The sequence below is a fragment of the Paenibacillus sp. EKM301P genome, from assembly GCF_011800295.1.
Lineage (GTDB): Bacteria > Bacillota > Bacilli > Paenibacillales > Paenibacillaceae > Paenibacillus > Paenibacillus polymyxa.
The window spans coordinates 1-115,343 of sequence record NZ_JAALFM010000005.1; the positions used below are offsets into that span (position 1 = coordinate 1).

Consider the following 115,343-nt stretch of genomic DNA (forward strand, 5'->3'; position numbering starts at 1 on the left):
AACCCCGCTCGACTTGCATGTATTAGGCACGCCGCCAGCGTTCGTCCTGAGCCAGGATCAAACTCTCCATTAAAGACGTTACAAAGTAACGTCAACCTGTTTTATCTTCATCCACTCCAAGGAGAAGAACCGAAGATGAAACAATATAGAAAGAGCGATTAGCTCATTTTGAAACTGACGAGATAAAATATCTCTTTTGGATTTTGTAAACAAAATCCGTACTCACTCGTTGTTCAGTTTTCAAAGATCAAACTTGCGTAACTCTTTACTTTAACTCACTTTGTTTCTTCACCGCATCTCAGCGGCGACTTAAATAATATATCATGTTTCTTTTATCTTTGCAACACTTTTTTTAAGAGAATTTTTCAATTAATTCTAATTTGTTTTTATGTTGCTAATCATCTTGTAAAAGAAAACTATAAGAATATACCACATGACTACGCTAATTAGCAACATCTTTTTTAGTGACATTATTCATGTGTAGGATTACTGCATTAAAAAAAGAGACTATCATTCTCAACTAGCAGAATAACAGCCTCTTTAACATTTATTCCTTTCACCTTATGACTAACAAATCGGGACGGTACTAGTGTTTACCTCTTTCTTATATTTATCTGCGTCAGTCATTAATCCATGGATTTTGACGTGCACGAGCACTATAGGATGAGGAGCGAGATCTTCCTCCTGTCGATTTACGGGATTTATGCTTCTTAACAGTAGCATGTTCACTTGAAACCTTGGCTTTAGATGTTTCTTCCTTGGATGTACTGCTAGAGTTGTCTTTTGATTTGCCTTTAGACGCGCTATCGTCTTTTTTTGAAGAAGCACCTTCATTTTGCGATGGAATAGTCAGATTGTTACCTACCTCTTGCGTTCCCGGAGAGGCTGGCGCCGACTCGATGTTTCCTTCCCGGCATCCACAGTCTGGCATAAACATATAGGGCGTTGTATATCCCTCTAATGGATACATAGGTGCATTTCCATGTGCGAACGGATGATATGGATGATTCGCGGCGTGTTGAGCCATTGGTTGGCTAAAGTCGGACACGTATCCACTTGCAGGCATACTATATTGTGGTCCTCCCCATGCGTTGCCCCACTGGCTACCCTGGACTGCACTCTCTGGTTGCTGCTGCGGACCCCCTTGGTGGATAAATGGAGGATAGACAGGATAGGATGTATTTTCAGACGCTTCATGACTCGGATAATATCCAGGGGTGCAGCAGCAATCTGAATAGGCAGGATAAGGTGTGGGATGAGCATGTATGGGTGCTGCTGTCTGCACAGGTCCCCAGCACCATGGATGCTCACAGTCATGATGATAGCCCTGATCTGCAACTACAGTAGGAGAGGCATGTTCTGCAAAGGAAGTATTTACAGGAGCATCCCCCCAATTCTGAGGAGACCCAATCCCCGGATACAACGAGTTCGGCATTGCATTTATTGGCGGACTGTAATCAAATGTCGGTTGCTGTAATGGCCATGAGGAATTTTCCATCGGCTTCGAGCTTGTGCAGCCACAAAACTTTTCAGTTACAGGTTGCTTTTCGATATTAATTGGAAGCTGCGGTTTAGGTGCAATCGGTTGAGTGACTATAGGTTGGGTGACTATAGGTTGCATTTGTTGAGGTGGGGCAGGTTGAGTAATTATGGGCTGCAATTGAGGTGGAGCAGGATTTACGGGCGCCATATTGACAGGTGCCATGTTCACGGGTGCCATATTGACGGGCGCCATAGGAGCTTCAGGCAGTTTTAATTCAGGAAGCTTAGGAGGATTCACTGTTTCTTTCGGCTGTGTCATTTCTTCTTTAGGGCTAGGCATATTCTCCGGTTTAGGCTGTGTTAATTCCGCCTTGGGCTGGGTAAGTTCTTCCTTGGTCGGGGATTCGGTTTTAGGCTGTGTCATCTCTTCTTTCACTGCGGTATTTTTTTTATTCATAGAAAGATCAGATGCGTTTTCTTTGTAGTGTGGAATATTAACTGTTTCTCCAACCAGAAGTGCGTTCGGGTTTTTAAGTTGGGAATTGGCATCAATAATTATCTTAAGTGGTACATTCCACGCCTTAGACAACTTCCATAACGTATCACCTTGCTTAACCTTGTGTTGATAGACCGTTGACGGCTGTGTTTCCATCGTAACAGGATCTGTCGGAATTTTGATTTTCTCACCGATGCTCAACTGATTAGGGTCTGCCAATTGGGGATTGGCGGCGATAACTTTCTCTAGTGTCACATTATACTTCTGTGCCAGTAAGTATAGAGTGTCACCTTTTTTGACGATGTGTATTTTCACAGGTCACAAACCTCCTAGACTTTCGTTCGGGCGGGATAAACGCCCGGCTTCTGTTATTACATCCTATGCACCTCCCGGGCGAATGACCCCCTACAAACAAAAAAATCCTCTCGACCGAATACTCTTACAAGCATTCAGTCAAAAGGATCTCGATTATTTTAGTCCTGCCACACTTTATAGCCATCCTGATCCACAATCTTCCGGAACTCAGCCAGAAGCTCCAAAGTCACTGGACCGGCAACACCGGAGCCAATCGTACGACCATCTACTTCATAAGCTGCAATCACTTCTGCCGCGGTTCCCGTAAAAAACACCTCGTCCGCGACATATACATCATGCAATGTAAAAGGTTGCTCCTTAAGCGAATATCCAAGCTTGGCACACAAATCGATGATAGCATTACGAGTAATCCCCTCAAGCGCTCCCAAATAACAAGGCGGTGTGTACAACACTCCATTTTTGACAATGAAAATGTTGTCAGCAGAACCTTCCGTCACATATCCTTGGGAATTGAGCATAATAGCCTCACCTACACCAGCATAGTTAGACTGGATCTTCACCAGGATATTGTTGAGGTAGTTCAATGATTTAATCTTTGGATTCAAAGCATCCGGGATGTTGCGACGCTGAGAGACAGAGATTGTCTTCAGACCTGTCAAATAAGCTTCTTCCGGGTAAATGGCGAGCTGCTCGACGATAATGATGACACTCGCCTTTGCACAACGAAGGGGATCCAAACCTAGATTTCCAGCACCACGGGATACAACCAATCGAATATATCCATTACGCATTTCGTTAAGGCGAATCGTTTCAGCCATGGCTTCCAACATTTCATCAGGAGACAGCGGAATGTTCAACTGAATAGATTTTGCAGAATCATACAGGCGCTCTAAATGCTCCTTACATTTAAAAATATTTCCGTTATAAATACGAATACCCTCAAATATACCGTCTCCGTACAAGAAACCATGGTCATATACGGAAACCTTTGCGTTCTCCTTAGTTACATGCTGCCCATCCAGATAAATCCATTGTTCTGCCATTACAACCACACCTCCGATTAATGTTCCTTCAAAATAGGTTCGATCGCTGCTTCAACATACTTGTAGCTTGGATAAGAGCCAAGAATGCGTACATGGCACCCCAAAGCCTCGATCTCTGCAAAGGCTGCCGGAAGCAAAACGGAATGCAGAGATTCCAGAACTTCAATGTAAAAATAATAATTCCCCAATTGCTTTTTGGTCGGACGCGATTCAATACGAGACAGGTTTAACCTGCGCCATGCAAATGCAGATAAAACCTGATGCAGCGCTCCCGGGAAATCCTGTGGCGGCGTGACCAAAATACTGGTTCGCTGGCCTTCTGGCGTACGCGGGAACCTTACAGGTTCATGTCCAATCAAGACAAAGCGGGTAAAATTGTTATCGTGATCCGTCACCTTGCTGGCCAAAATGTCCAATCCGTGTTTGGCAGCCGCAAGCTTGGTTCCGAGAGCGGTCCAACCTTTACCTGGGTTATGTTTAACAATTTCGACGGCTTCGGCCGTACTTCCTGCACTCTCCAGCTCAGCTTGAGGAGCGAAAGCTTGTATGAATTCTTTACATTGGGGAAGCGCTACAGGATGGGACATAATTTTGACCACTTTGCTCAAATCCAGCTCGTCCTGATCCCCAAGAAATTCACTACGATGTCCAATAAGATTTTGAATCGAAGGATATACCCATTCCGCCTGCATTGGAATGTCTACCTCATGTACAAGCCAGTCCATATGCAAACTCACAGAGCCGTCAATCGTATTTTCAATAGGAATTACACTATAGTCTGCCTGTCCCTTGTCTATTGCCTGAAATACGTCTGCTATATGTTTGTAAAATAGAAGTTCACAGGGTGTATCTCCTAACAAATATTTAATCGCTTCATGAGAAACAGTCCCCTCAGGAAGAAGTGCAATTCGTTTCATATCGTAAGTTCCCCTTTAATCATATCCATAAAAGGGTGTGTATTCCCTTCTGTATATACTTTAACCCCTTCAACCTCTGGGCGCAATTTCAAAACAGACGCAGTGATCCCTTCTTTGTTCATTGTCTCCGTTAAATACAGTTCAAGCTCCGCTTTGCGATTTTCCCGTTGATCCATCAATGCCAGCAACGTCGGTCCAGCACCACTAAGGGCCACACCCAATGCACCATAATGGTGCGCATCCTGTAGGATCTCTGTCATACCCGGCACTAGTGCCGCGCGGTAAGGCTGATGAAGCTGATCCCGCATCGCTTCGGCGATTAGATCTGTTCGGCCCGATGCCAATGCCGCTACCAGCATTGAAGCATGACTTATATTATATACAGCATCCTTCAAGGATACGTGGGTAGGCAGGACCTCTCTGGCCTTCGACGTAGACAGTTGAAAATCTGGAATAACTACCATTACCTCTAGATTAGCATCCGGTTCAATCCGTAAGTGCTTGGCATGCTCGCCATCCCACATAGCAGTAATAATACCACCAAACAGAGAGGCTCCGACATTGTCCGGATGCTTTTCGATAGCGCTTGCCATGTCAAATAGCTTGGAATCCGACAGAGGCGAGCCAATCAGCGTATTAGCAGCCACCAGGGCACCTACAATGGCGGAAGCACTGCTGCCCAAACCACGGGTAAGCGGAATATCCGAGTACATCGAAATTTCCAGCTCAGGAACAGATACACCTGCTTCACGAAAAACCATTTGTGCTACCTTGTAAATCAAATTGGTTTTATCTTGGGGAACGCCATTCATTTGATCTCCGTACAGATGAAAAGATGTCTGCTTGGCCTCTTTTAGTTCAATCCATGCGTATAGAGACAATGCCATGCCCAATGTATCAAAGCCAGGGCCCAGGTTGGCCGTACTAGCAGGCACACGCACTCTTGCTGTTTTCAAAACGGTCATACAGATGATTCCTCCTGCTTTTATTGACTATCCCTCTACCCGATATACACTCTTGATGCGGCGGATCACGTCCAAAGTTTCAAAATGCTCTAAAACTTTTTTCATACTTGCTTTGCTAGCTAAATGAGTCACGATAATAATTTCAGCATCGGGATTAGTCTCATTCGGTTGCTGCACGACAGATGCCAAACTGACATTGAATTCAGCAAATACCTGCGTAATCTGTGCCAATACCCCCGCTTTATCATCCACGTGCAAAAGCACGAAATTTTTGAAATACACGTCTTCGTCATTGCTAATTTTCTTCGGATTGTAGGGTACGATTGCTTTAAGCCCATTTACGCCGAGTTTGAGGTTTTTCACTACAGCCACCAGGTCAGCCACAACTGATGTAGCTGTTGGCATTTCGCCTGCACCTGCACCATAAAACATGGTTTCACCCACCGCTTCACCATGTACATAAACTGCGTTGAACACCCCGTTCACCGAAGCTAATGGATGCTGCTTGCGCACCATAGTTGGCTGAACATTAATCGTAAATTCATCACCTTGACGCTCTGCAATGCCAAGTAATTTCATTTCATATCCTAATCTTTTAGCAAAAGCAATATCTTCACTGGTTACCTTGGAAATACCGCTCACGCTTACATCCTTGAGCTCTACATTGGAACGGAAACCAAGGGTCCCAAGTATCGCCATCTTTCGGGCCGCATCCAACCCTTCGACATCTGAGGTCGGATCAGATTCTGCGTATCCAAGCTCTTGGGCTTCCTTAAGAACCTCCTCATACGAGGCTCCTTCCTGGCTCATTTTAGTTAAAATATAGTTTGTTGTCCCGTTCACAATCCCCATAATGCGGGTAATACGGTCAGAGGAGAAACCTTCGATGAGCGTACGAATGATCGGTATACCGCCCGCTACGCTAGCCTCATAAAAAATATCACATTGTTTTTCCTGTGCCTTTGCCAATACTTCAGAACCGTGCAATGCCATTAAGTCCTTGTTGGCCGTTACAATGTGCTTGCCCCTCTCTAGCGCTTCGAGAATGTACTCCTTCGTCTGATCAATCCCACCCATGACTTCGATAATCACATCAATTTCAGGATCTCGAATGACTTCCCACGGGTCCTCCGTAAGCTTGGCGGTGTCCACTTCAATGGCACGATACTTTTCTATGTTTTTTACAGCTATTTTTTCAATGACGATCGGTGAACCGACTTGTCTGCTCAAGTCTTCCTGATTACCCTCAACGATTCGAACGACTCCCGTACCTACAGTCCCCAAGCCTAACAATCCTACTTTGACCGGTTTCATCCATTCCCCTCCTGCAACTTTTATCTAACGAACTGTATCGCTCAGCCTTGCCCAATCAGGCGGACCCGCTTGACTCCAGAAATGCTCTCCAAGCCCTCCAGCAGAACACCCAATTCATCACTAAGCCTGGACATTTCTACTGAGATGACTACGTTGGCTCTGCCTTGCAGTGGAATACTTTGCTGGATCGTCAGCACATTACCTCCGTAATCTGCCACTCTACCGAGCACCCTGGACAGCATGCCGGATTGATGCTCTAGATCAATAGAGATATTGACAATTCGCTCGCGCTCCAACTGGTTAACCAAATGTATGCCATCTTTATATTTATAAAAGGCGCTTCGGCTTAGCCCAACTTGCTCCACAGCATCATGTACGGTTTTAACATCTCCCGAAGCCAGCAGCAGTTTTACCTGTATGGTCTTAACAATAGATTCAGGCAAAATATCTTCCCGTACCAAGTAATAGCGCTCTTTCAAGAACGTCCTCTCCTCAAAGACTTATGTTTTTGTATAGAGGACATTATATCGAAACTCTTGAAAATCGGCAAGCTAACAATACAAAAAACGGCTACTGCCTTCTATAGAATTCCCTATAGTGCAGTAACCGTTCAGGTTTTAAAGCCTTATTTCATTTTTAGTAGTAACTGCTACCTTCTACAAATTCGAACTCGAAATCAGCAATGCGTACAGATGTACCATCTGTGGCACCACGCTTACGTAGCTCAGCATCCACACCCATATGACGCAACGTTCTTGCTAATTTTAAGATGGCATCATGAGAATTCATCTGCATGCGCTTCATCATGCGCTCAATTTTGGGGCTGTGCACTACGAATGTGTCGTTTTCACGTACAATCGTAAAGCCCTCGTCTTCGGCCGTATCCAACTTAAATACCTTACGTTCATTGACTTCTGCTACTTCCTCAACAACCGGCTCGTCCGGTATTTGATCCAACAGATCAGCAGCTCGATAGAGCAGTTCCTTTACCCCCTGACGTGTCAGAGAGGAAATAGGCATGATTTCAAGGTCAGGACGTATCGCAGCAATTTGCTCTTTGAAGTGAGCAAGATTTTCTTCAGCTTCCGGCATATCCATTTTATTGGCCGCCACAATTTGTGGACGCTCAGCCAGAGCTGCATTATATTGCTTTAATTCGTCGTTTATTTTGGTCCAGTCTTCAAACGGGTCACGTCCTTCAGAGCCCGCCATATCCACAACATGGATAATGATTCGCGTCCGCTCAATATGCCGCAGGAATTCATGACCCAGTCCAGTGCCTTCATGAGCTCCTTCGATCAAACCAGGCAAATCGGCCATCACAAAGTTCCGCTGATCCCCCACATCTACGACGCCCAGATTTGGGGTAATCGTTGTAAAGTGGTATGCGCCAATTTTAGGTTTTGCGGAAGATACAACTGACAACAAGGTAGACTTTCCTACACTAGGAAATCCGACCAAGCCTACGTCAGCCATCACTTTTAACTCAAGTGTAATATAACGTTCTTGCCCCTCCGCACCGTTTTCAGCCAATTCAGGCGCTGGATTGCTCGGTGTAGCAAAACGAATATTACCGCGTCCTCCGCGTCCTCCTTTAGCTACAACGACCTGTTGGCCATGACGTGTCATATCTGCCAATACTTCACCAGTGTCATCATCCATGATAACTGTTCCCGGTGGTATACGGACGATCATGTGCTCTGCGTTGGCTCCGTGTTGGCTTTTGTTGCGACCTTTTACTCCACGCTGGGCTTTAAAATGCCGTTGGTATCGAAAATCCATCAAGGTGCGCAAACCCTCATCTACACGGAAAATCACATCTCCACCGTTCCCTCCGTCACCACCAGCTGGGCCACCATTAGGAACGTATTTCTCACGGCGAAACGCAATTAATCCGTCTCCACCGTCACCGCCTTTAACAAAAATCTTCGCTTTATCTACAAACATGGTTACACCTTCCTTATGTCTGGCACTGCATTCGAATTTGAAGCATATCTCCTGTAGGGAGCTTCTCTGTTCGAAGGCGTTCACTTCCGAGTACGGATCTGACCTGCTTTAGTATATTTAAATCGGCAGGTATGTCACTTCCTTCAAAGCGGACGATAACATCATTCTGATCCATACCGAAATAAAGTGTCAATCTGCGCACTTCTCCCCAGGACGACCGGCCCCCGCCATATTGATACGCACGCACCGTTTGTATGACGGCCGAGGCAAGCGACTCGCCGTCTTCGGGAGACATGACAGCGTCTAACTTTAACTCTTCCTCAACCTTTACCGACAATTGTAAATTTCCGGCGTTCACGCGAAAAGACTGCAAATAAAACACCAGCGAGGGAATACCCAGCTTAGATATTTTACTGTCTTCCGACACCCGCCCTTTTATTGTTTCCACATAAGCAGCTGATTTATCATGCTTATTCATACGAATATAGCCATAAAGCACCTGTAAATCATTCATCCAGTCATGCCGATGATGGTTAAGCGTTGCTATCGCTGTACGCTCAAAAGAACGCAAAGCAGCTTTCCGCTCAAGTTCAACCTGTCTATGGGTATACCACATACCAAAACAAGCAGCAGCTACAGCCCACACAGCTAGTATGATAATCGTTAATGCTTTGGGATAGAGCAGTGAAAAAACCAAAGGAATCAGAATGGAACCCAACGCCAGATAAGGCGCTCTTATCCGCTGGAACATGGCTTCTCTCCGTTCTGCGATAATTAAATGGACTAGTCAACAACCTTAATCCAGTATAGCACAGACTAACTTTCCAGTTCATTACCATCATGCAAAAAAGCCTCCGACAAAAGTGCCGGAGGCTTTTCAGCGTGTCTAAGCCGCTATTAAGCTTCTACAGTAGCTGCTACTGGAGCAACGTCGATCGGGTAGATGCTCACCTTTTTGCGATCACGGCCCCAACGTTCGAACTTCACAACGCCGTCCACTTTCGCGAACAGAGTGTCGTCCTTACCGATGCCCACGTTCGTGCCCGGGTGAATTTTCGTTCCGCGTTGACGAACCAAGATGCTACCGCCGGTAACTGCTTGACCGTCAGCACGTTTCACTCCAAGACGTTTCGATCTGCTGTCACGTCCGTTTTTTGTGGAACCTACACCTTTTTTCGATGCGAATAACTGAAGATCCAATGTCAATTTCAACATGATGTCTACCTCCTTCTTTGTTTATTTTCTATTTGAATATACTTACCGTATGATTCAGCAATGCTTGTCAGCATAATCACCATGGATTCCAACAACAGTTGAACCTGTGCGTTCGCATCATGATAACTTTCAGGAGATAGATACGCGCTTAAAAAGCCGTTTTCCATTTCCGTTTCCATTTCAACGTCCGTAAGAGCTACAATCGAATTGACAGTTCCTACGGTTACCGCCGAAACACCAGCACATACGATATCTTCGCCAGATTTAGCAAAATTCGCATGGCCTTTAACAGAAAACCCCTGTATGCTGCCATCCTCCAGTCGTATAATACGCACGATAATCAATTATCGCACCCTCTTACGCTTGGATTTTTTCAATCGTCACTTTCGTGTACGGTTGACGATGACCTTGCTTCACATGGTAGTTCTTTTTAGGTTTGTATTTGTATACGATGACCTTTTGACCTTGACCATGCTTCTCAACTTTAGCCGTTACAGAAGCTCCAGAAAGAAGCGGTGTACCTGCTGTCAAGCCATTGTCGCCGGACACTGCCAGAACACGATCGAACGTTACAGTTTCACCATCATTAGCTTCCAACTTCTCGATGAACAATACGTCGCCCTCTTGAACTTTGTATTGCTTACCACCTGTTTCGATAATTGCGTACATTTGCTTGCACCTCCTTATGTCTCAGACTCGCCTAATAGCAGGTGGCAGTTTCTTTAAGATACTGCACTTCAGTACCTGATTGGAGCGGTTACAGCATGTGCAGCCAATCTTACGCATCACACATACTAAATGATTGTAGCACAAGCTTCGTACACATTCAACCTTTAGTTTTGAAATAATTTTGATTACGCACGTTCTATACGAGAGTCTTTTCTTCACGCACTTTTTTGCGGGTCATTTCCAGTAAACCTAACCGCGTCCAACCGACAACATAGGATTTAGTCCGGTCCTTTTTTAATCTTGCCTCCAGCACAGAGGATACTTCCCTACGATTCTCCTCTTGTTCCATATCAATAAAATCAATGATGATAATACCACCAATATCACGGACACGTACCAGGCGGGCAATTTCTTCTGCTGCTTCAATGTTAGTCTGGGTCACCGTCTCTTCCAGATTACTGCCGCCCGTAAACTTCCCAGTATTCACATCAACGACGGTCAATGCCTCCGTATGATCAATGACAATGTATCCGCCACCCTGAAGCCATACCTTTCGCGCAAAATCGCGTTCCAGCTGCTCATGAATGCCATAAGCTTTGAAAATAGTTTCTTCTGCACTGCGAAATATACTTACATGAGCTTTCGCAGAACCGATCTGTTGCAGCATTATTTCTGCATCCTTTGCTTGCTCCTCACTGTCAATGACCAGTTCATCCTGCTCAGGTGTAAACACATCGCGAATTAAACGCTGAACGATACTCAGATCCCGGTGCAATTCACACGGTGCGGAGTGTTCACTTGCTTTACGCTGAATAGCCGCCCATTGCTTGCGTAGTTGATTCAGATCATTTTCAATCGCCTCTATACTCATTTCCTCTGAAACAGTACGAATGATGACCCCTTCCTCACCCGTGCGCAGTTGCTCTCCCATTGCTTTCAAACGGGCACGTTCTCCCTCACGCTCAATCTTCTTGGATACGGCCACATAATCAGCACGGGGCATGTAAACAATCCAGCGGCCGGGAAGTGAAAAATGAGTGGTCACCCTGGCTCCTTTGCTACCAACTGCCTCTTTTAATACCTGTACTACGATTTCCTGCCCCACCTTTAACAGTTCAGAAATGGACGGCTTTACCTCTGGCTGCTTGTCCAAATGGGCATGAAGTACGTCATCCACATACAAAAAGGCATTCTTGCGCTGTCCAATGTCAACAAAGGCGGCTTGCATTCCCGGTAGCACATTGACCACCCTAGCTTTGAAAAAAGAACCTAGAATTCCCCGTTTTCGCGGTAGTTCAGCCGCATATTCAACCAACCGTCCCTCTTCCAACAGTGCCATTTGGGTCATCTGCTGTTGGCATTGTACAATCATTTGCTTCATGGTTTTTCAACCTCTCTGAATACAGCCTCTTCCTCAATTCATAAAACATTATTTGGGCTTGGATTCTCCACCATTTGGCGGGCGTGCCGCAAAATAAGAGCGTATAAGTCGTTGCTCCGGCAATACAGCTACAATCCGTCCCTGTTCATTCATAACGTAAACCATATGATATCGATCTCTTCTGAAAAGACGCAAAACAGGCTCCAAATGTTTCACTGGCAGGGATACAATAGGTAAAGCAATGCTTCCTTTAGCCGCTTCGCGGTAAAAAAGCTCGTCCCTCCCCAGCAAAAAACGTATAAAACGGTAAGGGATATTCCGATAATCCACAATATTAGAATAAAGCAAAAAAATCCCTACCGCCAGCAGATTTAAATGTAAAGGCTCATCTTGCCTTAATAACGGCGAAATACCATACAGGCAAAACAGCAGACTGGTTACGATACTGGCTCTAAAAGTCCATACTAATGTGCGATGATAAGAAAAGAATAAGCTAATCAGTGACTGTAATATTTTCCCACCATCGAGCGGTAAAATGGGCAACAAATTAAACAATGCAATAACAGCATTTCCCTGAATTATATAATTTACATAATCATGCTCCAACCCACTCACATGCCTAAGCCACAAAAGAATGATGATCATGATTCCGTTTTGCAGGGGGCCCGCTAGAGCAATGACAATTTCCTTCCACGCATTGAGCTTCCCTTGATCCTCAATGACAGCTACTCCTCCAAAGGGTAACATCTGTATGGAAAGCAACCGCGCCCCCAACAACGAAGCAGCTGTCGCATGACCTAGTTCATGTATAAACACCAGTGTAAACAAGGTCATGATCTCGATAAAATGTCCAGTTAATACAGAGGTCAGCATAACTAGTACAAACAGTGGATGCAGTGATAGGGTCACCCCTCGGACATTAATCAAGGGCTACCACTTCCGACGGGTCAATGTATTGATCCCCTCTTTGAATTGCCAAAAATAAAGTTGCCACCTCACTACCGCCGTGATTTGCTGGCAATACACCGATCTCTTCACCCTCCTGAACCCAATCGTTCACTTTTAAGATAGAGCGTGAAAGTCTTCCATAAGTTGCTGTGATGCCACCAGTGTGACGAACTGTAACCGAAATCCCACTTTTGGGATGGTTTAATACGTCCAATACACGTCCTGCATCTATACTTTTAACAGCGATTGCCCCGTTATCGGTAACATTCGGCGTAATTTCTACTCCTTTAAGGCTCAGTACAAACGGCTGTGTTATATTGCCTTCAATCGGTGGAGAGCCCTTTCGACTAGCGTCTACCTGGTTCGTTTCATGCTCCTCGCCAAAAATCGGTAAAAAGGAAGGAGCTCCGTCAAAATAAGTTTTATACCATTGTCCGGCGGCTACAAAATCCATGTCCTTATTCAAGGCATCCGCGACAAACATTCTCAAATTTACTGCATAGGGAATATCCCAGCGAAATAAGCCCCATACCACTCCAAATAACACTGTTGCTATGACAGTTCTGCGCCAAAAGGAACTCCAAAAAGACGGACCACGATTTGCCCCAAAAGATTGCTGCCAACGTTGTCGATCATTTTTCCACTCGGTTTCTGGGTCTCTGGGCGAGTTGGCACTGACTACAGGCATCGATTTCATTTCTCTGTACCCGTACCTGTTCTGATCTATGCCTGAGGAATACGCCTCCGCTTTGTTTTCCTCGATTAGCTGCTGTATACGTTCTTTTCTGCGCTGCTTGATTCCGGAATTTTTGTCCATCTTATTCAGCCCCCTCAGCGAGGTAAGTTTATTACATCTTATGAGGACGGGCTTCAACTTATGTTGTCCGGGTGGGAAATACATACCCTAAAAAATCAAAAAAACCGGCGCTAGCGCACCGGATATGTTTTGTATTTATAACATTTATGTAATGACCTAAATTTACGAACCATTATCATAGAAATTAAAAAAGCAAACCAAAAACACTTAAATAAGTTGCCACTTATTTAAGTGTCGAGTATTACAATGAACGCTACTGTAACACTTACCTTAGAAATCTTCCTGATTTCCTTATCCACCCATACCAAAAAATTTCTTAAAGCGTGTCATCACGCTCTTCTTCTGGTCCAGCTGCATAAGAGGCACAGTATCGCCCAAGATTCGTCTCGCAATGTTCCGATAGGCAATCGCTGCCTGTGCATCCGGATTCATAACAGTAGGCTCTCCTGTATTTGCTGCTTTAATTACCATTTCATCATCCGGTACAATCCCAATAAGGTCTATGCTAAGCACTTGTAGAATCCCATCAATATCTAACATATCTCCGGATTTAACCATACTATTGCGAATGCGGTTAACCACTAATTTAGGTGATATCACATGTGAACTTTCCAGTAAACCAATGACCCGATCTGCATCGCGTACAGCAGCATTTTCTGGAGTAGTTACAACAATGGCCTGATCCGCACCGGCAATGGCATTTTTAAAGCCTTGCTCAATACCCGCAGGGCAGTCGATCAATATATATTCAAAATCCTTCTTAAGCTCTAAAATAATATCCTTGACCTGCTCCGGCGTAACAGCACTCTTGTCCTTGGTTTGAGCAGCTGGCAGCATATACAACTCCTCAAAACGCTTGTCCTTAACCAGTGCCTGATTCAGACGGCAACGACCTTCCGCTACATCAACAAGGTCATAAATAATCCGGTTTTCCAGACCCATCACAACGTCTAGATTACGCAAACCGATATCCGTATCCACCAAACACACCTTTTTGCCGAGCAGTGCAAGCGCTGTTCCTATATTGGCTGACGTCGTCGTTTTGCCGACGCCGCCTTTTCCTGAAGTGACGACGATAGCCTCTCCCATGTGCTACACCCCTTTGAACACGTTAAAATCGCGGCCCAGACGCACAATATTGCTCATTTTATCTATTTGCATAGCGCCATCCTTGAGATACGCAAATTCCATGCCGGATTCACGCGTCTCCCATTCATCTGGTGGACGGCTGATCATTTCGGAAATTCGCAGCTGTGTTGGTGCAAAATAGGAGGCCGCGATAATCGCTTCACTATTTCCCTCCATCCCTGCATGCGCCATGCCCCGCAGAGCGCCAAGGACATAAATATCACCAGTACAAGTTATAATTCCACCCGGGTTAACATCTCCCAAAAAGAGTAAGTTTCCATCGTGATGAAGCACTTGTCCTGAGCGGATAATCCCTGTCACCGTGTGAATGGGGGGCTTGCCCTGCACTACCGCAGGCAATCCGGGTGATTCTACAGACCTGATGAGCAGATTACCCTTCCGCTTTAAAATCTCCAGAATACTTTCCTTCTGCTCCTCCGTTACTTCCCGACTTCCCAGCTTAATATCCACATGAATGATCGGGCCTGTTAAAATATTTTGATGACTGTGCTCCAGCTTAAAACGCAGCTCACCCAGCAAATCCTCAAATTCGCATTGATCGTCAAGCAGGAATACCAGGCCATCTTTGATGCCTTTAATCGTGACATGATTCGATTTCACCGCCATTAGCCTGTCCCTCCTATCTCAATCATTTCGTCCCCGGGACGTCAAATCCCTGCTAACCCGGACAAAATGTGTGTAAAAAGACCTAGACAGTCTCTTCCTTTTTCACACGGGTACCCAAACGCTGTAATTGCTTGCGAACAGGGACATAAATGATGAGGGCGAACAGAAAATGGATAAATAAATCAGGAATCATATACTGAGCAAGTGCCCAATTGAAAGTCTGATGATTCAGCTGGAACAGCTGATCAATGGCAAAGAGCATAGAATCCAGCAGGAAACTACCAATCAACACGGCCGCCATCATAATGGGCATCGGTGCACGTCTAGCTGTAAACACAAGCCCTAATAAGTATGCAGACAATCCCATTGCAAAAGAATAAGGGCCAATGATAAACCCGTAGTACACTACGTCATGAATAAGTCCAAAAACAATACCTAGCACCAACGCTGTATGACGGCTGTAATACACAGATACAAACAAAATTACGACATACACAAAATTTGGGACCATTCTTGAATGCCAACTATCCGGGAGAAGCCACGGAAGAATCGTTCCTTCAGCTATAAACAAGACAAACAGCAGCAGTATCAAAACCTGACCGCGCATCTTCATTATTCCGGTACCTCAGGAGTGTAGAGGACGAGCAGTTCTTTCCAATCCACAAAGCTGGCTGCCGGTTTAATAATCGCTGTCCGTGTTTTGCCGAACTCTCCAACCTGAATTTTCTCCACCGTTCCAATCATTAGGTTTTTGCGGAACTTCCCGCCTGCACCAGACGTAATAATCTGATCACCCTTTGCGATTGGATCTTTTTCTTCAATGCGAGTCATTTGAAATCTGTTCGTACCCGGATCATAGCTTTCAATCATACCAAACGATTGATTTTCCTTACCCAAGACTGTCGCTGCAATAGCATAAGAATTCGGATTTTTAGGATCCAATGTAGTCAACAGCGTAACGGTAGACGTAAAATTCCCCGTGCGGCTAATGACTCCAACAAATCCTTCAAGTGAACTGACTTCCTGACCAACCTTGGCTCCATCCTTCTCACCAATATCAATCACGAGCGTTTTGGAATCATTGCTAACACTGTTCACTTGAGCAACACGATAATCATAATTATTTTTCGCCTTTTGCGTTTGGGTGAACTTCAGTTCATTCTGCAATCTGGCATTTGTCTCAACATAATTATGAGTCTGAATCTGGTCACGAGTCAGCTTAGCCACGGCTATTTTTAACCGCTCATTTTCTTCGTAAATACTACGCATATTGCCGATATCTTCAAAGAAGCCCGCTATTGCTGAAGCGGGCCTGTAAAAGATACCTTGCACAAAGCCAATTGAATCTCTGGCGAACTTCTCGGGCCAGGTTAAGGAATTTCTCTGTCCAAGTGTAATCCCCATAAGGGCAATAAACAGAACGATTCCAATCAATAGAACAAATAGTCTTTTATTGCCAAACAGCTTAAACAGTTCCTACACCCCCGATTCAACGTTTGGAACGGACGGCAGAACTGCTGCGCGATTTGAACAAATGGATATTTTCCAGTGCTCTACCCGTACCGATTGCCACACAATCCAGAGGATTTTCCGCTACGATCACCGGCATTCCGGTCTCACCTGCCAACAGCTTATCCAGGTTGCGCAGTAGTGCTCCACCACCAGTCAGTACAATTCCTCTATCCATGATGTCCGCCGCCAGCTCGGGAGGGCATTTTTCCAATGTTACTTTGACTGCGTCCACGATCGCATTCACGGTGTCTGACAATGCTTCGCTAATTTCATCGGAGGTAATCGTAATTGTCTTCGGCAAGCCTGTAACCAGATCGCGTCCGCGGATTTCCGATGTTTCCACTTGCTCTAATGGCATTGCTGAACCAACTTCCATTTTCAACTGCTCAGAAGTCCGTTCACCAATCATCAGGTTGTATTGACGTTTCACGTATTGAATAATAGACTCGTCCATTTCATCGCCAGCCACTCGTACAGAACGACTTGTTACGATCCCTCCCAAGGAAATGACCGCAACTTCGGTTGTACCTCCACCGATATCGACAACCATACTGCCCGTAGGCTCCCATACCGGCAGATCAGCGCCAATTGCCGCTGCAAACGGCTCTTCAATCGTGTACGCCTCTCTTGCGCCTGCTTGCTTGGTCGCATCTTCAACAGCACGCTGTTCCACTGCAGTAATGCCCGAGGGCACGCAAACCATCACGTTCGGATGGCGCGGAAACAATGAACGTTGTGCTTGCGCCTGACGGATGAAATATTTAATCATCGTTGCAGTCGTATCAAAATCGGCAATGACTCCATCCTTCATTGGACGAATTGCACGGATATTTCCCGGTGTGCGGCCGATCATTTTTTTCGCAGATTCCCCAACAGCCTCAATGGTTTTTGTATCTGTACGCAATGCGACTACAGATGGTTCACGAACCACGATTCCCTTACCTCTTACGTATACAAGCGTGTTTGCCGTCCCCAAGTCAATTCCCAAATCTTTTGTAAAGCCACCCAGCATGATGTTAATCTCCTTTTCTCTTCCCTGAAATCTGTTATCCCTGTATAAACGGTTTATTCAGGCCGGTTTATCCGGTCGTGTTTAAATGTTTGATTTAAATATTATATTATATCAGACCTTGTTCCTTCAAACTTACAAAGGTCCCGTCCCCGATCACAATATGATCAAGCACGTCGATACCCACGATGTTGCCCGCTTCCATCAAGCGGCGGGTCAACTGGATATCTTCCGGGCTTGGCTTCGGATCACCGCTCGGATGGTTATGAGCGCAAATAATCGAAGCACTGCTGCACTTGATTGCAGCCCGGAATACTTCACGAGGATGCACGATGGCGGAATTCAGGCTGCCCATAGATAGCGTTTCCTGAGCAATGACATGGTTTTTGGTATTTAGAAACAGGCAAACAAAATGCTCTTTCTGCAAATAACGAAGCTGCTCGAACAGCAGATCTGCCACATCCCGCGGGCAACTAATCACCGGGGTCTCCAAGTGGCGTGACAATGCCAATCGACGCCCGAGTTCGATACCCGCTTTTAGCTGTATCGCTTTAGCATTTCCAATACCCTTAATCTGGGTCAACTCGCTCAGACTCATATCCACCAGTTGACGCAGATTCCCTGCCTGCTGCAAAATACGCTGCGCTAAATGCACAGATGATTCTCTTTGTGTTCCTGTACGCAGTAGTATTGCTAGCAACTCCGCGTTGCTCAAGGCATCCGCCCCATATGTCATCATGCGCTCTCTTGGTCGTTCTTCATGGGGGAGGTCGCGAAGCATCAGTATTGGCGACTCCAGCATATGTTTATCCCCTTTTATGGACGCAGCACATCTACTCCAAAATCGGACAGCATGTCCGACAGCAAAGAAAGCGGCAATCCTACGACGTTAAAATAACAACCCTGAATAGATTCCACCAACGTAGCACCCATGCCTTGAATGCCATACGATCCTGCTTTGTCAGACGGTTCACCAGTATTTACGTATGCCACAATTTGTTCTTGGCTCAAAGGCTTCATTGTGACATCCGTTTGGCGATGTCTAACAAGCATCTTGCCGGTTCCGGTATGTATGCAGGCTACCCCGGTGTACACACGGTGTGTTCTTCCCTGCAATGCAGTCAACATGCGAACCGCGTCCGCATGGTCGACAGGCTTGCCCAATACCGAATCCTCCAGCACGACAATCGTATCACTGCCAATCACCAATCCAGCTTCCTGGGACTGTGCGGCAGTGCGCACGACCGCTTCGGCTTTGCGGGCCGCAAGGGTCTCCACGATTTGCTGAGGCGTCCAGCTCTCAGGCGTGCTTTCATCCGCATGACTCGGCACCACCTCAAAGGGGAGTCTCAAATATGCGAGTAATTCCTTCCTTCTTGGTGAAGTCGATGCCAGAATAATGCGGGGCGTAATTTTCCCGTCCATAAGGGAAGCTCCTTTTCATCAGTTAGAGCCTGCGGTACAGCCAGAATGCGGCGATGATGCCGATCAGACTAAGCAGGCTCAATTCAAAATTTATCGTTATGTTGTAGCTGATAATATCCAGATCCGCTCTCGGTGACCAGGATATCGTAGTGGGGTGGGTCAGAAAGGAAAGGACTTTGACCGATTGAAGGGCCTTAGCAATCCAGGCACCCAAAAGCCAACCGAGCAATAAAAACAGTATAAGCATTCCTACATTTTTTTTCATCCTGATCTTCCCTCGCCATTTTTTGACACCTTCATTATTATACGGTGATTTGTACTGCAATACAAACAGAAATCCGGCATGGGGAACTATTTCCAGTTCCTTGCCGGAAAGTATGGTTAGTCTACTGTTTTATGAATTGAATAAATTCCTTCTCACGCAAAACATATTCCATCATGGAGGACTGAATCTCCCAAATGTGTTCCTTGGCTGTATTCTTGTTATATTCTCCAAGTGCAGAGACTGCGCTGTTCATCGCCTTTTCAAGCGAGGTTGCGGTGGCAGCCGCTTCCTTCGGAAGACCAGTGGGAAGTGCAGCGACATTTTGTGTCCACTGCTGATGCAGGTCGTTCAGCTCGCTCATGTCGGAGGCTGACACCGCATTTGAGCCTTCTTCTCTGAGCAAATTTGAAGAAAGTCCGCTCAGCTTCCCCACTAATGAGTTGCTTAACTGAAAAAAGGTAGTGAGTTTATCACCATTACCTCCGTAAGCCGCTTTTTCGAATCCGGGTAATTCGAGCTCGCGGACATACAATTCCACTCCTTGTGTCTTCAATTGATTACTGAGCAACTTGGCTTGCTCCCTATCCGACGATATTCCTGCATATACCCGGTTTTGATCCTCGCTATCCCCCCCTGCTGCAATGCCTGCCTTCAACAGTTCTTCCTTTGCCTGTAAAGCCCGCTCTGGAGTGCTGAAAACCCCATATTGCAGCAAATAATAGGTTTGTGGAGGCACTTGAGTTGCTACGACGGCGACAGGGGCAGCATTCTCTTTTGCATACGTGTTATCGACATCAACAGATTCTTTAAAAACAGGCACAGCCTCATCAGCAGAAGGATCAGATCCCGGGACCATACCGCCTCCGTTAAACAGTAACAACAAAATATATCCGAACATGCCTCCAGTCACCAACGCGCTGGCTACAGAACCGATTAATCTCCATCTGGAAGGGTGAGGTGGACGCTTTCTATACTCTTGACCGGAATAATAGGTTTCCTCAACCTCAACATCGTCCTCTTCCGGACTTTCCGGTAGAATGTCCGCATCTGACCAGGAAGCTGCCGAACGACCAAAAGGGTCATCCCATCCCTCTTGTACCCTCAATGTTGGAGTAAAGCGCCGAGTTGCAGTGCGTTTGTTCGTCTCCACAGGCTTACCAAGCTCTGAATGTTGTGTAGTTCGAGTATGTTTCTCCATACTGCTAGTCCGTTCCATCCCTTTATGCTGGTTATCCGTTTGATAAAGCTCATCATCGTGATATAACTCCGTATCTCTGATCGTGTCACGCTGTCCGTTCGTAAATGACTCATTTTGGTTCGGAAGCACCTGTAGCTTATCCTCCCGGCTTGTTTCCGGCAACTGTTGATCGAACCGGAATGTCATCTTGGCCTTGTTCATGGATGCACTCCCTCCTTGTCCCATACTTCCTCATAGTCTGTTGTATGAGTCAAGCTGAGAGAATATGCCTCGGCTTTACAAAAAAAGGGTATCCCGAAACACCTTCGTGTTCGGAATACCCTTCAAAGCTATAATACATTGGCGTAACAGCCCATGTTCATACGTATTACACTTGTTGCCCGCGAAGATGGCGTGCTAACGCGTCGCCAGCTTTCCAGATATCTCCTGCTCCCATTGTCAGCACAAGATCGCCTGGTTGTAACCGATCTTTCAGCTCTTCGATCACAGCTTCTTTGGTTGGTAAATAGATTGCATTCGCATTGCTGTTTTGGACGATTAAATCCACCAGTTTGGAAGAATGCACACCTTCAATCTGTTTTTCTCCTGCTGGTGAATAAATATCGGTAATGATCACTTCACCAGCCTCGCTAAACGCACGGCTGAACGCATCCAGCAGGAAAAAGGTACGACTGTAGCGTTGTGGCTGGAACACGGCAATAATACGCTTGCCAGTTGCTCTCGCTGCACTGATCGTAGCCTCAATCTCTGTTGGGTGATGCGCATAATCATCAATAATCAAAATGTCATTGCCTTCACCTAGCACTTGAAAACGACGTTTCGCTCCATGAAATTCCACAATAGTTGCAGCAATTTGATCAAATGGAATCCCTGCTTCCAGACATGAAATCACGGTAGCCATCGCATTATACATGTTATGTTTACCAGGTACAGACAATTCAATCGTTCCGAGTGCTGTTCCCTTACGGCTCATCGTAAAGCTTAATCGGCGGTCACCCAGTTGGATATCTGTCGCCATGTAATCCGCTTCATGCTCTACCCCATAAGTAATGACCCGAGTTTGGAGCTGAGGCAGCATCTCTCGGATGTTCTGATCATCTGCGCATACAATAGCTGCTCCATCCGGCCGAATTTGGCTCAAGAATTGCACGTAAGCACTTTTTAGGCGATTGAAGTCCCCATCGTAATTTTCCAAATGATCTGCTTCAATATTGGTTACGATCCCCTGCCAAGGATGATATTGTAGGAAAGAACCATCGCTTTCATCCGCCTCGGCAACGACAAACTCGCTTTTCCCCGCTTTGGCGTTCGTCCCCAAATTCGTGATTTCGCCGCCGATAATATACGTTGGGTCAACGTTACATCTCTCCATAACCAGAGCGATCATAGAAGAGGTTGTCGTTTTCCCGTGCGCACCCGCAACCGCTATACCCTTACGTTCGTTAAGCAAGCGAGCCAGCATCTGCGAACGGTGCAGTGTTGGAATATTCAATTCTTCTGCTGCCACCCGCTCTACATTGTCACGTGACAATGCTGTTGAATAGACGACGATATCTGCGCCCGCAATATGTTCAGGCGTGTGTCCAATATATATTTTTGCGCCTTTTGCCGCCAGTTTTTCTGTCAGCTCCTGTGATGCCACATCTGAGCCAGTCACGGTATATCCCATCTCCAGCATGACCCGAGCAATCGCGCTCATCCCGTAGCCGCCGATACCGATAAAATGAACATGTTCCGAAGTAATCAACAAATTTCACCAACCTTTTTCCGAATCGGTTTGATACATAAGGGTAGCCCGTACATCCGCAATAAGATACAGCGTGCCGGACACCACCCCCAGATCTTCCGCTTCCGTATGTGACTGAAGCAGGTTTAAAGCCTTTTTCCAGTCACCTTCTACAATAATTTTTAAATCCGTTTTGGCATAAGACGGCCGCAGCTTCTCCACGAGATGAGCCAAATCAGCGGCATTCATTTTGCGGCGAAAATCGGGCTCGGTCAGGATAAGCGTATCCACTAGTGGCAGTATATGCTGCAAGTATGCCTCATGATGCTTGTTTGATAGCATCCCCATCATTAAAACCAATTTTTTGTACGAATACACTTGTGGGAGACTCTTGGCCAGCGTTTGTGCCCCTTCTGGATTATGAGCCCCATCAAGGACAATTCTCGGCGAGGTACTGACTTGTTCGAGACGCCCTGCCCAGGCAGCTTGCCTAAATCCCTCCAGCAGATCCTCATCATCCAACACAAAAGCCATATACTGACGTAGGACTTCAAGTGCCATCAGAGCTCCTGCCGCATTAGAACATTGATGCTCACCTAACAACGTGATGTCGATTTCCATATGTCGGAAGGGTCCGGCGAATGAAAAGGTCTGACCTGTTTCATTCCCGTTTAACCGTTCATACGTAAATTGTTCTCCTGCCAGGTACAAGGTAGCTCCTTGCTTGGTCGCCGTTTCACGTATGACCTGAATAGCCTCGGGCTGGGAAACACAACTGACGACAGGTACACCCGGCTTGATGATCCCAGCCTTTTCTCTTGCAATCTGTTCCAGTGTATCTCCCAAAATGTCCGTATGGTCATAGCCGACATTCGTAATGACCGAAACGATAGGACTCACGATATTAGTTACATCCATCCTTCCCCCGAGGCCTGTCTCCCATACCACAACATCTGGAAAAGCTACCGTAGCATAGTACAAAATAGCCAACGCTGTGGACACCTCAAACATCGTAGGTGATCCCAACTCACTATCTGCGATTTCTTTCACCAACGGATACAAGCGATTGGCCAGTGAAACCAGCGTTTCATCTGGAATATCGGTCCCGTTGAATTGAAAACGGTTCGTAAATCGGGTGATGTACGGAGAAGTAAAGGTCCCAACATCGTATCCACATTTCAGAAGCACAGAGGTTAGAAAGGCACAAGTCGAGCCCTTACCGTTGGTTCCTGCAATATGAATAAATTTCAGATGTCGTTGCGGATCACCCAGCCTACTCATCAGCTGTTCGATTCGCTCCAGTCCGGGTCTAATGCCAAACGGAATCAACCCATTAATCCATTCCACTGCTTCATCATAACTTTGTAAAGGGGCTATGTCGCCGCCCCTGATCGTATCTGACATCCTCTTCACCTTCAGGTCATTTTATTGTGAGTGAAATTATCCCTTGAGTTCTTCAATACGTGCGATAACTTTAGCGCGCTTATCTGAGTAATCGGCTTGCTTGGCCTTCTCTTCCTCGATGACTTTGGCTGGTGCCTTCGCCACAAAGCCTTGGTTGGAGAGTTTTTTCTCCACGCGCTCCACTTCACTGTTCAAATGCTGAAGTTCTTTTTCAAGTCTGCTAATTTCCTGGGCAATATCTAGCAGTCCGGCTAACGGCAGGTATAGCTCTGCGCCGCTAACAATAGATGTCATGGCTTTATCTGGAGCGGTGAACTCTAAGCCTGCGTCGAATTCAGACGTGTTACAGAATCGACGTACATACTCCCCATTGCGGTTAATGATATCAAGAACGGCTTGATCGCCGGGTTTTATGAGCAATTCAATTTTTTTACTCATCGGCACGTTGACTTCAGCGCGGATATTGCGCACAGCACGAATCACGTCGATCAGCAAATTCATTTCAGCGACCGCGTCCTTATCCTCGAAAGCAGGATCGTAAGCAGGCCAAGCGGCCAGTGTGATCGTTTCTCCCTCATGCGGAAGATGCTGCCATATTTCCTCGGAGATAAACGGCATGAACGGATGAATCATGCGCAGTGTCCGATCCAAAACGTATGCAAGTACCGATTGTGTTTTCTTTTTCGCCTCTGCATTATCGCCATATAGGGAAAGCTTCGCAAACTCAATGTACCAGTCGCACAAATCATCCCAAATAAAGTTATACAGAAGGCGGCCTGTCTCGCCAAATTCATAAGCATCTATTAGACGCGTGATGTCGCGTGAAGTTTCGTTTAGACGGTGCAGAATCCAACGGTCAACGGTGCTCAAGTCACCAGTAATGTCTATATCTGCCGCAGTGACGCCTTCCAGATTCATCAGCGCAAAGCGTGATGCATTCCAGATTTTATTGGCAAAGTTACGCGCCTGCTCCACACGTTCCCAGCGGAAACGAAGATCTTGTCCAGGTGTGCTGCTGGTGGAGATCATATAACGCATTGCATCGGTACCATATTGGTCGATCACGTCGAGCGGATCAACACCATTGCCCAGGGATTTGGACATTTTTCTTCCGTCCGCGTCACGAACCAAACCGTGCATAAGTACATCCTTGAACGGAATCTCTTCCGTGAACTCCAGCGCGGTAAAGATCATACGCGATACCCAGAAATAAATAATGTCATAGCCTGTCACCAGAACATTCGTCGGATAATAGCGTTTGAGATCCTCTGTCTGCTCAGGCCAACCTAGGGTCGAAAACGGCCACAAAGCAGAGCTGAACCAAGTATCGAGTACATCCTCATCCTGTTTGAGCTTTCTACCGGCATATTCAGGCAAAGTGGTAGGGTCCTCCGCCGATACAATAACTTCTCCGGTCTCCTCATCATACCAAGCCGGAATACGGTGTCCCCACCATAATTGACGGGAAATACACCAATCTCGCACATTTTCAATCCAATGCAGATAAGTACGCTCAAAGCGATCCGGTACAAAGTTTACACCGTTGCCAGCCTTCTGTGCTTCAATCGCCTTAGCTGCCAGAGGCTTCATTTCCACGAACCATTGCGTCGACAGATAAGGTTCTACAACTACGCCAGAACGCTCACTATGACCTACTTGGTGTACATGCTCTTCAATACGAATCAGTACACCCTGCTCTTTCAAATCAGCGACGATTTGCTTACGGCAATCGCTGCGATCCAGTCCCTGATATTTGCCTGCTTCAGCATTCATCGTTCCCGTCTCGTCCATCACCGTAATTTGAGGCAACTGGTGACGTTGACCCATTTCAAAGTCATTCGGATCGTGAGCCGGTGTGATTTTAACCGCGCCGCTACCGAAATCTTTATCTACATAGTCATCCGCAATGACCGGAATTTCACGCCCGATGATTGGAAGCACAAGCGTTTTGCCGATCATTTGCTTATAGCGTTCATCTTCTGGATGTACAGCTACAGCCGTATCGCCCAGCATCGTTTCAGGGCGTGTAGTGGCTACAGTAATAAATCCGCTACCGTCTTTCAGAGGGTATTGCAGGTGATACAGATTTCCGTTCACCTCTTTGTATTCCACCTCAATATCCGACAATGCGGTACGTGCAGCGGGGTCCCAGTTAATGATGCGTTTACCGCGATAAATCAGACCCTTTTTGTACAGTTTAACGAATACTTCGCGTACCGCTTTGGACAGTCCCTCATCCAATGTAAAACGTTCACGAGAATAATCGAGAGAAAAACCCATTTTCTCCCATTGATTGTGGATATTGTCCAAATAAAGATCTTTCCACTCCCACACTTTCTCCAAAAACTTCTCACGGCCCAAATCATAGCGAGTCAAACCTTCTTCACGTAGCTTCTGCTCTACTTTTGTTTGAGTAGCAATACCTGCATGGTCTGCCCCTGGCAGCCACAAGGCATCATAACCCTGCATCCGCTTGGCGCGGATAATAATATCCTGCAAAGTAAAGTCAAGAGCATGTCCAATATGCAACATACCCGTAACATTCGGTGGTGGAATAACGATAGTAAAAGGCTCTGCCTCTGGATGTTGCCCGGCACGGAAATAGCCCTTCTCCATCCACGTTTTGTACCATTTTTGTTCTGCTGATTTGGGATCGTACGTTGTTGGCATTTCCAAGGTTGTCTTGTTGTCTTGTTCTGACATATCAGGATACCTCCATGATTTTCAATTGGCAAATAAAAAAAGCCCTTCATCCTCAAAGGACGAAAGGCTGTTCTCTCGCGGTACCACCTTTGTTTCACCCCTAGTGCATGTATCCACTGATCCATTACACATGGTGTGACACTTTATGCAGATAACGGTTGCGGACCGGCCTTATTCTACCGTGAACCTCTTACCTTCCGAAGGAATGAAATGAGGAACCGTTCAAACAGGCGACTCCCGGGTGACTTCGGCCAGTAGCTTCCTGCGGAACCTCACAGCGCTGCAATTCCACTCTCTGAAGGGCTTGCTGCCTACTCTTCCCGATCTCAGTCTTTCAATAACTATACCACATCATACATTTCCCATTGACTATAGTCAACACCCATTTCTCATTGACGATAGTCAGCACTTGGTCGCATGTTTCAGCAACCGAATCAAGGGATGTACAATACCTGCCCTTCTTCTACATGATGCTCTGCCAATCTATTATACAATTGAAGCTCCCGTGTGCTGAGCTGATAACGGTCTGCTATCGTTTCCAGTGTATCCTCGCGCTGTACAATGCATAACCGCACCTTGCGGAAAGGCGTTTCATCCTGTGTATGGAAAAAAAGATTTTTCCACTTGGCATCCTCACGCTCTTCCTCGGCTTTCTGATCCTGACCTTGCGGTTCATGTTCCAACTGCTGCTGGTGTTCGGCTTCCTTCACCGAACGGCTGGATTGAAGCAATGATGAGTAGACAACCGGGTCCGGCTCGTCTGCTCCTTCATTCTTTTTACTGTTAAGCGCCACGCGCATCTCTGGCTTTTCCTCAGTAAAGGTATCCTGAACTTCATGGTTTACCTGTTCTGACGCTTCAGGCCTGAAGTCAAAGTCATTCGCCTGACTTGCTTCCAACTGCGGCTCCAGATAAATCTCCGACTCTGTGGCAGAATGTGGCTCTGACAGCAAAGGGTCGTATGCTACATTAGGAGATGCAGAGGATACTTTGGGCTCGTTCCCTTCCGTCTCTGCTTCCTCTTGCTGAAATGCCCACACTTCCGACGCCTCCTGCTCATGCTTAACTTCGGAAGAGCTGTCTTCAACTACTTTTCCCGTCCACGGCTCATAATATCGGTTCGGATCTACTATCGGATCATAAGCTTGATGCTCCAATGATGGCTTCTGTTCCCCTTGATCCTCTGACGACTGTTCCCAGTAAGCTGACTCTTGTTGTGCGGGTACTTTGTATGAAGTTTCCGGGTCTGAAATGTTGTTGTATACCGAGTCTTGGGTAGAATAAGCCTCTTCGTGACGATGCTCTCCAGCGCCGTAAAGAGATGGAGCCGGATGTTCAGGTGCATGCACCACAGTAAATTCCTCATCCAGCCAAACCGCAGTCTCCTCTGCATGCGAGCTTTCCACCCCATGCAAAGAAAGCACCCCTGTAATGTTTAGACTACGTAAAGAGAGCAGGTCCACATCAAAATTTTCAATCTCCACGGAGATATCTTCCAATCTTCCTACCCGGTTAAGCGGAATGGTAATTTCCACAGGGATCAAATGATGAAGCTCGCTCGTGATCTGTTCAGGTGTGCGGTACACGCCCTCCAGCAGCAAATGCCCTCGCAAAGCGGCATGGTCGCCGTGGGTTACAACCTGAATGCGTGGCAGAAGCTCAATTTCCTCCAACTCGGCAATCCCGGCAGCTTCCTCCGTCAAATGAATGCGTTCATAAATATCAAAACGCAAGCCTTGCGGCTGATCATTCTGTTGTTTATTCAAGGATGGCATCCTCCTTTGGGCAGCCTCCGCACATCCTATGACTCGTGTCAGGCGCACGGAAACTCCATATTGCAAACCGTTTCTAGGTTCAAGTATATGCGCCAAAATAGAAGGCATGCCATCTTTTATAGCTGTTTGTGCAGCTTTTGAAAATCATCCGGCCAAGCATCCTCGACGATAATCGTTTCGCCGCTCAGCGGATGACAGAAGGTGAGGCGCTCTCCGTGAAGGGCCTGTCTGCCAAAATCAGCAGCACGACCGCCGTATAATACGTCCCCAAGCAAAGGATAGCCAGCATGACTAAGATGTACGCGTATCTGGTGCGTCCGACCTGTCTCCAGCGTCAGATACACGAGACTGACCGCATTCGGACCACTCCCCCATACTTCTCCAACTTCCACATGGGTAACCGCCTTCTGTCCAGTTGGGGATACACGGCGGCGCTGTTTATGATGCCTATCCTTGCCAATCGGCCAATCCAACGTCCGCAGCGATGGAGGTACTTTCCCTCGTACCAAAGCTACATAACGACGACCGATGTCTTTAGCTCGCATTTGTTTGTCCAGCTTGAGCAACGCAAATTCATTTTTGGCATAAAGCACCGGGCCTGTCGTGTCCACATCCAGACGATGTACATGCCGTACTGCTGTATGAATGTCGTTGATTTCATAATAGGATGCGACAGCATGATCCAATGTTAGCGGACCATCCTTTACACCACCGTCTGGATGGACCGCCATCCCCGCTGGTTTGTGTACAACCAAGCAAAAATCATCCTCGTATAGTATCTTCAAATCATACCAACGTGGGATGACGCCGAGGTCCACTACAGGAAAAAGGGCCAGCCGCAGCCGGTCCCCTGTAAGTTCAATCCCTTTTTCATGCCGTAGCCTGCGCCACAGCTTGTCCGGTAATCCCAGACGGTTCAGCAACCAGCGGTCCACAGCTTCAGCGCGATTTTCATCAGTTGCAATTTCTCGCCCTGGTGTGACTTCCAGCCACGGTCCTCTTCTTTTCCAGCTGCCTTTCCAACTCATAGACGTTTGAGCGCGCGGTAGTTCGCTTCAATGGTCGCATCAATATCCTCAACTGTATGCACACCTGATACGAACATGCCCTCAAATTGAGATGGAGCTACACTAACGCCCTCATTGACCATTTCAGTAAAGTAACGGCGGAAGTGGTCCTGATTACTCGTTTTAGCAGTGTCAAAATTGACAACCTTCTCGTCTGTGAAGAACGGACACACCATAGAACCGACACGGTTAATCGTGACAGGAATCCCCAGCTCTCGCGCGTTACGTTCGAATCCGGCTTGAAGCCGTGCTGCCCGCTCTTCCAGACGATCATATACTTCCGGTGTCAGCAATTTTAGCGTCGAATAACCTGCTGCCATAGCCAGCGGATTTCCGCTCAGCGTACCCGCTTGATAGATCGGGCCAGATGGTGCAATTTGCTCTAGAATGTCGCGACGGCCGCCATATGCACCTACAGGTAGGCCACCACCAATCACTTTGCCCAGACACGTAAGATCAGGCGTCACACCAAAGCGCCCTTGAGCAGAATGAAGTCCTACCCGGAATCCAGTCATCACTTCATCAAAAATCAGCAGACTTCCGTACTGTCGGGTTACCTCACGCAAACCTTCCAAAAATCCAGGCTGTGGCGGTACAACACCCATATTGCCGGCTACTGGCTCGACAATAATCGCAGCAATCTCTTCGCCAAATTTCTCAAAAGCCAGCTTCACCGACGCCAAATCATTATAAGGGACAGTGATTGTATGTGTGGCCACGACTTCAGGTACACCCGGACTATCAGGTAGACCTAGGGTCGCAACACCAGAGCCCGCTTTAATCAGCAAGCTGTCTGCATGACCGTGATAAGAACCTTCAAATTTAAGAATTTTACTGCGTTTCGTAAATCCACGCGCGAGTCGGATCGCACTCATTGTTGCCTCGGTTCCCGAGTTGACCATTCGAACAATGTCCATGGAAGGAACACGCTCACATACGAGCTTGGCCATTTCCGTTTCCGCAAGCGTTGGGGCTCCGAAGCTGGTTCCTTTTACAACAGCAGCCTGTAAGGCTTTAACCACTTCAGGGTGCGCATGACCCATAATAAGCGGTCCCCACGAACATACATAGTCTATATAGGATTGACCGTCGATATCATATACACGTGATCCTTCCCCACGATCAATATATACCGGTGTTATACCCACGGATTTAAAAGCTCGAACCGGACTGTTTACGCCACCCGGAATATATTGTTTTGCCTCATCAAAGGCTGCTTTGGAACGCGTATCCTTGCGTACCGTTCGTTGTTCGTCGATCATTCTAATCACTCCTGTCTTCTGAAAAATACACTTATTGCTTCAACCATCTTGCCGCATCCTTGGCAGAATAGGTAATAATCATATCTGCACCGGCACGCTTCATGCTTGTCAGAATCTCCAGCACCATCGCCTTTTCATCAATCCAGCCTTGGAGGGCTGCCGCTTTGACCATTGCATATTCACCACTGACATTGTAAGCCACCATAGGCAAATCAAATTGGTCCTTAATGGTGCGCATTACATCCAGATAAGAAAGAGAAGGCTTCACCATCAGCATGTCTGCACCCTCCATCACGTCAGACTCCGCTTCCCGCAACGCCTCACGTGCATTGGCAGGGTCCATCTGATAGGATTTGCGATCACCAAACTGCGGCGCAGAATCAGCGGCTTCCCGGAAAGGACCATAAAAAGCAGACGCATATTTGACGGAATACGACATAATTGGAATATGCGAAAAACCTTCCAGATCGAGTCCCTGCCGAATCGCCTGTACAAAACCGTCCATCATATTAGAAGGAGCGATAATATCTGCACCGGCTCTGGCCTGAGAAACGGCTGTACGTACCAGCACCTCCAGAGATTCATCATTCAATACTTCACCGCACACTTCACCATCATGCTCATGCATGTGTACCATACCGCAGTGTCCATGGTCCGTAAACTCACACAAACAAGTATCTGCCACGACCAGCAGTTCGGGATAACGCGATTTGATCAAACGAGTAGCTTCCTGAACAATACCGTTGTCCACAAAAGCTGAAGTCCCTACACTGTCTTTGGTTTCTGGTATGCCAAACAGGAGCACAGCAGGAATGCCAAGCTCACTAATTTCTTTCAGTTCTTCCTCCAGCCGATCCAGAGAAAAACGGTATACACCTGGCATGGAGCTAATCTCCTGTTTCACTCCAGTACCAAATGTTACGTAGATCGGTTGGATGAAATCAGACGGATTCAAAACCGTTTCACGCACCATGCTGCGGATGGCAGCTGACTGACGCAAACGACGATGTCTGGTAAAAGGGACACTCATAATTACAAACCTCCATTTTTTTATACATTCATTTGTAAAAAATAAAATTTATAATGTCATAACCGTACTTGATTGTTTCCAGTCACATAGCGATTGAATTAGACTTTCAATGGTCGCCTTCTCTGACATCAAACTGACAGTCAATCCGGCTTGGGTTGCTGTCTCACCAGTTAAGGGGCCGATCACAGCGATCGTAACTCCCTCCAGCAGCGATACTGGATCACTGATCCCCATTTGTCTGAGGGCTTCCATGAAAAAGGTTACGGTTGAGGAACTGGTAAACGTAATCGCGTGAATGGCACGCTCCTCCAGCAGCTTGAGAAGTTCATCATCCTGTGTGTTGGCAGCCAGCACCGTTTGATACAAATCAGCCTCGGTCACATGCAGTCCCATCTCTCTCAGCTGATCCGGCAGCCATGAACGAGCGAGATCACCTCTTGGAAGAAATACGTTTTGCCCTGGTTGCAAATCTTGCTCGAACGTTTCAAGCAATCCCTCTGCCTGAAAAGGACCTTCGATCTGTTCTGCTACAATTCCGTGTTTTCGAAGTGCGTCTGCTGTGGCTGGTCCGACTGCGGCAATACGAGCTTTGTATAGCGCACGTACATCCTTGCCCTGTTCCTTTAAATGAGTGAAAAAGTATTCCACTCCGTTAACGCTGGTAAAAAACACCCAGTCATATTCAGGAAGTCGCGCAAACGCCTCTTTGATTTTCTGTTTTGCCTGCTCGTCCGAAGGGACGACGGTCTGGATAACTGGGAACTCATAAGGTTCGCCGCCAAGCTCCTCAATCCGGTGAACCAGACTGCTGGCCTGCGCGCGTGCGCGAGTAACCAAAATTCGCTTCCCAAACAAAGGCATATCCTCTGCCCATTTTAACTGTTCACGCTGATTGACCACTTCTCCGACAACGATGACGGCGGGCGGTTGAAAATTCGCTGCCTTCACCTTGGCTTCAATATCCGCCAGCGTACCCACTAGCGTATCTTGCTCGGCGCGGGTCCCCCAACGGATCAAAGCAACTGGAGTATCGGACGGCTTACCATGCTTTATCAGTTGATCACTGATATAGCCGATCTTCGCTACACCCATCATAAAGATCAGTGTACCCGTTGCGTTCGTTACTTTATCCCAATGAATACTTTTATCTAGTTTATCAGGACTTTCATGACCTGTAATGATAGACAGCGACGAGGCCATCTCCCGATGCGTAACAGGAATGCCTGCATAGGCAGGCACGCTGATGGCTGATGTGATGCCAGGTATGATTTCATAGGAAATACCGTGTTTACGCAGTAGCCCGGCTTCCTCGCCGACTCGCCCAAAAATAGTGGGGTCTCCCCCTTTGAGCCGGACGACTTTCTTTCCTTCCAAGGCTAAATCCACCAGCAGCTGATTAATTTCCTCTTGCTTCATGGTGTGACGATCTGGCAGTTTGCCGACATATATTTTTTGGGCCCCTGGCTTCATCAGCCCCAAGAGGCGAGGGCTTGCCAGTCTGTCATACACAATGACATCGCCCAGTTGAATGCACTCCCAACCCTTGACCGTAATCAATCTTGCATCTCCGGGTCCTGCACCTACTAAATATACCTTTCCCACCATTCCACTATCCCCTCACCTGCGCCAGAATCTGTTCCGCTCCTTTGGCTATCAAACTGGCCGCCACCGCTTCTCCCAGCTTCTGCGGATCATTTCCCTGGAGCGTTTCCTTCAAAATAACCTCGCCATCTGGCGAACCTACCATCCCTGTGAGGCTGATTTCTTGACCAGCCCAAACCGCATGAGCTCCGATTGGCACTTGGCATCCCCCATTTAACACACCCAGAAAGGTTCGCTCAGCCGCAACCGTAGCCGAGGTATCCTGGTGGTTGTAGAGTTTCAACAATGCCAATAGCTCATCATCGCTCGCACGGCATTCAATACCGAGCGCTCCCTGTCCTACTGCCGGTAAGCATGCCTCCTCTGGTATATAGGACGTAATGCGGTCTTTCCAGCCCATCCGGTGCAAACCTGCTGCTGCCAAAATGATGGCGTCAAAACCTTCCGTCTCCAGCTTTTTCAGACGGGAATCAATATTGCCACGTACTGGCTCTAATTGTAGATCAGGTCGCATGGACTTGATTTGACTGGCTCTGCGCAAGCTGCTTGTGCCCACCTTGGCTCCTAAAGGCAAATCCTCCAGACTCTTGGCGCCCAATGTAATTAGGCAATCGCGTGGGTCCTCACGGCGCGGTACAGCGCCATTGACAAGACCTTCCGGCAATTCGGACGGCATATCCTTCATACTATGTACTGCCATATCAATCTCACCAGCCAGCATGGCCTGTTCAATCTCTTTGACAAAAAGTCCTTTGCCACCCACTTTGGACAAGGTTACATCCAATATTCGATCACCCTTGGTCAGGATTTTCTTCACGACAAATTGTAAATCCAATCCATGCTCCGCGCACAGTGCATTCAAATCCTCAATGACATGCCCGGTCTGAGTTAACGCAAGAGCGCTCTGTCTGCTGCCTACCACAATTGTTCGCATGTTATTCCTCCTGATTTTGCGCAATCCATAGATCTATTTCTTTTTCGGTCCAAGCCATAAATTCATGACGTCGTATCTGTTCCAAAATTCCGCTACTCGCCAAGCGTCTTAATAGTTTGGTCCTTTGCTGTGGGGAACTTATCTTGCGTTTGATGACCTGTCGCATATCGTGCATGAAATCCAGATAAGGCTCGTATTCGCTACCGAACAACGTATCCAAGGCTGATGTAATATCAGCAGTCACAGCGGGGCCTGCCCCTTCGGTGGAAATACTAATCGTCAGTCTCCCTCGTCGGATGATGCCCGGCGTTATAAAATCTCCCTCTTCCGAGCGATCCGCCACATTTACCAGTATACCCCTTTGTCTGGCCTCATGCGCAACCTTATTATTCACTTCTCTCTGGTTCGTAGCAGCATATACAAGAAAGGCTCCCTGGAGGTCACCCTCGCGATATACGCGATTTACCCAGTGGAGCTGCTTGTGATCGGCCAGGATCTGCAAATCCGGCGTTATATTCGGGCTAATGACGGTAATGGATGCCCCACTTTCCATCACCCCCTTAACCTTTCGTTCCGCAATCCTGCCGCCGCCTACAACACAACAGAGCTTATTGTTACAATTCAACGAAATCGGGACAAAATGCTGCAAATGGCTTTTCACTCCCCCGTCCACTGATGAAATACAGACCAGGAATTCAGCAAAAAATTAAGAACTAGCAGCGTGTAGCCAACCAAAGACCACTTTGCCATGACCAGGCCAGAACGCTGGTTCAATCTTTTGCTCACTAAAAATACAATATACACGCATAAGGCAATCGCTGTCATCAGCACTTTGGTATCTAGCAAAAGACGCCAGCGTTCCTCGGCAATAATAGAAATAACAGCAACAACAATAGAAACTCCCAGCAAAGGAGTACCAATTAAAAGCGCCATATGTGTATACCGATCCATCATTTCCAGACTCGGCAGGCGCTTGATCGTGTCATTCCATTTCTTGACTTTCAATTTACGATGCAAAAACAGATACAACCCCGAAAATACAGCCGCTACCGTCATCGCGACAAAGCCAAGATTAGCCAGCGCAATATGAATCAGAAGCAGCCCATGTACGGTATGCCAATTTCCAAGCGGGTTGTCGATCGGCTCCATCCATATATTGTTGAGCACAAGAACAGCAAAACTAATGATATTAAGCAGCAACACCGCAAATTCCGATCGCTGATAACGTGACAGAATCAAAGAAATCAGTACCAGGATAAATGAGAACAGAAACAGAAAGTCGTAGGTCACAAAAATAGGAAGATGCCCTTCATTCCAGGTTCGCATTCCCATAAAAACAAGCTGGAGCATTACAACGACAATAAGAAGCCCTGTACCTGTCCGTTTAGCATTCGCATTGCGACGAATTCCATCCGAAAATACAAACAGAAGGCTCAGGGCAAAAACATAAATCATTGAATCATATATAAGCATGCCTGAGGCCACGTCTGTTCACCCACCTTTACAGGCTGGCCGGCGCAAACGACGCTGGCAAAGCCTGAGCCTGACCGGTTTTTCCATGAACACCAGCCTCCGGTTTTATTAACGCAGATGCATCGCTTTTATCTACTTTCTGAGCGGCGTCCTCCAAACGATCCTCCAGAGCAAAAATGTGGCTAAACATGTCTAGCGCCTCATTTCCCTGCTTTTGGACAGCCAGTTCCTTAACCCGATTGATCGGATCATGCATCATCTGATTCAGCATACTCTTCGTCAAACGGCTTATCACTTTACGCTGCCGTTCATCCAGCTCGGGAAGCTTGTTATACAAGCTTTCCAGCGTATCCTGATGTATAGACTCCGATTTTTCCTGTAATGCACGAATCACCGGACGCACTCCCATCGTTTTCAACCATTGATAAAACTCGCTAAGCTCATCTTCAATCATATGCTCGATTTTTGCAGCTTCAGTACGACGCATTTCCAGATTGCTCTCCACGATCCCTTCCAGATCATCAATGTCATATAGGAAAACATTCTGCAATTCGCCAATAGCCGGGTCCAAATCGCGTGGAACCGCGATATCAATCATAAACAAAGGACGAGACTGACGACGTTTCATACTGGCTTCGACACGATTGCGATCCAGAATATACCCCTGAGCACCAGTCGAGCTAATCACAATATCCACATCCGCCAACCGATTCATGCCTTCCTCCATCGTAACTGGCGTTCCGTTAAACTTGGAGGCCAGATCCTCGGCGCGGGACAAAGTTCGATTTGCTACAATAACCTCGGCAGCTCCGCCGCTGTACAAATGCTTAACGGTAAGCTCGCTCATTTTACCGGCACCGAGGATCAGTACCTTTTTATCCGTAAACATCCCGAAAATCCGTTTGCCCAGCTCAACGGCTGCATAGCTAACAGATACGGCGCTTTCTCCAATAGACGTCTCCGAATGGGCACGCTTGCCCAATGTGACGGCCTGCTTAAACAACATATTAAACCACGTTGCTGTAATTTTTTGAGATTGAGCCTGAAGAAAAGCATTCTTTACCTGTCCCAAAATTTGTGTTTCTCCGATGACCATAGAATCCAGACCACAAGTCACACGGAACAAATGCCGAATTGCCTGCTCGTCCTCATATATATATAAATGTTGTGTAAACTGATCACGAGGAATACCAAACCATTGTTCCATAAAACTGCGTATAAAATAACCGCACATGTGAAGGCGGTCCACCACAACATATATTTCAGTCCGATTGCAGGTTGCGACAACTACGCCCTCCAACACACTTTTGGTAAGTTTGAGTTGTTCCAGCGCTTTTGGCAAATCCTGTTCTGCAAATGTAAACCGTTCTCTGACTTCCACAGGCGCCGTACGATAATTCAACCCAACAACGACGATGTGCATTGTAAAATTCACCTGCCTAAACTGTAATAAGAATACTCACTGTTATCATAAACTATGTTAATTATATCACAGAAGTCCGAATCCCCTTCGGCTGTTTTATGAATTGTTTATGAAAATTGGATGGCTTTCATAAACATCAAGCACGTTCTGTATGATTTAGTTTAGTGTAAACCACTTTTAAAACAAATAACCATGGAAATGTTCCATGGTTATGATATAGGACGCACACGGCTCCATAAAGGAGATTTACACCAACTCAGCCAGCTTGCACTCCGGGGATTCCACCTGAAGTTCTCCCAAGCCGCGAATCAGCTTCTTCGCATATGTTTTTTTCGGTTTTAGAACGGATACCAGGTAATCAATAGCTAACTGCGGATCAACAGTCTCACCGCAAGTATAACAATCAATAGCGGCAAACCCTCTCTCAGGATACGTATGAATAGAGAGATGACTCTCCGACAACAGTACAAGCACGGTAGCTCCCTGTGGTTCGAATTGCTTGGATTGAACGGACATCACCGTTGCTCCGCAAGCTTCAGCAGCTTCAACTAATTGAGCCTCCAGAAACTGCGCATCATTCAGTAATTCAAACTCAACACCCCAAGTATCTACGGCAACGTGTCTTCCGAAAGTTGAGTATTCCAATTCCATCTTTCGGTTCCCCCTTCCTAGGAATAAAATGTTTGAAAAAAATTTCATCCGCTAGGACCTACGTCATTCACTTCCCGAGGGATAACCTCTCGCAACATTCAATGTCCTGAGTGAATCCTGGTTCCTATATTCATTTTCAACGAGATTAAAAATAACATCTATGTGCAGCAAATGCAATCATTTTTTTGGAATAAAAAAGCCCCTTTCGGTAAAGAAAGGGACTACACTGTATAACAATTCATTCCATATATTCAGCCTCTTAAGCTTCCAGGGCAAATAATTTGGAGCAACTCATCCGAAGCTTGTGGTCAATCTGTTCCAGCTCAGAGAAAGTACGCGCCAGATTCCGCTCATCAAGTAACGAATTAATGAGATTGTATACATCTGCTATTTCCTTTTCGACGTTCTGATGTTGAAAAAGCTGTTGCAGCTCTTGCACTGTATTTCTATATTCAAACACCAGCCTGGAGCCTTCTGCATTCTTTTCCATAATTCTGCGAACCGCACCTTCATTATAAAAATACACCATAGTGAATCCTTGATACATGCGGTAAACAATACCTTCACCCTTAAAACGAACAAATAGTTGGCGTATAAACAGGGTTAGCTGTGGATGAACTAAGCGGCAAGTTAATTCACAGACAAACGCTCCCTCTTTGGCTTCAAAAAATAAATGAACTTCCTCACCTGCAATATGCTCCAGAACGATTTCCTGTCTTCCGTTATCCAGAACCTTAATGCGGTAATGCACCTGAGGATCATTCACTGCCTGTAAAAATTCGTCCATTTGGGTTTCTGACAAGGTCAAAGTGGTTTTTACATACTCTGTGGCTAACCGCTGTGCCATACCAATCTCCTCAATTCTTTCCTCAAACCTGTAGTGTAAGCTTTATGCTTTATTATACATCAGACCCGCAGCGCTTTCTTGCGCATCAAATCATAAATATCCGGCATTCATCGGAAATAAACGGAAAATAACGGAGTCGCAGCTGCATTATCCACCATATGCTCACTTTTATGCTTAAATCCCACGATTTCCTTTGTTTATTATATATTATTCCTACCCATTTAATGAGTTTAATGTTTTTAATCCAACATCACGAAAAAAAGGCGTCCTTCAGGACGCCCCTAACCTTACAATTCCGTCTGCTCTTCGTCGTCATTCTCGATATAGCTGGAGATGACCGACCACAGCTCTTCCTTGCCCATGCCTTCTTCGGATGAAAAGGGGATAAACAAACCCCCGGGAAGTATTCCGAGTTCCTGCTTGATTACCTTATAGTGCTTTTCTCGCCGTGTTTTAGGGATTTTATCTGCTTTTGTGCCTACAACACAGACCGGAAGCCCATTATGACGCAACCAGTCGTACATCATGATATCATCCTTGGACGGTGGGTGGCGCAAATCTACCATTTGAAGCACCAGTTTAAGCGGCTCACGTTCCAGCAAATAAGACTCAATCATCTGCCCCCAAGCCTTGCGAGACGTTTTGGATACCTTAGCATAACCGTAACCGGGAAAATCCACAAAATAGAGCTCATCATTGATCCGGTAATAATTGAGTTGCTGGGTTTTACCTGGCGTAGAACTGGTACGCGCCAAATTTTTACGGTTAATCATCCGATTAATCAGTGATGATTTTCCAACATTGGAGCGCCCCGCCAGAGCAATCTCTGGCAAAGCGTCCACAGGAAACTGATCCGGGCCAACCGCACTGATTATAAATTCTGCTTTTGTTACTTTCATTGTGTCTTTAATTCCTCTCTAATGTACCCTTGCCTGCTCAACCAAAGCATGCTTTAACACCTGATCCATATGGGCAACGGGGACAAATTCAACATCCTGCCGGATACTGTCGGGAATATCCTTCAAATCCCGTTCATTATCTTTGGGAAGCAGAATTTTTTTGTAGCCTGCCCGATGGGCAGCCAGCGACTTTTCTTTCAAACCGCCAATCGGCAATACGCGACCGCGCAAGGTAATTTCGCCCGTCATCGCTACATCCTTGGATACATGACGGTTGGTTAAAGCGGAAATTAATGCGGTAGCAATCGTAATTCCGGCAGATGGGCCATCCTTTGGTATCGCTCCCTCAGGAATATGAATGTGGATATCATTTTTCTCATAGAAGTCCAGTTCAATGCCCAGATCGACTGCCTTGGAACGAGTGTAGCTGAATGCCGCCTGCGCGGATTCTTTCATAACGTCTCCCAGTTTACCCGTAAGAATCAGTTTCCCGCTACCAGGCACGACCGTCACTTCAATCATCAGTGTTTCACCACCGACCTCGGTCCATGCCAAGCCTGTAACCGTACCGATCTGATCCTCCAGTTCTGCTACACCGTAACGGAATTTGGCGATACCCAAATAATCTTTCAAATTATCCGGTGTGATTTGAATCGGTCCTTCACCACCGGAAACAACTGACTTCGCTGCCTTGCGACACAGAGAAGCCATTTGCTGTTCAAGATTCCGCACACCGGATTCACGGGTATATTCGCGAATGACACGCAGCAGCGTATCCTCCCCAATAACCAATTGTTCCTCTCCCAAGCCATGCTCTCTCTTCTGCTTAGGCAATAGATATCGATTGGCGATTTCCAGCTTCTCCAGTTCGGTGTAGCCGGGAATATAGAGCGTCTCCATACGATCCATCAGCGGACGTGGGATATTATGTGCAGCATTGGCTGTCGTAACAAACATCACGTTGGACAGATCAAACGGCAACTCAACAAAATGGTCACTGAACGTGTTGTTTTGCTCAGGATCAAGCACTTCGAGCAACGCCGCCGATGGATCGCCTCGGAAATCGGAGGCCATTTTATCAATCTCATCCAGCAAAAAGACTGGATTAGATGTTCCTGCGGTCTTCATTCCCTGAATAATCCGCCCCGGCATCGCGCCAACATAGGTCCGGCGGTGACCACGGATTTCTGCTTCATCGCGCACACCACCGAGAGAGATGCGGACAAATTCCCGGCCCATGGATTTGGCAATCGAGCGAGCCAGTGAGGTCTTGCCGACCCCTGGCGGACCTACGAGACACAGAATGGGTCCCTTAATGGTCTTCACCAGTTTGCGCACGGCCAAATACTCCAACACCCGCTCCTTGGGCTTATCCAGCCCATAGTGGTCGTTATCGAGTATTTCTTCTGCTTTGACGATATCAAGATCATCATCGGTGAACTTGTTCCACGGCAAGCTTAACAGCCAATCGACGTAATTGCGGATGACACCACCCTCGGCAGAGCTTGCTGGCATTTTTTCCAGACGGTCAATTTCCTTTTCGACCTTCTCTTTCACCGGAACAGGCAACTCTCGTTCACTTAGCTGGTTGCGTAGTTCTTCAACTTCTCCTGCGCGACCTTCCTTCTCACCAAGTTCCTTCTGAATCGCCTTCATTTGTTCACGCAGATAATACTCCTTCTGCGTCTTTTCCATCTGCTTTTTCACACGCTGGTTGATTTTACGTTCCAGTTCCAGCACTTCACGTTCATTGTTCAAAATATCTAGGAGCTTCTCCAGACGCTGAGTTACGTCGATCGTCTCCAATATATCCTGCTTTTCCTTAATTTTGAGCGTCAAATGGCTTGTGATTACATCAGCCAGTCGCCCTGGCTCCTCAATATCAGATACCGCAGCGAGAGTCTCCGGTGTTACCTTTTTGGACAAATTGATATAATGCTCGAACTGAGTTAATACAGTGCGCATAAGCGCATCCGTTTCAGGCTGTACGTTTTCTGCCTCGTGCAGTTCCTTCGCCATTACCTCATAATATTCTTCATTGTCCGTATATTGAATAATCTCAGCGCGTTCCAGCCCTTCCACCAATACTCGAATGGTTCCGTTGGGAAGCTTGAGCATTTGGCGTACTTTGGCTACCGTGCCGACTCGAAAAATATCCTCTTGTGTGGGTTCTTCAATATTAACTTCTGATTGAGAACACAGGAGAATCAAATTGTCTTCAACCATCGCTTTTTCCAAAGCCTTGACCGATTTTTCCCGGCCCACATCGAGATGCAGAACCATGCTCGGGTAAACCAGAAGTCCTCTTAAAGGCAGCAAAGGAAAACGACGACCTTTTGTCTTGGTGGGTCCCATCGCTTTCGCACCTCCAGTGATTCTCAGGTTCCGGATTTTACAATCCTCACGTTGCTATCTTTCATATTTTATCAAATGTTTTATAAAAAAACCAATGAAAGACTAGTTCATTAGCAAGATCCTGTATCTGAAATCGTCCCATTATGTGTTCCATCCGCCTGTAACAAGGAGGATTGAGATGGGCGAAAAGTCTCAATTGGCGCATGTACAGGCGCATCCGTGGTCATCTCTTCTCCAAACACATGACGGAACACTTCGGTAACCGACTGTACAGGGATGACTTTTAGTCCCTCAATGCTGTCAAATAGAGCTTGCCAGTTATCCTGCGGAATGATCACTTTTTTGGCACCAGCCTGAAAAGCAGCTTCGACCTTGGCTAATACGCCGCCAATCGGCTTGACTCGACCATGGATGCTAATCTCGCCAGTCATGGCAATCTCATGATCCACCGGAATTCCCCGCATCGCGGAGGCAATAGCTGTCGCCATCGCAATCCCTGCCGACGGACCATCTACTGGCGTCCCCCCTGGAAAATTGATATGCAGATCGTAATTGGACGGAGACAAACCGAGCGTACGCAAAACAGTCAGAACATTTTCCACAGAGCCTTTAGCCATGCTCTTACGACGCAGTGTACGGGAGTTACCTCCGATTTCTTCTTCATCCACAACACCCGTAATATTATAGCTTCCATTTCCTTCAGGAACCGGAACCGCAGTAACCTCAATTTCCAGCAGCATGCCCATGTTCGGACCGTATACAGCTAATCCGTTAACGAATCCAATTTGTGGCAAGCCCGGTATTTTTCGATCAGGACGGGGTTGAATTTGGCTGCTACCCGCTACCCACTCTACATCCGAAGCATCGAGTCGTTCCCTTTTCTCGGTAAGCGCCAAACCAGCAGCAAGCTGGATCATATTGACTGCCTCCCGGCCGTTGGTCGCGTAACGCTGTACAACCTCGACTGCCTCTGGACAAGGACCAAAGCCCAACTTGTGTACAGCATCTTCAGCAATACGAGCAATCTCCTGAGGTTGCAAGGCACGGAAATAAATTTCCATACACCGGGATCGAATAGCAGGTGGCAGCTCATGCGGCGAACGGGTCGTCGCACCTACCAAACGGAAATCCGCAGGCAAACCATTTTGGAAAATATCGTGAATGTAAGCAGGCGTATGCGAGTCTTCTGAATTGTAATATGCACTTTCCAAAAATACCTTCCGATCCTCCAGCACTTTCAACAGCTTATTCATCTGCGTTGGATGCAGCTCGCCAATCTCATCAATGAACAGCATCCCTCCATGAGCCTTCGTTACAGCTCCGGGTTTAGGTTGAGGGATACCCGCTACACCCATCGCTCCTGCCCCTTGATAGATTGGATCATGTACTGAACCAATTAACGGGTCCGCAATACCACGTTCGTCAAAACGGGCCGTTGTGGCATCAATCTCCGTGAATTTAGCATCCCCCTTGAACGGGGAGGACTGATTCTTCTTAGCCTCTTCCAGTACCACACGTGCTGCAGCCGTTTTCCCTACACCAGGAGGGCCATAAATAATGACATGCTGCGGATTTGCACTGCATAACGCCGCTTTGAGCGCTCGCAGACCGTCCTTCTGACCGACGATATCCTGTAACGTGGCAGGTCGCGTGCGTTCAGCCAGCGGCTTAGTAAGTGAAATAGAGCGCAATTTGCGCAACTTATCCAATTCCTTCCTAGATTCCCGATCCACCGCACTACGGTTCGTTTTCTGGCTCCGCAGAAGATTCCAGAAATACAGACCAATGACAATCCCGAAAAACATTTGCACCAATAACAATATCATAGTCAAGTCCATCGTATTTCCTCCGTTTCTCATCTCAGCAATTTGAAAATGCTGTTCTATGAAAGACAGTATTTCCTTTTCCACGAGAGCTAAACGGCTGTCTTTCAAAAGATCAGAGAGAAATACAAAAACGCCGCGAAAAACAGTTCTGTAGCAGAGCTGCTCTCCACGGCGCTTATACAATGACCATAGTTTATGATTATACCTGTTTTAAAATAACCGCTTTTGCCTACACCTTCTCGGCAGTGTGACGCTCTTCACGTCCCGGTATTTTACCTGTTTCCTCATAAGCCTTGACGATGATATCAATTTCTTTTTTCAATTCGTCAACCATTTCAGCCTCAGGGACTTTGCGAATCATCTTTCCATAACGGAACAATAGACCTTCTCCACGTGCTCCGGCAATTCCGATATCAGCTTCCTTCGCTTCACCCGGACCGTTAACTGCACACCCCAGTACGGATACTTTAATCGGCACCTTGAGTTTTGCAATGTAATCCTCTACTTCGTTCGCAATAGAGAACAGATCAATATCCAGACGCCCGCAAGTCGGACAAGAAATCAATGTAGCTGCATTCGTGATCAACCCAAACGTTTTGAGCAACTCCCGTGCTACCTTCACTTCTTCGACTGGATCGGCACTTAGCGAGATACGCATGGTGGATCCGATACCAGCTGCCAACAGTGCTCCCATACCCGCTGCGCTTTTAACCGTTCCAGTAAAGAGTGTACCGGCTTCGGTGATGCCCAAATGGAGGGGATACTTAATAATTTCAGCTGCCTTCGTGTAAGCCGCAATCGCCATTGGAACGTCAGAAGCCTTCAGTGATACGATAATATCATGGAAATCAAGCTCTTCGAGTATCCCGATATGGTACAGTGCACTTTCTACCATCGCTTCTGGCGTCGGGTAGCCATACTTATCCAGTAAATGCTGTTCCAATGATCCGGCGTTCACACCAATCCGAATCGGAATCCCTTTTTCTTTACACGCCTTAACGACTGCTTCCACTTTTTCACGTCGTCCAATGTTCCCTGGGTTAATACGAACCTTGTCAATCCCATTTTCAATCGCCAGTAGAGCCAGCTTGTGATTAAAGTGAATATCTGCAACCAGCGGAATATGAATCCGCTTCTTAATTTCCTTAATAGCTGCGGCAGCTTCCTCATTGTTGACGGTAACCCGCACTATCTGACATCCGGCTTCTTCCAAGCGTAGAATCTCAGCTACTGTAGCTTCCACATCTGCCGTTTTGGTTGTACACATGCTTTGGATGATGACTTCATTGCTGCCGCCAATCGTCAGATTCCCGACTTTAACGGGACGTGTGTCTTGTCTTAAGAACATGTACTTTTCTCTCCCATTAACGCCAAACCTCCACCCCATAAAACCTCATACGGGTTTAGTGAAGTGGAGATCGGGCTTCTCATATTGTAGAGATCGCGAAGTATCAATCCTTAGGCGCTCTCTTCTTGTTTTTTATCCTTATCTGTACCACCGAGTTCCGGTGCGATTTTGTCTTTTACTACCTGCTCGTTGATGACGCAAGTCGTCACATCATCACGGGAAGGAACTTCGTACATAACGTCGAGCATAATACCTTCGATGATTGCACGAAGGCCACGGGCACCCGTGTTACGCTTGATCGCCTCACGAGCAATGGCTTCCAGAGCATCTTGCTTAAACTCCAGCTGCACATTGTCCAGTTCCAGCATCTTCTGATATTGCTTGGTCAAGGCATTTTTTGGTTCAGACAAAATACGAACCAATGTCTTCTCATCAAGCGGCTCCAGCGTAGAAATAACTGGCAAACGTCCTACGAATTCCGGAATCAGACCGAATTTCAGCAGATCCTCTGGCAATACCATGGAGGTATATTCGCCTGGTTTTAGATCTTTTTGTTCACTAGTCGCGTTAAAGCCGATGACCTTCTTACCGATACGACGTTTGATCATTTGCTCCAGACCATCAAAGGCACCACCGCAAATGAACAGGATATTCGTGGTATCAATTTGAATGAATTCTTGATGTGGATGCTTGCGACCACCTTGCGGAGGTACAGAAGCAACTGTGCCTTCCAAAATTTTAAGCAACGCTTGCTGTACACCTTCACCCGATACGTCACGCGTAATGGACGGGTTTTCGGATTTGCGGGCTACTTTATCAATTTCGTCAATGTAGATAATGCCGCGCTCGGCTTTTTCTACATCATAATCGGCAGCTTGAATCAGTTTCAGCAAAATGTTTTCAACGTCTTCACCCACATAACCCGCTTCCGTAAGGGAAGTGGCATCTGCGATAGCAAATGGGACGTTCAAAATTTTAGCCATGGTTTGCGCAAGTAACGTTTTACCCGAACCTGTAGGTCCAAGCATCAGAATGTTACTTTTTTGCAATTCCACATCATCAATTTTGTTTTGTGTATTAATACGTTTGTAGTGATTATATACCGCAACAGACAATGATTTTTTCGCTTGATCCTGACCAATAACATATTGGTCCAGAATTTCACGGATTTGCATTGGTTTTGGAATGTCTTTCAGATCTACTTCTTCTTCATGACCCAATTCTTCCTCCACAATTTCCGTGCACAACTCGATGCATTCGTCACATATATATACGCCCGGTCCGGCAACAAGCTTGCGAACCTGATCCTGAGATTTACCGCAGAAAGAACATTTTAATTGTCCTTTTTCATCATTAAATTTAAACATAGAGCCACCCCTTTACAGATTAATCGGTTTAGACAGCACCTGGTCAATGATACCGTATGCTTTCGCCTCTTCCGCTTCCATGAAGAAATCCCGGTCAGTATCACGTTCGATTTTTTCGAGGGGCTGACCTGTACGCTCCACATAGATTTGATTCAGCTTGGCACGTGTTTTGATAATCCAGTCCGCATGAATCAGCATGTCGGAGGCTTGCCCCTGAATGCCGCCGAGCGGCTGGTGAATCATAACTTCACTATTGGTAAGTGCATATCTCTTGCCTGGTGCACCGGCTGTGAGCAATAAAGAGCCCATACTAGCAGCCATACCTACACAAATCGTCGATACATCCGGCTTAATGAATTGCATTGTATCATATATACCCATGCCTGCAGTAACAGAACCGCCTGGCGAGTTAATGTACAAATTAATGTCCTTCTCCGGGTCTTCCGCAGAAAGGAACAATAGCTGTGCAATGACGAGATTGGCGACATCGTCATCAATCGGGCCACTTAGGAAAATGATGCGATCCTTAAGCAACCGCGAGTAAATATCGTAAGATCGTTCTCCTCGATTCGTTTGTTCCACAACCATAGGGACGAGACTCATCACGACCAACCTCTTTTCTTTATTAAAATGAACACCTGTATTCATCCGCTTCCTTAAGTCCCATTAAAACGGAAGCGGCAATCATGAAACGTGAACACCTTACAAAATATTTTAACATGTTCAGAGTCTCGTGTCATATTTGCCTGTGCTCATATATAAAATGCAGGCTATTTACAGACGTCCTGCCGAGACCTTCTCATATTTAACCATGTTTCGTATGTATGTGCAAATGTACGGTAGTGACTTATGTAAAACAGAAAACACCATTCACAGCGCTTTCCATAAACGACTAAAATTTGGATTGTCTAAGGTAAAAATAAGGCACGTAACTTTCACTACGTGCCTTATCCTTATCTAATTACTACGTTGCAGCCTGTTACAGCATACACCGTATATTTTATCGTTTAAATTACTCAGCAGCTGCAGCTGGCGCTTCAACTTCTTTGCTGTTTTCAACCAGCAAAGCGATTGTTTTGCGCAGTGAGATCTCTTCTTTCAAGTTAGCGAACGAGCCGTTACTTTCCAGAATGCTGCGGATCTCTTCTACAGAACGTTTGTAAGCATCAGCCATGTTTTGCAGCTCTTCATTAATTTCCGCTTCGGAAACTTCGATGTTTTCTGCTTTAGCCACTTGCTCCAGCACGAGGTTGTTGCGTACGCGCTTCTCAGCATCAGCTTTCATTTGCTCTTCCAGGTCTTCTTTGCTTTGACCGGAGAAGCCGAGGAACATTTCAAGATTCATGCCTTGGCTGCGCAGACGGTTGTCGAAATCGCGAACCATGTTTTGCACTTCACTCTTAACCATTGCCTCAGGAATGTCGATTGTTGCATTTTCAGCAACTTTCTCCACTACAGCGCCCTCACGAGCTGCTTTAGCTTCGTTTTCTTTGCGTTCCAGCAATTGCTTTTTCAAGTCTTCCTTGAATTCAGCAAGTGTGTCAAATTCACTTACATCTTTAGCAAATTCATCGTCCAATTCAGGAAGAACTTTGCGTTTCAGTTCATGAACTTTCACTTTAAATACAGCTTGTTTACCAGCGAGGTCAGCAGAATGGTAGTTCTCAGGGAACGTTACTTCAACGTCCTTGGAATCACCAGTGTGCAAACCAATCACTTGATCTTCAAAGCCAGGGATGAAGGTATTGGAACCCAGTTCCAGAGAATACTTCTCAGCTTGTCCACCTTCGAACTGTACACCGTCTACGGAACCGTCGAAGTCAATGATAGCTGTATCGCCGGATTGAGCAGCATCTTCATCAACGACAACCAATTCAGCATGACGTTGTTGCAGGCGCTCCAGCTCTTGAGCCAGTTCTTCGTCGCTTACTTCGATTTTGCTTACAGGCACTTCTACGCCTTTGTAATCGCCCAAAGTTACTTCAGGTTTAACAGTAACTTTTGCTTTGAATTTGAAAGTTTCGCCTTTAGCAAATTGATCAATTTCAACATCTGGGCTATCTACTGGGAAGATGTCTGTTTGCTCTACAGCTTGGCTGTATGCTTCTGGCAACAGGAAGTCAATTGCATCCTGGTACAGACTTTCAATGCCATAACGTTTTTCAAAGATAGGACGTGGCACTTTACCTTTACGGAATCCTGGTACGCTTACTTGTTTAACCACTTTATTAAAAGCTTTGTCGAGTGCAGCGGCTACACGATCCGCGTCTACCTCAACTTCAAGAACCCCAAGGTTCTTCTCTATTTTCTCCCAAGTTGCTTTCATTTTATGCTTTCCCCTCCAACAAAATCTTCACTTAGTTTTCATTACAATCAACGCACACAAAATAACCACTATAGTATATCTAACATTACTGTCTTTTTCAAGAGCAGCCCTTGAATGCTTTAACAGGTAAACGTTTCCGGTCATTAAGGAGTGTTCATTCCCGCCGCTACGAATAATCGCATCGACCGATATGCTTGCTCAAAACGGAAGCGCAGTGCATCTGTAATGCCATATATAGCGCGGGTTTCTTCTTCATTATTGTTCCCGTTCAAACTTTCCGAAACGGTCTGATGGAGTGCTGCTGCCCAAATATCCGGCATTCCGTCCTCTTCTACCAACATTGATCTATAATCTTTCGTACCGTACACGGCCATCACAAACTGTGACCACAGCTCCTGTGCAAAATAGAATAGTGTGGGCTCATGCACTTCAGTCTGGTCGGCTACCCGTTCCAAAATACGCATAATCGCCTCTGGAAACTCATCAGGCTGTAACGGAACCGTTTCAATATCGATTTCCGTCTGTTCATCACCCCGTCTGATTTCTATCGTTCCTTCCATTCCGCGGCGTCTCAATGTCTGTAGAACACGGAATTGAAGAAGAGGATGGATTTCCCGTTCAGTAATCCAGCGAAGCAAAGCATCGTCGATCTCCGGCAGTTCCAAGTAGGATAGCTGTTCCAAAGCTAGAATCGTCTGTTCGGATAACGGTTGATCCATAGCCATCTGCAAAAGCTTGTTACCGTAGCCTGCATTCTGTTCCTGCTTAAAACGTGCATGACGGCGAGCCAACTCAACTTCACTGACTTCGTCTTCTTCCACATTGTCCGTTACCGCTCCGCTGTCAGCATACTGTGGAAATGCAGCTTCCAACCATTGTGATAGAGCGTTCCATTCATCGTATTGTTTCTGCTCCTGTCCCTGACACTGCATCAAAAAGCGCAGCATCGCCATCGCCTCTCCGTAACGTTCGTTTTCAAGCATCACCGTAAGTTGAATTTGATAGTAGTCCAGTGTCTTCGGAAACAATACGATATTATTTTCTTTTGTCGTCACCTTGGAGTCCTTTATTTTCAAGGCACCCCCTCTCCTCCGCAAGCTAAAGTATTTGTAGATTATATGAGAAACAGCAGCCGAAGTTCAACCACTCGTCTTCAACATATTCACCTGTATTCTAACATACCCTTTTATAAGGCAAAAAAAACGATGTGTAGTCTGAATTTATGTGGTGTAGAGCCCAAATAAACGATAAATGCAAAATAAGACTTGAATCTTTTCCATCCATATGATATATTAATATTCGCTTGAATTTTATGTCCCAGTAGCTCAGCTGGATAGAGCAACGGCCTTCTAAGCCGTCGGTCGGGGGTTCGAATCCCTCCTGGGACGTATAGCCGAAGCTTCCTATTTAGGAAGCTTTTTTTATTTTCCAGCGAAATAGGACCCACCGTGAACGTTGGAGCCCAGCATCGTATTACAACCTATTTTAATGTAGAAAAGGCTGTTTCCGTAGCGCTGTTCGAGCGCTTGTCTGGGACAGCCTTTTAATCGAGGATATACCCATTACACCGCTTGACTGCGTGGAGTAGTAAGGAGTTTAATCAAATGAAATTAATATCTTGGAATGTAAATGGCTTAAGAGCCTGTGTAACCAAAGGATTCTATACTTATCTAAAAGAAACGAATGCCGATATTTTTTGCGTACAGGAAACGAAGCTTCAAGAAGGACAAATCCTCATGGAGAACATGGAGGAATACATGCAATACTGGAATTATGCTGAGAAAAAAGGGTATTCTGGCACAGCTATTTTCACCAAAATCAAGCCGCTCTCTGTGCATTATGGACTCGAAGAAAATGAAGAACCGGAGGGTCGAACCCTTACGCTGGAATTTGAAAAATTTTATCTTGTCAATGTGTACACACCGAATACCAAACGGGATTTATCCCGATTGCCATACAGGCTCGAATGGGAAGACCGTTTTCGCAACTATCTGCAACAACTAGACACTCTGAAGCCTGTCATCATTTGCGGAGACTTGAACGTGGCTCATCAGGAGATCGATCTCAAAAATGCCAAAGCCAACTACGGAAATGCTGGCTTCACGCCCGAGGAACGAGACCGCATGTCACAGCTGCTCAACGCTGGATTTATAGACACCTTCAGATATTTTTATCCTGATCGAACGGATGTTTATTCCTGGTGGTCCTATATGCCAAAGGTGAGAGAACGGAATATCGGCTGGCGGATTGATTACTTCCTCGTCTCAGAGCGGCTTCGTCCGCTTTTAATAGATGCGAGTATTGATTGCCATATTACAGGCAGTGACCACTGCCCTGTTATATTAGATTTGCAAGATATTTCCGCGTAATTCCGCACTAATACAAGAAATTAGGGTCTTAAAAAGCCGTCATGCTCTATTTTGCAGCATGACGGCTTAAATGAATTAAAGCAATCTCTCCAGATGCACCTCGATACGAGAAACCAGCCGGTCTCTCACATCCTGAGCCTCTTTTGGGTCTAATACAGCCTGGTTTATTGTCTTCTGTTCCTCATTGCTATAATGCAGTATATACTGTTTCACTATGCAGTCCGGCGCGTAAGTATCCATGCGACTTGTATTATAATACGTCACCTGGCAGCTTCCGAGAAAGCAGAAGGTTAACTCACCTGTAGCTGTGAACAGCCAGCCTGGCAACTTGGGCTCCAGCTTCAAGGTAAGCCCCCTAGAATCATAGCCAAATGGCTGCCCGCCTGTCATCATCCATAGCCACATATGAATAAATTCTGCCGTTGATCCACTCAGCCTCGCAATATAGCCCGTTCCATGCAAACTTGCATCAGGATTAGCACTGCTAGCAATAAAGGAACTGTTTTCCAGCGTACTTCTTCCATAGATCGCAGCGTCCATAAAAGGGGGTAGCGCTTTTTGGATGTCTGCAAAAAATTCAGTGTATAGACCCACCTTTAAACACTCAAGTAAATATTTATATTCCATATGCATAAATATCGATTCATTTTCCAGCCACCCTGGCGTGAAAGCTCTGGAACGGCCCAGTTCAAACGGCTGTCCCGCCAGACTCTCATTCACCTTATACATACCCAGCTTTTTGTCGTAAAGCTCGCTCTGTCTGATAAGTCGATACAGCTTCCTCCCATTTACAATGTCGCCAGTTACTTTCATAGCCCGGGTTGGTCCTTCCAGGAAGAACGGTATATCCTTGCGTTTAAAGGAATGTATATTTACAAACACCCCCCCGTTCTCATCCTGCTGTACCTCGAATTCTTTGGCTTCATAATAAAAGAAGGTTGGGTATATCCCCTTTCCTATACGCAGAGCCTTATCCATTCCCTCTTGAATCTTACGTTCAGCCCGCTGCAAAAACTCCAGTACATCAGCAAACGACAATGCTGCTTCTGTCCCTTCAAATCCAAAGCGAACCGTTTCACGGTATGCTTCTCTAGCATCCGAAATCCGTGACCAGAAGCCATGATCGTCACTACCATTCCCAGGCTCCGCATCATTAAAATCGTGGTAGTACTCTTCAACTGCGAGCCCTAATTCTTGGATCAACCTGGCTACCTCTAGCGGTAGCCTCAGCACAAAGTCTGCCGAAAGCTTCATCTGTGCATGTATTAAAAATCTTACGAGTCGCTGTAACTCGCATAGCTCACTAAAGCCCGAAGCAAACAGCCCCGGAAGTCCGTTCATGGAATCATTCCATCCTGGTTTCCCCGCCTCCATCTCAATTCCCAAGCCTTCTGGGTCTAATGTAGACAGCTTGATGGCAGCCAAGGATAGCAGCTTCTCGTATAAATTGGACTTGTAAATCTCTCCGTTGCCTCGTCCGGTTCGAACCCAGTGAACATCGCGAGTCCGCATGTGAAGTTGAGCTTTCTTCTCCTTGCTTTCTACAACCGCTCCGTACTGACGAATACGTCCGTCCTTCATCTGCACGTATTTGTTTCGGCGCGGCTGTACCCATGCCGGACTGTCGTAATACATGTACTCCCTGGTCGAGAGCAGGAGTTCTTCTTGTTTGTCTGGAAAGATACTCAAATAGCTTTCGATTAGATCCATATTATAAGTCCAATGGTCGATCCAGAAGCCTTCACCAAAATCAGCCTCATAGCATTGTTCGGAATGCTTGAGGGCTTCGATCACAAATGTCTCTACCGTTTGCTTTAGTCCAATATTGTCATGAATGATGTGCTGAATCAGCTCGCCCGGGGTAAATGATGATTGAAAAAAAGTACACAAAGACGAATGGGCCGCCACTTCCACCTGTTCCAGCAACGGTTCGAGCTCTCGTATTTGAAAGCTACAGCCTTTTACAACAAGCGGGTTATAGCCGTCCGGCTGAATCAGGCTCATAAACAAACGAATATTAAAATCTCCGACGCCCGGGTTAAACCACACATCATTTCTCCGATTCTGGTTCGCATCGCGGAAATTACCATTTCCTTGCGAATAATACCCCGCCTGGAGTTTGAAAAAATTATAGTCTCGTTCCAAGTCTCCATGCTTGCGCGAAAATACATGATACACAAAGGGTTGCTCCGTGCCATTGTCCAGCAATAATGGATAACCCCCACGTAGCAGATTATCCAGATAGCTTTGACGGCAGTATTCGTCAAACAATGGAATGGATGTCTGCGTGGCCATTCCATCTGTCAACTCTTCGATTAACGTTCTAGCTTCCTCCGCCTTTTGATCGATATAAGACATCGTTGCAATTTCTGTAATCCGTTCATTGATCAATTGAATATCATCCACATGCCCGATGACCGAACAATGATTTACAGCTGTACCTGCCGCCAATCGTGCCGCATAACCGCTAAACCCACAAGGCACTTTATTCGTCGTCACTGGCTGCTGTGAAATCAGGTCTTCGACACGTGTATGGATAAAGCAGTCAGGGAAGGTCAGGGACGTATTTTCACCAAATATAATGGATGGATCGACAATGGGACGTACTAGTCTGGCCTTGCCATCCTGCTCCACAAAGCTATACATAAAATGTCCCGCCTCAATCTGATGGACCTCACTTGTATCCACTGTACTTCCACGTACCTTATAGTAAGGTATGCTGTTATTGAGGTTATACACATCCATCCAGCTTTTCAGTGTATATCCAAGCTCCTTGTAAGCCGTATTGTCAATACCGAAGGGCAGCACAGCCGGCATGCCGTCCAGCACCTCCAGCTCAAGTTCTTGATCGGAATGATTGACAATCTCAACCTTGCGCACCAAAGCAGCGTAGCTTTCATGAGGAAGCGTAAAATATTGCACACGCACCTCCAGCCCTATATCTGGATGAGAGCTATTGATTTCCAGCATATGGCGGGATATTAACATTTTTTGTTGCTCATGCTCCAAAGGACGCACAGCCGAAAACGGCTCCATATAGCTCCACTCATCCTGCCTTTTTACCTTTAAAAAGGTACGGAAGCCGTGGATCGGTACGAGACTATAGCTGCGGTTAGCCGGAAAAAATTCCATGATCGCTCCATTTTTATCCTCCACACCAAAGCTCGCAATTCCTTGTCCACGATTAACATAATACGCCCACAGGGGAATTCCCTGAACACCAGCAATGCCGGGCAAGAAACTGGAAAAGGGCTTGGCATGCGCAAAATTTTCAATCACAAAACGTCCTTGATTGTCAAAATAATACGGCTGCATCGTATCCCCCTTTTCTGTTTAAAACCCGTTCTTTGCCATCATTTGCTTGAACCATAGCGCACTTTGTTTGGGAGTCCGTTCCTGCGTCTCGTAATTGATATGCACAATGCCAAAACGCTTGCTGTAGCCCCAGGCCCATTCAAAGTTATCAAGGAAAGACCAGACAAAATACCCCTTGAGCTGACCTCCCTCTTCAATGAAGCGATGACAGGCCTTTAAATGCTCTTCAATATAGCGCTGACGCCCGGTATCCTCAATCTGTCCATTTACCACTTCATCCCTCATCGCTGCTCCATTTTCCGTAATCAGAATGGGCAAGCCCTTGCTAAAATCCTTCTCAATCCGTGTCAGCAGCTTATAAAAAGATTCAGGGTGAATCTCCCATCCCATGTCCGTTACTGGCTCCTCCATGTGAACCTGCTCTACTTGCAGCAACGAAGCGTCGTTCGTTGATCGAATGATGCTGCGGGAATAATAGTTAATGCCCAAAAAATCCCCCGGTTGCTGAATCAGCTCCATATCACCAGGCTGTACAAAATCCAATCCATTCAGATACGTTCCGTACCATTCCACCATATCTTCAGGATACTTTCCGTTAAACAATGGCTCCGCAAACCAACGATTAATAAAGCCATCTCTTCTGATGGCAGCAGCCACGTCCTCGGGTCGCTCGGAAGCCGCATCCACATGTTCCATGTTCAACGTAATGCCAATCTTACCCGTTAACCCTTTCTCCTTGTGCAAATTGCTGGCAATCCCATGACACATCAGAATATGATGGGCGGCAGCAAAAGCTTCCCTCCAGTTCTCATGGCCAGGGGCATGCTCTCCTGTACCATAGCCCAAAATAGAGGCGCAATAAGGCTCATTTATCGTATTCCACCAGTTTATCCGCTCGCCGAATCGATCCATGATTACAGAGGCATACGTTTTAAAATGTTGGATAGTCTCTCGCTGTGTCCATCCACCCTCGTCCTCAATCCACTGCGGTAGATCCCAATGATACAGCGTCAGCATCGGGATCAGTCCAGCCAACTCAATCTCATCCAGCAGATGCTCGTAGAAGAGCACCCCCTCTTCGTTAATAATGCCAGGCGCGGGCATAATACGTGACCAAGCTACAGAAAAACGATAATGTAAAAAACCAAGCTGTTTCATTAATTGCACGTCTTCTTTAAAGTGGTGAAAATGATCACATGCTACATCTCCACAGTCCCCTCCGATTACCTTCCCGGGGACTTGACAAAAAGTATCCCAAATGGAGGGCGTTCTGCCGCCCTCATCTGTACCCCCTTCAATTTGATAAGAAGAGGTTGAAGTTCCCCACATAAACGTGGCAGGAAATATAAAGGTATTCTCGCTCATACTCGGTACCGTCCTTTCAGGAATCAAGACTTCACAGCTCCAGCCATTGCACCGCCGACAATAAAGCGCTGGAGGAAAATATACAAAATAACCAGCGGTAGTGTAACAATCAAGATACCGCAAGCAAGCAGCGGCCAGTTGTTCATGTATTGTCCATAGAAAGAGAACAGTCCCTTGGTCACTGGCTGATAGGCGGGATCAGACAAATAAATGGTAGGACCTATAATGTCGTTCCATGCACCAATGGCTGTCAAAATGATGCCTGTCGCCAACACGGGCTTCATCAGTGGTACAAGAATCGTGAACAAATAACGTGAATAACCGCATCCGTCCATTGCAGCCGCTTCATCCAGCTCTCGGGAGACAGACTTGATATACCCCACAAACATCAGGAAAGCGATGCCGGTACCTGTCGTTTTCAGCAAAATAAAACCAAGCTGTGTATTGTACAGTCCCAGACTATTAATAAGGGCAAATTGCGGAATTAGCGGATTGGGGAGATACATGGAAATCAGGAAAAACACATAAAAGAAGGTGCTGAACTTAACATATCCCCGTGCTAGCGGAAAGGCGGCAAACACGGATATAATCAGGGTTAATAACGTAGAAACTCCTGTATACAAAATACTGTTCCACATATATTGAGAGAAATTCCCTTTATCCCAAGCATCCATGAAATTCTCCAAACGCAGACCCTTGGCTAACGCTACAGGATCCATCAAATACTCGCTTTGCGTCTTCATCGATACATTAAAAAGGTAGAAAAGCGGGAGTACATATAACGAAAGCATGAGCAGTACGATGGTGTAGCTCACTATTTTGGTTCCTTTGCTACTGCTCATTACATTTCCACCTCTCTTCTGCGCAAGTAATAAAGTGCAATCATTGATACCGTAAACACGAATACAAACTGGATCATCGCAACTGCGGAAGCAAGACCATAATCTGATGTCCCGGAGCCAAAGGCTGTGGCATATACATCAAATGCAAGTGTCGTCGTGTTGAATTTACCCCCTGTCAGCACATAAATAATGTCAAAGGTTTGCAAGGCGCCGATAATGGATAGCAGCATATTGACGGTAAAGGACGGTGCAATCATTGGAAAGGTAATATTTTTGAACGCTTTCCATCCAGAAGCGCCGTCCATATATCCCGCTTCATATAAGTCACTAGGAATGGATTGGAGTCCAGCTAAGAAAATAGTCATCGAGTAACCCATGTACATCCAAATTTGCACAAAAATGACCAATTCAAATGCAATATCATAATCCCCAAAGAAGTTGGAGCTGGTTCCAAAAAAGTTCAGCAATGCTTGCGCAGGACCGCCAAGCGGATTGGCAAGCAACTGCCAGATCAGACCGGATACCGTTACCCCGAGCACAACGGGCAGAAAAAATACAGAGCGATATAACACATCACCTTTGAGCTTTTTATTAATAAGGATAGCCATGAATAGCCCAACTGCGTTTTGGATCACAACCACCGCTACGGCAAAATATAAGGAACGGCCAATGGAAGCAATACGATCTCCAGAATCGGAGGAGGTGAAAAAGGTCGTGTAATTCTCAAATCCGATAAAATTCCACGTCTGTCCCGGAACCCCGGTAGCATCTGTAAAGGAAAAAAGCACGGTTACCATAGAGGGTCCAAAACCAAGAAGCAAATAGAGCAGCACCGGAATACTCAGCAGAAGATAGGGCATTATCCGGGCTGCACCCTTTCCAAAGGGATACATGGGTCTCACACCTTTTCACATTATTATGGGAGCTTTGCAGTTACCATTGTGTTCATGTAAAATCTATGGATTATTTAGGGGCTGCCGCATCCCAGTCTGCTTGAGATTTCTGCGCAAGCTCCAAAGGCGTTTTTAACGGACCGGCAGGCGCCAAAAATTCCGCATGTACACTGGCTTCCTTAATGTACTGTCCAACATTCTTACGATTGATAAACAGCTGATCCCAAGAGAGCTTGAAGTTTTCCAGTGAAGGCTGGATTTCATTAACGAAATCGCTGCTTATCTTCACATCAGACTGTGTTGGCAAAAATCCAGCAGCATTCACAAAATCCGTGTAGTTCTGTTTCTCAGAGAGCATTTCAAGCCATTTGATCGCATACTCCTTGTTTGGTGACTTTTCTAGTACCATCCAGGTCATATCATACTTGCCTGCCAGGTTTTTATTTTTGGCGGGGTCGTTACTGCCCGGAATCGGGAAATAACCAAATTTCAGCTCTGGATTGGCTGTCTGAATCGTAGTTGCATCCCACGTACCATCCGCAATCATCGCTACACGCCCGGAAGCAAATAAGCTTGGCAAGGTTCCATAGTCAATTCCCATAAATCCACCAATGGCGTTGTTCATCAAAATTTGTGTTTTTTCCAGCACCTCAAGCTGGACAGGATCAGTCAGTTTGGTCTTGCCTGTCCACAGCCCTTTGATATATTCCAGCTGATCATCATGGATAGAGGCTTGAAGTCCTTGGACTGCAAGATTAATAGGCCATACATCCTTACCGCCGAAACCAATCGGTTCCACGCCGTTATCCTTGAGCACCTTCATAACATTCACCAGTTCGTCCCATGTCGTGGGCACAGCAAGATTATATTTTTCAAAAATCTCTTTGTTGTAAAACAGACCTGTCAGTGCTACCTTACCCATGTTTACACCGTATACCTTGTCGTTATAGGTCATGGCATTTTTGACATCTGTAGGATTATAGTTTTTGATAAAAGCTTGATCTGACAGATCTGCAATGAGTCCTCCCTCGATCCACTGCTTCCACATCGGATCAGCAGCTCCCTTAGACCATTCCTGCGGTGCGCCTACGAAGCTGAATTTCAGAGGAATAATGTCTGCATCACCGGTTGAACCCGCATTCATACGCGTTTGCATCAGTTGATCATAAGTGGAATCAGCAGGAACCGTCGTATACTCCACCTGAACATCAGGATACTTCTCTTCAAACTTTTTATTAAATTCCTTTATATAGTTATTAATATTCTCCTGCTGCCAATGAATAATTTTTAACGTGACCTTTTTATTCCCGTTCTGCCCAGCTTCGTTACCTTTACCGCAAGCGGCTAATACCACGATTAAAGCGGTTACAACAAGTAAAGAAAAACACTTTTTTAGCATTGCAAAATTCCCCCTGTAATCTTAGAATAAATGCACTCACTCTTACGAAAGCGGTTTAGTTAATTACAGCTACTATTATGTATCGAATAGCCTGTATTTGTAAATAGCAATTTGTAAATTATCAAAAAATCATTAACTATCGTTAAATCGAACTTCATTATCCATAATATATTAGGATTTATCCTATAATAGCACGGTTGACTCTCTTCTATGAGGTAGCATAGAATACGAGTAATCATTAATTTTAGAATGCAAGGTCAAATGAACTAAATCAGTTTAGTTACGGAGGATTCCATGAATATAAAAACAATAGCTAGCATGGCAGGCGTTTCAGTAGCAACGGTTTCGAAGATCATAAACAATTACACAGATATCAGTGAGGAAACCCGGCAGCGAGTACTCAAAATTATGGAGGAAACAGGCTATAGACCTTCCTCCTCGGCTAAAACGCTTGCTACCAAAAAATCTAATCTGGTAGGCGTTATATTCGCTGGCAAGCTGAATGTCGATTTTAGTCATCCTTTTTTTGTAGACATCATTAATGTTTTCAAAAAGCAGATTGGCTTGCTCGGTTACGACCTGCTGTTTTTTTCAAATGAGAAATTTCTGGATAATGGAGAGGACTATTTGGCTCGCTCAAAATATTTCTCAGTGGACGGGTGCATTATTATTGCCGGAGACGAAGTGGAGAAGAGTGTTTTTGATCTCGATGCCAGCCCAATCCCCTGCATCGGTGTTGATATCGAATTAACCGGAGCCAGCTCCTGCTACATCATGTCCGACAATCAGAAGATTTCAATGAAAGTTGTTGAGCACTTTTACATGAATGGATACCGCGAAATGGGTTTTATAGGCATAGAACGCCCCTCCTTGGTTATTAAAGAGAGAGAAGAAGCTTTTATCTCATCACTAAAGCGGTTTAGCCTTGATGTCAGACCGGAATGGATCGTGTATGGCAAGGACTATGCAGCAGAGGATGGATACCAGATCGCAAAGGCGTGGATACAGCAAGAAAATTTACCAAGAGCTATTTTTGCGGCTACCGACCTGCTTGCCTTTGGTGCCATTCGTGCTTTCAAGGAGAGCGGCTTGAAGGTACCCGAGGATATTGCCGTAGTAGGATGTGATGATATTGAAGCCTGTCGTTATACTGATCCTCCACTGACGACTGTAAAACAAGACAAGCAAAAAATAGGTCGTCTGGCTGCTATGGTGCTGTTTGACCTGATGAATAAACAAATGGATACGAAATGTATTAAAGTGGAGCCCGAACTCGTCATTCGCACCTCCTGCGGAGCCCGGCAACATTGGAACCCTACAAGGGTTGAGGGATAGCACATACCTAAAAAAGGTGACTCCTGTCGAATTCAGAAGTCACCTTTTTGCAGTTATATAACAAGAGCCCTTTCGTTTAAGCCATTATTTGTAGGCCATCGTCGCATTCACAGCCTTTTTCCAGCCTTCATACAGGCTGTCACGTGTTGCTTCATCCATCGTAGGGGTAAAAGAAGTTTCCACTCTCACTCGCTTACGAAGTTCATCTGTACTCTTCCAGTATCCTATCGCCAATCCTGCCAGACATGCGGCACCCAGCGCCGTTGTCTCATGGATAACTGGCCGTTCCACCGTCGCATCCAGAATATCGCTCTGGAATTGCATCAGGAAATTGTTCAACACGGCTCCTCCATCCACTCGCAACATCTTCACCGTAATTCCTGAATCAATCTCCATGGCTGTAAGCACATCCTTGGTCTGATAAGCGAGGGACTCCAAGGTGGCACGGATAAAATGCTCCTTCGTGGTCCCACGTGTCAGACCAAACATCGCTCCACGCACCTCGCTATCCCAGTAGGGGCTGCCCAGCCCGACAAAAGCGGGTACAAGATATACTCCTTCTGTGGAGGAAACACGGGCCGCATAAGGCTCACTGTCCTTTGCTTCACGGAACATGCGCAGCCCATCTCGCAGCCACTGGATCGCAGAGCCCGCAACAAACACACTCCCTTCAAGTGCGTATTGCACTTTGCCTTCCTCCAGCCCCCAAGCGATGGTCGTGATCAGACCGTGCTTGGATTCAACCGGCTGATCTCCCGTATTCATCAACATGAAGCAACCTGTACCGTAAGTGTTTTTGATCATTCCTTTTTCGTAACAAGCCTGACCGAACAAGGCTGCCTGCTGGTCACCCGCTGCACCGGCGATCGGTACATTCTGACCAAAAAAATGATAATCCACGGTGTGCGCATATACCTCGGAAGAAGGCCTTACCTCAGGCAACATGATTTTCGGAACTCCCAGAATATCCAGTAGCTCTTCATCCCACTTTAGCTCATAAATATTGTACATCAGCGTTCTGGCCGCATTGGAGTAGTCTGTTACATGGGCCTTTCCGCCGGATAGTTTCCAGATTAGCCACGAGTCAATCGTACCAAATAATAAGTCACCTCGTTCCGCTTTTTCCCGCGCTCCTTCTACATGGTCCAGTATCCACTTTACTTTAGTGCCTGAAAAATACGGATCGATCAATAGCCCTGTTTTGCTGTGAAACAACTCCTCATGCCCTTGCCGCTTCAGTTCTTCGCAAATATCCGAGGTTTGGCGTGATTGCCATACGAGTACGTTATACACGGGTAATCCTGTATTTTTGTCCCACACGGCCACCGATTCTCGCTGATTGGTAATGCCGATGGCAGCAATTTGTTTTGCTTTTACACCGGATTCGGAAAGACAGGAGGCAATAACGCCCAGAATAGAACTCCAGATTTCATTCGCATTCTGCTCTACCCAGCCGGGGTGAGGAAAATATTGCGGAAATTCCCGCTGGGCCGAGTACACCACATCTCCTTCGCTATTGAACAAAATCGCTCTTGAACTTGTCGTTCCCTGGTCTAGTGACAAAATATATTTTCCCATGTTCATCTCTCCCTGTGTAAATCCATCGTTTTTACGCTGTAAGCTTGTGATCCATTTTATGATTTTTATAAATACGACTAATACGGAAGGTAATCAAGAGTACAACCACGATAACCCCTAATAAAATCCAGAACGCCGGAGTCATACTCCCCTTAAAAACGGCCTGATAAAACGGCCCTGCGAAAGATCCCCCCAATAGCGGTCCTACAATGGGCACCCATGCATATTTCCAGTTGGATGCTCCCTTACCGGGTATCGGTAGTAAATAATGCATCAGACGCGGCCCAAAATCCCTCGCTGGATTGATGGCATAGCCCGTTGTGCCTCCAAGGGATAAACCGATACTGACAACCAAAAAACCAACAATTAGCGGTTTAAGGCCGTCTGTAAACGAATTGGCACCAAACGACAGTAAAGCAAGAACAAAGATAAAAGTACCTATCATTTCACTAAGCACGTTACCAAACGGATGATCAATAGCTGGTCCTGTCGCAAATACACTGAGTTTGGCTGCTGTGTCCTCCGTCTCTTTCCAGTGGGGCCAATAATGCAAAATGACGATCACTGCACCCGCCATGGCTCCGAGAACCTGAGCCACAATATAACCGGGAACATCCTGCCATGGAAAACTACCCTGAAATGCCAACGCGAGTGTAACTGCGGGATTCAAATGCGCTCCGCTGATTTGGCCCACCGCATACACCCCAATAGCTACCGCGAGCCCCCACCCCAATCCGACCACAATCCAGCCGGAAGCGTGGGCAAAAGACTTTTTCAGGGACACCCCTGCGCACACTCCGCCACCTAGGGCAATAAGAATCATTGTCCCTATGAATTCGGCTGCGTATGGCGACATACAACCAACCTCCTCAATAGATCATCCGATTTTGATCGTTTTCATCGCGCAAAAAAAAGAAAAGCCATCACAAACCAACCCTGTGCTGTAACATGGGATGTCTGCGTGGCTCTCTTGTCTCCGTCACGATTATTAACTTAAATTTGATATTATATAAGCATGTAAGCGATGTCAACTGCGGATTTACGTCTTCTGATATCCTAAAATAATCGTTGACCATGTTAGATTGCCCGATTTATGATGTAAAAAAATGGCTGAATGAAAGGATTTCAGGATGAATACGACACTCCCAAACTTGATGATGAAGGGAAGAATGTTATGCTGAAATTTCTGCAAAAAATCGGCAAGTCATTAATGCTTCCAGTAGCTACATTACCCGCCGCAGGGATTTTGCAAGGGCTGGCTCTCATTAATTATGAGACGGATATTCCGCTTGGCCCTGGAGTTGGTGGATTTCTGAATCATTATGTCACTCCTTTTCTGAATGAAGGGGCGGGTGCTATCTTTGGCAATCTGGCGCTCATTTTCTCCATCGGTGTTGCTATTGGTCTAGCAGGCGACGCGGTAGCCGCACTTTCGGCAGTCATTGCCTATTTGGTGCTGACCCGTATTTTGGCGGCCGTACCGGGTATATTTGCGTATATTCCAGACGACGTCAAGCTGGACATGGGCGTATTGGGCGGTATTTTTATCGGCGGATGGTCTGCTTATCTGTTTAAAAAATATCATAATATTCAACTTCCAGATTGGCTCGGCTTTTTTTCGGGCAAACGTTTTGTCCCCATGATTACAGCCTTCACGACCATGATTTTAGCCATTCTGCTCGGCATGATCTGGAGTCCGATACAAGATGGCATTGCAGCCTTCGGCAACTGGATTGTTGGCTTTGGTGGAATCGGGTCAATGGTGTTCATGATTGCCAATCGACTGCTGATCCCGCTCGGGCTGCATCATGTACTGAACTCGATCGCATGGTTTCAAATTGGCAACTATACCAATGCTGCAGGTGAAGTTGTTCATGGTGACCTGACACGTTTTTTCGCAGGCGATACATCGGCGGGTATGTTCATGTCCGGCTTCTTCCCCATTATGATGTTCGCTCTGCCAGCGGCGGCTCTCGCATTCATCCATACGGCCAAGCCGGAAAAACGTAAAGCTGTCGCTTCCATCTTTATCGGTTCTGCGCTGGCGTCGTTCCTGACCGGTATTACTGAGCCCCTCGAATTTTCTTTTATGTTCATTGCACCTCTGCTTTACGGCATTCATGCTCTGCTAACAGGTCTGAGCGGCCTAGTCGTATACCTACTGGATGTCAAACTCGGCTTTTCCTTTTCAGCAGGACTCATTGACTATCTGGTCAATATGAAGCTCTCCACCCATCCATTGCGAATGATCCCGATTGGGCTTGTCTTCGCCCTCATCTATTATTTTCTGTTCCGCTTCATCATCCTCAAATTCAACCTAAAGACTCCCGGGCGCGAAGACGATGTAGATGACACCCTTCTATTTGAGGCTAACAAATCCATACCCGTTGGAAAAGCAAGCGCCTCATCCGGCACCCAGTCCAGTCAGGCAGGCCAGGTCCTAACCTATCTCGGCGGTTCAGACAATATCCAAAGCATTGATGCCTGCATCACGCGGCTGCGTCTTGTCGTCAAGGACGACAAAGCGGTTAACGATCAAGCTCTTAAGCAGCTCGGAGCGTCAGGAATTATCAGGCTTGGGAACGGTACCCTACAGGTTATTTTCGGTACTCGATCCGAAGCTCTGAAAGATGAGATACAACGATTGATGTCATGAAGCTAATCCCCTGCCTTAAGCACGTGCGATCTTCCTATAACAGACGCACGTGCTTTTTTTTATGGATAAACGTTTCAAATTTTTTGTTTTTGGTTAAGGCAATGCACATAAATGGGTAACAGCTTCATATGATGGAGCTAAACCATTTACAACTTGTTCAGCAGGCAGATTATTCAGACAGCAAGGAGGGAAATGATGTGAAGACAGTACAATGGCAATGGCTGGTATTATGTCTTGCTTTTCTCACTATGATTAGTGGTTGTAGTGGGTCCCTATCCTCTAAAGGTCAATCATCTGAAGCTAATTTGTCAAACAGTAAAAAGATAACGCTTACATTGTGGTACTGGAATCGTTCTATTGACGATGAATTGCTCGTCCAGGCCGAAAAACAGTTTCCCAACATTGAATTAAAAACTCAAAAAATAGGCGGTGACTTTAAAGCCAAGCTGAAGACAACGCTCGCAGCTCGTTCCGGTGAACCAGACATCGTAGCTCTGAACGACTGGATGGTGGAGCTATTCCCGAGTGCGGATCGTTTTTATGATCTAAAGGAACTCGGAGCAGACCGACTGAAGGATCAATATTTGGAATGGAAATGGAATCAGGGCATCACTCCTGATGGTAAAATGATTGCATTTCCCATGGATACTGGGCCTACCGCCCTCTTCTATCGAAGCGACCTGTTTGAACAGGCAGGCTTGCCAAGTGATCCTGAACAGGTCAGCGCCTCGATCCGCACATGGGATGATTATATGGCAGCCGGAGAACAACTTCGGCAGAAATTCGGAAGCCATTCATTTTTGGCCGATAATATTGTAAACGTTTACAATCAGGTACTCGCTCAACATACGAACCTGTACTTCAAGCCGGACGGAAGTTATATCGGCAATCAATCTCCTGACATCCGCCTGGGCTGGAAAACCGCTGTGAATTTCCACAGGAAGCATCTGCTCGCCAATGCAGATGGCTGGACTCCTGAATGGAATGCTTCGGTCAATAACGGCAAAATCGCCTCGTTCGTAGGGGCAATCTGGATGAAGCAAGTTCTCACAGAAGCCGCACCGGATACAGCGGGCAAATGGAGAGTCGCCCGTGCTCCTGGAGGAGACGGAAATCTGGGAGGGTCTTTCATCTCTATCCTCAAATCTAGCCAACACCCCAAAGAAGCCTTTGAAGTTCTGACCTGGCTGCAAAGCCCGGAACACCAACTGGAAGCCTACCATAAAATCGGCCTGTTCCCATCCACTCCCGGCGTCTATGACGATCCAGTCATGGAGACACCCGAGCCTTTCTTTGGTGGTCAGGCCACTGGCCTCATTTTTGCCGCCTCCGCACGTCAGGTGAAAAATAGCTATTTCGGCGAGCGCTATCCTGTCATCCACGGCATTGTAACCCGTCGTCTTGCCAATGTGGCCAAACAAAATGCCGATCCCGAAGCATTATGGACGGAAACAATGCAACGAATTGAACGGGAATTACAGCGTTAAAAAACAAAACTTCAAAAAAGGCGTGTGGACAATATGCTGAGAGAAATCTGGAAGCACCGGGCCGTTTATGCTGCGATCTCGCCATTTTATTTGCTGTTTGGCATCTTTGGCTTGTTTCCGATTGGCTTTTCATTGTACCTGGCGTTTCACAAATGGGACGGGATCGGAGACATGACCTACAACGGCTGGGGCAACTTTCGTTACCTTGTGACAGACAACGAATTTTGGCAGGCTGTAGGTAATACGTTTGTGATCTGGGTGTACGCCACGATTCCAATGCTATTTCTAGCACTCATTGTTGCCTTTCTGCTTTATGCCCCTTTTGTGAAAATGCGCACCTTATGGCGAGTTGGATTCTTCCTGCCCAATGTGACATCTATTGTTGCTGTTGCCATCATCTTTGGCGCCTTATTTGCCAACAATTTTGGATTTCTCAACTACCTTTTGCAGCTCTTGGGGCTACCTATGATCCAATGGCTGAATGTGCCATGGGGTATCCAAATCGCCATTTCTTCCATGGTCGTCTGGAGATGGATGGGTTACAACGCCATTATCTATCTGGCTGGGCTCCAGAGTATCCCACATGTGCTGTATGAGGCCGCCAAAATAGACGGGGCAACCGGAGCGCAAGCTTTTTTCCGCATCACCATTCCGATGCTGCGCCCAGTCATTCTGTTTACAGTCATTACGTCCACCATCGGTGGGATGCAGCTGTTCACCGAGCCACAGGTCCTGGTCGGTAATGACGGCGGTGCCGGGGCAAGTGGCATGACCATCGTTTTATACCTGTACCGCGAGTCGTTCATTAACAACTATTTTGGATATGGCGCTGCTGTCGGATGGGGCATGTTTCTCATCATTGCTCTATTCTCCATCATCAATTGGAAACTCGTTCAAGGTAAAAAATAACGATGGAAGGAGCTTTACCACATGATGCAGACACGTGCAAAATCCATTGTTTTATATGCTGGGCTGTTGGTAGGTATCATCCTGTCGATGTTTCCATTTTACTGGCTAATCGTCATGGCAACCCGTACAACCTCAGACATCTATCGTTTTCCGCCACAATTGTGGTTCGGCAGCCACTTCCTGGATAACATCACGAGAGTATTGCAGCAGATTGATTTTGCCGGCGCCTTTTTGAATACGCTTTTTGTAGCCAGTTCGATTACCCTATTGGTGCTGTTTTTTGATTCACTGGCCGGTTTTGCATTCGCAAAGTTTGATTTTCCGGGCAAAAAGGCGCTATTCGTCATTCTGCTAGCTACAATGATGGTCCCTTCACAACTTTCGCTCGTTCCCTCCTTTGTCATGATGGCTTCCTTTGGATGGGTAGGTACGTTCAAAGCGCTCATCATCCCGGGTATGGTAAATGCCTTCGGGATTTTCTGGATTCGTCAGTATGCAGAAGAATCTATTCCCAAGGAGCTCCTGGATTCGGGGCGTATGGACGGGTGCAGCTTTTTTCGACTGTACTGGAATGTAGCACTGCCGATTTTACGCCCTGCGTTCGCTTTTCTCGGCGCATTTACCTTTATAGGAGCTTGGAATGATTACTTATGGCCATTAATCGTTTTAACGGATGAGCGCAAATTCACCCTCCAGATTGCATTGTCGCAGTTGAACGGGATTTACAATACGGATTATGCGATGGTCATTGCTGGCACCCTGCTGGCTGTACTTCCTCTTATTATTTTGTTTCTTTTCATCAGCCGCCAATTTATTTCCGATCTTGCCGCTGGAGCGATCAAAGATTAGCCTTCACTTGAATCCCCTTTTACTTGCTCTAAAGCGTCATCGAAACTGGACTTAAGCTCTGGAGAGGAATTGCACAACTATGAGCTCCGTGCGATTTTATTAATTGGAACGATTGCTCTAAACGGAACACAAAATAGGCTACTTCCGAGGCTGAGTTTACACACGATTGAACATGTACTGTCTACCTGTTATCCATATTTCCTTGTAAATTAGCCTCCATAGTTATCTAACGATTAATAAAAATCGCTTCCACTCATTTAACAGAGTAGAAGCGATTTTTCAAAAATTATATAAGCGTTTCTCTGATAGGTCAACTTAAAGCCATATCATAGTTTGCACTACTATTCATTTGCCTATCAGAGCGACATTTACATGCGCAATTCGAGCCATGTCCGAAGTCATGAAGTATATTATTAGCACCGGAAGAACAAATACAAGATAAAGGAACAATTCCAAGGGTATTTGCCATTAAAGGCTTCCTTCCAAATGGATTTACAATTCTCAATTTATAATCCTCCTTCGACTCATTTTGATTATAGATTGGAATTACACCAATGTAATATGGTTTAATTCCTCTAATAAATGTGGTTTGTGTTCCAAGATAGTATGATAGCTTATCAATGCATGTTCCAGCATATCTAAAGAACGCCTACAAGCTATTCTCTTTTTTTCGATATTAAACTTATCACTATCGTAACATTCGACGTAACAAACCGAACAAAGGCGTATAGCCCAACATTTGGAACACTGGGACAAACTCTCCTTACCATAGTCGTCTATATAACGATCGATTAATACAGATTCGTCTATACCACTATAAACGTTTCCAACTGAAGGTGATTTTCCAATGCGCTCGCATAAATGAAAGTCTCCATTTACCGTTACATAAATTCTTCTTGAGGCAGGTGAACAGCAGCCGTTTAAGCAATAGTCCGGGTAAGGAGTTTCAGTTAAAATCCTATCATGTATTATTGAGAATTGTTTGTGTAAAAAATCGATTGTAAAGGGAGTATTTTTTGATATAGAAGTATTATTTAACATTAGATCAATTGTCCAGTTCCCTACAGGGTTATCATAACAATGCATAGAGCTTTTTTCAGTAATCGTTTTTTCTATGTCAGACGAGTGTCTCACATAAGAAATATTTTTAGTAATATCCTTAGGTACCCACGAAAGAGAATTGAAGAAATTTTGAATTTTTTTCATAACTACATCATTAGCTGGTCTAGGTGTTACCATGCTTAGCGATATAAGAGAATTACTCTTTTCTCCATAAGCATTAATTAGATGTTTAAGACCATTAATTGCCTTGACATACGTGCCCTCACCATTTTTAAATACCCTCCTACAATCATGTATTTCCTTTGGACCGTCAATACTACAAACTACTCCAAAGTTAGGAACTGTAGATAGATATTCTGCGATTTCAGCAGTCATTAAGGTTAAGTTTGTTGTCATTGAAAATGTTAAATCTTTATCAGCACCATTTTTTAAAGTATAGTCTACACAATGCTTTAATAATTTAAATTCTATTAATGGCTCCCCGCCATAAAAAGTTACCGCCACTTTTTTACCTGAGTTTTTCAGAGTATAATCGATTGCTAACTCTGCTACTTGCCAGGACATGTGCCTGCGTCCAAATTCCCTGAAGTCTATGTTCCCTGAATGATATATACAATAGTGGCATGCCATATTACATTGTTCGGTCAACTCCAGAGTAACCTGTTCTAGATGACTTCTTGCATTTTCTAAAACCTCATCTTTTGATAGTGCAAAGGATAAAAGAGGAGGTGCTTGGAATAAATGCTGTTCCTGCGCAACATGTATTAAGTCAATTAGAATAGTCAATGTATCATCATTAACTTTGGTAGGTTTTATTACCTCTTCGATATCTCCGTACACTTGTAAGTTATTTAGAAATACATACTCTATTTCAGTGCATTCCATAACTTTGCCTGTGCCCACATCATACAAATAGGATTTATTCTTTGTCTGAAACAACTTAAACAATCGTGAGTAATTCCCATACTGTTTTTTGATGTTTCTAAAGAACTCCATAACTGTGGAATCCAATATCATCACGTTCCTCTTGGGTTTCAATATTCAAAATATGGTCACATGCTGCTAATAGTCTCTGGTCATGTGATACTACAATTGTTATCCTTCTTGACTTTTGCTTGGTCAATATTTCTATAAGTCCACTTACACTCTTTGAATCTAAGGCTGATGTGGGCTCATCAAGAATCGTTAAGAAAGAATCTTTACTTAATGCACGAATCAAAGCTAATTTTTGCTTTTCACCACCAGAAAAGTTGCTTCCATTTTCGTTTATTAGTATATTTTCAAGGTTAGCTTTTGTTATTATCTCTTCAAGCCCAAAAGCTGTTATAAGCTCATCTTGATTACTGGCAATCTCTTTAGAAAAAGTAATTCCAAATTTCAAATATTCCTTTATTGGTAGATTTAAAAACTCCGGATTCTGTTCTACATAAGAAATTCTATAACGCCTCATATCAAGCATATCTATATCTTTGATGGAGCAATTATTAAAAGCTATTTCTCCTGTGTAAAGATCACTATAAAGACCTATCAGAGTATTAAGTAATGTTGTTTTGCCTGAACCATTGTGACCACAAATCCCGTAAATTCCCCCCTTAAAAAAATCATAAGAAAAGTCTCTAAATACGCTTTCCTCGGAATATTTAACACCTAATTGTTTAATACTTATTTTCTCTAAATCTTCAAGTGTTGTACTACCATAAATATCATTTTCAGAGTTCATAACGTCATTTAACCGTTCTATCGATACTTTCGTCTCTTGGTATGAACTTGCTAAGCTTAATAAATATGAAGTTGACGAGATGATCATTGAAAGGTACGTGTTAATTATGGTGAACTGCCCTATACTCATTTGGCCAATTACAACTTTATGACCTCCAATTCCGATTACAAATATATAGCAGATGATCAATATAAATTGATTTAGATTGGAGAAAATATAATTAGTTTTTACTTGTGAAGTCGCAACTCTAAATAATGAATTAAATGCTTTATTTAGCCGCTCATTCATTTCATTAAAGAGTACATTCTTCTTTATAAAAACCAATTTGTTAATTTGTTCGACTTTTTTAGAGTAGTATTCATTTGCTTCTTTTTTGTATTTCAGATTTGCTTTATACAATTTTTTTCTAAAAACCACATATGTAAATATATAAAAAGGAATAAGCGAGAAAATTATAACGCATAGTAGTACATCAGCTTTTAAAACAATAATACCACTGATAATTATTGTGATTACTTGCAATACTAAGTTGGAAATATTATTTGAAAAAAAGTCAACTACTGTGGATGAATCATTATTAATTTGGTCAACTAAGTATGCATTATCCTTATCTTTGAAGACCGACAGTTTAGTTTTGAATATCTTTTGATAGATATCATTGCAGATTTCGTATAATAATAAATTATTCAATTTCGTAGAGAAAAGGGCAGTTAAATATTGTATGAGAATGTTTACTATATTTATAATCCCCAGTAACAGTACAAAATATAAAATGATACTTATATTACTTTTTGATACTAAATAATCAATATATATGCCTGTGATGTAAGGAACAATAATTCCTATAATCCACAATACTGAAGTAACAACAATGTAAAAAAATACATACTTGCGCGTTTTTGAAAGGTATTTTTTCAAGTATTCTAGGACTATCATATTCATCACCTATGTTTCATATTAGGTAAATCTTAGCGAGATGCTAAAAACAGCATCTCGCTAAGTAATGTTACTTCTCTTAAGCTACATCTTGTAGGAACAAGAAAGAGTGCAGCCACTTGAACCGTGGAAAGGACAATGTGCACTTACTTGTACAGCACTTTTTACCAATACGTCCATAGTTTTTCCCTCCTTAAAATTTAATTTATATAAATAACATACAGTTTAAAAACTATATGCTACTTATCACTTTTGAGCTGCAATAGAAAATGCACTGTTTTCAAGCGTGATATTTATCTTTGCTTTACCTGCACCATTTATATAGTTATATGTTAAGTTTGGTCTAAACAATGGCCATCCCGCAGGAACACTTAATGCACTTGCAGTCGTCTTAACTGTAACTGTGTAATCCGAAGCTCCTTTACTAAAAGTTAAGGAACCTGAACCTTTTGTATTGTCATAACTAATGGCTTTTGAGTATCCTACAGGCACCCGAACTGACATTGAGGAACCATCTACACCTGTGATATCAAGATTAGTATTTAGCTCTGGAAGTGAAACTCCAGACTTTGTACTTTCTACCGTTATTTTTTCATAACTTTTATCAGGAATTAAAATATTAACTCTGTCGGAAATGCCGTTAGCTGAGCCTTTCCCCTTTACTGTGATGTAAATTGTAGATCCACTTAATGTAGAAGTGACAGTATACAAGGATTTGTTATACTCATAACTAAAATCACTTGCTGAAGTTTTTGTAACGGTGACATTACAATTTATAGCCGTTAGATTGATATTCTTAACATCATTTGAAGCTGCATTACTTGAAGCACCTAATGGCATCCCCATAAGTAAGAAACCACATAAAACAATACACATTTTTTTTAGCATTAACATGATTCAGAAACCTCCTTCTTATTTCCCGTTAATTGTCCAGCCAGTAATACTTTCGTGCACTCGGTAATATACTCCTGCAAATTATAACGATATTGCTCGCATATGTTAAAGTCTGCCATTCTATTGTGAGGACATCCTCCTAAACACACAGGTAAGTACTTACAGTCTGAACATTTTTCATCTTCAGTAGGATCATATAATAAATAACAACCAAGAAGCTCAGTATTCCATTTCACTGATGTATCTTCATTTATATTTCCAACACACTGCTCAATAATTCCAATATCGCTCCAACATTTATATAAATGACCAAGAGGATCAATAACGAAACTATTATATTTGTCCGCAGAACAATAATTACCTTTAGGTGCAGGATAAATATAACTAATTGGGATATCATTTTCCGACATAAATTTTAAATTAAATTTTGAATACATCTCGTCTGTCAAGCACTTAGTTCCCTCATACTTTCCATTCGTCGGCGTAACTAATCCTAGATAAGGTATTACATTTTCCAATAAAGAATTTTCCTTTAAGAATCCTACGATTTCATGTAACTTCAACCAGTTGTCTTGGTCAGTATTTATTCTCATAAATATCTTAATCATCCCTTTAATTTGCTTGAGGTTATTCATTATGACATCAAATGTCCCTCTTCCACTTACTAAAGGGCGTCTAAGATCATGTACTTCTTTAGGACCGTCAACAGTGACTTGAATATCATTTACTCCACATGATATTAACGTTTGAACTTTTTCTTTATTTAAAAGATAGCCGTTTGTAATGACACTGGCCGTATATTGTATATTGTTTTCTTTACATATTTCCAAAAAATCTTCCGATATCCTAACTATCTGCTTCATTGCAATCAAGGGTTCACCGCCATACCATGTAACATTAAGAGTGTCAAGTTTACTAGCATTTGTTTTAACAAAATTGACTATACTTTGAGCTGTTTCTTGACTCATAGTTTTGTTATGATATTGGTCTTTCTCAAAACAGTATACACATCTAAAATTGCAGGCCATTGTAGGGGCAATTGTTAGCATTAAATTAGAAGATTCAAACCGATTTTTTAAGAGGTTTACCTTTACATATGCTTTTTCATTCATATTATCTTCTACGATATAGCCACATTCGATAAGATTTTTAAGATAAGTATCATTATTTATTGCCAATTCATTGTTTGTAAGTTCACAAAACTGTTTATAGTACTCCGGTTCAAGAACTGCCAATGCACCTGTTCGAGAATTATAAAGTACCGTTTTATCGGTATTTTCAATAATGTCATTAAAAATAAAGTTATATTGCGAAGCTTTCATTTTAGCCCTCCTTAGAATGGATGCGGTCCCTATGTAATTATGAATCGATTAACTAGTGACAAAATTCACATAAGTTTTAAAAATAAAATGTACGCTCATTCTGAGTTGTAATTGCATTCTCGCAGTGCACACTAGCCACCAAGAATAGATGTCCATCATCCGAAACCGGACTGAATTTAAAAGCCATCCTACACCTTCATAGTTTATTCATATACTTTATTCTCTCTGGACAATATCTATACTAGATAGCTTTTCCTTCTCGGCTTTTAATGTAGCATAAGGCAAAAAGAAAAAATAAGCTTGTATCCTGAAATGCAAAAAAGTCCATCTCAACAACCAAATATGTCAGCTTCATGTGAGATTAATATTTTTGTTACCTATATTTCTTTAATGGCAAAGTACGTTACTTGTTAATTCTTTGTTTATATGTCCAAAGAAAGTAAAGGATTAGACTGCTTGAGACAGCAACAAAGATTAAAAGTACTAGGAGCGTGCAACTGCTTGTTCCTGCCGTTATCGTGACGCGAACTGAACCAGTAGAGCCTTAACTGAATACTTTTATAAAGGCTGAAAATAAGGTTTCTAAGCAATAAAGAAGAACGTATCCATTCCTCGCCTGGGCTACGTCCTCTCCACAGTATAAGTATGCATTTGAACTTTTACTAACAAAAATTCCATAACCTGATGGTAATTTTTTTCATATGTAAAACATCACTTCGAATAGACTTTTTTTACAATATACTGGATTTATATAACATATTTGAGGTGGTCTATTTGTTTCAAGTTGCTGTTTGTGACGATGATCCCGCAATGCATAAAATTTTACAACACTTTTTCATGTGTATGTCAGTAAGTGAATCCTTAGATTTTAATCTACAATTCTTTTTATCTGGGGAAGATCTAATCAAATCTTACAGTTCACAAGAGCGATACCCCTTTCATATTATCTTGTTAGATATTGAAATGAGGGAATTATCGGGAATTGAAACTGCAAAACTTATTCGCCTTTTTCCTGACCGAGAAGTTCAAATCATATTTCTAACTAACTATCCAGAATACATGCTAGAAAGTTTTGAAGTACAAGCATTTCAATATTTACTTAAACCCCTTACTTATAAACTCTTTGTAGAAAAAATAAATAAACTATGTCATTATATGCGTTCTTCAGTATCCCACTTTCTGTCTGTGAAAAATAAAACTGAGCATCTTGTATTGAGACACTCTGAGATCATAGTCATCTCAAAAGGTGAAAACAATTACATCCATAATGAACTTTGTATTGCAACGGATTCACACAACTATTTTATTTCCGGAACGTTGAAAGCGGTTTATGAACAATTAAAATATCCGTTTGTGTTTATACATAGGTCAATAATTGTGAATTTAGTTCATATACGTAAGTTTTCAGCTACTTCTGTTATTATGTCAAACGAACAAGAATTCCCTGTAGGTCGTTCTCACGCTAAATCACTTCGTGAGGCGTATGCTCGTTTTATAATTTCTCGTTTTCAGGAAGGGTGAGTTTTTTGAATCATTGCGTTTACATTAATGTCACCTCGTTTTCTAATTACTCTTTATTTTTATTTAGCACAACAAAGCAAAGTCATTTTTCCAATCCAATAGTTAACCTTTTTTTACTTTTCGCCTCTTTACACTTCATACTTATTACAGTACTAGTAGTTCATTATTTTAAAAAAGGAAGGAAATACAAGATAGGGATTGTGTATTATTTTGTAATATTAATAGGAACATCGTTTAACTTGCTCATACATTACGGTTTATTTTCTTTTATGAAACATAATTTATTCTTTATAATGTCAATCATCAGTATTCTTGGAATGAACGTGATTATTGTCTTTCTAACGGACAAGTTGATAGAAAAGTCAAACCTCTCATGCTTTTTTCAAAAGCAAATGCTGATGCAAGAAAAACGTTATAAAGAAACAACTCGATCTCTTAGTGATATCAAACGAAGTATTCATGATTTCAAAAAACAGTTAATTTTTGTCCGTGCTTGTTTACAAGAACAGAGGACGGAAGAGGGTGTTAATCACATCAACCAAACTCTAAAAAATATAGACTCACCAAAACTTCATATAACAACAGGACATCTCGTTATTGATGCTTTAGTAAATCATACTTTCAGCATCGCTAATAAAAGTGGGATAGCTTTCTTCCATCAAATCCATATTAACCCGGCAAATATTAGTATTGGAAGTCATGATCTATGTATTGTCTTAGGTAATGTTTTCGATAATGCTATTGAAGCTGTAATGCAGCTTCCTAGAAAGAAAGAGCATTCAATTCATTTGGAAATTTTCACCGATAATATTGCCCTATGGATTTATGTTCGCAATTCAAAAAGTAATTATCTCAATACAGCATTCTCAACCAAAACATACAATCCCCCTTTAAAAAAACATGGGTATGGATTACTTAACATCCAGCAAGTGATAAAGAAATATGGTGGTTATTTAAATACAACTATTACGGATTCGCATTTTCAAATTACGATTATGCTCCCATGTAATAACTCTTAGGTTTGTAAACGTTATGGATTAAGAGATATTCAGAATAAATAAAATGTCGGTAATCACCAGTCTTATAACCTAAAAAAAGGAGTACCCTCAAGCCTGTGATGGCTGAGAATACTCCCTTTTAGTATTTATGAATTTACCGTTTGTCCCTTTTCTTCTACTTGGATAGCCGCCCCTACATTGGCACCAGCAAGAATACCCTTGTTCTTATTAGGATACAAAGAATTCATATAAGTCCGGGTTTCTGCAACAACAATTCCCGACAAGCCGAGCAGTGCAATCAGGTTCGGAAAAGCCATCATGGCGTTAAAAATATCTGCCAGCAGCCAAATCGCATCCAGTTTAATGAACGCGCCCCCGCCAACCAGTACAATGAACAAATAACGATAAGGCTTGATCCACTTAACCCCAAGCAAGTATTCAACACAGCGTTCCCCGTAATAGTTCCAGCCGAGCATGGTGGTGAATGCGAACATAATCAGGATGATGGTGAGCAGCTCTGCTCCCAGCGGAAATGCACTGGAAAATGCTTGCTGAGTCATCAAGCCTGCATCGGTAGGCCCGCTCCACACCCCGCTCACCAGTAACGTCAACCCGGTCATCACACAAATAACCATCGTATCAATAAACACACCCGTCATGGAAATCAGCCCTTGTTCCGCAGGCCATTTGGTTTTGGCAGCTGCGGCTGCAATCGGTGCGCTCCCCAATCCAGCTTCGTTGGCAAAAATACCTCTGGCTACCCCACTGCGCATGGCCAGCATAATCGTAGCTCCTGCAAATCCGCCGGTTGCCGATGTAGTTGAAAATGCCGAATGAAGCACAAGCGCAATTGCGGCAGGAAGTTGGTCAGCAAATCGAATCAGTACAATGATACAAATCAATACATACAGGCCTGTTTTAAAAGGAACGACCTTCGTCGATACCTTGGCAATGCTTTTGAGTCCTCCAATGGTCACAAGACCTGTAAGGACAGCAATTGTCAGCGCCGTTACAATCGGCGGAACGCCAAAACTGTTTTCAGTCGAAGATACAATCGCCTTGACCTGAGGGAATGTTCCAATTCCGAACAACGCTACCAGCATCCCTGAAAAAGCAAACAGCATCGCCAACGGTTTAAAACGGCGTCCCAGGCCTTTTTCAATATAATACATCGGGCCGCCGGAAAATTGTCCATTCCGATCCTTCACCCGGTATTTTACCGCAAGTACACCTTCCGCATATTTCGTCGCCATCCCAAAGAAGGCTGCAACGACCATCCAGAACAAGGCACCCGGCCCGCCCAGCTTAATGGCTGTCGCTACACCGACAATACTTCCTGTACCGACGGTAGCCGCCAATGCCGTACTCAAAGCCGCAAAACTACTTACATCCCCGCTACCTTCATTCGGGGCCTTACCGATGAGCTTGATCGCCAGGGGCAGGCGGAATACCTGCAACATTTTTAGACGTATGGTCAGCCATAACCCCGTTCCCATAACAAGGATGATGAGAGGCGCCCCCCATATCCAACTGCTAATCGTTTCTAACACATGTACCAAATTCATTTCAACCCGCTCCTCCAGCATAGTAGAAAACAAAAAAGAGTCAAATCTGTTGATTCGACTCCTGGAGAGGTTAAAGGCACGAAAAAATACAACCATCTTGTGCAGGATTTCACCTCTAAAAGCTTATAAAAAGCCTAGGGCTATCCCTGTCACAGGTTATTCGCGTCTCTGTCCTTTTGCCTGAGAGTTTAAGCAGATGTGATCTGCGGTGCACCTTCGGCGCCCAATTAAGGGTCTCTCCAGAGTTCTGTCCGTTTACGGTCCCTGCTCGTTGCTGTAAATCAGCCTAAGCACCTGAGAGTTTTGCCCCTTCGGTTGGAACTTTCATTCCATCTCCCGCAAACATCAACCAGACATATGAAATTTTTATTCATTATACAGAAAAATTTCAGCTTATTACAAGTGAAAAATTTGTGAAGCCCTCTGAAAGAACCAATAGAGTGTCTATACAAAAAGCGGGTACAGCAGATTGCATCCTGAGGATTTTCTCTGCTGTACCCGCCAAAACGATATGGAATTACAATTCTTCACCGTTGGTTGCTATCACATTTTTATACCAGTTAAATGAGTCCTTTTTGGAGCGTTGAAGCGTTCCGTTACCGTCATCATCCAGATCAACGTAAATAAATCCGTAGCGCTTGGACATTTCGGACGTAGACATGCTCACAAGGTCGATAGGTCCCCAGCTGGTGTAACCAATCAGATCAACACCGTCAGCAATCGCTTCCTTCATTTGGGCAATATGCTGACGCAAGTAATCAATGCGATATGTGTCATGCACAGAGCCGTCTTCTTCTACCTTATCATACGCACCCAGGCCATTTTCCACGATGAACAGTGGCTTTTGATAGCGATCATAAAACGTATTCAGTGTAACACGCAGGCCGATCGGATCGATCTGCCATCCCCAGTCGGAAGACTGCAGATACGGATTTTTCACACCGCCTATCAGGTTCCCTGCTGCCTTTTCGCCTTCTGGCCCTGCCGATACGGTCAAGGTCATATAGTAACTAAATGAGATAAAATCGACCGTGTTATTTTTCAAAATTTCGGCATCGCCGGGTTCTGTCTGGATCACAATATTATTTTCTTCAAAATAGCGGTTCATATAGTTGGGATATTCCCCACGAGCATGCACATCCGTAAAGAACAGGTTCATTTGATTTTCATGCTGTGCTTTCAGGATATCTTCTGGGTTACACGTATGTGGGTAGCTTTCAATGCGGGCCAGCATACAGCCGATCTGAGCGCCCGGAATGATCTCATGTCCCCGTTTGGTCGCCAATGCACTTGCTACAAATTGATGGTGCAATGCTTGATATATCGCTTGTTGCTTGTTTTCTACACGGTCAATAACCACACCGCCGCCTGTAAACGGGCTCATAGTCATGACATTAATTTCGTTAAAGGTCAGCCAGTATTTTACTTTATCCTTATAGCGTGTAAATACCGTTTCGGCATATTTTACGTAATGATCCACGACTTCGCGTCCCAACCAGCCATTATATTTCTGTGTCAAACCTAGCGGTGTTTCATAATGCGATAATGTTACCAAAGGCTCAATACCATACTTGCGCAGCTCATCGAATACATTGTCGTAGAATTGCAATCCTGCTTCATTCGGCTCGGCATCATATCCATTCGGGAAAATCCGCGACCAGTGGATGGACATCCGGAATACTTTAAAGCCCATTTCTGCAAACAAGGCAATATCTTCTTTGTAGTGGTGATAAAAGTCCACACCTTCACGCTTTGGAAAACGGGCGTTTACCTTCCCTGCCAAGATGTCCTCCAGTCGTTCGGACGAAATTTCTATAGCATGATCGTTCTTACGTTCTGATTTAGGTACATAGGCTATCATGTCTGCGCTGGACAGACCTTTTCCATCTACGTCAAAAGCACCTTCCAATTGGTTGGCTGCAGTTGCCCCGCCCCAGAGGAAGTTTTTCGGGAATCCTTTTAGCGTCTTCGTCATGGTATGAAAACCTCTTTCCTTAATTTAATGTTTTCACTTTAGTCAGTAACCCGTCAGGTGCTGCAATGCGAATCCATAACTAACGGTAACCGTTCTCCTTTGAAATGCATCGACAGATGCTTTAAAATAGACGTAATGCCCTCATAAAGCATCCTAATTGTTGTAACGCGTTTCATGTCAAGTATTTTTTTCTCAGGTGAGGAGAAGCATCATGTCGAATCTTGATCAAATTGCAAAACTGGCGGGCTTTTCCAAAGCTACGGTATCCAGAGTGTTAAATCAGTCCCCCCATGTAAGCCAAGAAACCAGAGCTAAAATTTTAAAAATCATGCAGGAATTGGATTATGTTCCTAATCGGAATGCGATCTCTCTATCCAAGGGTCAGACGCTTCAGATTGGTATCATCACTTCAACTATCAATGAAATTGTGCTGGCATTTCTGGACAGCTTTGTGGAAATCGCAGGCCAATATGAATTCCAAACCATTATTTATACTTCGGGAGAAGACAAAAAGAAAGAGCTTCAAGCTTTCGAGGATTTAAAAAGAAAAAGAGTCGATGCGCTGGTCATCATTTCCTGCGTGAATGACACTGATTTTTTGAGTACCTATTGCAAATATGGACCGATCGTGGCATGGCAACGTATGGAGCATACCGATATTCGCTCCGTCGCTATGGATCAATATGAAGGATACATGTTAGCATTAAAACATTTGATACAAAAAGGCTATACACGTATAGCCAATGCTTTTGGTCGTCCGAGCAGCATCAATACTCACAGCAGACAACGAGCCTATGAGCAGATCATGAGTGAACACAATCTGCCGATGCTGCCACACTGGAACTATTCTTCTATTTATAACATTCGTGATGGCGAACAGGTCGTGCGCAATTTGTTACAGCATCGTGAGGAATTTCCGGAGGCTATCTTGTGTGCTAACGATTATGTAGCAGTGGGCATTCTCTGCGAAGCGCGCAGACAATTGCTGAAGGTACCGGAAGATCTGGCGATTGTTGGGTTTGATAACACGGAGCTGGCGCACACCATGGGGATTACAACGGTTCAAAATCCCATTATGGCTCAGGCACAAAATGCTTTTTTCATGCTTTCCCCTCAGCTGATTGGACGCCAAATGGAGCTTCATTCGCTAGAATACAGCCTCATAGAGCGTACGACTACTTAAGGGCACAATTGACTTGCAAATTAGGCAAATGGGCCTTGATATGAAATATTTTTTGTCGAAAGAGAATAAAATATGTTGAAATCGCTTTTTTTTGTGCTACAATAGCACTATATCGAAGGATTGTGACCGGTGATGCGGGCAATGCCTGAGTTCAATTGAGTGCTATTGTTAACAATAGTATTGAATTGTGCTTGGGCATTTTTTATTGGTAAAGGATGGGAGGGGGAACTTCAATGATTATTGAGAAGGTGCTCAATAACAACGTCCTGTTGACTAAAAACGATAAAGGCAAAGAGGTCATTGTCATGGGAAGAGGTATTTCCTTCAAAAAGGTGGCTGGGGACCAAGTCGATGATCATAAAATAGATAAGATTTTCATGTTAAATGAAAACGAGTTCACGGCTAGACTAACTGAGCTGCTAAACGATATTCCTGTGTCTCATCTGGAGGTCGTGAATGAAATCGTGACCCATGCAGCCGAAGTGCTGGATACGGAGTTAAGTGATAACATTTATTTAACATTGACCGACCATATTCATTTTGCCATACAGCGGGAAGAAAAAGGATTGGCACTCAAAAACGCGATGCTGTATGAAATTAAACGCTTTTACAAAAAAGAATTTGCAGTTGGGCTGGATGCTCTACAAAAAATTGAAAATACGCTCGGTGTAAAATTGGGCGAAGACGAAGCGGGATTTATTGCACTGCATATGGTGAATGCACGGATTGATGGTAACGAGATGAAGGCTACACTGAAAATGACCGAGATTGTCCAACACATATTGAATATTATTACGTATCATTACGGTATTGTGCTGGATGAGTCTTCTTTTAGCTATTCGAGATTTTTGACCCATTTGCAATATTTTGCAATGCGAGTGATTCGCAAAGAGGTTATTCACAGTGGTGAAGAATTTTTGTACAACCAGGTAAAGCAAACATATACCGAGGCTTTTGCTTGTGCCCAAAAAATTAATGAGTATCTGGAAAAAACATATGATCAATATTTAAGCAAAGATGAGTATGTATATCTAACGATTCACATTCATCGGGTAACTGAGCGTAATAACATATCAGGCTAAAAACTTTATATCCTCATCGTTCATGGATTGTGACTGGTAAGGCAGGCAAAACCTAAACTGATGGTGAAATCGACGTTCTCTTATGGAGGAGTGCGCAGTTTTCACCACGAGTTTAGGTTTTTCTTGTTTACAAGGTTAAAAAAGATGCACGCCGGCGCATCTCAGCAACAAATGTAAACGGTAAATCCTATCAGTAGCAAGAATAACACTTAAGGAGTTCTGAACATGAGTGATAAAGAGCTATCCAAAAAAATAGTGACTCTCGTTGGCGGCGAAGAGAATGTCAATTCGGTATTCCATTGCGCTACACGCTTGAGATTTAAATTAAAAGATCGCACAAAAGCGGACAAAGCTGCACTGGAAGCAACACCTGGTGTCATTACAGTGGTGGAAAGCAGCGGCCAGTTCCAAGTGGTCATTGGTAACAATGTAGGTCAGGTCTTTGAGCATATGATGGCAGAAACAAATCTGCAGGATGCAGATAATCCAAATGCGAAAAAAGAAGAATCTTCCGAAAAAACGAATTTTCTTGGCAAAGCGGTCGATATCATTTCCAGCATTTTCTCACCTCTCTTGGGTGCTCTTGCCGGAGCTGGTTTGCTCAAAGGGATTATGGCCTTAATTGCGTCGCTCCATTGGATTGATACTGCAAGCGGTACGTATCTCATTCTGAACGCCGCTTCGGACAGCGTGTTTTATTTCTTGCCTATATTCCTAGCTATTACATCGTCCCGTAAATTTAAGACGAATGCTTTTGTATCGGTCGCAGTTGCTGGAGCCCTCGTCTACCCGGATGTTATTGCAGCGGTGGACCATCCGGCAAAACTGGCTTTTCTCGGGATTCCAATCATTCTGATAAAATATAGTTCCAGCGTAATCCCAATTATTCTCGCGGTATGGGTACAGTCCTATGTGGAACGTTGGTTTAATTCCTTTGTTCATCAATCGGTTAAAAACATTATCGTCCCTATGCTATCACTACTAGTTGTTGTTCCGTTGACGTTTTTGGCCTTTGGTCCAGTCGGTAACCTGATCAGTCAAGGCTTGGCGAACGGTTTTACATGGGTGTACAATTTAAGCCCATTGATTGCCGGAGCTGTTGCTGGGGCATTCTGGCAAGTATTTGTTATTTTCGGCGTACACTGGGGCTTCGTTCCTATTATGCTGTCCAATATTCAAACATTGGGTTATGACACGATGCTTCCAATGCTTACAGCAGCCGTACTTTCTCAAGCAGGTGCAACACTGGGGGTATTCCTGAAATCACGAAATACTCAAATGAAAGCTTTGGCTGGTTCTTCTACACTGGCAGCTGTATTCGGGATTACTGAACCTACGATTTATGGTGTAACTTTGAAATTGAAAAAGCCTTTCATTTACGCTTGTATTTCTGGTGGTATCGGTGGCGCTATTATCGCTTCCGGCGGAGCAACTGCAAAATCCTTCTCCCTGCCTAGTTTACTGGCGTTGCCAACTTATTTTGGAGCTGGGTTCTTGTGGGTTGTTATCGGCTTACTCGTTGCCTTTGTACTTGCAGTTGTATTGGTTATGATTTTGGGCTTTGATGATCCAAAAGAAGAAGCTGCAAAAACAGAAACAGCACCCGTAAAAAAAGAAGTAGCAATCGAAAAGGAAATCCTCGTAAGTCCGCTGCAAGGTAAAGTGCTGCCATTGGAACAATCTTCTGATGTTGCTTTTGCTTCAGGCGCTATGGGGAAAGGAATCTTGATCGATCCTACAGAGGGTGTGCTGACTTCTCCGGTTAACGGAACGATTACGACAGTATTCCCGACCGGACATGCCATCGGTATTACTTCCAATGACGGAGCAGAAATTTTGATTCACGTTGGTGTTAATACAGTGAAGCTGAAAGGACAATTCTTTGACAAACGCGTCAAAGAGGGTGATGTGGTGAAGCAAGGACAGTTGTTGCTTGAATTTGATATCGAACAAATTAAAGCGGCAGGCTATACAACGACTACGCCGATCATCGTAACCAATTCCGCTCAATATCTGGATGTACTGAACACCATGGAAACGGAAGTGAAACGTGAGGATTACTTGTTGACCGTTGTAGTCTAACGTTTAACTTTCAGACTAAAAGAAGCTTTCCTAATGGAAAGCTTCTTTTTTATACATCATGAGACAAGTGTTACAGCGAAAAATGGAAATATCATATATTGTAAGTTTGAGATTGTAAAAAAAGGAGGATTTCTGTGAAAAAAGGATATATCGCCGGGTTAAGTGTCATTGTGTTGCTTATCATTGGTATCGCTATTTCAGCTGTAGTTAAATTTCAAGACCTGGAGCAGGTAGTTCAACAGAAAGATAAAGAGATCCAAGCGAGCAAAAGCAATTACCCCGAAATATATGACCACTTGAATGCGGTTACAATGGATGGTTTTAAACAATTGATTCAGCAGGATCAAAGTGTATTTGTCTATGTTGGCAGACCCAGTTGTGGCGACTGCAATCGGTTTGAGCCTAACTTTAACAAGATGATTGAACAGTATAATCTGGGCTCCAAAATTACTTTTTTAAACGTTCACAAAATTCATAAGGACAAATCCCAATGGAATAAGTTCAAAGCAGATTACAACGTAAAATACACCCCCACGATTGCAGAATTCAGGAACGGCAAGCTGGTGGATAAAATAGAATGGACGCCAAAAAGAGATCTCAGTACAGATGCCGTAAAAGAATGGCTAACCTCCAAAAAACTCATTTTATAAGCCTCTTTTTTATCCATTTCATTGAGAATAATAGAGTTGTTCATGCAAAAAAGGTATTCAAGCGAACAACGCATGAATACCTTTTATTAAGAATGTCCAAATCATCAAGCTGATTAAAAATAGTTCCTAGCGCTCTTCACTCGCTTCGGATAAGCCTTGTTTATACCCATCCGTTCCTATATTGCAGGCGCATTATACAGTTCGAGCATCAATCGAATCGGGAAATTCATATCGAATAATATCCGTTTCGGATACGATATGTCCGATTTGTGACTCAATGAGTTCCAAATCTCCCTCTACTGCACCTATAAAATGCTTGGTACCAGGTTCTACAACGATGACCATACCAGGGCTGACTGTCTGTGTCATCCCATTGATACAGACACTTCCGGTTCCTGAAACAATGGTCCAAACCTCTTTTCGGAACTGATGCTCATGATAGCTGATAAATCTCCCGTTCGAAATGACAACACGTTTGGTGACCGTTTGTAACCCGCTTGCCGCTTGTTGATGGGACAAGACCGTTTGCTTACCCCAGAATCGCTCCTCAAAACGCGGTCCAATTTCAATTTCTGCCACCATATCCTTAATTCCTGTTGATGATTGTCGATCCGTAACCAGCACACCATCCGGCCCAGCAACAACAATAATGTTTGGGACATTCCAGATGCTAACCGGAATCTCCAGTTCATTGATGATATGCGAGTCATGTGATGCTTCCGAAATATATCCGGGACCGCTTAGCTTTGAACTTACTTCCCGCACCAACGAATCCCACGTTCCCAAGTCCCTCCACTCTCCATGATATGGGAGCACGGAGAGCTTACGAGTGTGCTCTACTACCGCAATATCAAAGCTGGTTTTAGGCAAGTCTGCGTAATTTGTCGAAAGTGTTTTATAATCGGCTGGTAAACTCATTTGCGCCAGCACATCCAATAAAAAGCCGAGTCTAAAAGCAAACACTCCGCAGTTCCATAAGGCTCCTTCACGGATCAAGGCTTCAGATCGAATCAGATCGGGCTTTTCTACAAATGAACTCACCCTATAATATTCCTGGTCAAGTAAAGGAGCTGAAGGCACAATATATCCATATTTATCTGAGGGCTCCGTTGGGACAGCCCCCATCAACGCGATATGGCTTCCTGATTGCTCTAATATGGAAGGAAGCCTGCGCAGATGCTCGAAAAATTCATCCCCCGCATAGCCATCCACCGGCATGACCCCCACGATCTCGTCACGTGATGCACCTGCAATGTCATGCAAGTAAGCGGTAGCCAAGGAAATGGCCGGGAAGGTATCCCGCTGAGTCGGCTCCTCAATCACTACAGCGTCTCCACCAATTTGTCCCTGAATCAGTTCGACCTGAGTTCCACTCGTAGAAAAATAGGCTTGATCTGCCAAATTCGCCTCATCCAACTGCCTCCATATCCGTTGCAGCATGCTTTCCGGCCGTTCGTCATGACGTAGGATGGAAAGAAACTGCTTCGGACGGTTCACATTGGATAAGGGCCATAGACGTTTACCCGAGCCTCCGGATAATAAAATCATTCGCAAAGATGCAACCTTCTTCCTCTAAATTCATATTTTCTTACATTATTGGACTGTTTGCTTTTCGTGCTTTTGCCGAATACATAAGTATGTATCATCGTAGAACATACATAGTTATGCCATGTTAATGGTATCTTTGTCCGTACAGGAGATGTCAGTCATGCCTATAAAAATACTCATCCTTGAAGATCAAAAAAGTTTGGCTGATATGATTGCTCTTCATCTTCAGGAGGAAGGCTATCATACCGAACTAATCTATGATTGTAAACTCGCAATTCCTACATTAATGCACTTTAAGCCGGACATTATTGTGACCGCTCTAATGTTTTCCGGTAAAGTCGAATCTGAGCTGATCAGTCACATCCGTCAATTCACCACGGTTCCTATGCTCGTCATCTCTAATAACACCCTGCTGAATATAAGAATAAAGGCTCTGGATGACGGAGCGGATGACTTTTTATGCAAACCTTTCAGTCTGAGGGAGCTAAATGCCCGCATCAAAGCCTTGCTGCGCCGCAGTGGTAGCAACATGCTCACTGAATCACGAACGATAACCCAAAAGCTTAAAAAGGTAAGAGTTTGGGTGAATGATTACCGTCATAGCCTGTTGGTCGATGACCAGGAAATCGAAGTTACTCACATCGAATTTTCTATTATAAAAGAGATGTCCAGCAATCCAGGGAAAGTCTTTACCCGTAGCGAGCTGATGGATCGGGTCAAAGGCGGAGATGGCGCTTATCTGGACCGTACCATCGACGTACATATCTCCAGCCTCCGCAAAAAAATTGAACGTGATCCTAAAAATCCTCAGCATATCCGTACCGTTTGGGGCAGAGGCTACAAATACGAGATGTAGCCATATTGTGGCGCCTGTTTCCCTCCGGGCAGCTTGCTTCTTATGGAATTTTCCGCTTATTCCATCGCCGATATGGAAGAAAACAAGCTGCTCCGCCCAGGATCCCTATGACAAACAATACCCAGCCAAAACGGTAGGCTGAAGCCAGAATAACGACAACCTTACCGTTTCCGCTGCCATTCGTTATGAATCCGGTAGTTACTCCATTCACAGACAGACGCGCTCGCTGATTTTCGTTACCCAGCCTGAACTCCCATAGTGGATTGGGTGATTCCGTCTCCCGGATCAGCACCTGCTGATGCATTGGATTATATAGCGTAAAACTACGTTCCATGGAATTTTCACGAGTAGCCTGAATGCTTTCCGCAGCGTGTGGTGCCATAAAAAAGGTATCCATATCCGTTCCCTCAAACAGCGTAAATTGATCCACTGTAATCATCGCTTGATAAGGGATGATGGAATATTGCTTCATTTGAAATAAGCCCGTCTGCTTCTTGTGCGCATGCGCTAAAATCTGAAACTGCATCATGGTGGTTCCTGCCGGAGCCTTTACAATCTGGTCATAATGATTCCATTGCTCCTTATCTCTCTCCTCCACCTCATCAATATAGGAGGTTTGAAGAACCTGGGATGCTTTATTTAAGAAAATGACCTTCATGTGTCGACTTCCAATTTGTTCTGACCGTGCATCCAACTGCACGGCATACTCTTGCAGCGGTTCCGCCTTCATTTTTTTGGACGCATAAATATTCCAATCACAGGAATAGCTAGGTGCGTAACGGATGGACAGTTCTGTGTCCTTGATGGATAGATCCGTCTGGCCAGGTCGAATATCTGCTACACAACCAACATCCGTGCTCAATGATTCCTTCGTGTCCTGCCCAGGCATCACGATCACTTCCTGCCCGCCCATTCGATGAATATCTGCAAAATGACTCAATGACGGCACCTGACTGTCCAGTACAAGGGTTAAGCGATATTTTCCCTTGGTTAAGAACAGATTTTTAAATTCGACTCGGCCATAGTCGTTCAGCAGACCAGGAAGTTGTATGCTTTTCTTGGCAAAGCTATCTTGGTTGGGCACCGTTTCAATAACCTGCTTTTCGGATAAAGAGGTAGCGGGTAATCGCTTATAAGAGTCCTCCGTACGAATCGTTCTGGTCAGCACCTCTCCAGTCTCTTCATTCTTCCATTTCATGGTTAACGATCCTTCATATCCGGCAGGTAAATTAGCCAAAATAGCTGTGGCATAGGTTCCCGTTTTGGCGACTTCCACTTCTCTGCTTAACGTCCCTTTTTGGTAACTGATTCCCCGACCCATACTAAGTCTAGGTAAAGCACGTTCCGTCTGCACATTCCCTTGAGCATTAAAATCGTTCTCTGCCTCCAAGGTGAAAAAGAGCTTGCCCCGCTTCAATGCCTGCTCCACCGGAAAAGATAATCGATCCAGTTGATCCACAGGAACAATCGCAAATTGATTGACCGCATTAAAGCCTTGCAGGTTATTAACCGTGATTGGGTTATCTCCCTTTGGAAAAACATGTTCTCCCAAATCAACCCATTGAAATTGGTTTAATCCCTCATCACGGGTCTTGATGTTAGCCACTCCATCGGGCAGTGTGACTTGTATTTTCCCGCCTGCCTTATTCATGAACACTCTTGCATATACATGCGAGGTTTGAGGCTGGTCCATCTTTTTATGCATCGTAAACGTGTTGGGCTTGCTGTATTTCCCCAAATCACGCAGCTGAATATCGTGAATCCACCAGTAATTTTTTTGCTGCGGACGCTGGAGGGTTAACAAATCCATTCGCATCCAATAGCTGCCAGGCGGCGAGACGTATTCCCCGTAAAATTTTACACTGTCAAAATTATATCCCTCTGAAGGCGCCACAACATAGCTAACCCCCAGCTCACGCATTTGCTTATCATAAAACCTCATTTTTACATGCATTTTGTTCGTCCCACGACCAGAAACGGTGATGTGGAACTGATATGGGTTATTTTCCTTGGCCTCTAGCAATCCCGATCTGGCAACCTGCCATATATTACTCGGATCTCCCTTCATAATCTCACCATGCAGAGTCGGCACGTCGTTCGATTCCTCTCGGGGGTTAGCCTGCACACTGAACAACTGTGGATTATCAGGCTTGAAAAAGGTTTCCGTTCTCAGCATAGAGTCAAAATCAAGCACCGTTTTGCCTTCAATACTGCTCATCTGATAGGGTGCCACATCCAGCTTCTTACTGGCGAAGGTGACCGCAATCCCTGCATCCATCTCCATATCAAACGGGAAGTTCCGTATATTTTGGGAGGATAAATACCACAACCAATCGTTGGTTGATGCAAAAGTTTTGGACCATTTTAAAAATGCATTACCATCCTCAATGGCATCAAAAGGCCGCAAGTAATCCTCTGCCGGGAGCTGGGACAACAGCAAGTCATCAAAGGAGGCTGCCTCCACATAATCCCCCTTGTTGACCGTCTGAATGGTGTTTAACTCAGGCTTCAACGCGCTGAACAGCACGCCAAAACGGCTGAAATCAAAACCAGGCAGATGACTGTAACTCTCCAGTCGGCTAAATCCGTAAGGTGTCACAATTTTACTTGCAAGAATATTCATATAGGGCGGTGTCTGATCAAGATTGAATATGGAAAATAAATCGTTCTTATACGTACGTTTCAACCCGATCTGACCTTCCAGCTGAGACAGGTGGAAATCCTGCCGTTTCTCCTGTCCCTCATATTCGTCATGGTAAACCAACTGGTTGACCCCAAAAGTAGAGAACAACCAGCCTAATCGCGAGCTTAATCCGTTGTCCATAACATACTGCAGAAAATTCATATAGTATGTGATACCGGGATCATTGCCTTCATGATGAAAGATCGTATTTTTAGGAGAAGAGTATACTTGAAAATCCCCGGTTGCCTTCTCGGTGGCCGTCTTGCCTTTATTCCATTTGGGCGTCGCTACTCCGTTATAGCTTTGAATCATATTATCAGCAATCGGAAAATACAGTGCCTTGCTGTCAAAACGATCTGGGTCAGTCAGCTTTTCAGCCATTTGACTATAAGCCTTCGGCACTTGTACCGGCTTGTAGTACCCCTCAATGAACTGGGTACGCAAGGGAGCAAAATATACGCCCAGACACAAAACGACGATAACAACCGCCAGCTTTTTATACACACGCTGTAGCGGCGATGATCCAAACCATTCCATACATTGAATGACGCCAAAGGTCAGCAACACACCGAAATTAAGGGAAAGCAATCCAATAAATTTGTTAGGATCACGGAAAACCGAACCAATCACAGGGGTTTTCGTAACCAAAATAACAAACCACTTGGCAATGGACGGAAATGTCGTTCCAGTCGCTGCAACCATAAATAACAGCGTAAGGAGCGAGAAGATCAGAATGATCGGATTTTTATGTGAACGTGTCACCATCGCGTATCCGATCAATAGCAATAAGAATCCCCCACCTACATAAAACATCGCAGGCAGTGAGGAAAAGGAAAACATTGGCCACCAATAGCTTAGTAAATAACCCACATTATATAAACTGCTATTACGGCTGAACAGAGACAACGTATCCACGACGTTGATATTATGCTGAGACGCTTGAGCGTCCATCAACATGCTACCTACATACAGGGACAACCAGTAAAAACTAAGCAGTCCGAAAAACACACCAAAAATCATGCCTTTACGCAAAAAATTACTGTATAAGGGCTGTAAATAGGCGCGCCCGGCCTTACGATGAGTCCAGGTCAGTTTGAGCAGGAGCAGCATGGTGAACAATCCCAAATAAATCATCCCGAAGAAAAAATAATGAATGGCCGCAGCACTAACAGTGAATACTGCAGCCAGCAGGAACAGGTCAATCCAGTTCCGCTGATACAACTTATGGGGATGATAGTTTTTAATTTGTTGAATTTGAAACTTGGGGTCCACCGCACTGAAAAAGAATCGCAGCATTAACGGAAACAAACTATACCCACAGAGCAAATAAATATGCTGGATGCGAAAAATAACCCACGGATTCAGTGCGTAAAACAACGAACCAACCATGATGGCAAAAATACGGGTTTTCGTAAAACTTGGTGAATAATACACGCTGACCAGTCGCTTGGCAAAGGCATACATCGAAAATGCCGAGACAAATAACAAGCCTGTGATAAACGACTTGAGCAAGACCGGGCCGCTTTCGTCAAATAATAGTGAAAGTCCATAGAAGGGCAAGATGTACAGGATACGTGGAGCATTGAACAAGGTCGAGGTAGACCATCGTTCGTTCCATACCCCGGTTATTTCCTCCAGATACCGATGAGAGGTGGCTCCAAAGGCAATGTCACTGAATACGATTTGTCCTAATCCATAGATGGGGGCAAGATATGCCACAATCGCAGCCAGCATCAATAGGATTGCCGCCATATCGTAGCGGTAGCGAAATATCCACTTTTTCATGCTTGTCCCCCTCTCTTGAACCTCTTGTATCTGTTGGTTATCTTGGGCCTATCTATCTTCTCAAATGAACGATGGCCTGCAATCCCTGATCGGTGTTACGCAGCTTTAAGCGACCACCTATAGTCTTCAGATATGCATCCATGTGATACAGGCTGAACGTATGCTCCTGTGCGTTTTGGGAATAGTCCGGCTGGAAATAGCTCCAACGCATCTTGTCATCAATCCCGCCGCCTGTGTCTTCAATGATAATCATAATTTCAGCTTCTTCCAGCCGTGAGCTAACCTTAAGCATATGAGATTGCCGCTTGGACCGCAGACCCGTTCGGCCCCGTTCCTGATCCTCCAGTTGCTCTCCATCTTGGTTCATGGCCTGCACTGCATTTTCCAGCAGCCCCTGTATCGTTTTGTACAGCATGGGTGCTTGTGCTGCAATGGATGGAACTGGCTCTTGCCGCAAGATCACTTGAATGTGCTTCATATTCAGCGAACGGTTCGCCCATTTCAGCGATTCGGACAATACCTCATTCATATCGGTGAAGCTAATTCCGCTATTATCATGCATTTTCTCTTCCAGCTCATCACGCAAACTACGGACGCCTGTCAGTAATTCTCCTAGTGAGGATTCCTGTCTGAGACGACCCTGAATGAAATTTTCATTCAGCTCGCGGAAATACTCCAGTTCCTCATGAGATGCTCCTTTTCCCTGACTGGAAGACACTTCAAAGCGGTTGGCTAGATCTTGATAAAATCCCAACAGCTTTAAATCATCGCCGCCTGTGAGACGGCTAGTCTGTTCTTGTAGCTCTTGCAGCTGTTGCTCAATCGTCTGCATTAACGGCAAATAATACGTGTCCTGCTGCTGTCGCATATCTTCATCCCGCCGCTGGTCACGCACTTGATTGTTCACGATGGCATCTTTCACAATCCGTTTGCGGAACTGTATGAGCATGGCCCACAAAATAATGAGTATTAGAGCCATCACCATCCACAACTGTTTGCGAAAGGAGCTAATTCGCTGGGCAGTATCCTGACTGATATCCTTAACCGATATGTAAAGGGCCTCTTCCCCAATGCGGCTGAATCCTATTCCGTATTTCTCTCCACGATCTTCAACGATACCCGTATTGCCCTCCAGCAGCCTACGGGTTACACTCGTGATGTCCGTCCGGTTGATATCCGAAGTACTTCGGGAAGCTACGATCTTGAATTGACCGTTATAAAATAAAGTCTCATGCTGATTCACCGGCTTACTTTTAACAATTCCACTAAGCATTTCAGCGTCAACTGTACGCACCATAAAACCGCCCGTCTGCGCCCCTTGAATCCTGCACGCTATGTACTGGGCAGGCTGATGATCCTCAGTCACAAAAGAGCTGACCGCACAACCATTTTGCAGCCATTTAATCTGCTGGACCGCATTCCTCATCTCACGATTGTCACGTCCGACCATCACATGATACTGTTCATCCAGCACATAAAAAGACCCGCTCTCACGCTTAAACCCCTCAGCATATTGACGTGTTCCCTGATTCAGCATCTCTCTGCCCAGACTGGACGACAGCTCTTTTAGCTCATCTTGCCATGCGGCATAATGCTCCGTTATGCTGCCAGACAGTTCCTGTACCTCATCCTGGAGCTGCTCGTTCTGAATTTCCGCCAAGTGACCGCTGAATTGCCGCATGACGAACCATTGTAGCACAGCGGCCAAGAACACTGTCACACACAAAACCATCAGGTACAGGATCAGCTTTTGCCAACTTGGTTTCAACAAAGCCCATTGCTTCATGACCTGGCCCCTCCATTTTGTTCAAGACGGCTCAAAATCGCTTGCATCAGGCATTCCAGCTCGTAGCTGACCAGCGGTAGCCGTGCGCACAGCAACCGGGGAGTGCGGCGCTGGAGTGCGGCAAACCTCGCAGCGGTTTCTGTTGCCCCGTCTGTCAGCAGGATCAACTCGCATGTTTTGGCGATATATAGACGATCCAAATCTTCTTCGCTGTATGCTCGCAGATCAACAACGTAAATATCATGACGATCATCCATATGCTGAAGTGCACTGGAGACGGCCAGAGTCACCCCTGTATGTCGCGCAGCATGATACTGGTGAAGCAGACGCATTCCTTTTTCCCAGAGCGCGTGTTCAACCGAATCAAATCGTTCACAAAAAAGACGCAACGCCCGTTCTGTACTGACATCTTTTAAAAATGCCAAAACGCTGATATTATACATGTAGTTCCTCATTTCTTACTTCCTGATTGGAGTTGCGCAGTTCTTATGACACCCCAAAACATTCTATTTGTTGACGACAGCCCCATGGTGCTGTCCCTGCTAGAACGGACATTGACGCAAGAAACATTCACCTTACATACCGCTCACACGCCTAAAGAAGCTCTGCAAGTGCTGGAAAAGTACCCGATTGATGTTGTCGTCTCCGATCTGCTTATGCCTGGTTTGGACGGAATTACGTTCCTTCGTATGATTAAGAAAGATTATCCACATATCGTACGCATCATTTTGTCTGGTCACCTGCATACGCAGTCCATTTTATCGGCCATTAATCAAGTCGGCGTGTTCCGTTTTTTGACGAAACCGCTGGAGCTGGATGATGATACGCTTAAAAAGATACTGTATGAGGCGCTTGATCAGGCTAGGCTCAATCGAAACAGCCTGTATGCAGACCAGAACGTCGCATCTGACCTATCGGAATTTATAAACAGCATTTTGAATGCTCCGTACCGACCGTATGTACTGCTGAATGATCAAGATATCGTAACCGCCGTACACATTGCACTTGCTGAGCTGTATCCTGTCGGCTGCTCACTGCGTCATCCTGCTGGCGAAGGTATTCAGTTAACTCCGCATTCATTATATATACCGTATGAGGAGCCGGAATCTTCCGATCCCGACCTGTACTCGCTGGATACGCTGACCCTCGGTCATTCATCGTTACGCCTTATCCGCCTTAGCGAGATCGCCTGAGTGACGGGTGCCGCCCTTTAACACGGCGGCTACCCCAATCACAGTCAGGCAGGTGTACATCCACAACATCCCCCCCGTTAGCAGCGGATGGCGGATGTAGTTTTTCACATTCCCCCATGTATACAACACCGGACGGAAGAAGTACCAACGTTCCAGTGCCTTTCGCAATCCGCCCTCCTCAGATGACATCGTACGATCCATCACCGAGAAGTAGTAGGCTTTTTTACGTAATACATCCTGCAAATATACCTGTTTTTCATCATGATATACCCGTGTAAAAACCGCCCGGCGAATGACTCCGCCAGACTCTATATAGCGTAAGGTTGGCTGTATTTCTTCAAAAGCAATTTGCTCCGCATTAAATCCGCCTGTCGATTCGTAAGCGCTCGTTCGCCAGAAGCGTGCAGCTTCAATGGAGCGTTTTCCCAAGGTCTCTCCTGCGTTGTTAATTACATTCCGCTCGAAAACCTTTACTTTGGAGAAAAAATTATTTGCTTCCGAATATGCCTCCTCTGGAATAACCAAGGCGCCAATATCTTGATGATCGTCAAAAAAGTCGATGCTTTGCTGAATTAGATGTTCGGCTAAAATCATATCGGAATCCAATACAAATATGTATTCGGCACCCAAGCGCTTCGCTTCCTCAACCGCTTTGACTCTAGCAACTCCCCGCTCTCCATGAGGAAGCTCCAATACGGTAACGGGTACTGAGCTCCCTGCGGACAGCATACGAATCGTCTCAACCGTCCGATCACTGGAGCCATCATCGGCAATTACAATATGCAGATCCCTGTAATTTTGCCCCATACAGCTTCGCAAACAAGGCTCTATTGTACGTTCATTGTTGTACGTGGAGAAGAGAATGACCACTTTGTCCACTCTGTTCCGCCTCCTCTGTCCAATTCTCCATCAACTGCTCAAACGCTGCAGCTGTATGATCAAAATGAAATCTTAGCGCATATTGGTACGCTCGCTCACGGATGGCCATGTAATCTTCGCCACCCTCTGCCGCTCTTTCCATTTGTTCAGACAATCCTCGAATATCGCCGTGAAAGCATAAATATCCGCTTTTTCCGAAATCCGTCGCATCCACCAGACCGGGAGAATTGCTCACAATGCTGGGAGTTCCAACCGCTGCCGCTTCGGTAATCGTCAATCCCCAGCCTTCACGCAGGGAAGGGAATACGAGCGCATGGGCACGGCTCATCAGCTCCAGCTTATACTCTGCTGAAACAAATCCATAAAAGGTAATATCGGCTTGTGATTGTCCCTGTTCATCCGGTTCTCCGTATGTCAATCCATACCGTTCTATAATCGGCAATAATTGTTCTGTCACATAGGTTTTATCGGTTTTTCCGGCAATCCATAACATAGCCTGGGGGAACTTTTCCTTGAGCCGCCCAAAGGCTTCAACGACCAGATCAATGCCCTTATATTTAACAAAGCGTCCGGCATACATGAAGGTTGGGTTAGACTCCTTCGTCAAAAATTGTTCACGCGGCCAATGATCAAACTCAATGCCTTCCGGTAAAAGATGAACGCGATCTGGATGAAAGCCCAGCTTAAGCAGATCATACCGGGTAGACGGGGATACGGTGAGCGTCCGATCCTTCCGTGCCAGCTTAAGCATGAGGGGCTCCATATGAAATCCAATCATATTTAGCGGGAACCTGGCATTTTCATACCATATTTCCCTTGTTAGCTGATGTATGAAAAAAATTCGCTTGGATGCCTCCACCCAAAATCGGGTAAAGAACTGATGCGTATTCGCTTGATTAATTACATAGTCAATCTGCTGCCGATGACGACGGTAATAGCGCATCGCATAATAAATAACACTGTATATGTTTCCTTTTCGAATATACGTAACACCGTCAATGACTTCATGCTCAGGCATCCCCTCAAATTGAGGTGAGAAATGAATGAACTGAAACCGACCTTGCTGTGAGCGTTTCAGCATTTCATGGGTGAAAATTTCTGCTCCCCCGCTTTTCGGAGAACGAATGTCACGCCAGGAAAGCAATAGAACTACGGTCTTATCGTCCTGCTCTAGTATGGTATTCATGGGGTGATTCCTCCCCTTATCTTTATTTTGAACAAATACATATAGGCATCTATCACAAAGTAGAGAGACATAGCTCCGTACACAATGAACTCTGACAACAAAAAATCGATCGGGTCTGTGTGAGCCATATGAAAGGCTACTAATAAAGCTGCGGCTCCCGCCATCAGACTGAACATAAAGGTGCGTCTGCCCACTAATACGTGCACATGCACAAAAAATAGCACGATGGAAAAAAGCCAATACACCCAGCCTCCCCATGGAATATAGGCCTCAGCCGCCTGGTAAGAGGCTCCAAATAATATGGGAATAGAGGGTGGGAATATATAAGTTGTGCCCACATATACACACAGCGCGGCTACAGCCATTAATCCAGCATAGATTACAATTAACTTGCCCAAAGCCTGGCGGTCATGCCCCTGCGCACCGATCTTTGGAATAAAGGCAGCAATCAAGCTGTACGAAACGTAATAGACCAACTGGCTGTACTTCAGAGCAATGGCATAGCTGCTGGCCTGCTCAGGAAAATAATGCTGTACATACAACATGTCGATGGATATACAAAACAGAATGAATAAATTCGTCATAAGGCTATCGGTGAAATCCTGACCTAGTGACTTCCATAACCCAGCAGGGATATGTTCTCCTCTATATGTCAATAGGGACAAGCCTCGGGCCGAAACGATCCAGCCGTGAAGCAACGACAGCAGCATTCCCCCACAGCTCGCTAATAATAAGGCTTCCAGCTTTAATCCCAGGGCAGCCAGGACAAAAAACAGGCATAGCTTCCCTAATACCTCAATGTAATAGTTCACATTGAGCGCCAGCATGCGTTCCCTCCCCTGTAAATCTCCACGGCACGAACTCACCAGAATATGCAATCCGATCAAGGCATACAGCATGAACAGCGGGCCGGACTCAACGCCCAATAGCGAACCCAGCCACGGATGAAAGGAAAGTGAAATGATCATGGCAAGCAAAGTTAGCACTAGAGGTGCTTTTAGTAATAGAGAACCGAGCGGTAAGCTGCGTAGCGGAAGCTTCTGGTCAGCCTTGGATACCAGCTTGGCGGTTAACAGCTGGATGGATAAGCCCAATACGGACAACAGTGCAAAGAGGGCCAACAGCGCGTTCGCCTGACCATAGGCTTGTCCGGTAAGATACCAGCTCGCTGCAATGTGGAAGAAAAAATTGAATCCGTTAAGCAGCACATTAAAGAGGGGGAACATCAACGAACGCAATCGGTTGTTCACGTGGTTATCTCACCCGCCGATCCAGTCGCCAAATCTCAATGATAGAGCGCAAAAAACGAATGGAATCCTTCCAGACATGAATGTGCGAGCCATCTCGGTCAATACATTTGACGGGTAGTTGCAGCACACGGAGCTGAAGTCGCTTGGCAATGAACATCATCTCCAGATCCAGCGCTAGTCCGAGTTGTTCCTTCAAATGTGGAAACATCCGCTTCACGGCAACCGAGCTCATCACTTTAAGACCCGTCTGGGAATCTACTACACCGGTTGGTAAAAAGGGGCGAGAGACGACCCGTTTGCCAAAGCTGACGATAGATCGCAATAGAGAACGATTCTCGGCGGTCATATCTTTGGTTCCAATCACAACATCATAGTAGCCCTGTTGAACAACATTGATCATTCTGGCAATATCCTCAATAAAAAAAGAATCGTCCGCGTCCACAAATACGTAGTAATCCGCACCGATGGTCCGCATTCCTTCCAGATACGTCCCTGCCTTGCGCGTATTGCGTCCCAATTCCCTTGTTTGAAGCAGTGGACTCAAGTTCTGGTTAATCCGGTTTACGGACAAGTCCGTTGCTGCCTCCAGCGCTTTAATCAAGGCATTCGTGCCATCGTGGCTACCATCATCAATGAGATAAATCGAACCCTCTATAATATGGCTGCGGATAAAGGCTTGCAGTCGCTCAGCAAAGGTTTTGACATGAACAAAACGTTTCTCTTCGTTATACACAGACAAGATGAATGCAACATGTTGGCTTTTAGTCGAATACTCGGGATAGAGCAAGCTTTGTATTTCAGAAAGTATTTCTTCGGTATCATTGGCTTGCCAAAATAGCAGACGCAATCGGCCTACTCCGATAATCTGCACCATATGCTGATCACTGAACGGAAAGGTTACATCCGTCACCAATAGCAATGGCATTTGCGGAAATTGGCTACGGATCTGATTAGCTTTCCGCACGGCTTGCCCCGGCTCCCTATAATCTATCAGGCAGCAACTTGCGCCCTCGTAGACTGAAGCTTCCTCCGTGTCCTCGCACTGTATATATTGGTAAAAACAAATCACATTGGGATAATCAATAGCCCTGTTGTTATCGCTAAAAATGGCTATAGGTCCCTGCACACAAACCTCTCCTTTTCCTCCGAATAATTCTATTTTGTTGAAAAAGAATTAAAAATGTTTGCTTAGTAAGATTAAATTAATGTCCAAATACTTCATATTTTCTTAACAAAATAGCTCACATCCCTTGATATATAAGCATTCAAGAGAAGAAAAACTAATTTTCATATTTGATAAAAACAGAGCATTTAGACCCGATTCATTAGGACTATTACTATACGAATTACAAGGTGAATCCGAAAACAAAATTAGTTCTATAGGATTAATAAAAAGATACACATATGGTCATTTTGTCATAGATTGATAGGCGAATAAAACCAATTTGTACGTCCATACTATGGACAACATGTCATTTTCATCATGAATAATTATCAAAATATAGGGAAAGAAGGTATTTTTATGGAAGCATTTCATGTCAATCGTGATGGGTCATTATCTACTCCCTTACGAGGAAAGGACGTCCTAGCAAACCCTCTTTTGAACAAAGGGGTGGCATTTACAGAAGAAGAACGCAAAGAACTGGGCTTGGAAGGAATTCTTCCTCCCACTGTCCTTTCATTGGAAAAACAGAGCGTTCGGGCATATCAGCAATTCCTGGCACAACCCACCATGCTGCGTAAAAATGCTTCACTTAACGACCTTCATAACCGGAATGTCGTGCTTTACTATCGGCTGCTAACCGACCATTTGAGTGAAATGCTGCCCGTAGTCTACACACCGACTGTAGGAACCGCCATTCAAGAATACAGCCATGAGTACAACCGTCCCGGGGGCGTATATTTATCAATAGATCATCCGAACGGTATCGGACAGGCGTTCTATAATTCCGGATTGCGTAGTGAGGATGTTGACCTTATCGTCGTGACGGATTCAGAAAGTATTTTGGGAATTGGTGACTGGGGTGTCGGGGGAATTAACATTGCTATTGGCAAACTTGCTGTATATACAGCTGCGGCAGGTATTCATCCCGGGCGGGTGCTGCCCATTGTACTGGATGTCGGCACGAATAACGAGAAGCTGCTGAATGATCCGCTATACATCGGAAACCGCCATAAACGAGTTCGCGGAGAAGCCTATCATCAATTTATTGATACCTTTATCAGCAAAACGTTAACACAATTCCCGAAAGCGCTTTTGCATTGGGAGGATGTGGGCAGCGTGAACGCACGCCACATTATAGGGAAATACGGTCAAAACATTCTCACCTTCAATGATGACATCCAGGGCACAGGAGCAGTCACATTAGCTGCGATTGTTTCGGCGGTAGGTGTCACCAAAATTCCGCTACGTGAACAAAAAATACTTGTCTTTGGTCCAGGGGCAGCAGGAATCGGTAACGCCGACCAAATACGGAGCGCTATGATCGAGGACGGGCTTCCTGCAGAAGATTCTTTCAGGTCGTTTTGGGCCTTTGATTATCGCGGGCTATTAACGGACGATATGGAAGATGTACTCGATTATCAGAAACCATATGTGCGTAAAAAGGAAGAAATCAGCTCATGGGCCCGATCGGAAGACGGCAAAATACCGTTGTTGGAGGTCATCCGTCAGGTAAAACCTACAATCTTAATTGGGACTTCCGGTGTAGCGGGTGCCTTTTCTGAAGAGATTATCAAGGAAATGGCAAAGCATGTGGAACGCCCGATCATTATGCCCATGTCCAATCCTACCAATCTGGCTGAAGCGGTACCCGAGGATTTGATACGATGGACTGATGGCAAAGCATTGATTGCTACGGGAAGTCCCTTTGAGCCCGTCACCTATAACGGTACGAAATTTGAAATTGGTCAGGCGAACAATGCCTTTGTTTTCCCGGGACTGGGTCTAGGCGCAATTGTGGTCAAGGCCAAACGAATCACTCCTTCCATGTTTACCGCAGCAGCTGATGCCGTTGCCAACGCCGTAGATTCGAATGAACTTGGCGGCGCACTGCTGCCCCATATTCGAAAATTACGTGATGTTTCGTTTGCGGTTGCGGTTGCGGTAGCAAAGGCCGCAATTCAGGATCAGGTAGCTCAGGCACACCTTCCAAATATTGAGCAAGCCATTCGGGATGCAATGTGGAAACCGGAATATGTGAGGGTCAAAGCCGTGGAAAGTGTAATCCAACACCCTCACTAATCCTTCACTAGGCATAAGCAGTTTGACATAACATAGGAACGAATGTACAGTATTAGTCAAAAGAATAGGAAAGTCCACTAGGGGAGCCATTATGGCTGAGACAAGAATGAATCTTGGACCCTTTGAACCTGATCTAGTTCGTACTAGCGTAGGAAAGTGGAGCCTTCTATATAGGGTTTCAGGCGTTTTTGCGCATTGAACCTATGTTGAAGCCGCTCCAGTTTTCGGGGCGGCTTTTTGGCATTGTTCCGAGAATTGTATCTTACGGGACTTCTTATTCTCCATTTTTGTTGGAGGTGGGGAAATGAGTTTTTCGCAAGAGCTCCGTCAGCAGGCGGATGGCATTTTTCAAGCCATTTATGAGCATCCCTTTGTGAGAGGTATTGCTGAAGGAAATTTAACAAGGGAACAGCTGATTCACTATGTAAAACAAGACTTTGAATATTTGAACGCCTACATGCGGATTTACGGCATCGCAATCTCCAAAAGCACGAGCCGGGAGGATATGGCTGTATTTAACGAACAGATCTCTTTTATTCTCAACAGCGAGGTTCATCCGCATCAAAATTTTTGTGCTATCGCAGGTGTCACCTATGAAGAGATGCAGGGATATCCACTCGCTCCGTCCGCTCATCATTATATCCGCCATATGCTGACCGTCGCACATGAGGGTAGTCTTGGGGAAATCATGGCCGTGCTGCTACCATGTCCATGGACATATCTTGAAATTGGACGCAGGCTAATGGATGAGGTAAGACCAGACGAGTCTCATCCGTTCTATGAGTGGATTTGCTTCTATGGCAACCAAATTGAAGATGTAACCTTCAAATATCGAGAGCGTGTGGATGCTTGGGCGAAAGTCGCCACGGCTGCCGAGCGAGAGCGGATGATTGAGCATTTTATGCTAAGCTGCCAGCTGGAATATATGTTCTGGGATATGGCTTATAAGCAGGAACAATGGCCCGTCCAGATGCGCGCTACGGTCTTGGAATAATCAGTATAGATGAGAGAGGATAAACATGATGAATATATGGGAACAAAGTTATTCGGCGCTCCTGACAAAGGTACAAAACAGCAACCCCCTCGTTCATAATATAACCAATGTGGTGGTCACCAACTTTACAGCCAACGGCCTATATGCACTAGGGGCTTCCCCGGTGATGGCTTATGCACCCGAGGAAGTAGCAGATATGGCCAAAATAGCGGGCGCCGTCGTGTTAAATATCGGTACGCTAAACCGTGAGCTGGTGGATGCCATGATCCTTGCTGGACAATCGGCGAATGCTCACGGTGTTCCAGTTCTGTTAGATCCGGTCGGTGCAGGAGCGACTAGCTTTAGAACCGAGTCAGCACTGCGAATCCTAAACGAGGTTAACATCTCACTAGTACGAGGCAATGCAGCCGAAGTCGCTCATCTGATCGGAGAAGCCCGAGAAATTAAAGGGGTAGATGCAGGCGACAGTGCTGACAGCAGTAATGTCGATCTGGCAGTTCGGGCTGCGCAAACGCTCCATACCATGGTTGTCATCACTGGAAAAGAGGACGTCATCACCGATGGGGTTGAAGTACGATTGATTAGTGGCGGAGACGCGCTGCTTACGAAGGTAACCGGAACAGGCTGCCTGCTGACCTCTGTGTTGGGTGCCTTTGCAGCAGTTGAACCCAACCTGCTGCTCGCAGGCACAGCAGGTTTGGCATTTTACGGTGCAGCAGCTTCTCGAGCCGCAGCGCATACCGCAAAGCTGGGGCCGGGCAGCTTCCAGATTGCCTTTCTCGACGAGCTTGCCAAACTACATACTGGTTCGCTAGAGGGGCAAGTCACGATCCGTGAAGCTGGAACAACTACAACAGGTGGTGCGCGATGAGAGACGTGCATGTACCGAGAGCGCTGACGATTGCCGGTTCAGACAGTGGCGGCGGGGCTGGAATTCAAGCCGATCTCAAAACCTTTCAGGAGCTTGGCGTATACGGCATGTCAGCTATTACGGCCATAACGGTACAAAATACTTTGGGAGTTCACGGTGTATATCCGCTGCCACAGGAAGCAACAGCGCAACAGATCGAAGCTGTAGGATCAGATCTTGGAGTCGACGCCCTAAAGACTGGCATGCTATTTGATGCAGGCAGAATCCGTCTTGTGGCCGAGCAGATCCGAAAGTTCGGCTGGGAAAAGGTTGTCGTCGATCCTGTAATGATTGCCAAAGGGGGCGCAAAGCTGCTGCAACCAGAAGCGGTGCAGGCATTGAACGACGACCTGCTCCCCTTGGCCCTGGTCGTCACACCAAATATCCCGGAAGCGGAGGCCTTAACCGGGATAAGCATTCGTACGATGGAAGGGCGCCGTGAAGCTGCGAGACATATTAGCAGCCGGGGTCCCAAATTCGTTGTGATCAAGGGCGGCCACGATGAGGAGAGCGAAAACAGCGGTCAGGTCATTGACCTGCTATTTGACGGAACTGCCTTCACAGAGCTGGGCGGCAAGCGGGTGCGAACTGTCCACACACACGGAACAGGATGTACGTTCTCAGCAGCGATTACCGCTGAATTAGGGAAAGGCGTGTCTGTACCGGAAGCTATTGTCAATGGAAGAGCCTTCATTCAGGCGGCGATTGAGGATACATTGTATCTGGGCCAGGGACACGGTCCAACCAATCATTGGGCCTACCGCCGTCGTCAGGAGATACTCCAATGAGCGGTCGAATATTACCTGAGATCATGCGGCGGCATTTACAGATGTATCTGGTTGTTGGAAGCGTGAACTGCCTCGCGGAACCAAGTCGGGTCGTGCAGGAGGCTCTTGCTGGCGGCACAACCATGATCCAGTTCCGGGAAAAGGGCCGTAGCGCGTTAACAGGGGTTCCTATGTTTGAACTTGCGCGTCAGCTACAAGATCTGTGCCACCACGCTGGTATCCCCTTTATCGTCAATGACGATGTGGAGCTGGCTCTTGAGCTCAACGCCGACGGTGTTCACATCGGTCAGGACGATGAATCGGCTGATTCTGTGCGTACGCGGATCGGAAACCGAATCCTTGGCGTCTCCGCCCATACGATTGAGGAAGCTCGTCGAGCCATTCTGCAAGGTGCGGACTACCTCGGCGTCGGCCCCATCTATCCCACCATCTCAAAGGATGATGCTCATGCGGTGCAGGGTCCAGCCATTTTGCATGAGATGCGCAAAGCGGGAATTGATCTGCCCATCGTCGGGATCGGTGGCATTACGATAGACCGTGTGGAGGAAGTGGTAGGTGCGGGTGCCGATGGTGTAGCGGTGATTTCGGCTGTGACGCAGGCAAAACAGATTCGAGCTGCTGCAGAGGAACTAAAGAAAAAGGTAGTGCTAAGCATCAAACATCCGGGGATGTCCCAAAAGCTATAAAATGCTATGTCCCTTCCTTTACCCCATTATGTCACTTTTATTGTTTACGCAAGAGCCTCATTTCCACTAATAAAGTAGAAATGAGGCTCTGTGTTGTCATAAAATTAATCTTTTACAGCTTGATTTCTTGTGTTCTTTTTCTCAGCAATAAGTAATCCTAGCAAAATGTACCCCCTGTACAATATCCCCATGAACAGAACAATACCAACGATTGAAACAAGAATAAGTAGAATATTCGCTATAAATAAAATAATCGCCATAGTCAAAAATATCCCCCCAAAAGATACTGATTTTTAAGCTTCCTATCCCCAGTGCACTTGAGCTCGTTGAATACCTGATTAACTATAAATATATGTCAATCGTCTTTTCTAATATTCGTATAGCATTCGAGAACAATTAGAAAACGATATTTAATTATATTGGTTTTGGGTTCCCCACTCACATAACCCTTCCAAAACAGGTAATAGTGTTTCCGCTTTTTCTGTGAGGCTGTACTCGACTTTAGGGGGAACTTGCGGATACTCTTTCCTATTTACCAATCCATCCGCTTCCAATTCCTTTAGCTGTGAACTCAATGTTTTATAAGTAATAGCTCCGATTTGTCTTTTCAGATCATTAAAGCGAACCACTTGGTTTTCGGCCAGAAGATAAATAATAACCATTTTCCATTTACCACCAATGACTGACACTGTATAACCAAAAGGTGTATCTTCAATATTTTTAACTTTACCTTTAAATTCAGCCATACTCATATTCACACTATCCTTTCGGGTAGTACCTATCAAATTAGTGCGTACTACGTTTTTATTTGCGTTCAGTTTATACTAACCGTAATTTGAAGTAAAGGAGAGAAAATATGACTAAAACAATACGCCTGTTAATGCCGCAATGGCAAGGAGGAAACAATCCTAACTACTCTTTTGGCGCCGAACTGCTGGCCTGGCTAGCCCCAGACAATGCTCAACCCCTTATTCATGTTCCAGTTCAAGCTTATGATGGAACTCCACTTGCCAACGAGAACGGTATGTATGGGAGAAAACAGCTACTTGAACAATTAGAGGCTGCTCAACATATCATTGACGCTCATAAGCCAGATCGCATAGTAATGTTTGGTGGTGACTGCTTAGTCGAACAGGCCCCGTTTGCCTATTTAAACGAACGATACGGCGGGGAATTAGGGTTAATTTGGATCGATGCCCACAGTGATTTAGTTAGATATGTAGGCTATGATAACGGACATACATTACCGCTTGGGAACCTTTTGGGAGAAGGAGATGAGGAGTTCGCAAAATATGTGAAATTACCTCTTAAACCTGAAAAAGTCTTTATCGCTGGTTTAGCAACTCCTACAGAAGAAGAAACAAAAGCATTTTCAGAAACATTTCAAAAACTAGGTGTTACTACTATAGAAACAGATGCTGAAGTAATTCAAAGATTAGGGATTCGAACTGCTGGAACCAAAGAGTTAACGATCAGTACCGAATCAATAAAAGAGTGGATTAAAGAAAGCGGCATCAAGCACCTGGCGATTCACCTTGATTTAGATGTACTTGATCCAAAAGCATTTCGTTCTTTATTATTCGCCAACCCTGAAGCTCCCTATAATCTTTCTCCTGCGGGAACAATGCAAATACCTCAACTACTTCATCTGATTAAAGAACTATCTGAAGAAACCGATGTAGTTGGGTTAGGTATAACCGAACATATGCCGTGGGATTCCATTAACTTGAAGAATCTGCTTGGGGAAATACCTATTTTGAATCATTAATTCTACTTACGATCTATACATGTTTTTTTTGACTTAATTTTCGAAATGGAATTATTAGAAATTCGTTTGAATTAGAGTATTGTGTAAAGAAAGGACTCCTGGGGATTTATGCTGTTATGGAGTCCTTTTTTATTTTTTACTTTTTATTTTCATTTATTAATTTTAGTACTGGATTAAGGAACTCTTCAAAAAAGAAGTCGCCTCCCTCACCCGGAGTTAGTGCTTTATTATGATCAAAAGATTCGAAATCTTCTGGTACCGAAATATGATAGAGCGTGCCATTTTCCATTAATTCTCCTAAATCCTTATAAGCATTTGTTGGACGTGCAAAGCAGAGAACCCTAGAATTCTCAAGTATATATAAGTGAGTATCAGTTAACCTATATTGCATAAAATAACACCTCAATTATGTGACTTGAATAGCTCAGCACCGGATAAAAAGGAATACTCAGGAGATCAAGTAGTCGCTCGCTCTACTAATTTGAATTCCAAGGGATGTAATTCTTCCTGAAGCCCCTCTAGGGCATTTCGAATCATAATGAATGCATTTTCCGCTTGCTTGTCAATCGGGTAATGAATGGTGGTTAAATCAAGCAAATGCGAAATTTCGGTGTTATCAAAGCCCACCACTGCAACATCACTCGGGACAGAAACACCGAGCCTACGTGCTTCGGTCAAAAATCCTGCAGCCAAATAATCGGTAGAACAAGCGAAGGCATCAGGCTTGTTGGATTGTTCGCCCCACCAGTGAGCAATTTGTTCACCCGCTTCTATTGAATTTAAGCCATAAAAATGCGGGAAAGCATCTGCGTTCAAATCATATTTTTTGCAAAAATCATGATAAGCCCGTATGCGCTCCTTCGTATTCAATCCCCTCATATTCCCATATACATTCACAATGCTGCGATAGCCTCTGGCATACAGATGCTCCAGCGCAAGCATGTACCCCTGATACTGGTCCATAAATACAGACGGGATTGCCTCAATGTTTACACGCTGCCATGTCACAATTGGACCATATTTGGTGTAGTGCTCAATCACACTCCACTCATTGACGCGAATCATACAGACCAAGGCGTCCAGTTGCTTTCTCCGCAACATTTCCAGTGCTTCAAGCTCCCGCTCCTTCTCTCCATTCGTAATAAATAGTGCCATATTAAAACCATGCTCCTGGGCATAGGTTGTAAATCCACGCACAAATGAACCCAATGAATCATTAAAAGAAATTGAAATAATTCCTATGAGCTTGGTCATGCCCTTTTTTAATGAAACCGCATTCAAATTAGGTACATAATCCAGTCGGTCTATGACCTCCTGTACACGCTGCCTTGTCGGTTCACTTACGTACGGATGGTTATTAATGACACGAGACACCGTTGCCGAGGATACACCCGCCAGCTTTGCAATTTCATGAATATTTGCCACATTTCTCACCTCGTTCTTTCTATTTTAGCATGTTCGTGTTTAGCATGTTTCGTGGCCCCGCCCTATAATTGTCACCTTCCCCAAATAAGTTTTCTAAAAGCGCTTGACCTGTAATGCATTACAGGGATTACAGTGAATTTGAGCTTAAGAAAGCGGTTTTAAAAAACATACTCAGGAGGCACTAACCATGAAAAAAGGCATAAAGATCGCAACTATTGGCGGAGGCTCCAGCTATACACCAGAATTAGTAGAAGGTTTTATCAAACGTTATGCAGAGCTTCCCATCCGGGAGTTATGGCTGGTAGATATTGAAGCAGGGCGCGAGAAACTGGAGATCGTAGGGGCCATGGCCCAACGGATGGTGAAAGCCGCCGGCATTGATTGTGAAGTACATTTGACACTGGATCGTCGGGAAGCCTTGAAGGATGCCGATTTTGTAACGACCCAATTTCGGGTAGGCTTATTGGAAGCCCGGATTAAAGATGAAAGTATTCCTTTGAAACACGGTATGATCGGTCAGGAAACTAATGGGGCTGGTGGGATGTTCAAAGCTTTTCGTACCATACCCGTTATCCTCAGTATCGTAGAAGATATGAAAGAACTGTGTCCGAATGCATGGTTGATTAACTTCACCAACCCTGCGGGCATGGTCACCGAAGCGGTGCTTCGTTATGGTCAGTGGGATAAAGTCATCGGATTATGTAATGTTCCAATCGGCGCGATCAAGAGTGCATCGGCTGTGCTGGACAAACCGGAAGAAGAGCTGTTCTTTAAATTTGCAGGAATTAACCACCTTCATTGGCACAAAGTTTATGACAAAACCGGAGAAGAATTAACAGAACAAGTCATCGAAGGACTGTATGCGCCTGGCGCAAAACCGGAGAAGGTCGTTGAAAATATTAAGAACATGCGTTTCCTGTATGATCAGGTTCGTCAATTGAAAATGCTGCCTTGTCCTTACCATCGGTATTACTATATGACCGATAACATGCTCAAGGAAGAATTAGAGGAGGCCAAAAACGAAGGAACTCGGGGCCAAGTCGTCAAACGTCTGGAAGAAAGTCTGTTTGAATTGTACAAAGATCCGAATCTGGATTACAAACCAGAGGAATTATCCAAACGCGGCGGTGCGCATTACAGCGATGCTGCCTGTGAAATCATCAACTCTATTTATAACAACAAAGGCACATTGATGGTGGTTAGTACGCGTAACAACGGTGCGATTGATGATGTCCCTTATGATAGCGCCATCGAAGTAACTAGTGTCATTCGCGCGCATGGTGCGGAGCCTGTCAACTTTGGTAAATTCCCTCCAGCACAACGGGGACTGCTGCAAGTCATGAAGGCGATGGAAGAGCTGACCATTGAAGCGGCGGTCACTGGTGACTATGCGACAGCACTGCAAGCCTTCACCTTGAATCCGCTCGTTCCAAGCGGCGATATCGCCCAAACTGTGCTGGATGAATTGCTGGAAGCACACAAAGAGCATCTGCCGCAATTTTTTGCTCATAAAGAGAAGGCGACAGTATAAAGCCAGAATCAATGATACTGCCGGAACACAAAAAAACTTCCTAATATTGAATTAGGAAGTTTTTGCTATACGTCCCAGGAGGGATACTCTCCCTACGGTCGAGACTGCGAAGTTTATGCTAACGATGCTTAGCTCCGACGTCCCCCCAAGGGGTTCTCATCCCACTGGAACACAAAAAAACTTCCCAATATTGAATTAGGAAGTTTTTGCTATACGTCCCAGGAGGGATTCGAACCCCCGACCGACGGCTTAGAAGGCCGTTGCTCTATCCAGCTGAGCTACTGGGACAAGATAACAATCAATAAAACCTTATGTATTCAGTGCATTAATGATTATATCACATTTTGGGCAACTGTCAAAAGCATTTTTTCATTATACAGGAAAGCAGGCTGCAAAAGGAATCATTTGGACGCTAACGGGGTATTATGTACAAAGAACGATGCCAAAAAGGAGGGGTTAATCCGTGAGAGGCCTTTTGTCTTCACTTTGTTATTTTAGCATTTTTTTCGCACCTTTTCTGGTGCCGGTCATTGTGTGGATTGCAGTCCGGGACGAATATGTTCAGGGACACGCGAAAAAAGCCATTTTATCGCACATTTTCCCCATTATTGCGGCGATTCCGCTAGTTTATTTTATTATCACTGCCAATCATGCAGGCTCGGTTATCGGGTTTGTACTGCTATTCGTAGTGGTCTATCTCGGCGTTTTTGTCTATAACATCTACAAAGGGATCATGACGCTGCGTGAAGCGGCCTAATTCAAAAGAAGCCTCTCGCATTCGCAATTTTGACGAATACAGAGGCTTCTTCAGGGTCATTTATAAATGAGCGTTTCTCAGTTTATGACTGTTTATTTATTACCGAAGCGTCTAGGACTTCTTCGCACCTCATGTCTTACATTTTTCTCCATCACTTCTTCCGCGAACTCATTGTTATGAATATAACTGCTGCCTTTGTTTTTCTTATACTTCGCTTTGCCGTCTATGATTTCCCCCTCCTTTCACGCTGATCTGGCGATGGCGCCGGTGTCCAAATTAACAAAAGCCGAGGTAGTGCACACCATATCCTCATGCCCCGAACTCCTTGGCAAACTCTGTGCTAAGCTGCCCATAGGAGAGCAATTCCCTTTTGAACTTTTCCCGTTCCTCACCAGCGGTAATGTGCGTAGAGTCCGTAAAAGCCTTGTCGGTCACTTCTTCAAATGCCGAATGCAGATTATTGTCATACCAATCCAGCTCCAGATCGGCATCATTGCGGATGATCCGTACCATGTCATAATCAGGCTGACCATCCTTCTGATTCGTAGCTGTGATATAAACCAGCAGCTCCGGGTCATCTGCGGCACCGGGACGCACTTCTACCTCAGCACAGCGCACTCCGTCAAGTTCAGTGAAGCGGCGTATTTTGGCATCCTTGATGTAGTACATTGTCTCCCTCCTTCCTCACGTGTAGGCGGGTTGCCCCATCTGTAGTTTTCGGAACGGACAGACATTTTATGCTTCTTTTCGGCATATATACTGATGAACTGGGGATTTAGTTTTTGATTCATTCCAACACTGGATGAACACGACAAAGAGAGGATGAATAGACATGTGCGGAATTACAGGTTTCATACAGTGGAACGGAGATTTAATGCATCAATCTGAGCTGCTGCTAAATATGACGCAAACGCTCTCCGATCGCGGACCGGATGCTGCGGGTACCTGGATATCCAATCCGTGTGCCTTCGGACACCGAAGACTAAGCGTAATGGACCCGGAAAACGGCGCTCAGCCCATGATCCGGCAGCTTGAGGATATCACTTATACGATTGTATATAACGGGGAAATATATAACGCGCCTGAGCTGAAAAAAGAGTTGCAACAACGCGGGCATTTTTTCCGTACACAATGCGACACAGAGGTACTGCTCGAATCCTATATCGAATGGGGCCCGCATTGTGTAGATCGGTTGAACGGCATTTTTGCGTTTGCGGTCTGGGATAGTGAGCGGGAGCAGGTATTTCTGGCACGAGATCGACTGGGAGTGAAGCCGCTATTTTATAGCCAAACTGAAGATGTATTTGTATTTGGCTCCGAACCCAAAGCCCTACTCCAGCATCCAGCGGTAGAGGCAGCAGTAGACGCCGAGGGATTGGCAGAAATTTTTATCATTGGGCCTGCACGCACCCCCGGACACGGCGTCTATTCGTCGATGAAGGAGCTCCGTCCCGGGCATACCCTCACCTACAGCCGCGACGGCGTACGCATTCAAGCCTATTGGAAACTGGAAAGCATTGCGCATGAGGATAACACCGAAGAAACGGCACTCAAGGTACGAGAACTGTTGATGGATACCGTGGAACGGCAGCTTATTTCGGATGTACCGGTATGTACCTTATTGTCTGGCGGGCTGGATTCAAGTGCTCTGTCCGCATTAGCAGTTGATTATTACAAACGTACCGGGCAGGGACAAGTTCATACGTATTCAGTCGATTATGTGGACAACGACAAGCATTTTAAAGCCCATGCGTTCCAGCCCGGAGCCGATGCTCCCTGGATACAGCGGATGGTCGATGAATTAGGGACAAATCATCACTGGATTGAATTCGATACACCTGAAGTTGTAGCCGCTCTGAACAACTCCACGCTAACGCGGGATTTACCCGGCATGGCGGACGTGGATTCGTCACTGTATCTCTTTTGCCGGGAGATTAAAAAGGGCGCTACTGTTGCCATTTCTGGTGAAGCAGCAGATGAAGTGTTTGGCGGATATCCGTGGTTCCATCGGGAGGATATGCTGAACTCAGGCACATTCCCGTGGGCGGTTGCTCCCGATATGAGAGCGAGTCTGCTATCCCCCGAAGTGCGGGACTGGATCAAGCCGCTGGAGTATTTGAACGACCGTTACTCAGAAGCAGTCGGAGAAGTACCAAAGCTACCGGGGGAAACAGGAAAAGCTGCGCAAATGCGCGTCATGTCCTATTTGAACATCACCCGCTTTATGCCTACCCTGCTGGATCGCAAGGATCGGATGAGTATGGGGGTCGGACTCGAAGTACGGGTGCCGTATTGCGATCATCGGTTGGTGCAATATGTATGGAACATTCCGTGGAGCATTAAGATGACAGGCGGACGTGAAAAAGGTATTTTGCGCAAGGCGCTGGAGGGCGTATTGCCGGATGATGTGCTATATCGCAAAAAAAGCCCGTATCCTAAAACGCATAATCCCTCCTATCTTGCCGCTGTGAAAAAGCAAGCGCTGCAACTGCTGGATGATTCCTCTTCCCCACTGCTCAAGCTGATCGATACGAAAAAGATACGGGATATTGCCGCCTCACCGGAGGCATCCACCAATCTGCCTTGGTTTGGCCAGCTAATGTCGGGTCCTCAGTTGTTTGCTTACTTGACCCAAGTGGATAACTGGCTGCGCACTTACAAGGTGGCTATTCGATAAAATGCGCTAACTGCTTAATCCGTAAATTACCAGGTGGTAACCGCCTGTTTTTCTCGATACATGCTATACGTGGAACAGAAAGTACCAAAAAGGCTATCCGCGCCATGACTGACGGATAGCCTTTTTTGTATATGACAGGTATATATTCAACCTGCTGCCAAACTATGCCTGTGGATTTCCCAGCTTTGTTGCCAAATTACGCAGGGCTATGCCTCGATGACTGATAGCCTGCTTTTGTTCCAACGTCAGCTCCGCCATTGTCTTTTCAAACTCTGGCAAATAAAACAGCGGATCATACCCAAACCCACCGCTGCCCGCGGTTTCAGTCGTAATCCAGCCTTCCACGGAGCCCGTCGATTCCAACGTCTCCCCAGTCTGTGGATTATACAGAATCAAGGTACAGACGAATTGAGCCGGGCTCAGCAAAGGCTGTCCGGTATCATCACCAAGCTGCTTTGATTCCAGAACATCAAGCAGCTTGATATTGTTTTCGTGATCGCTGGCGCCTTCTCCCGCATAACGGGCCGAATATACGCCTGGCGCACCGTCCAGCAAATCCACGCACAGGCCGGAATCATCGGCCAGCACAGGCAATCCGAGCACATCTCCCACCGCTTTGGCTTTTTTCAGCGCATTTTCGGCAAAGGTTGTGCCATCCTCAACGACATCAGGAATGTCTGGATAATCGTACATACTTCTGACTTCCTTGCCAAACGGCGCAAAAGCATGTGCAAATTCCCGCACTTTCCCTTTATTCTTCGTAGCGACAATGACAACCGGACCATCCAGTCGCATTAGGCCCCAGCTCCTGTACGTCCAGCACCGATCTTATCGGCAATCGGTCCGAGTACTTCTTTTTGGCGCTCGATCATTTGCAAAATCCCTTGTTCACCCAAGCTAAGCAGCTGATCCAATTCCTGACGGTCGAATGGGCTTTCTTCCCCCGTACCTTGCAGCTCGACGTATTTTCCACTGCCAGTCATGACGAGATTCATGTCCACCTTAGCCTTGGAATCCTCTTCATAATTCAGATCCAGCAGCGCCTTGTCACCAACAACCCCTACGCTGACGGAAGCCAAAAAATCCGTAATAGGGAAAACAGGCAACTTGTGCTGGATCGCAATTTTATTTACTGCAATCGCCAACGCTACGAAAGAACCGGTAATGGAGGTTGTACGCGTCCCACCGTCCGCCTGAATGACGTCACAGTCCAACGTAATCGTCCGTTCACCAAGCGCCTGCAAATTGACAACCGAACGCAACGCTCTTCCGATCAGACGCTGAATTTCCATAGTACGGCCTGTCAACTTGCCGCGCGCAGCTTCACGCTGATTGCGGCTATGTGTCGCCCGCGGAAGCATGGAATATTCGGCGGTCACCCAGCCTTTTCCCTGGCCCTTCATAAAGGGAGGAACGCGCTCTTCCACTGTAGCCGTACAGATGACTTTCGTCTCGCCAACCTCTATAAAAACAGAGCCCTCCGCGTATTTATTTACTCCTGCTGTCAATTTCATCGGGCGCAGCTCATCACCGTTTCGTCCGTTAGATCTACTCATGCTTTTTCCTCCTACGTCGTATGCAACCTGTTCTTATATGTTTATTTTACCAAAGTGTGCAGGCAAAAGCACCCCAATGACGATTCCCTGTCCTTAAAGAGGAATTTCGTTAATATGCTGCGGCTTGGCTACAGGCTCTCCATAATTTTGATTATTTTGTCCAATCACGCTTTTCTCACCATTCAGTTCAATGCGAATCTTCGTTTTGACCGCATCATCCGAATTGTCCGCTGCTGTCAGTACGACCGATTCTAAAAATTCAGCAGGTACGGCCTCCCCTTTGGCAAACATATCATCCGAGAGTGATACCGTAATGACGTTATCTTTGGAGCGTTCTACCGATTTCAGCGCCGTCTCCCCTGTCATCACTTCCTGCAATCCATCCTTGGTCTGTGGACCTTGAATTAATTGATGCAGAGCGGACTGGACACGATCTTTTTCCGGACTGACCAGTCGTGTTACAGGTACATAATATTGTACTCCAGCAGGCGAAGATGAAGAGAAATATACGGTGACTGGACTGGAATCCAGGGGGGTCACGCCATGACCGACCTCCAAATTAATCCCTACTGCGCGCGTGAGCGGATGGTCCAGCGGTGTGCCGCCAACAGGCATTTCGTTCAGCTTTTTACCATCCACCCAAATCTGCACGCTTTTAATATCGGGACGGTCGGTCAAGGTCCAAGTCAAGCTTTCCATTAATTTGCGTTCTTCCTGTGGCTTATAGTTGGCGAAAGATTTGTTAAATTCGACAACAGCCAGCTTGTTATCCTTGTCCACTGTCACACTTTTCACTTCTGTACCCTGAGGCAATACACCTTTAAATCCTTCTGGTAATAATCCGGCATAAGGCCCGCCCTCAACCAGTGTTTCCAGCGCCGACTTGGCATCTGCCTGTACATCACCTGAAGCAATCGGTAAAGATACAGGAGCCAGCAAACCATTATGATCTTGCAAAAAAACAGCCCTCAACTGCCCGGTAGTGGCAGGTGCTTTTCCGGTTACAGCCTTAATCATGGACTGCTCTGTCGTTGACGGCGGAGGGTCGATGGACGCGGCTTCGTTGCCGAAAAGGCTGCATCCGGACAACAACAGGGGCAGGGATAGCAGCCCGGCTACAGAGGTCATACGCCATGGGTGTTTTATGTTCATAAATGAAGTTC

96 protein-coding genes, 2 tRNA genes, 1 rRNA gene, 3 riboswitches and 1 other annotated feature are annotated in these 115,343 nt (G+C 45.2%); of the genes, 24 read left to right on the forward strand and 75 right to left on the reverse strand.

The features are described 5' to 3' along the window. From HFD99_RS13935 to HFD99_RS14160, 46 genes are all read right to left on the reverse strand, one after another. A 16S ribosomal RNA gene (locus tag HFD99_RS13935) occupies positions 1–73 on the reverse strand; the annotation flags it as partial. 546 nt (positions 74–619) lie between these two features. Then, positions 620–2,293 (reverse strand): LysM peptidoglycan-binding domain-containing protein, encoded by a 1,674-nt coding sequence (locus HFD99_RS13940; protein ID WP_113050808.1) that lies wholly within the window; start codon positions 2,291–2,293, stop codon positions 620–622. Positions 2,294–2,451: 158 nt separating this feature from the next. Then, positions 2,452–3,336, reverse strand: coding sequence for a branched-chain-amino-acid transaminase (gene ilvE / locus HFD99_RS13945; RefSeq protein ID WP_013372655.1), 885 nt, complete (start codon positions 3,334–3,336; stop codon positions 2,452–2,454). 17 nt (positions 3,337–3,353) lie between these two features. Next, positions 3,354–4,253 (reverse strand): prephenate dehydratase, encoded by a 900-nt coding sequence (pheA, locus tag HFD99_RS13950; RefSeq protein WP_016818437.1) that lies wholly within the window; start codon positions 4,251–4,253, stop codon positions 3,354–3,356. Then, entirely contained in the window at positions 4,250–5,218 is a 969-nt protein-coding gene (thrB, locus tag HFD99_RS13955) for a homoserine kinase (RefSeq protein ID WP_044788179.1), read from the reverse strand. Before thrB ends, pheA begins: the two co-directional genes overlap by 4 nt. Positions 5,219–5,245: 27 nt before the next feature. Further along, a complete protein-coding gene (locus HFD99_RS13960; protein WP_031462083.1) occupies positions 5,246–6,532 on the reverse strand; it encodes a homoserine dehydrogenase in 1,287 nt (428 codons plus the stop codon). A 41-nt stretch (positions 6,533–6,573) separates the two neighbouring features. Further along, complete coding sequence (locus HFD99_RS13965) at positions 6,574–7,011, reverse strand: ACT domain-containing protein (RefSeq protein ID WP_123797554.1); 438 nt, start codon at positions 7,009–7,011, stop codon at positions 6,574–6,576. A 157-nt stretch (positions 7,012–7,168) separates the two neighbouring features. Beyond that, positions 7,169–8,479, reverse strand: coding sequence for a GTPase ObgE (gene obgE / locus HFD99_RS13970; protein WP_019688406.1), 1,311 nt, complete (start codon positions 8,477–8,479; stop codon positions 7,169–7,171). 13 nt (positions 8,480–8,492) lie between these two features. After that, on the reverse strand, positions 8,493–9,230 hold the full coding sequence (locus tag HFD99_RS13975) for a Spo0B domain-containing protein (RefSeq protein WP_025365643.1): 738 nt from the start codon (positions 9,228–9,230) through the stop codon (positions 8,493–8,495). Between the two features lie 146 nt (positions 9,231–9,376). Further along, positions 9,377–9,694, reverse strand: a complete 318-nt coding sequence (gene rpmA / locus HFD99_RS13980) for a 50S ribosomal protein L27 (protein WP_013311590.1) — start codon at positions 9,692–9,694, stop codon at positions 9,377–9,379. A gap of 5 nt (positions 9,695–9,699) precedes the next feature. Next, positions 9,700–10,038: a ribosomal-processing cysteine protease Prp gene (locus tag HFD99_RS13985; RefSeq protein ID WP_016818432.1), complete on the reverse strand. Its 339-nt coding sequence runs from the start codon at positions 10,036–10,038 to the stop codon at positions 9,700–9,702. Between the two features lie 13 nt (positions 10,039–10,051). Beyond that, on the reverse strand, positions 10,052–10,363 hold the full coding sequence (rplU, locus tag HFD99_RS13990; protein WP_013311592.1) for a 50S ribosomal protein L21: 312 nt from the start codon (positions 10,361–10,363) through the stop codon (positions 10,052–10,054). A 13-nt stretch (positions 10,364–10,376) separates the two neighbouring features. Beyond that, positions 10,377–10,463 (reverse strand) — a sequence feature (ribosomal protein L21 leader region). Between the two features lie 96 nt (positions 10,464–10,559). Further along, complete coding sequence (locus tag HFD99_RS13995; protein ID WP_123797555.1) at positions 10,560–11,744, reverse strand: Rne/Rng family ribonuclease; 1,185 nt, start codon at positions 11,742–11,744, stop codon at positions 10,560–10,562. A gap of 48 nt (positions 11,745–11,792) precedes the next feature. Then, a complete protein-coding gene (locus tag HFD99_RS14000) occupies positions 11,793–12,671 on the reverse strand; it encodes a M50 family metallopeptidase (protein WP_016818430.1) in 879 nt (292 codons plus the stop codon). Beyond that, on the reverse strand, positions 12,664–13,509 hold the full coding sequence (locus tag HFD99_RS14005; protein ID WP_123797556.1) for a peptidoglycan DD-metalloendopeptidase family protein: 846 nt from the start codon (positions 13,507–13,509) through the stop codon (positions 12,664–12,666). The genes HFD99_RS14000 and HFD99_RS14005 overlap by 8 nt, the downstream gene beginning before the upstream one ends. A gap of 291 nt (positions 13,510–13,800) precedes the next feature. Further along, on the reverse strand, positions 13,801–14,598 hold the full coding sequence (minD, locus tag HFD99_RS14010; RefSeq protein WP_013372668.1) for a septum site-determining protein MinD: 798 nt from the start codon (positions 14,596–14,598) through the stop codon (positions 13,801–13,803). A gap of 3 nt (positions 14,599–14,601) precedes the next feature. Beyond that, positions 14,602–15,264: a septum site-determining protein MinC gene (gene minC / locus HFD99_RS14015; protein ID WP_019688409.1), complete on the reverse strand. Its 663-nt coding sequence runs from the start codon at positions 15,262–15,264 to the stop codon at positions 14,602–14,604. Between the two features lie 82 nt (positions 15,265–15,346). After that, on the reverse strand, positions 15,347–15,877 hold the full coding sequence (mreD, locus tag HFD99_RS14020) for a rod shape-determining protein MreD (RefSeq protein WP_013372670.1): 531 nt from the start codon (positions 15,875–15,877) through the stop codon (positions 15,347–15,349). Then, entirely contained in the window at positions 15,877–16,698 is an 822-nt protein-coding gene (gene mreC / locus HFD99_RS14025; protein ID WP_017427421.1) for a rod shape-determining protein MreC, read from the reverse strand. The genes mreD and mreC overlap by 1 nt, the downstream gene beginning before the upstream one ends. A 55-nt stretch (positions 16,699–16,753) precedes the next feature. After that, a complete protein-coding gene (locus HFD99_RS14030) occupies positions 16,754–17,788 on the reverse strand; it encodes a rod shape-determining protein (protein WP_013311600.1) in 1,035 nt (344 codons plus the stop codon). 106 nt (positions 17,789–17,894) lie between these two features. Beyond that, a complete protein-coding gene (gene radC, locus HFD99_RS14035) occupies positions 17,895–18,587 on the reverse strand; it encodes a RadC family protein (protein WP_017427420.1) in 693 nt (230 codons plus the stop codon). Positions 18,588–18,601: 14 nt separating this feature from the next. Continuing rightward, entirely contained in the window at positions 18,602–19,210 is a 609-nt protein-coding gene (locus tag HFD99_RS14040) for a Maf family protein (RefSeq protein WP_123797557.1), read from the reverse strand. A gap of 22 nt (positions 19,211–19,232) precedes the next feature. Further along, positions 19,233–19,475 carry a DUF4321 domain-containing protein gene (locus HFD99_RS14045; RefSeq protein WP_013372674.1) on the reverse strand — a complete coding sequence of 81 codons (243 nt, stop codon included), beginning with the start codon at positions 19,473–19,475 and terminating at the stop codon, positions 19,233–19,235. A 121-nt stretch (positions 19,476–19,596) separates the two neighbouring features. After that, a complete protein-coding gene (locus HFD99_RS14050) occupies positions 19,597–20,874 on the reverse strand; it encodes an SPOR domain-containing protein (protein ID WP_017427419.1) in 1,278 nt (425 codons plus the stop codon). Positions 20,875–21,040: 166 nt separating this feature from the next. Continuing rightward, entirely contained in the window at positions 21,041–22,420 is a 1,380-nt protein-coding gene (murC, locus tag HFD99_RS14055) for a UDP-N-acetylmuramate--L-alanine ligase (protein WP_038978209.1), read from the reverse strand. Between the two features lie 6 nt (positions 22,421–22,426). Next, positions 22,427–23,803: a bifunctional folylpolyglutamate synthase/dihydrofolate synthase gene (locus HFD99_RS14060; RefSeq protein ID WP_123797558.1), complete on the reverse strand. Its 1,377-nt coding sequence runs from the start codon at positions 23,801–23,803 to the stop codon at positions 22,427–22,429. Positions 23,804–23,839: 36 nt separating this feature from the next. Then, positions 23,840–26,506: a valine--tRNA ligase gene (locus HFD99_RS14065; RefSeq protein WP_017427418.1), complete on the reverse strand. Its 2,667-nt coding sequence runs from the start codon at positions 26,504–26,506 to the stop codon at positions 23,840–23,842. Positions 26,507–26,940: 434 nt separating this feature from the next. After that, complete coding sequence (locus HFD99_RS14070) at positions 26,941–28,272, reverse strand: LysM peptidoglycan-binding domain-containing protein (protein WP_123797559.1); 1,332 nt, start codon at positions 28,270–28,272, stop codon at positions 26,941–26,943. Positions 28,273–28,397: 125 nt separating this feature from the next. Further along, complete coding sequence (locus HFD99_RS14075) at positions 28,398–29,309, reverse strand: RluA family pseudouridine synthase (RefSeq protein ID WP_123797560.1); 912 nt, start codon at positions 29,307–29,309, stop codon at positions 28,398–28,400. Further along, a complete protein-coding gene (gene hemL / locus HFD99_RS14080; protein WP_025365649.1) occupies positions 29,306–30,610 on the reverse strand; it encodes a glutamate-1-semialdehyde 2,1-aminomutase in 1,305 nt (434 codons plus the stop codon). The genes HFD99_RS14075 and hemL overlap by 4 nt, the downstream gene beginning before the upstream one ends. 31 nt (positions 30,611–30,641) lie before the next feature. Beyond that, positions 30,642–31,640: a porphobilinogen synthase gene (gene hemB / locus HFD99_RS14085; protein ID WP_017427414.1), complete on the reverse strand. Its 999-nt coding sequence runs from the start codon at positions 31,638–31,640 to the stop codon at positions 30,642–30,644. 48 nt (positions 31,641–31,688) lie between these two features. Continuing rightward, positions 31,689–33,245 (reverse strand): uroporphyrinogen-III C-methyltransferase, encoded by a 1,557-nt coding sequence (cobA, locus tag HFD99_RS14090; protein ID WP_123797561.1) that lies wholly within the window; start codon positions 33,243–33,245, stop codon positions 31,689–31,691. Between the two features lie 4 nt (positions 33,246–33,249). Continuing rightward, positions 33,250–34,176, reverse strand: a complete 927-nt coding sequence (gene hemC / locus HFD99_RS14095; protein WP_039276194.1) for a hydroxymethylbilane synthase — start codon at positions 34,174–34,176, stop codon at positions 33,250–33,252. 1 nt (position 34,177) lies between these two features. Beyond that, complete coding sequence (locus HFD99_RS14100; protein ID WP_019688417.1) at positions 34,178–34,825, reverse strand: precorrin-2 dehydrogenase/sirohydrochlorin ferrochelatase family protein; 648 nt, start codon at positions 34,823–34,825, stop codon at positions 34,178–34,180. 8 nt (positions 34,826–34,833) lie between these two features. Further along, positions 34,834–35,661, reverse strand: a complete 828-nt coding sequence (ccsA, locus tag HFD99_RS14105) for a cytochrome c biogenesis protein CcsA (RefSeq protein WP_039276196.1) — start codon at positions 35,659–35,661, stop codon at positions 34,834–34,836. A 16-nt stretch (positions 35,662–35,677) separates the two neighbouring features. Next, the gene (hemA, locus tag HFD99_RS14110) at positions 35,678–37,072 is read right to left on the reverse strand and encodes a glutamyl-tRNA reductase (protein WP_016818411.1); all 1,395 of its coding nucleotides are present in this window, start codon (positions 37,070–37,072) and stop codon (positions 35,678–35,680) included. 246 nt (positions 37,073–37,318) lie between these two features. After that, a complete protein-coding gene (gene speD, locus HFD99_RS14115; protein WP_025365654.1) occupies positions 37,319–37,717 on the reverse strand; it encodes an adenosylmethionine decarboxylase in 399 nt (132 codons plus the stop codon). Between the two features lie 265 nt (positions 37,718–37,982). Beyond that, the gene (locus tag HFD99_RS14120; protein WP_039276198.1) at positions 37,983–38,570 is read right to left on the reverse strand and encodes a hypothetical protein; all 588 of its coding nucleotides are present in this window, start codon (positions 38,568–38,570) and stop codon (positions 37,983–37,985) included. A gap of 287 nt (positions 38,571–38,857) precedes the next feature. Then, positions 38,858–39,469 (reverse strand): ribosome biogenesis GTP-binding protein YihA/YsxC, encoded by a 612-nt coding sequence (yihA, locus tag HFD99_RS14125; protein WP_013372691.1) that lies wholly within the window; start codon positions 39,467–39,469, stop codon positions 38,858–38,860. Positions 39,470–39,487: 18 nt separating this feature from the next. Beyond that, complete coding sequence (lon, locus tag HFD99_RS14130) at positions 39,488–41,824, reverse strand: endopeptidase La (RefSeq protein ID WP_016818409.1); 2,337 nt, start codon at positions 41,822–41,824, stop codon at positions 39,488–39,490. Positions 41,825–41,934: 110 nt separating this feature from the next. After that, the gene (gene lonB, locus HFD99_RS14135) at positions 41,935–43,662 is read right to left on the reverse strand and encodes an ATP-dependent protease LonB (RefSeq protein ID WP_123797562.1); all 1,728 of its coding nucleotides are present in this window, start codon (positions 43,660–43,662) and stop codon (positions 41,935–41,937) included. Positions 43,663–43,879: 217 nt separating this feature from the next. Continuing rightward, a complete protein-coding gene (ispG, locus tag HFD99_RS14140; RefSeq protein WP_017427410.1) occupies positions 43,880–44,998 on the reverse strand; it encodes a flavodoxin-dependent (E)-4-hydroxy-3-methylbut-2-enyl-diphosphate synthase in 1,119 nt (372 codons plus the stop codon). Between the two features lie 110 nt (positions 44,999–45,108). Continuing rightward, on the reverse strand, positions 45,109–46,365 hold the full coding sequence (clpX, locus tag HFD99_RS14145; RefSeq protein WP_013372695.1) for an ATP-dependent protease ATP-binding subunit ClpX: 1,257 nt from the start codon (positions 46,363–46,365) through the stop codon (positions 45,109–45,111). A gap of 12 nt (positions 46,366–46,377) precedes the next feature. Then, positions 46,378–46,968, reverse strand: coding sequence for an ATP-dependent Clp endopeptidase proteolytic subunit ClpP (gene clpP / locus HFD99_RS14150; protein WP_016324659.1), 591 nt, complete (start codon positions 46,966–46,968; stop codon positions 46,378–46,380). Between the two features lie 409 nt (positions 46,969–47,377). Continuing rightward, a complete protein-coding gene (gene tig, locus HFD99_RS14155; RefSeq protein ID WP_017427409.1) occupies positions 47,378–48,691 on the reverse strand; it encodes a trigger factor in 1,314 nt (437 codons plus the stop codon). 143 nt (positions 48,692–48,834) lie between these two features. Beyond that, positions 48,835–49,767 carry a hypothetical protein gene (locus tag HFD99_RS14160; RefSeq protein WP_123797563.1) on the reverse strand — a complete coding sequence of 311 codons (933 nt, stop codon included), beginning with the start codon at positions 49,765–49,767 and terminating at the stop codon, positions 48,835–48,837. A gap of 238 nt (positions 49,768–50,005) precedes the next feature. On the opposite strand from HFD99_RS14160, the gene HFD99_RS14165 reads away from it, so the two are divergent. Next, positions 50,006–50,079, forward strand: a tRNA-Arg gene (locus tag HFD99_RS14165). 216 nt (positions 50,080–50,295) lie between these two features. Then, a complete protein-coding gene (locus HFD99_RS14170; protein ID WP_016818629.1) occupies positions 50,296–51,060 on the forward strand; it encodes an exodeoxyribonuclease III in 765 nt (254 codons plus the stop codon). Positions 51,061–51,135: 75 nt separating this feature from the next. On the opposite strand, the gene HFD99_RS14175 is transcribed toward HFD99_RS14170, so the two are convergent. The 5 genes from HFD99_RS14175 to HFD99_RS14195 form a co-directional block, all read right to left on the reverse strand. Beyond that, positions 51,136–54,375, reverse strand: a complete 3,240-nt coding sequence (locus tag HFD99_RS14175) for a cellobiose phosphorylase (protein WP_123797564.1) — start codon at positions 54,373–54,375, stop codon at positions 51,136–51,138. Positions 54,376–54,393: 18 nt separating this feature from the next. After that, positions 54,394–55,740 carry a GH1 family beta-glucosidase gene (locus tag HFD99_RS14180; RefSeq protein ID WP_167440923.1) on the reverse strand — a complete coding sequence of 449 codons (1,347 nt, stop codon included), beginning with the start codon at positions 55,738–55,740 and terminating at the stop codon, positions 54,394–54,396. Between the two features lie 23 nt (positions 55,741–55,763). After that, a complete protein-coding gene (locus tag HFD99_RS14185; protein WP_017427404.1) occupies positions 55,764–56,582 on the reverse strand; it encodes a carbohydrate ABC transporter permease in 819 nt (272 codons plus the stop codon). Further along, positions 56,582–57,475, reverse strand: a complete 894-nt coding sequence (locus tag HFD99_RS14190; protein WP_016818625.1) for a carbohydrate ABC transporter permease — start codon at positions 57,473–57,475, stop codon at positions 56,582–56,584. Before HFD99_RS14190 ends, HFD99_RS14185 begins: the two co-directional genes overlap by 1 nt. A gap of 70 nt (positions 57,476–57,545) precedes the next feature. Next, positions 57,546–58,874 carry an ABC transporter substrate-binding protein gene (locus tag HFD99_RS14195; protein ID WP_017427402.1) on the reverse strand — a complete coding sequence of 443 codons (1,329 nt, stop codon included), beginning with the start codon at positions 58,872–58,874 and terminating at the stop codon, positions 57,546–57,548. Between the two features lie 294 nt (positions 58,875–59,168). Here HFD99_RS14195 and HFD99_RS14200 point away from each other — a divergent pair, with 294 nt between their 5' ends. Continuing rightward, a complete protein-coding gene (locus HFD99_RS14200) occupies positions 59,169–60,209 on the forward strand; it encodes a LacI family DNA-binding transcriptional regulator (protein ID WP_123797565.1) in 1,041 nt (346 codons plus the stop codon). 84 nt (positions 60,210–60,293) lie between these two features. Here the strand turns inward: HFD99_RS14200 and glpK are convergent, their stop codons facing one another. Both glpK and HFD99_RS14210 read right to left on the reverse strand, forming a co-directional pair. Then, the gene (glpK, locus tag HFD99_RS14205) at positions 60,294–61,787 is read right to left on the reverse strand and encodes a glycerol kinase GlpK (protein WP_025365661.1); all 1,494 of its coding nucleotides are present in this window, start codon (positions 61,785–61,787) and stop codon (positions 60,294–60,296) included. A 31-nt stretch (positions 61,788–61,818) separates the two neighbouring features. Then, positions 61,819–62,643, reverse strand: a complete 825-nt coding sequence (locus HFD99_RS14210) for an MIP/aquaporin family protein (protein ID WP_019688424.1) — start codon at positions 62,641–62,643, stop codon at positions 61,819–61,821. A gap of 318 nt (positions 62,644–62,961) precedes the next feature. On the opposite strand from HFD99_RS14210, the gene HFD99_RS14215 reads away from it, so the two are divergent. From HFD99_RS14215 to HFD99_RS14230, 4 genes are all read left to right on the forward strand, one after another. Continuing rightward, on the forward strand, positions 62,962–64,443 hold the full coding sequence (locus tag HFD99_RS14215; RefSeq protein WP_025365662.1) for a PTS transporter subunit EIIC: 1,482 nt from the start codon (positions 62,962–62,964) through the stop codon (positions 64,441–64,443). A gap of 197 nt (positions 64,444–64,640) precedes the next feature. After that, complete coding sequence (locus HFD99_RS14220; protein WP_025365663.1) at positions 64,641–65,930, forward strand: ABC transporter substrate-binding protein; 1,290 nt, start codon at positions 64,641–64,643, stop codon at positions 65,928–65,930. 33 nt (positions 65,931–65,963) lie between these two features. Beyond that, positions 65,964–66,839: a carbohydrate ABC transporter permease gene (locus HFD99_RS14225; RefSeq protein WP_016818618.1), complete on the forward strand. Its 876-nt coding sequence runs from the start codon at positions 65,964–65,966 to the stop codon at positions 66,837–66,839. Between the two features lie 21 nt (positions 66,840–66,860). Further along, positions 66,861–67,688 carry a carbohydrate ABC transporter permease gene (locus HFD99_RS14230; RefSeq protein ID WP_025365664.1) on the forward strand — a complete coding sequence of 276 codons (828 nt, stop codon included), beginning with the start codon at positions 66,861–66,863 and terminating at the stop codon, positions 67,686–67,688. Positions 67,689–68,234: 546 nt separating this feature from the next. Here HFD99_RS14230 and HFD99_RS14235 read toward each other — a convergent pair. The 4 genes from HFD99_RS14235 to HFD99_RS14250 all read right to left on the reverse strand — a co-directional run bounded on the left by HFD99_RS14235 (position 68,235) and on the right by HFD99_RS14250 (position 73,622). Then, entirely contained in the window at positions 68,235–69,767 is a 1,533-nt protein-coding gene (locus HFD99_RS14235; RefSeq protein WP_025365665.1) for a radical SAM protein, read from the reverse strand. Beyond that, positions 69,733–71,406 (reverse strand): ATP-binding cassette domain-containing protein, encoded by a 1,674-nt coding sequence (locus HFD99_RS14240; protein ID WP_016818615.1) that lies wholly within the window; start codon positions 71,404–71,406, stop codon positions 69,733–69,735. The genes HFD99_RS14235 and HFD99_RS14240 overlap by 35 nt, the downstream gene beginning before the upstream one ends. A gap of 246 nt (positions 71,407–71,652) precedes the next feature. Beyond that, positions 71,653–72,300 carry a hypothetical protein gene (locus tag HFD99_RS14245; protein ID WP_017427401.1) on the reverse strand — a complete coding sequence of 216 codons (648 nt, stop codon included), beginning with the start codon at positions 72,298–72,300 and terminating at the stop codon, positions 71,653–71,655. Then, positions 72,294–73,622 (reverse strand): radical SAM/SPASM domain-containing protein, encoded by a 1,329-nt coding sequence (locus HFD99_RS14250; RefSeq protein ID WP_025365666.1) that lies wholly within the window; start codon positions 73,620–73,622, stop codon positions 72,294–72,296. The genes HFD99_RS14245 and HFD99_RS14250 overlap by 7 nt, the downstream gene beginning before the upstream one ends. Positions 73,623–74,396: 774 nt before the next feature. Between HFD99_RS14250 and HFD99_RS14255 the strand changes: the two genes are divergently transcribed. Then, positions 74,397–75,143, forward strand: a complete 747-nt coding sequence (locus HFD99_RS14255; protein ID WP_430695095.1) for a LytR/AlgR family response regulator transcription factor — start codon at positions 74,397–74,399, stop codon at positions 75,141–75,143. Positions 75,144–75,541: 398 nt separating this feature from the next. Continuing rightward, entirely contained in the window at positions 75,542–76,162 is a 621-nt protein-coding gene (locus HFD99_RS25695) for a sensor histidine kinase (protein ID WP_225164800.1), read from the forward strand. Between the two features lie 125 nt (positions 76,163–76,287). Here HFD99_RS25695 and HFD99_RS14265 read toward each other — a convergent pair whose 3' ends face one another. Together HFD99_RS14265 and HFD99_RS14270 are read right to left on the reverse strand one after the other, a co-directional pair. Next, a complete protein-coding gene (locus HFD99_RS14265; RefSeq protein WP_039269192.1) occupies positions 76,288–77,706 on the reverse strand; it encodes an alanine/glycine:cation symporter family protein in 1,419 nt (472 codons plus the stop codon). A 158-nt stretch (positions 77,707–77,864) separates the two neighbouring features. After that, a riboswitch (glycine riboswitch) is annotated at positions 77,865–77,959 on the reverse strand. An 11-nt stretch (positions 77,960–77,970) separates the two neighbouring features. After that, a riboswitch (glycine riboswitch) is annotated at positions 77,971–78,055 on the reverse strand. A 168-nt stretch (positions 78,056–78,223) separates the two neighbouring features. Continuing rightward, positions 78,224–79,681, reverse strand: a complete 1,458-nt coding sequence (locus HFD99_RS14270) for a glycoside hydrolase family 1 protein (RefSeq protein WP_016818609.1) — start codon at positions 79,679–79,681, stop codon at positions 78,224–78,226. Positions 79,682–79,892: 211 nt separating this feature from the next. Between HFD99_RS14270 and HFD99_RS14275 the strand changes: the two genes are divergently transcribed. The 4 genes from HFD99_RS14275 (at position 79,893) to HFD99_RS14290 (ending at position 84,678) form a co-directional block, all read left to right on the forward strand. Then, entirely contained in the window at positions 79,893–80,864 is a 972-nt protein-coding gene (locus HFD99_RS14275) for a LacI family DNA-binding transcriptional regulator (protein WP_123797566.1), read from the forward strand. Between the two features lie 233 nt (positions 80,865–81,097). After that, entirely contained in the window at positions 81,098–81,946 is an 849-nt protein-coding gene (gene licT / locus HFD99_RS14280) for a BglG family transcription antiterminator LicT (protein WP_016818607.1), read from the forward strand. Positions 81,947–82,171: 225 nt separating this feature from the next. Further along, on the forward strand, positions 82,172–84,028 hold the full coding sequence (locus tag HFD99_RS14285) for a beta-glucoside-specific PTS transporter subunit IIABC (RefSeq protein WP_017427395.1): 1,857 nt from the start codon (positions 82,172–82,174) through the stop codon (positions 84,026–84,028). A 134-nt stretch (positions 84,029–84,162) separates the two neighbouring features. Beyond that, positions 84,163–84,678 carry a thioredoxin family protein gene (locus tag HFD99_RS14290; RefSeq protein WP_016818604.1) on the forward strand — a complete coding sequence of 172 codons (516 nt, stop codon included), beginning with the start codon at positions 84,163–84,165 and terminating at the stop codon, positions 84,676–84,678. 192 nt (positions 84,679–84,870) lie between these two features. Here HFD99_RS14290 and HFD99_RS14295 read toward each other — a convergent pair whose 3' ends face one another. Next, on the reverse strand, positions 84,871–86,226 hold the full coding sequence (locus HFD99_RS14295) for a sugar phosphate nucleotidyltransferase (RefSeq protein WP_039269193.1): 1,356 nt from the start codon (positions 86,224–86,226) through the stop codon (positions 84,871–84,873). Between the two features lie 160 nt (positions 86,227–86,386). Between HFD99_RS14295 and HFD99_RS14300 the strand changes: the two genes are divergently transcribed. Next, complete coding sequence (locus tag HFD99_RS14300) at positions 86,387–87,082, forward strand: response regulator transcription factor (RefSeq protein ID WP_016818602.1); 696 nt, start codon at positions 86,387–86,389, stop codon at positions 87,080–87,082. A 40-nt stretch (positions 87,083–87,122) separates the two neighbouring features. Here HFD99_RS14300 and HFD99_RS14305 read toward each other — a convergent pair whose 3' ends face one another. Genes HFD99_RS14305 through HFD99_RS14315 form a run of 3 tightly spaced genes read right to left on the reverse strand, consistent with a single transcriptional unit; the run spans position 87,123 to position 93,779 of the window. Beyond that, positions 87,123–91,550, reverse strand: coding sequence for a hypothetical protein (locus HFD99_RS14305; RefSeq protein ID WP_123797567.1), 4,428 nt, complete (start codon positions 91,548–91,550; stop codon positions 87,123–87,125). 52 nt (positions 91,551–91,602) lie between these two features. Next, positions 91,603–93,336, reverse strand: a complete 1,734-nt coding sequence (locus HFD99_RS14310; RefSeq protein ID WP_167440924.1) for a HAMP domain-containing histidine kinase — start codon at positions 93,334–93,336, stop codon at positions 91,603–91,605. Next, the gene (locus HFD99_RS14315; protein WP_016818599.1) at positions 93,333–93,779 is read right to left on the reverse strand and encodes a hypothetical protein; all 447 of its coding nucleotides are present in this window, start codon (positions 93,777–93,779) and stop codon (positions 93,333–93,335) included. Before HFD99_RS14315 ends, HFD99_RS14310 begins: the two co-directional genes overlap by 4 nt. Positions 93,780–93,824: 45 nt before the next feature. Here HFD99_RS14315 and HFD99_RS14320 point away from each other — a divergent pair, with 45 nt between their 5' ends. Next, positions 93,825–94,529: a response regulator gene (locus tag HFD99_RS14320; RefSeq protein WP_031462100.1), complete on the forward strand. Its 705-nt coding sequence runs from the start codon at positions 93,825–93,827 to the stop codon at positions 94,527–94,529. On the opposite strand, the gene HFD99_RS14325 is transcribed toward HFD99_RS14320, so the two are convergent. From HFD99_RS14325 to HFD99_RS14340, 4 genes are read right to left on the reverse strand one after another with little or no spacing between them, the layout of a single operon-like run. After that, positions 94,497–95,408 (reverse strand): glycosyltransferase family 2 protein, encoded by a 912-nt coding sequence (locus tag HFD99_RS14325; RefSeq protein ID WP_025365672.1) that lies wholly within the window; start codon positions 95,406–95,408, stop codon positions 94,497–94,499. The genes HFD99_RS14320 and HFD99_RS14325 overlap by 33 nt on opposite strands. After that, entirely contained in the window at positions 95,368–96,594 is a 1,227-nt protein-coding gene (locus tag HFD99_RS14330) for a glycosyltransferase family 4 protein (protein ID WP_017427387.1), read from the reverse strand. The genes HFD99_RS14325 and HFD99_RS14330 overlap by 41 nt, the downstream gene beginning before the upstream one ends. After that, positions 96,591–97,844 (reverse strand): transporter, encoded by a 1,254-nt coding sequence (locus HFD99_RS14335; RefSeq protein WP_144380795.1) that lies wholly within the window; start codon positions 97,842–97,844, stop codon positions 96,591–96,593. The genes HFD99_RS14330 and HFD99_RS14335 overlap by 4 nt, the downstream gene beginning before the upstream one ends. A 4-nt stretch (positions 97,845–97,848) precedes the next feature. Next, positions 97,849–98,970, reverse strand: a complete 1,122-nt coding sequence (locus HFD99_RS14340; protein ID WP_016818594.1) for a glycosyltransferase — start codon at positions 98,968–98,970, stop codon at positions 97,849–97,851. A gap of 396 nt (positions 98,971–99,366) precedes the next feature. On the opposite strand from HFD99_RS14340, the gene HFD99_RS14345 reads away from it, so the two are divergent. From HFD99_RS14345 to thiE, 5 genes are all read left to right on the forward strand, one after another. Further along, positions 99,367–101,088 carry an NAD-dependent malic enzyme gene (locus HFD99_RS14345; RefSeq protein WP_025365673.1) on the forward strand — a complete coding sequence of 574 codons (1,722 nt, stop codon included), beginning with the start codon at positions 99,367–99,369 and terminating at the stop codon, positions 101,086–101,088. A gap of 69 nt (positions 101,089–101,157) precedes the next feature. Next, positions 101,158–101,260: riboswitch (TPP riboswitch) on the forward strand. Between the two features lie 132 nt (positions 101,261–101,392). After that, a complete protein-coding gene (gene tenA / locus HFD99_RS14350; protein ID WP_025365674.1) occupies positions 101,393–102,082 on the forward strand; it encodes a thiaminase II in 690 nt (229 codons plus the stop codon). Between the two features lie 25 nt (positions 102,083–102,107). Next, on the forward strand, positions 102,108–102,953 hold the full coding sequence (gene thiM, locus HFD99_RS14355; RefSeq protein ID WP_039269194.1) for a hydroxyethylthiazole kinase: 846 nt from the start codon (positions 102,108–102,110) through the stop codon (positions 102,951–102,953). After that, the gene (thiD, locus tag HFD99_RS14360; RefSeq protein ID WP_039269195.1) at positions 102,950–103,780 is read left to right on the forward strand and encodes a bifunctional hydroxymethylpyrimidine kinase/phosphomethylpyrimidine kinase; all 831 of its coding nucleotides are present in this window, start codon (positions 102,950–102,952) and stop codon (positions 103,778–103,780) included. Before thiM ends, thiD begins: the two co-directional genes overlap by 4 nt. Beyond that, positions 103,777–104,466, forward strand: coding sequence for a thiamine phosphate synthase (gene thiE / locus HFD99_RS14365; protein ID WP_019688442.1), 690 nt, complete (start codon positions 103,777–103,779; stop codon positions 104,464–104,466). Before thiD ends, thiE begins: the two co-directional genes overlap by 4 nt. Positions 104,467–104,876: 410 nt before the next feature. On the opposite strand, the gene HFD99_RS14370 is transcribed toward thiE, so the two are convergent. Continuing rightward, on the reverse strand, positions 104,877–105,218 hold the full coding sequence (locus tag HFD99_RS14370) for a winged helix-turn-helix transcriptional regulator (protein ID WP_167440925.1): 342 nt from the start codon (positions 105,216–105,218) through the stop codon (positions 104,877–104,879). Positions 105,219–105,322: 104 nt separating this feature from the next. Between HFD99_RS14370 and HFD99_RS14375 the strand changes: the two genes are divergently transcribed. Then, positions 105,323–106,234: an arginase family protein gene (locus tag HFD99_RS14375; protein ID WP_167440926.1), complete on the forward strand. Its 912-nt coding sequence runs from the start codon at positions 105,323–105,325 to the stop codon at positions 106,232–106,234. A gap of 136 nt (positions 106,235–106,370) precedes the next feature. Here HFD99_RS14375 and HFD99_RS14380 read toward each other — a convergent pair whose 3' ends face one another. Together HFD99_RS14380 and HFD99_RS14385 are read right to left on the reverse strand one after the other, a co-directional pair. Beyond that, the gene (locus HFD99_RS14380) at positions 106,371–106,625 is read right to left on the reverse strand and encodes a hypothetical protein (protein ID WP_143069147.1); all 255 of its coding nucleotides are present in this window, start codon (positions 106,623–106,625) and stop codon (positions 106,371–106,373) included. A 65-nt stretch (positions 106,626–106,690) separates the two neighbouring features. Then, a complete protein-coding gene (locus HFD99_RS14385) occupies positions 106,691–107,659 on the reverse strand; it encodes a LacI family DNA-binding transcriptional regulator (RefSeq protein ID WP_167440927.1) in 969 nt (322 codons plus the stop codon). 187 nt (positions 107,660–107,846) lie between these two features. Here HFD99_RS14385 and HFD99_RS14390 point away from each other — a divergent pair, with 187 nt between their 5' ends. Then, on the forward strand, positions 107,847–109,190 hold the full coding sequence (locus tag HFD99_RS14390; protein WP_025365679.1) for a 6-phospho-beta-glucosidase: 1,344 nt from the start codon (positions 107,847–107,849) through the stop codon (positions 109,188–109,190). 214 nt (positions 109,191–109,404) lie between these two features. On the opposite strand, the gene HFD99_RS14395 is transcribed toward HFD99_RS14390, so the two are convergent. Further along, a tRNA-Arg gene (locus HFD99_RS14395) sits at positions 109,405–109,478 on the reverse strand. A 175-nt stretch (positions 109,479–109,653) separates the two neighbouring features. Here HFD99_RS14395 and HFD99_RS14400 point away from each other — a divergent pair. Continuing rightward, entirely contained in the window at positions 109,654–109,947 is a 294-nt protein-coding gene (locus tag HFD99_RS14400; protein WP_016324668.1) for a DUF4870 domain-containing protein, read from the forward strand. A gap of 309 nt (positions 109,948–110,256) precedes the next feature. On the opposite strand, the gene HFD99_RS14405 is transcribed toward HFD99_RS14400, so the two are convergent. Further along, positions 110,257–110,616 (reverse strand): hypothetical protein, encoded by a 360-nt coding sequence (locus tag HFD99_RS14405; protein ID WP_031462108.1) that lies wholly within the window; start codon positions 110,614–110,616, stop codon positions 110,257–110,259. 163 nt (positions 110,617–110,779) lie between these two features. On the opposite strand from HFD99_RS14405, the gene asnB reads away from it, so the two are divergent. Then, positions 110,780–112,624, forward strand: a complete 1,845-nt coding sequence (asnB, locus tag HFD99_RS14410; protein ID WP_123797577.1) for an asparagine synthase (glutamine-hydrolyzing) — start codon at positions 110,780–110,782, stop codon at positions 112,622–112,624. A 162-nt stretch (positions 112,625–112,786) separates the two neighbouring features. Here asnB and HFD99_RS14415 read toward each other — a convergent pair whose 3' ends face one another. The 3 genes from HFD99_RS14415 to HFD99_RS14425 all read right to left on the reverse strand — a co-directional run bounded on the left by HFD99_RS14415 (position 112,787) and on the right by HFD99_RS14425 (position 115,332). Continuing rightward, entirely contained in the window at positions 112,787–113,419 is a 633-nt protein-coding gene (locus HFD99_RS14415; RefSeq protein ID WP_013372746.1) for an XTP/dITP diphosphatase, read from the reverse strand. Then, positions 113,419–114,180: a ribonuclease PH gene (gene rph, locus HFD99_RS14420; protein WP_013372747.1), complete on the reverse strand. Its 762-nt coding sequence runs from the start codon at positions 114,178–114,180 to the stop codon at positions 113,419–113,421. The genes HFD99_RS14415 and rph overlap by 1 nt, the downstream gene beginning before the upstream one ends. Before the next feature lie 93 nt (positions 114,181–114,273). Next, positions 114,274–115,332, reverse strand: a complete 1,059-nt coding sequence (locus HFD99_RS14425) for a GerMN domain-containing protein (RefSeq protein WP_016818532.1) — start codon at positions 115,330–115,332, stop codon at positions 114,274–114,276. Between the last annotated feature and the right edge of the window lie 11 nt (positions 115,333–115,343).

Excerpts from the sequence above, each read along its gene's own strand:
- rplU (WP_013311592.1), bottom strand. The coding sequence starts at position 10,363 with ATGTACGCAATTATCGAAACAGGTGGTAAGCAATACAAAGTTCAAGAG.
- thrB (WP_044788179.1), bottom strand. The coding sequence starts at position 5,218 with ATGACCGTTTTGAAAACAGCAAGAGTGCGTGTGCCTGCTAGTACGGCC.
- HFD99_RS14240 (WP_016818615.1), bottom strand. The coding sequence starts at position 71,406 with ATGATAGTCCTAGAATACTTGAAAAAATACCTTTCAAAAACGCGCAAG.
- HFD99_RS14060 (WP_123797558.1), bottom strand. The coding sequence starts at position 23,803 with ATGTCAGATACGATCAGGGGCGGCGACATAGCCCCTTTACAAAGTTAT.
- tig (WP_017427409.1), bottom strand. The coding sequence starts at position 48,691 with ATGAAAGCAACTTGGGAGAAAATAGAGAAGAACCTTGGGGTTCTTGAA.
- HFD99_RS14030 (WP_013311600.1), bottom strand. The coding sequence starts at position 17,788 with ATGCTGGGTGGCTTTACAAAAGATTTGGGAATTGACTTGGGGACGGCA.
- HFD99_RS25695 (WP_225164800.1), top strand. The coding sequence starts at position 75,542 with ATGCAAGAAAAACGTTATAAAGAAACAACTCGATCTCTTAGTGATATC.
- HFD99_RS14380 (WP_143069147.1), bottom strand. The coding sequence starts at position 106,625 with ATGCAATATAGGTTAACTGATACTCACTTATATATACTTGAGAATTCT.
- HFD99_RS13960 (WP_031462083.1), bottom strand. The coding sequence starts at position 6,532 with ATGAAACCGGTCAAAGTAGGATTGTTAGGCTTGGGGACTGTAGGTACG.
- hemL (WP_025365649.1), bottom strand. The coding sequence starts at position 30,610 with ATGATCGACGAACAACGAACGGTACGCAAGGATACGCGTTCCAAAGCA.
- ilvE (WP_013372655.1), bottom strand. The coding sequence starts at position 3,336 with ATGGCAGAACAATGGATTTATCTGGATGGGCAGCATGTAACTAAGGAG.
- HFD99_RS14120 (WP_039276198.1), bottom strand. The coding sequence starts at position 38,570 with ATGGCACAGCGGTTAGCCACAGAGTATGTAAAAACCACTTTGACCTTG.
- HFD99_RS14250 (WP_025365666.1), bottom strand. The coding sequence starts at position 73,622 with ATGAAAGCTTCGCAATATAACTTTATTTTTAATGACATTATTGAAAAT.
- HFD99_RS14180 (WP_167440923.1), bottom strand. The coding sequence starts at position 55,740 with ATGAGCGAGAATACCTTTATATTTCCTGCCACGTTTATGTGGGGAACT.
- HFD99_RS14200 (WP_123797565.1), top strand. The coding sequence starts at position 59,169 with ATGAATATAAAAACAATAGCTAGCATGGCAGGCGTTTCAGTAGCAACG.
- HFD99_RS14235 (WP_025365665.1), bottom strand. The coding sequence starts at position 69,767 with ATGATATTGGATTCCACAGTTATGGAGTTCTTTAGAAACATCAAAAAA.
- HFD99_RS14245 (WP_017427401.1), bottom strand. The coding sequence starts at position 72,300 with ATGTTAATGCTAAAAAAAATGTGTATTGTTTTATGTGGTTTCTTACTT.
- HFD99_RS13995 (WP_123797555.1), bottom strand. The coding sequence starts at position 11,744 with ATGAAGCAAATGATTGTACAATGCCAACAGCAGATGACCCAAATGGCA.
- HFD99_RS14285 (WP_017427395.1), top strand. The coding sequence starts at position 82,172 with ATGAGTGATAAAGAGCTATCCAAAAAAATAGTGACTCTCGTTGGCGGC.
- rph (WP_013372747.1), bottom strand. The coding sequence starts at position 114,180 with ATGAGTAGATCTAACGGACGAAACGGTGATGAGCTGCGCCCGATGAAA.
- lonB (WP_123797562.1), bottom strand. The coding sequence starts at position 43,662 with ATGGACTTGACTATGATATTGTTATTGGTGCAAATGTTTTTCGGGATT.
- HFD99_RS14210 (WP_019688424.1), bottom strand. The coding sequence starts at position 62,643 with ATGTCGCCATACGCAGCCGAATTCATAGGGACAATGATTCTTATTGCC.
- HFD99_RS14265 (WP_039269192.1), bottom strand. The coding sequence starts at position 77,706 with ATGAATTTGGTACATGTGTTAGAAACGATTAGCAGTTGGATATGGGGG.
- pheA (WP_016818437.1), bottom strand. The coding sequence starts at position 4,253 with ATGAAACGAATTGCACTTCTTCCTGAGGGGACTGTTTCTCATGAAGCG.
- HFD99_RS14045 (WP_013372674.1), bottom strand. The coding sequence starts at position 19,475 with ATGAAAAAAAATGTAGGAATGCTTATACTGTTTTTATTGCTCGGTTGG.
- HFD99_RS14330 (WP_017427387.1), bottom strand. The coding sequence starts at position 96,594 with ATGAATACCATACTAGAGCAGGACGATAAGACCGTAGTTCTATTGCTT.
- licT (WP_016818607.1), top strand. The coding sequence starts at position 81,098 with ATGATTATTGAGAAGGTGCTCAATAACAACGTCCTGTTGACTAAAAAC.
- cobA (WP_123797561.1), bottom strand. The coding sequence starts at position 33,245 with ATGGTGGGAAAGGTATATTTAGTAGGTGCAGGACCCGGAGATGCAAGA.
- HFD99_RS14065 (WP_017427418.1), bottom strand. The coding sequence starts at position 26,506 with ATGTCAGAACAAGACAACAAGACAACCTTGGAAATGCCAACAACGTAC.
- minD (WP_013372668.1), bottom strand. The coding sequence starts at position 14,598 with ATGGGAGAGGCTATCGTCGTCACTTCAGGAAAAGGCGGCGTCGGCAAA.
- HFD99_RS14270 (WP_016818609.1), bottom strand. The coding sequence starts at position 79,681 with ATGACGAAGACGCTAAAAGGATTCCCGAAAAACTTCCTCTGGGGCGGG.
- HFD99_RS14230 (WP_025365664.1), top strand. The coding sequence starts at position 66,861 with ATGATGCAGACACGTGCAAAATCCATTGTTTTATATGCTGGGCTGTTG.
- ispG (WP_017427410.1), bottom strand. The coding sequence starts at position 44,998 with ATGTTCTTAAGACAAGACACACGTCCCGTTAAAGTCGGGAATCTGACG.
- HFD99_RS14215 (WP_025365662.1), top strand. The coding sequence starts at position 62,962 with ATGCTGAAATTTCTGCAAAAAATCGGCAAGTCATTAATGCTTCCAGTA.
- thiM (WP_039269194.1), top strand. The coding sequence starts at position 102,108 with ATGATGAATATATGGGAACAAAGTTATTCGGCGCTCCTGACAAAGGTA.
- HFD99_RS14195 (WP_017427402.1), bottom strand. The coding sequence starts at position 58,874 with ATGCTAAAAAAGTGTTTTTCTTTACTTGTTGTAACCGCTTTAATCGTG.
- radC (WP_017427420.1), bottom strand. The coding sequence starts at position 18,587 with ATGCTGGAGTCGCCAATACTGATGCTTCGCGACCTCCCCCATGAAGAA.
- HFD99_RS14305 (WP_123797567.1), bottom strand. The coding sequence starts at position 91,550 with ATGAAAAAGTGGATATTTCGCTACCGCTACGATATGGCGGCAATCCTA.
- hemA (WP_016818411.1), bottom strand. The coding sequence starts at position 37,072 with ATGCACATCGTCGTTGTTGGGTTGAATTATCGTACGGCGCCTGTGGAA.
- asnB (WP_123797577.1), top strand. The coding sequence starts at position 110,780 with ATGTGCGGAATTACAGGTTTCATACAGTGGAACGGAGATTTAATGCAT.
- hemB (WP_017427414.1), bottom strand. The coding sequence starts at position 31,640 with ATGAGTGTCCCTTTTACCAGACATCGTCGTTTGCGTCAGTCAGCTGCC.
- HFD99_RS14040 (WP_123797557.1), bottom strand. The coding sequence starts at position 19,210 with ATGGACGGGAAAATTACGCCCCGCATTATTCTGGCATCGACTTCACCA.
- HFD99_RS14320 (WP_031462100.1), top strand. The coding sequence starts at position 93,825 with ATGACACCCCAAAACATTCTATTTGTTGACGACAGCCCCATGGTGCTG.
- minC (WP_019688409.1), bottom strand. The coding sequence starts at position 15,264 with ATGGCGGTGAAATCGAATCATGTCACGATTAAAGGCATCAAAGATGGC.
- HFD99_RS14375 (WP_167440926.1), top strand. The coding sequence starts at position 105,323 with ATGACTAAAACAATACGCCTGTTAATGCCGCAATGGCAAGGAGGAAAC.
- HFD99_RS14190 (WP_016818625.1), bottom strand. The coding sequence starts at position 57,475 with ATGTATCCCTTTGGAAAGGGTGCAGCCCGGATAATGCCCTATCTTCTG.
- HFD99_RS14225 (WP_016818618.1), top strand. The coding sequence starts at position 65,964 with ATGCTGAGAGAAATCTGGAAGCACCGGGCCGTTTATGCTGCGATCTCG.
- clpP (WP_016324659.1), bottom strand. The coding sequence starts at position 46,968 with ATGAGTCTCGTCCCTATGGTTGTGGAACAAACGAATCGAGGAGAACGA.
- HFD99_RS13975 (WP_025365643.1), bottom strand. The coding sequence starts at position 9,230 with ATGTTCCAGCGGATAAGAGCGCCTTATCTGGCGTTGGGTTCCATTCTG.
- HFD99_RS14345 (WP_025365673.1), top strand. The coding sequence starts at position 99,367 with ATGGAAGCATTTCATGTCAATCGTGATGGGTCATTATCTACTCCCTTA.
- HFD99_RS14425 (WP_016818532.1), bottom strand. The coding sequence starts at position 115,332 with ATGAACATAAAACACCCATGGCGTATGACCTCTGTAGCCGGGCTGCTA.
- HFD99_RS14390 (WP_025365679.1), top strand. The coding sequence starts at position 107,847 with ATGAAAAAAGGCATAAAGATCGCAACTATTGGCGGAGGCTCCAGCTAT.
- HFD99_RS14275 (WP_123797566.1), top strand. The coding sequence starts at position 79,893 with ATGTCGAATCTTGATCAAATTGCAAAACTGGCGGGCTTTTCCAAAGCT.
- mreD (WP_013372670.1), bottom strand. The coding sequence starts at position 15,877 with ATGAAGATGCGCGGTCAGGTTTTGATACTGCTGCTGTTTGTCTTGTTT.
- HFD99_RS14005 (WP_123797556.1), bottom strand. The coding sequence starts at position 13,509 with ATGGACAAAAATTCCGGAATCAAGCAGCGCAGAAAAGAACGTATACAG.
- thiE (WP_019688442.1), top strand. The coding sequence starts at position 103,777 with ATGAGCGGTCGAATATTACCTGAGATCATGCGGCGGCATTTACAGATG.
- hemC (WP_039276194.1), bottom strand. The coding sequence starts at position 34,176 with ATGCGAACAATTGTGGTAGGCAGCAGACAGAGCGCTCTTGCGTTAACT.
- HFD99_RS14415 (WP_013372746.1), bottom strand. The coding sequence starts at position 113,419 with ATGCGACTGGATGGTCCGGTTGTCATTGTCGCTACGAAGAATAAAGGG.
- HFD99_RS14315 (WP_016818599.1), bottom strand. The coding sequence starts at position 93,779 with ATGTATAATATCAGCGTTTTGGCATTTTTAAAAGATGTCAGTACAGAA.
- HFD99_RS14300 (WP_016818602.1), top strand. The coding sequence starts at position 86,387 with ATGCCTATAAAAATACTCATCCTTGAAGATCAAAAAAGTTTGGCTGAT.
- HFD99_RS14170 (WP_016818629.1), top strand. The coding sequence starts at position 50,296 with ATGAAATTAATATCTTGGAATGTAAATGGCTTAAGAGCCTGTGTAACC.
- HFD99_RS14405 (WP_031462108.1), bottom strand. The coding sequence starts at position 110,616 with ATGTACTACATCAAGGATGCCAAAATACGCCGCTTCACTGAACTTGAC.
- HFD99_RS14310 (WP_167440924.1), bottom strand. The coding sequence starts at position 93,336 with ATGAAGCAATGGGCTTTGTTGAAACCAAGTTGGCAAAAGCTGATCCTG.
- rpmA (WP_013311590.1), bottom strand. The coding sequence starts at position 9,694 with ATGTTGAAATTGACATTGGATCTTCAGTTATTCGCATCGAAAAAAGGT.
- lon (WP_016818409.1), bottom strand. The coding sequence starts at position 41,824 with ATGGGACCCACCAAGACAAAAGGTCGTCGTTTTCCTTTGCTGCCTTTA.
- HFD99_RS14295 (WP_039269193.1), bottom strand. The coding sequence starts at position 86,226 with ATGATTTTATTATCCGGAGGCTCGGGTAAACGTCTATGGCCCTTATCC.
- tenA (WP_025365674.1), top strand. The coding sequence starts at position 101,393 with ATGAGTTTTTCGCAAGAGCTCCGTCAGCAGGCGGATGGCATTTTTCAA.
- HFD99_RS14175 (WP_123797564.1), bottom strand. The coding sequence starts at position 54,375 with ATGCAGCCGTATTATTTTGACAATCAAGGACGTTTTGTGATTGAAAAT.
- HFD99_RS14050 (WP_017427419.1), bottom strand. The coding sequence starts at position 20,874 with ATGAACAAGGCCAAGATGACATTCCGGTTCGATCAACAGTTGCCGGAA.
- clpX (WP_013372695.1), bottom strand. The coding sequence starts at position 46,365 with ATGTTTAAATTTAATGATGAAAAAGGACAATTAAAATGTTCTTTCTGC.
- thiD (WP_039269195.1), top strand. The coding sequence starts at position 102,950 with ATGAGAGACGTGCATGTACCGAGAGCGCTGACGATTGCCGGTTCAGAC.
- yihA (WP_013372691.1), bottom strand. The coding sequence starts at position 39,469 with ATGAAAGTAACAAAAGCAGAATTTATAATCAGTGCGGTTGGCCCGGAT.
- HFD99_RS14075 (WP_123797560.1), bottom strand. The coding sequence starts at position 29,309 with ATGAGTTGGAAAGGCAGCTGGAAAAGAAGAGGACCGTGGCTGGAAGTC.
- HFD99_RS14185 (WP_017427404.1), bottom strand. The coding sequence starts at position 56,582 with ATGAGCAGTAGCAAAGGAACCAAAATAGTGAGCTACACCATCGTACTG.
- glpK (WP_025365661.1), bottom strand. The coding sequence starts at position 61,787 with ATGGGAAAATATATTTTGTCACTAGACCAGGGAACGACAAGTTCAAGA.
- HFD99_RS14370 (WP_167440925.1), bottom strand. The coding sequence starts at position 105,218 with ATGAGTATGGCTGAATTTAAAGGTAAAGTTAAAAATATTGAAGATACA.
- obgE (WP_019688406.1), bottom strand. The coding sequence starts at position 8,479 with ATGTTTGTAGATAAAGCGAAGATTTTTGTTAAAGGCGGTGACGGTGGA.